This is a genomic window from Streptomyces sp. NBC_01410 (assembly GCF_045040195.1).
GTDB lineage: Bacteria > Actinomycetota > Actinomycetes > Streptomycetales > Streptomycetaceae > Streptomyces.
In genome coordinates this window covers 1-115,343 of sequence record NZ_CP109530.1, presented here as the reverse complement: position 1 = coordinate 115,343, position 115,343 = coordinate 1, and the positions used below count along the sequence as shown (strand labels likewise).

General features: G+C 67.8%; 94 protein-coding genes and 3 pseudogenes (1 of these 97 running past the window's edge). 42 read left to right on the top strand and 55 right to left on the bottom strand.

Annotated elements, in window-relative coordinates; genetic code table 11:
* On the top strand, positions 1-1,066 hold the 3' portion of the coding sequence (locus OG741_RS00485) for a pyridoxal phosphate-dependent aminotransferase (RefSeq protein ID WP_405593946.1). The gene continues 89 nt to the left of window position 1, outside the view; only the last 1,066 of its 1,155 coding nucleotides appear in the window; the start codon falls outside the window, past its left edge; it ends in the stop codon at positions 1,064-1,066.
* Complete coding sequence (locus OG741_RS00480) at positions 1,063-1,980, top strand: AEC family transporter (protein WP_405593944.1); 918 nt, start codon at positions 1,063-1,065, stop codon at positions 1,978-1,980. The genes OG741_RS00485 and OG741_RS00480 overlap by 4 nt, the downstream gene beginning before the upstream one ends.
* 21 nt (positions 1,981-2,001) lie before the next feature.
* Here the strand turns inward: OG741_RS00480 and OG741_RS00475 are convergent, their stop codons facing one another.
* A complete protein-coding gene (locus OG741_RS00475; RefSeq protein ID WP_405593942.1) occupies positions 2,002-2,505 on the bottom strand; it encodes a CGNR zinc finger domain-containing protein in 504 nt (167 codons plus the stop codon).
* A gap of 552 nt (positions 2,506-3,057) precedes the next feature.
* On the opposite strand from OG741_RS00475, the gene OG741_RS00470 reads away from it, so the two are divergent.
* From OG741_RS00470 to OG741_RS00460, 3 genes are all read left to right on the top strand, one after another.
* A complete protein-coding gene (locus OG741_RS00470) occupies positions 3,058-3,222 on the top strand; it encodes a hypothetical protein (protein WP_405593940.1) in 165 nt (54 codons plus the stop codon).
* Positions 3,223-3,532: 310 nt separating this feature from the next.
* Positions 3,533-4,033, top strand: coding sequence for a hypothetical protein (locus tag OG741_RS00465; RefSeq protein ID WP_405593939.1), 501 nt, complete (start codon positions 3,533-3,535; stop codon positions 4,031-4,033).
* Positions 4,034-4,065: 32 nt separating this feature from the next.
* Positions 4,066-6,585, top strand: a complete 2,520-nt coding sequence (locus OG741_RS00460) for a DUF6292 family protein (RefSeq protein ID WP_405593937.1) — start codon at positions 4,066-4,068, stop codon at positions 6,583-6,585.
* Between the two features lie 581 nt (positions 6,586-7,166).
* On the opposite strand, the gene OG741_RS00455 is transcribed toward OG741_RS00460, so the two are convergent.
* Together OG741_RS00455 and OG741_RS00450 are read right to left on the bottom strand one after the other, a co-directional pair.
* Positions 7,167-7,832: a hypothetical protein gene (locus OG741_RS00455; RefSeq protein WP_405593935.1), complete on the bottom strand. Its 666-nt coding sequence runs from the start codon at positions 7,830-7,832 to the stop codon at positions 7,167-7,169.
* A gap of 220 nt (positions 7,833-8,052) precedes the next feature.
* On the bottom strand, positions 8,053-10,881 hold the full coding sequence (locus OG741_RS00450) for an AfsR/SARP family transcriptional regulator (protein WP_405593933.1): 2,829 nt from the start codon (positions 10,879-10,881) through the stop codon (positions 8,053-8,055).
* Between the two features lie 413 nt (positions 10,882-11,294).
* On the opposite strand from OG741_RS00450, the gene OG741_RS00445 reads away from it, so the two are divergent.
* From OG741_RS00445 to OG741_RS00435, 3 genes and pseudogenes are all read left to right on the top strand, one after another.
* Positions 11,295-11,624, top strand: a complete 330-nt coding sequence (locus OG741_RS00445) for a hypothetical protein (protein ID WP_405593932.1) — start codon at positions 11,295-11,297, stop codon at positions 11,622-11,624.
* Positions 11,625-11,768: 144 nt separating this feature from the next.
* Positions 11,769-12,206 (top strand): hypothetical protein, encoded by a 438-nt coding sequence (locus OG741_RS00440; protein WP_405593929.1) that lies wholly within the window; start codon positions 11,769-11,771, stop codon positions 12,204-12,206.
* Positions 12,207-12,413: 207 nt separating this feature from the next.
* Positions 12,414-12,605: pseudogene (locus OG741_RS00435) on the top strand (IS5/IS1182 family transposase); the annotation flags it as partial.
* Between the two features lie 253 nt (positions 12,606-12,858).
* Here the strand turns inward: OG741_RS00435 and OG741_RS00430 are convergent.
* Positions 12,859-14,238: pseudogene (locus tag OG741_RS00430) on the bottom strand (hypothetical protein); the annotation flags it as partial.
* 967 nt (positions 14,239-15,205) lie between these two features.
* Here OG741_RS00430 and OG741_RS00425 point away from each other — a divergent pair.
* The 3 genes from OG741_RS00425 to OG741_RS00415 are packed head-to-tail and all read left to right on the top strand — an operon-like array spanning position 15,206 to position 17,474.
* Complete coding sequence (locus OG741_RS00425; protein WP_405593927.1) at positions 15,206-15,862, top strand: hypothetical protein; 657 nt, start codon at positions 15,206-15,208, stop codon at positions 15,860-15,862.
* Entirely contained in the window at positions 15,859-16,701 is an 843-nt protein-coding gene (locus OG741_RS00420; RefSeq protein WP_405593925.1) for a hypothetical protein, read from the top strand. The genes OG741_RS00425 and OG741_RS00420 overlap by 4 nt, the downstream gene beginning before the upstream one ends.
* A complete protein-coding gene (locus OG741_RS00415) occupies positions 16,698-17,474 on the top strand; it encodes an AAA family ATPase (RefSeq protein ID WP_405593923.1) in 777 nt (258 codons plus the stop codon). Before OG741_RS00420 ends, OG741_RS00415 begins: the two co-directional genes overlap by 4 nt.
* 239 nt (positions 17,475-17,713) lie before the next feature.
* On the opposite strand, the gene OG741_RS00410 is transcribed toward OG741_RS00415, so the two are convergent.
* The 4 genes from OG741_RS00410 to OG741_RS00395 form a co-directional block, all read right to left on the bottom strand.
* On the bottom strand, positions 17,714-19,690 hold the full coding sequence (locus tag OG741_RS00410; RefSeq protein ID WP_405593921.1) for a serine/threonine-protein kinase: 1,977 nt from the start codon (positions 19,688-19,690) through the stop codon (positions 17,714-17,716).
* Entirely contained in the window at positions 19,687-20,049 is a 363-nt protein-coding gene (locus tag OG741_RS00405; RefSeq protein ID WP_405593919.1) for a hypothetical protein, read from the bottom strand. Before OG741_RS00405 ends, OG741_RS00410 begins: the two co-directional genes overlap by 4 nt.
* A gap of 414 nt (positions 20,050-20,463) precedes the next feature.
* Positions 20,464-20,904, bottom strand: a complete 441-nt coding sequence (locus OG741_RS00400; protein ID WP_405593916.1) for a hypothetical protein — start codon at positions 20,902-20,904, stop codon at positions 20,464-20,466.
* 301 nt (positions 20,905-21,205) lie between these two features.
* Positions 21,206-22,051, bottom strand: coding sequence for a hypothetical protein (locus OG741_RS00395; RefSeq protein ID WP_405593914.1), 846 nt, complete (start codon positions 22,049-22,051; stop codon positions 21,206-21,208).
* Positions 22,052-22,171: 120 nt separating this feature from the next.
* On the opposite strand from OG741_RS00395, the gene OG741_RS00390 reads away from it, so the two are divergent.
* The gene (locus OG741_RS00390) at positions 22,172-22,747 is read left to right on the top strand and encodes a hypothetical protein (RefSeq protein ID WP_405593912.1); all 576 of its coding nucleotides are present in this window, start codon (positions 22,172-22,174) and stop codon (positions 22,745-22,747) included.
* A gap of 292 nt (positions 22,748-23,039) precedes the next feature.
* Here OG741_RS00390 and OG741_RS00385 read toward each other — a convergent pair whose 3' ends face one another.
* The 4 genes from OG741_RS00385 to OG741_RS00370 form a co-directional block, all read right to left on the bottom strand.
* Positions 23,040-23,735 (bottom strand): hypothetical protein, encoded by a 696-nt coding sequence (locus OG741_RS00385; RefSeq protein WP_405593910.1) that lies wholly within the window; start codon positions 23,733-23,735, stop codon positions 23,040-23,042.
* A gap of 30 nt (positions 23,736-23,765) precedes the next feature.
* A complete protein-coding gene (locus OG741_RS00380) occupies positions 23,766-24,812 on the bottom strand; it encodes a hypothetical protein (RefSeq protein ID WP_405593908.1) in 1,047 nt (348 codons plus the stop codon).
* Between the two features lie 69 nt (positions 24,813-24,881).
* Positions 24,882-25,790 carry a helix-turn-helix domain-containing protein gene (locus tag OG741_RS00375; protein ID WP_405593906.1) on the bottom strand — a complete coding sequence of 303 codons (909 nt, stop codon included), beginning with the start codon at positions 25,788-25,790 and terminating at the stop codon, positions 24,882-24,884.
* A 15-nt stretch (positions 25,791-25,805) separates the two neighbouring features.
* Positions 25,806-26,123, bottom strand: coding sequence for a hypothetical protein (locus OG741_RS00370; RefSeq protein WP_405593904.1), 318 nt, complete (start codon positions 26,121-26,123; stop codon positions 25,806-25,808).
* Between the two features lie 1,079 nt (positions 26,124-27,202).
* Here OG741_RS00370 and OG741_RS00365 point away from each other — a divergent pair.
* Entirely contained in the window at positions 27,203-27,532 is a 330-nt protein-coding gene (locus tag OG741_RS00365; protein ID WP_405593902.1) for a hypothetical protein, read from the top strand.
* Positions 27,533-27,564: 32 nt separating this feature from the next.
* Here the strand turns inward: OG741_RS00365 and OG741_RS00360 are convergent, their stop codons facing one another.
* From OG741_RS00360 to OG741_RS00345, 4 genes are all read right to left on the bottom strand, one after another.
* A complete protein-coding gene (locus OG741_RS00360; RefSeq protein ID WP_405593900.1) occupies positions 27,565-28,527 on the bottom strand; it encodes a hypothetical protein in 963 nt (320 codons plus the stop codon).
* Between the two features lie 881 nt (positions 28,528-29,408).
* Positions 29,409-30,044 (bottom strand): hypothetical protein, encoded by a 636-nt coding sequence (locus OG741_RS00355; protein WP_405593898.1) that lies wholly within the window; start codon positions 30,042-30,044, stop codon positions 29,409-29,411.
* Positions 30,041-30,589, bottom strand: coding sequence for a sigma-70 family RNA polymerase sigma factor (locus tag OG741_RS00350; protein WP_405593896.1), 549 nt, complete (start codon positions 30,587-30,589; stop codon positions 30,041-30,043). Before OG741_RS00350 ends, OG741_RS00355 begins: the two co-directional genes overlap by 4 nt.
* A gap of 385 nt (positions 30,590-30,974) precedes the next feature.
* Positions 30,975-31,124 (bottom strand): hypothetical protein, encoded by a 150-nt coding sequence (locus OG741_RS00345; RefSeq protein ID WP_405593894.1) that lies wholly within the window; start codon positions 31,122-31,124, stop codon positions 30,975-30,977.
* Positions 31,125-31,882: 758 nt separating this feature from the next.
* On the opposite strand from OG741_RS00345, the gene OG741_RS00340 reads away from it, so the two are divergent.
* A complete protein-coding gene (locus OG741_RS00340) occupies positions 31,883-32,461 on the top strand; it encodes an RNA polymerase sigma factor (RefSeq protein WP_405593891.1) in 579 nt (192 codons plus the stop codon).
* Positions 32,458-33,129 (top strand): hypothetical protein, encoded by a 672-nt coding sequence (locus tag OG741_RS00335; RefSeq protein WP_405593889.1) that lies wholly within the window; start codon positions 32,458-32,460, stop codon positions 33,127-33,129. The genes OG741_RS00340 and OG741_RS00335 overlap by 4 nt, the downstream gene beginning before the upstream one ends.
* A gap of 177 nt (positions 33,130-33,306) precedes the next feature.
* Here OG741_RS00335 and OG741_RS00330 read toward each other — a convergent pair whose 3' ends face one another.
* Positions 33,307-33,594, bottom strand: a complete 288-nt coding sequence (locus tag OG741_RS00330) for a hypothetical protein (RefSeq protein ID WP_175331491.1) — start codon at positions 33,592-33,594, stop codon at positions 33,307-33,309.
* A 574-nt stretch (positions 33,595-34,168) separates the two neighbouring features.
* Here OG741_RS00330 and OG741_RS00325 point away from each other — a divergent pair.
* Entirely contained in the window at positions 34,169-35,206 is a 1,038-nt protein-coding gene (locus OG741_RS00325; RefSeq protein WP_405593886.1) for a hypothetical protein, read from the top strand.
* A gap of 97 nt (positions 35,207-35,303) precedes the next feature.
* Positions 35,304-35,645: a hypothetical protein gene (locus tag OG741_RS00320; protein ID WP_405593884.1), complete on the top strand. Its 342-nt coding sequence runs from the start codon at positions 35,304-35,306 to the stop codon at positions 35,643-35,645.
* A gap of 485 nt (positions 35,646-36,130) precedes the next feature.
* Here OG741_RS00320 and OG741_RS00315 read toward each other — a convergent pair whose 3' ends face one another.
* The 8 genes from OG741_RS00315 to OG741_RS00280 form a co-directional block, all read right to left on the bottom strand.
* Entirely contained in the window at positions 36,131-36,709 is a 579-nt protein-coding gene (locus OG741_RS00315) for an SUKH-4 family immunity protein (protein WP_405593882.1), read from the bottom strand.
* An 18-nt stretch (positions 36,710-36,727) separates the two neighbouring features.
* Positions 36,728-38,269: a nucleic acid/nucleotide deaminase domain-containing protein gene (locus OG741_RS00310; RefSeq protein WP_405593880.1), complete on the bottom strand. Its 1,542-nt coding sequence runs from the start codon at positions 38,267-38,269 to the stop codon at positions 36,728-36,730.
* 116 nt (positions 38,270-38,385) lie between these two features.
* Positions 38,386-40,038, bottom strand: a complete 1,653-nt coding sequence (locus OG741_RS00305) for a hypothetical protein (protein ID WP_405593878.1) — start codon at positions 40,036-40,038, stop codon at positions 38,386-38,388.
* The gene (locus OG741_RS00300; RefSeq protein ID WP_405593876.1) at positions 40,035-40,922 is read right to left on the bottom strand and encodes a nucleic acid/nucleotide deaminase domain-containing protein; all 888 of its coding nucleotides are present in this window, start codon (positions 40,920-40,922) and stop codon (positions 40,035-40,037) included. The genes OG741_RS00305 and OG741_RS00300 overlap by 4 nt, the downstream gene beginning before the upstream one ends.
* A 718-nt stretch (positions 40,923-41,640) precedes the next feature.
* Positions 41,641-41,799, bottom strand: coding sequence for a hypothetical protein (locus tag OG741_RS00295; protein WP_405593873.1), 159 nt, complete (start codon positions 41,797-41,799; stop codon positions 41,641-41,643).
* 119 nt (positions 41,800-41,918) lie between these two features.
* Entirely contained in the window at positions 41,919-42,581 is a 663-nt protein-coding gene (locus OG741_RS00290; RefSeq protein ID WP_405593871.1) for a response regulator, read from the bottom strand.
* Positions 42,581-44,698, bottom strand: coding sequence for a histidine kinase (locus tag OG741_RS00285; RefSeq protein ID WP_405593869.1), 2,118 nt, complete (start codon positions 44,696-44,698; stop codon positions 42,581-42,583). Before OG741_RS00285 ends, OG741_RS00290 begins: the two co-directional genes overlap by 1 nt.
* Positions 44,699-44,805: 107 nt before the next feature.
* Positions 44,806-45,864, bottom strand: coding sequence for a hypothetical protein (locus OG741_RS00280; protein ID WP_405593867.1), 1,059 nt, complete (start codon positions 45,862-45,864; stop codon positions 44,806-44,808).
* A 185-nt stretch (positions 45,865-46,049) separates the two neighbouring features.
* Here OG741_RS00280 and OG741_RS00275 point away from each other — a divergent pair, with 185 nt between their 5' ends.
* The 5 genes from OG741_RS00275 to OG741_RS00255 all read left to right on the top strand — a co-directional run bounded on the left by OG741_RS00275 (position 46,050) and on the right by OG741_RS00255 (position 49,917).
* Entirely contained in the window at positions 46,050-46,313 is a 264-nt protein-coding gene (locus OG741_RS00275; protein WP_405593864.1) for a helix-turn-helix transcriptional regulator, read from the top strand.
* Between the two features lie 159 nt (positions 46,314-46,472).
* On the top strand, positions 46,473-47,330 hold the full coding sequence (locus tag OG741_RS00270) for a DUF6083 domain-containing protein (RefSeq protein ID WP_405593862.1): 858 nt from the start codon (positions 46,473-46,475) through the stop codon (positions 47,328-47,330).
* A 118-nt stretch (positions 47,331-47,448) separates the two neighbouring features.
* Entirely contained in the window at positions 47,449-47,922 is a 474-nt protein-coding gene (locus OG741_RS00265; RefSeq protein WP_405593861.1) for a hypothetical protein, read from the top strand.
* The gene (locus OG741_RS00260) at positions 47,919-49,403 is read left to right on the top strand and encodes a UvrD-helicase domain-containing protein (RefSeq protein ID WP_405605322.1); all 1,485 of its coding nucleotides are present in this window, start codon (positions 47,919-47,921) and stop codon (positions 49,401-49,403) included. Before OG741_RS00265 ends, OG741_RS00260 begins: the two co-directional genes overlap by 4 nt.
* Positions 49,404-49,524: 121 nt before the next feature.
* Positions 49,525-49,917 (top strand): hypothetical protein, encoded by a 393-nt coding sequence (locus tag OG741_RS00255; RefSeq protein ID WP_405593859.1) that lies wholly within the window; start codon positions 49,525-49,527, stop codon positions 49,915-49,917.
* Positions 49,918-50,028: 111 nt separating this feature from the next.
* Here the strand turns inward: OG741_RS00255 and OG741_RS00250 are convergent, their stop codons facing one another.
* Positions 50,029-50,868: a hypothetical protein gene (locus tag OG741_RS00250; RefSeq protein ID WP_405593857.1), complete on the bottom strand. Its 840-nt coding sequence runs from the start codon at positions 50,866-50,868 to the stop codon at positions 50,029-50,031.
* A 311-nt stretch (positions 50,869-51,179) separates the two neighbouring features.
* Between OG741_RS00250 and OG741_RS00245 the strand changes: the two genes are divergently transcribed.
* Together OG741_RS00245 and OG741_RS00240 are read left to right on the top strand one after the other, a co-directional pair.
* Positions 51,180-51,740 (top strand): hypothetical protein, encoded by a 561-nt coding sequence (locus tag OG741_RS00245; RefSeq protein WP_405593856.1) that lies wholly within the window; start codon positions 51,180-51,182, stop codon positions 51,738-51,740.
* 348 nt (positions 51,741-52,088) lie between these two features.
* Positions 52,089-52,963, top strand: a protein-coding gene (locus OG741_RS00240; protein ID WP_405593854.1) for an IS5 family transposase whose coding sequence is annotated in 2 segments (ribosomal slippage) — positions 52,089-52,478 and positions 52,481-52,963 — 873 coding nt in all. Because the reading frame shifts where the segments join, the coding sequence is not laid out codon by codon here.
* A gap of 261 nt (positions 52,964-53,224) precedes the next feature.
* On the opposite strand, the gene OG741_RS00235 is transcribed toward OG741_RS00240, so the two are convergent.
* From OG741_RS00235 to OG741_RS00210, 6 genes are all read right to left on the bottom strand, one after another.
* Positions 53,225-54,079, bottom strand: coding sequence for a helix-turn-helix transcriptional regulator (locus OG741_RS00235; protein ID WP_405593852.1), 855 nt, complete (start codon positions 54,077-54,079; stop codon positions 53,225-53,227).
* 18 nt (positions 54,080-54,097) lie between these two features.
* The gene (locus tag OG741_RS00230) at positions 54,098-54,559 is read right to left on the bottom strand and encodes a hypothetical protein (RefSeq protein WP_405593850.1); all 462 of its coding nucleotides are present in this window, start codon (positions 54,557-54,559) and stop codon (positions 54,098-54,100) included.
* Positions 54,560-55,291: 732 nt separating this feature from the next.
* Positions 55,292-56,362, bottom strand: coding sequence for a hypothetical protein (locus tag OG741_RS00225; RefSeq protein WP_405593848.1), 1,071 nt, complete (start codon positions 56,360-56,362; stop codon positions 55,292-55,294).
* The gene (locus OG741_RS00220; protein ID WP_405593846.1) at positions 56,359-56,934 is read right to left on the bottom strand and encodes an RNA polymerase sigma factor; all 576 of its coding nucleotides are present in this window, start codon (positions 56,932-56,934) and stop codon (positions 56,359-56,361) included. The genes OG741_RS00225 and OG741_RS00220 overlap by 4 nt, the downstream gene beginning before the upstream one ends.
* A 945-nt stretch (positions 56,935-57,879) precedes the next feature.
* Positions 57,880-58,275, bottom strand: a complete 396-nt coding sequence (locus OG741_RS00215; RefSeq protein ID WP_405593845.1) for a hypothetical protein — start codon at positions 58,273-58,275, stop codon at positions 57,880-57,882.
* 655 nt (positions 58,276-58,930) lie between these two features.
* The gene (locus tag OG741_RS00210) at positions 58,931-60,355 is read right to left on the bottom strand and encodes a Twin-arginine translocation pathway signal (protein WP_405593843.1); all 1,425 of its coding nucleotides are present in this window, start codon (positions 60,353-60,355) and stop codon (positions 58,931-58,933) included.
* Positions 60,356-60,552: 197 nt separating this feature from the next.
* Here OG741_RS00210 and OG741_RS00205 point away from each other — a divergent pair, with 197 nt between their 5' ends.
* From OG741_RS00205 to OG741_RS00190, 4 genes are read left to right on the top strand one after another with little or no spacing between them, the layout of a single operon-like run.
* Complete coding sequence (locus tag OG741_RS00205; RefSeq protein WP_405593841.1) at positions 60,553-60,693, top strand: hypothetical protein; 141 nt, start codon at positions 60,553-60,555, stop codon at positions 60,691-60,693.
* Between the two features lie 21 nt (positions 60,694-60,714).
* Entirely contained in the window at positions 60,715-61,908 is a 1,194-nt protein-coding gene (locus OG741_RS00200; protein WP_405593839.1) for a cupin domain-containing protein, read from the top strand.
* Positions 61,905-62,819 carry an aldo/keto reductase gene (locus tag OG741_RS00195; protein ID WP_405593837.1) on the top strand — a complete coding sequence of 305 codons (915 nt, stop codon included), beginning with the start codon at positions 61,905-61,907 and terminating at the stop codon, positions 62,817-62,819. Before OG741_RS00200 ends, OG741_RS00195 begins: the two co-directional genes overlap by 4 nt.
* Entirely contained in the window at positions 62,797-63,624 is an 828-nt protein-coding gene (locus OG741_RS00190) for a hypothetical protein (RefSeq protein WP_405593835.1), read from the top strand. Before OG741_RS00195 ends, OG741_RS00190 begins: the two co-directional genes overlap by 23 nt.
* Positions 63,625-63,978: 354 nt before the next feature.
* Here OG741_RS00190 and OG741_RS00185 read toward each other — a convergent pair whose 3' ends face one another.
* The 5 genes from OG741_RS00185 to OG741_RS00165 all read right to left on the bottom strand — a co-directional run bounded on the left by OG741_RS00185 (position 63,979) and on the right by OG741_RS00165 (position 68,916).
* Positions 63,979-64,662, bottom strand: a complete 684-nt coding sequence (locus tag OG741_RS00185; protein WP_405593832.1) for a hypothetical protein — start codon at positions 64,660-64,662, stop codon at positions 63,979-63,981.
* Between the two features lie 74 nt (positions 64,663-64,736).
* The gene (locus OG741_RS00180; RefSeq protein ID WP_405593830.1) at positions 64,737-66,758 is read right to left on the bottom strand and encodes a hypothetical protein; all 2,022 of its coding nucleotides are present in this window, start codon (positions 66,756-66,758) and stop codon (positions 64,737-64,739) included.
* Positions 66,755-67,570 (bottom strand): hypothetical protein, encoded by an 816-nt coding sequence (locus OG741_RS00175; protein ID WP_405593828.1) that lies wholly within the window; start codon positions 67,568-67,570, stop codon positions 66,755-66,757. The genes OG741_RS00180 and OG741_RS00175 overlap by 4 nt, the downstream gene beginning before the upstream one ends.
* 105 nt (positions 67,571-67,675) lie before the next feature.
* Positions 67,676-68,284, bottom strand: a complete 609-nt coding sequence (locus OG741_RS00170) for a Crp/Fnr family transcriptional regulator (protein ID WP_405593826.1) — start codon at positions 68,282-68,284, stop codon at positions 67,676-67,678.
* A 98-nt stretch (positions 68,285-68,382) separates the two neighbouring features.
* Positions 68,383-68,916, bottom strand: coding sequence for a hypothetical protein (locus OG741_RS00165; protein WP_405593825.1), 534 nt, complete (start codon positions 68,914-68,916; stop codon positions 68,383-68,385).
* A gap of 472 nt (positions 68,917-69,388) precedes the next feature.
* Between OG741_RS00165 and OG741_RS00160 the strand changes: the two genes are divergently transcribed.
* From OG741_RS00160 to tpg, 3 genes are all read left to right on the top strand, one after another.
* Complete coding sequence (locus OG741_RS00160) at positions 69,389-69,913, top strand: hypothetical protein (protein ID WP_405593823.1); 525 nt, start codon at positions 69,389-69,391, stop codon at positions 69,911-69,913.
* A 394-nt stretch (positions 69,914-70,307) separates the two neighbouring features.
* Positions 70,308-72,566, top strand: a complete 2,259-nt coding sequence (tap, locus tag OG741_RS00155) for a telomere-associated protein Tap (RefSeq protein ID WP_405593820.1) — start codon at positions 70,308-70,310, stop codon at positions 72,564-72,566.
* A 3-nt stretch (positions 72,567-72,569) separates the two neighbouring features.
* Positions 72,570-73,160 (top strand): telomere-protecting terminal protein Tpg, encoded by a 591-nt coding sequence (tpg, locus tag OG741_RS00150; protein WP_405593818.1) that lies wholly within the window; start codon positions 72,570-72,572, stop codon positions 73,158-73,160.
* A gap of 278 nt (positions 73,161-73,438) precedes the next feature.
* On the opposite strand, the gene OG741_RS00145 is transcribed toward tpg, so the two are convergent.
* On the bottom strand, positions 73,439-74,755 hold the full coding sequence (locus tag OG741_RS00145) for a hypothetical protein (RefSeq protein ID WP_405593816.1): 1,317 nt from the start codon (positions 74,753-74,755) through the stop codon (positions 73,439-73,441).
* A 407-nt stretch (positions 74,756-75,162) separates the two neighbouring features.
* Between OG741_RS00145 and OG741_RS00140 the strand changes: the two genes are divergently transcribed.
* Together OG741_RS00140 and OG741_RS00135 are read left to right on the top strand one after the other, a co-directional pair.
* On the top strand, positions 75,163-78,141 hold the full coding sequence (locus OG741_RS00140) for a serine protease (RefSeq protein WP_405593814.1): 2,979 nt from the start codon (positions 75,163-75,165) through the stop codon (positions 78,139-78,141).
* 45 nt (positions 78,142-78,186) lie between these two features.
* On the top strand, positions 78,187-78,780 hold the full coding sequence (locus OG741_RS00135; RefSeq protein ID WP_405593812.1) for an NUDIX hydrolase: 594 nt from the start codon (positions 78,187-78,189) through the stop codon (positions 78,778-78,780).
* Here the strand turns inward: OG741_RS00135 and OG741_RS00130 are convergent.
* Complete coding sequence (locus tag OG741_RS00130) at positions 78,770-79,876, bottom strand: hypothetical protein (RefSeq protein ID WP_405593810.1); 1,107 nt, start codon at positions 79,874-79,876, stop codon at positions 78,770-78,772. The two genes, OG741_RS00135 and OG741_RS00130, sit on opposite strands and share 11 nt — an antisense overlap.
* A gap of 177 nt (positions 79,877-80,053) precedes the next feature.
* Between OG741_RS00130 and OG741_RS00125 the strand changes: the two genes are divergently transcribed.
* Positions 80,054-80,431, top strand: coding sequence for a CU044_2847 family protein (locus OG741_RS00125; protein ID WP_405593808.1), 378 nt, complete (start codon positions 80,054-80,056; stop codon positions 80,429-80,431).
* Here OG741_RS00125 and OG741_RS00120 read toward each other — a convergent pair.
* The 4 genes from OG741_RS00120 to OG741_RS00105 all read right to left on the bottom strand — a co-directional run bounded on the left by OG741_RS00120 (position 80,363) and on the right by OG741_RS00105 (position 82,573).
* Positions 80,363-80,881, bottom strand: a complete 519-nt coding sequence (locus OG741_RS00120; protein ID WP_405593806.1) for a DUF6233 domain-containing protein — start codon at positions 80,879-80,881, stop codon at positions 80,363-80,365. The two genes, OG741_RS00125 and OG741_RS00120, sit on opposite strands and share 69 nt — an antisense overlap.
* Before the next feature lie 217 nt (positions 80,882-81,098).
* Positions 81,099-81,266: a hypothetical protein gene (locus OG741_RS00115; protein WP_405593804.1), complete on the bottom strand. Its 168-nt coding sequence runs from the start codon at positions 81,264-81,266 to the stop codon at positions 81,099-81,101.
* A gap of 6 nt (positions 81,267-81,272) precedes the next feature.
* The gene (locus OG741_RS00110; protein ID WP_405593802.1) at positions 81,273-81,737 is read right to left on the bottom strand and encodes a hypothetical protein; all 465 of its coding nucleotides are present in this window, start codon (positions 81,735-81,737) and stop codon (positions 81,273-81,275) included.
* The gene (locus OG741_RS00105; protein WP_405593801.1) at positions 81,710-82,573 is read right to left on the bottom strand and encodes a hypothetical protein; all 864 of its coding nucleotides are present in this window, start codon (positions 82,571-82,573) and stop codon (positions 81,710-81,712) included. Before OG741_RS00105 ends, OG741_RS00110 begins: the two co-directional genes overlap by 28 nt.
* Before the next feature lie 530 nt (positions 82,574-83,103).
* Between OG741_RS00105 and OG741_RS00100 the strand changes: the two genes are divergently transcribed.
* Entirely contained in the window at positions 83,104-83,976 is an 873-nt protein-coding gene (locus OG741_RS00100) for a DUF402 domain-containing protein (RefSeq protein ID WP_405593799.1), read from the top strand.
* Between the two features lie 244 nt (positions 83,977-84,220).
* Here the strand turns inward: OG741_RS00100 and OG741_RS00095 are convergent.
* Positions 84,221-84,466, bottom strand: a pseudogene (locus tag OG741_RS00095) (transposase); the annotation flags it as partial.
* A 77-nt stretch (positions 84,467-84,543) separates the two neighbouring features.
* Complete coding sequence (locus tag OG741_RS00090) at positions 84,544-84,750, bottom strand: hypothetical protein (RefSeq protein ID WP_405593797.1); 207 nt, start codon at positions 84,748-84,750, stop codon at positions 84,544-84,546.
* Between the two features lie 257 nt (positions 84,751-85,007).
* Between OG741_RS00090 and OG741_RS00085 the strand changes: the two genes are divergently transcribed.
* Complete coding sequence (locus tag OG741_RS00085; protein ID WP_405593794.1) at positions 85,008-85,769, top strand: GntR family transcriptional regulator; 762 nt, start codon at positions 85,008-85,010, stop codon at positions 85,767-85,769.
* Positions 85,770-85,788: 19 nt separating this feature from the next.
* Here OG741_RS00085 and OG741_RS00080 read toward each other — a convergent pair whose 3' ends face one another.
* Together OG741_RS00080 and OG741_RS00075 are read right to left on the bottom strand one after the other, a co-directional pair.
* Entirely contained in the window at positions 85,789-86,334 is a 546-nt protein-coding gene (locus tag OG741_RS00080) for a thioredoxin family protein (protein ID WP_405593792.1), read from the bottom strand.
* Positions 86,335-86,498: 164 nt separating this feature from the next.
* Positions 86,499-87,140: an HNH endonuclease family protein gene (locus tag OG741_RS00075; RefSeq protein WP_405593790.1), complete on the bottom strand. Its 642-nt coding sequence runs from the start codon at positions 87,138-87,140 to the stop codon at positions 86,499-86,501.
* Positions 87,141-87,693: 553 nt separating this feature from the next.
* Here OG741_RS00075 and OG741_RS00070 point away from each other — a divergent pair.
* The 4 genes from OG741_RS00070 (at position 87,694) to OG741_RS00055 (ending at position 91,564) form a co-directional block, all read left to right on the top strand.
* Positions 87,694-88,008: a Ku protein gene (locus OG741_RS00070; protein ID WP_405593788.1), complete on the top strand. Its 315-nt coding sequence runs from the start codon at positions 87,694-87,696 to the stop codon at positions 88,006-88,008.
* A 139-nt stretch (positions 88,009-88,147) separates the two neighbouring features.
* Complete coding sequence (locus OG741_RS00065) at positions 88,148-90,697, top strand: DUF6185 family protein (protein WP_405605319.1); 2,550 nt, start codon at positions 88,148-88,150, stop codon at positions 90,695-90,697.
* A gap of 60 nt (positions 90,698-90,757) precedes the next feature.
* Positions 90,758-90,892, top strand: a complete 135-nt coding sequence (locus OG741_RS00060) for a hypothetical protein (RefSeq protein WP_405593786.1) — start codon at positions 90,758-90,760, stop codon at positions 90,890-90,892.
* Between the two features lie 201 nt (positions 90,893-91,093).
* The gene (locus OG741_RS00055) at positions 91,094-91,564 is read left to right on the top strand and encodes a RidA family protein (RefSeq protein ID WP_405593784.1); all 471 of its coding nucleotides are present in this window, start codon (positions 91,094-91,096) and stop codon (positions 91,562-91,564) included.
* 16 nt (positions 91,565-91,580) lie between these two features.
* Here the strand turns inward: OG741_RS00055 and OG741_RS00050 are convergent, their stop codons facing one another.
* The 3 genes from OG741_RS00050 to OG741_RS00040 all read right to left on the bottom strand — a co-directional run bounded on the left by OG741_RS00050 (position 91,581) and on the right by OG741_RS00040 (position 96,644).
* On the bottom strand, positions 91,581-92,426 hold the full coding sequence (locus OG741_RS00050) for a PhzF family phenazine biosynthesis protein (protein ID WP_405593782.1): 846 nt from the start codon (positions 92,424-92,426) through the stop codon (positions 91,581-91,583).
* Between the two features lie 91 nt (positions 92,427-92,517).
* On the bottom strand, positions 92,518-93,219 hold the full coding sequence (locus OG741_RS00045; protein ID WP_405593780.1) for a proline hydroxylase: 702 nt from the start codon (positions 93,217-93,219) through the stop codon (positions 92,518-92,520).
* Between the two features lie 545 nt (positions 93,220-93,764).
* Positions 93,765-96,644, bottom strand: coding sequence for a tetratricopeptide repeat protein (locus OG741_RS00040; protein WP_405593778.1), 2,880 nt, complete (start codon positions 96,642-96,644; stop codon positions 93,765-93,767).
* 631 nt (positions 96,645-97,275) lie between these two features.
* Here OG741_RS00040 and OG741_RS00035 point away from each other — a divergent pair.
* A complete protein-coding gene (locus OG741_RS00035; RefSeq protein ID WP_405593776.1) occupies positions 97,276-97,503 on the top strand; it encodes a hypothetical protein in 228 nt (75 codons plus the stop codon).
* A gap of 115 nt (positions 97,504-97,618) precedes the next feature.
* Positions 97,619-98,080, top strand: coding sequence for a hypothetical protein (locus tag OG741_RS00030; RefSeq protein ID WP_405593774.1), 462 nt, complete (start codon positions 97,619-97,621; stop codon positions 98,078-98,080).
* A gap of 219 nt (positions 98,081-98,299) precedes the next feature.
* Here the strand turns inward: OG741_RS00030 and OG741_RS00025 are convergent, their stop codons facing one another.
* From OG741_RS00025 to OG741_RS00005, 5 genes are all read right to left on the bottom strand, one after another.
* Positions 98,300-98,845: a thioredoxin family protein gene (locus OG741_RS00025; RefSeq protein ID WP_405593772.1), complete on the bottom strand. Its 546-nt coding sequence runs from the start codon at positions 98,843-98,845 to the stop codon at positions 98,300-98,302.
* A 248-nt stretch (positions 98,846-99,093) separates the two neighbouring features.
* Positions 99,094-99,417, bottom strand: a complete 324-nt coding sequence (locus OG741_RS00020; RefSeq protein ID WP_405593770.1) for a hypothetical protein — start codon at positions 99,415-99,417, stop codon at positions 99,094-99,096.
* A 234-nt stretch (positions 99,418-99,651) separates the two neighbouring features.
* Positions 99,652-100,575 (bottom strand): DUF4238 domain-containing protein, encoded by a 924-nt coding sequence (locus OG741_RS00015; RefSeq protein ID WP_405593768.1) that lies wholly within the window; start codon positions 100,573-100,575, stop codon positions 99,652-99,654.
* 331 nt (positions 100,576-100,906) lie between these two features.
* On the bottom strand, positions 100,907-102,340 hold the full coding sequence (locus tag OG741_RS00010) for a hypothetical protein (RefSeq protein WP_405593766.1): 1,434 nt from the start codon (positions 102,338-102,340) through the stop codon (positions 100,907-100,909).
* A gap of 182 nt (positions 102,341-102,522) precedes the next feature.
* Complete coding sequence (locus tag OG741_RS00005) at positions 102,523-104,913, bottom strand: Helicase associated domain protein (RefSeq protein WP_405593764.1); 2,391 nt, start codon at positions 104,911-104,913, stop codon at positions 102,523-102,525.
* Between the last annotated feature and the right edge of the window lie 10,430 nt (positions 104,914-115,343).

The window sequence follows — 115,343 nt, the reverse complement described above, 5'->3', positions numbered from 1 at the left end:
CATCGACCTCACGCTCGGCGAGCCCGACTTCGCCCCGCCCGCGCACGCGGTTCTCGCCGCTCAGGAAGCCGCTTCCCACCCGTTGGGCTACGCCCCCGCCAACGGGATACCGGAATTGCGCCGTGCCGCGCGGCACGCAGTGGAACGAGACCGCTCCCTGCGTTACACGGATACCGAGGTGGCCGTGGGATGCGGTGCCAAACAGGTCATCTTCAACGCGCTCTTCGCCACCCTGGGCCCGGGCGATGAGGTGATCATCCCTGCGCCCTACTGGGCTAGCTACCCGGACATGGTTCGCCTGTGCGGCGCTGTGCCCGTGATCGTTCCCTGCTCGGCCGACTCGGGGTTCAGGCTCACCCCCGAAGCCCTGGAAGCGGCCATGACCGAACGTACCCGCTGGGTCGTGCTCAACGCTCCCGGAAACCCCTCGGGCGCCACTTACGGCCATGACACCCTGACCGGTCTCGCCGAGGTCCTGCGACGGCACCCCTCGGCGATGATTCTCTCGGACGAGATCTACGCCCACATCCGCTACGGCGAGGGCGATTACATCAGCATCGCGCAGGCAGCGCCTGACCTGCGCGAGCGGATCCTGCTGGTCGACGGCGTCTCCAAGGCGTACGCGATGACCGGATGGCGGGTCGGCTGGGGGTTCGGCCCGGCCAAGCTTGTCCGTCGTATCACCGCCGTACAGACACAGAACTGCACGCAGACGGCGACCGTCAGCCAAATAGCCGCTGTTGCCGCCCTGGACGGACCGCAGACACTGCTGGCGGAACGCCGTGAGACATACCGCCAGCGGCGCGATGCGGCTCTGGCGATTCTGCGGCAGAGCCGGCACCTGGACACGCTGGAACCCGACGGCGCCTTCTACCTCCTTCCACGCCTTGCGACCGGCGACGACCTCGCAGCAGCGGACATCCTCCTCGAAGCGGGATGCGCGACCGTCCCGGGCAGCGCCTTCGGCGCGCCAGGCCACCTGCGGCTCTCCTTCGCCACCGACATCGCCACCCTGGAAGAGGGCTGCCGCCTTGTCGTCGCCACGCTGAACGGGATTCCGGCGTGATCGCACTGACCATCAAGGCGCTCATTCCGGTCGTCCTGCTGATCGCGCTGGGCTACACGCTCAGGCGATCGATGATCACGGACGAGGGTTTCTGGTCCGCAGCCGAGCGCCTGAGCTATCACGTGCTGCTCCCGGCCCTGTTTCTGCACAGCCTGGCGACGGCCGACACCGACGATCTGCCGGTAGCGGCCCTGGCCGGCACTCTGGTCGCCTCCACGGTGACCGTCGCCGTGCTGGTGATCGCCTTCAGGCCCATGATGCGACTGAAGGACGACGGCTTCACCTCCGTCTTCCAGGGCAGCGTCAGGTTCAACAACTACATCGGCGTGACGATTGCCGCCGGTCTGTTCGGAACCCAGGGCATCGCCACCGCCGCGGTATGCAACGCGGTGATCGTGCCAACGGTCAACGTCCTGTGCGTGCTGGTCTTCGCGCGGTTCGGGAGCGCACGCCTGCGCCTTTCGGGCATCGTCAAGAACCTCGCGACCAACCCGCTCATCCTCGCCTGCGCGGGAGGCATCCTCCTTCAGGCACTCGATCTGCGCCTGCCGCCGGGCATCGAGCCCACGCTCCAGGCACTCGGAGCCGCCTCGATGCCGCTGGGGCTCCTGTGTATCGGCGCCGCTCTGCGCTTCGGTGCGGCACACTCCTGGGCGGCACCGATCCTCACGTCCTCGTCCGTCAAGTTCGCCCTCATGCCCGCCGCGACCCTCCTTGCGGCTCAGATGATCGGCCTGGGCTCCCAGGCGCTGATCATCGCCGTGCTCTTCCAGGCTCTACCCACGGCATCGTCCTCATACATCATGGCGAGACAACTCGGCGGCGACGCACCGCTGATGGCCAGCATCACCGCGGCGCAGACACTGCTGGGCATCGCCGCCGTCCCGCTCGTCCTGGCACTGGTCTCGGCATAGCGCCTGCAAGCGGGCGGAAAGCTAGCGCCGCTTCATACGGTGGCGGCGGACCGCGTCGGTGTTGGCGCAGCGCGCGCAGCAGTAGGCGCGGCGACCGTTGCGGCTGGTGTCGACGAAGGCGGTCCGGCAGGAGTCCAGCGAGCAGACGCCCAGCCGTTCCCCCTCGGCCTCCATGGCGAAGATGGCCAGAGCTCCCGCGGTCACGGCTTTGACGCGGCTCTGGACGTCCTGGGCGTCCGGTGCGAAGTGCAGATGCGGGCGCAAGTCGTCGTGTGTGGTCAGGTACACGCTTCCCGCGCCGTCCGCGAGCAGAACATTGATCTTCTCGCACCGTTCGTCCTGCGAGGCAGCCTCGAAAACGGGCCTCAGAACCCGCGACCACGCCCGAATCTCCCCACCGGCCGAGCCGGTGACACGTGAACGCCGGATCGCATGCTCCTGCAGGACCCGTTCCAGTGCCTCAGACCCCCAGGAACCGCTCGACTCGAGATTCACCAGCGACACGGCCAGACGGACTCCGACCATGTTGTCATGTTCAAACTTCACTCAACCATTGCAACACATGCCGGCCACGGGGCTATGGTCCGGCTGCGCAGGGAGCACCACGTACGACGCCGTTAACACTTGGAAACCAAGTCAAGCGGCCCCGGCCGAAAGCGGCCGCGGTCTGGTCCGGCTCGCGCAACGAGGTGGGCCTCACGGTCATCGTCCGGCAGGCGCCACCACGCGGGCGAGGCCAGTACGGTGGCCCCAGGCACGGGCCGGGGCAGCCCGCCCGCAGCGCTGTACAGGCGCGGGTTCATGCGTTCCCCATGGTGGATCGCGCCGTGGTTGGCGGGGGCCCGGGGTCCTGGTACGGAGGCCACGGCGAGGTCGAGGCGGGCGCCCATGTCGAGGTTCACCTCACCGTAGGGCCGGACGTGGGACCAGAACAGCGGGGTCAGGCCGCTTTGCCGCAACGAGCCAGGCGCGATCCTCGAGGCACAGCGGGCACGCCAAAAGAGGCCGGGCACCCGGGTCATCGGGCCACGCGGTGATGCGCACCGTGGCACTGGATGCGATCAGCAGCTGCTCGGGGTGAAGACCTGGGAGTGTGTGGCCCAGCTGGTCCTCATCCCGTTCGACCAGGCTGGCCAGACGGGCCACTGCCGGGCCGCTGAGGAGGACCTCCTGGCGGGACGGCTGGACGTCGGCACTGGCGACCTGCAGGCGGCCGGAGTGCAGCGCCTTGATCAGCTGTAGAGCGAGTTCTAGAAGCCTCTGTGAGCCCCCGTCTCTTCTCCCCGTGTCGGCGGGTGCTTGCTCGGGTGAGCGGGGTTGGGCATGTAAACGGCCGACGCCCAATCCGCCGAGGCGGGTGGCAAGGGCGTCGGCCAACCGAAAACACTCCGCGGGAGAACCCGAGAGGCGTATCTCGTCATCGAGTCTAGCCGGACAAGACAGCGTTCGGTACGTGCTTCCTTGCCGGGTGACGTAAGGGGGGTATTGTTTTCTCGTTGGCGTCGTCGTGGCAGCGCCCCAGCACCGAAAACACTCTCGCAAGGACATCCCTATGCCCGTCTACCGCACCCGGCACGACATCGACGACCCCGCCCAGGAGCTCGAGGCCCCCGCCGTCCCGGATGCGGTGAACCGCGCGACCGCCGACCGCACCCACCTCGCATGGCCGACCACCACCGCGGCCGCGGCCGCGGCCGCGGCCGCCGAACTTGCACAGCTGGCCCAGGCATTGACCGCCCTCGGCGCCAACGTGAGCCGCGAGGGCCAGGACCTCGTCCTGCCGGCCCTCGCCTCCGGCCCGGGCGACACGGTCGGCATCCGCGTGCGCGCTACCGGCCGAGCGCCGCACGCCCTCTACGTCATCACCGCCGCCGACCTGGTCCCGCTGACCCACGCCGCCGGCGCCCTCGCCTACCTCGAGCCGTTCATCGAAGCCGCCGCCCGCGGCTGCGAATGCGGCGCCGAGCCCGGCGAGCCGTGCATGCCGAACCGCCTGCCGGACCCCTCAACCACCCGAACCGCCCGCCCCGTGATGGAGAGACGAAGAAGATGATTCGCGCCGGACGCCTCAAGTACGCTTAGACCATGGCCGACCTGGCCGCCGCGCTCGGCATGCCGCTGGGCACCTTCCGCAACAAGAAGCCGCACACCCAGGAGGGGCACCCCGCTCCGATCAGCTCCCCTGACTCCCGGGCGTTGCTGTGGGACAGAGAGCAGACCGCCGCCTTCTACGCCGGCAAGCCCGTCCCCGCGCTGCCGGATGTCGACGATGACGAGGACCTGCTGGACCGTCACGAGGCCGCGGCCGTACTGGGCGTGGCGCCAAGCAGCTGGAACAAGTACAAGAGCGACCCGAAGCTGGCCGAGCACGTCGTCCTGGTCCCGGCCGGCGAGGGCGGAACGGAGCACTGGCCGCGCAGTGTCGTCCGCGCGTTCAAGGCTTCCCGCCCCGGCCGCGGCGCCGGCGGCGGCCGGCGTGAGGGCAGCGGTGACATGATCCCGCGCGACGAGATCCTGCCGCGGATCGCCGAACTGCTCGACGACGACCCGGCCATCACGCTGGCCACCGTCGCCGACACTCTGGGCATCGCCAAGTTCCCCACCGCCCAGGCCGGCCTCGCGCAGGTGCGCGGCCGACGTATCGCCGACCTCCTCGAGGCCCAGCCGCACCTCACCCCGCAGCAGGCCGCCGAGCAGCTCGGATACCCCACCATCACCCGGCGCGGCGCCGTGGCGATCGCCGAGGCCGAGCTGCGCGCCCGCCAGGCGCTCCCGTACCTGCAGCGGGTGGCCGACGCACTGACCCAGGCCGGCGTCGCCGAGCCGGTCCAGGTCGAGGTCCGCCAACTCGCCGGCGGGCACCTGGCGGCCGCCGTCCCGCTCGCCGCCGGCCAGAGCGCGCCGGCGCTGGTGTGGGACGAGCGGTACGGATGGCGCACCGCGAACAGCCGGCGCCACCCGATCGGCAAGGACACCGGAACCGCGCCGGAAGACGAAGCAATCCGCTATCTCGGCAGCAGCCTCAAGCCCAAGTCGGCCGAACTGCTCGAGGGCTCGCCGACCGACGCAAGGGCTCCAAGCGTCCCAAGGCCTGAGGCAACTGGCCGCTCCCGCGATTCAGCCGGCCTGCAGGTAGCTGGCCGCCGGCCCTACGGTGCCGGAGCCGAAGCGGCGGTTGAGCGCGTACATGGCCTGCTCGGCGCGCAGCCGGTGCTCGCTAGACCGCCAGCGATAGCAGGGCAGCATGCGCGAGCTCGGGGGCGAGAGTGTTGGTTGGGAAGCGGCGCCGGGCGGCACTGTGGCAGCTCGGTCGGCACATACGCAGCTCGCCGCTGCTCGGTTGTCAGTGGTGGTTCCTATCGTGGTGGTCGTAGGGAGATCACGGCAGAGCACCACGGGGGATCCATGTCCGCGACCTGCGTCGTCGTGCCTGCGCACGCACTCCCTGCGTCCATCACGCACGAGGCGACCCGCCGCCGCCTGGCCGGGCCCGGACTGCCCGCGGAGCACGGGTTGATCCGGTTCGGGCCGCTTGCCGAGTCCCGGGTGGTGTCCGTCCCGGATCTGCTCGCCGAGGGGGCGGACCCGGGCAAGCTCGATCCGTACATCGCTGACCTGCTGCTGATCGGACACCTTCGCTGCGAGGAGTACGACGCTCAGGAGGTCGTCCTCGACGGGGCCACGGGCCGGGTCTTCAGCATGTACCTCTTCGAGGACTCGCCCGGCCTGATCGACGTGATCCCTCTCGCCCCCTCCCTCGATGCTCTGACGCGGTTCCTCGCACACGTGGACGACTTCCGGTTGATGCGGGGCAGGTTCGCCGCGCTGGCGGGGCGGACCGGCACCGACGTGGTGGCCGCGGCATCGGCCCTGCTGATGTCGGTCTTCACCGACGAGGACTGGGGCGATGACGGCTGGGGCAGTGCGGGCACTCCGTCTGCATGGGAGCATCCCCTCCCTGCGTTCTGGCGGATCGCCGCCTTCATCCGGCCGCTGGCTCTGGTCGCCGGACCCGGCCACGGCCTTCGACTGGACCTGCCGACGGGGTTGCTGGACCAGGAGTTCGGCCCGGACCAGATGGTGCGCATCGAACCGTCAGCGCTGCCTGCGGCCCTGGTCCACGAGCCGACTCGACGGTTCCTCACGGAGGTCGGGCTCCCGAAGGTGGAACTCATGTTCGGCCTGTGGCGCGATGAATCCCTGCTCCGGACACTTGCGGAGCTCGCGACCCCCACGGACGAAGACTCCTGCCGGATGCCGGCCGACGCGGACAACCTGGTCGGCCTGGGCAGCCTGATCCATGACTTCGAGGTCGTGATCGACGGCCGCACAGGGCTCCTCTCGTACCACCTCTACGGTGACGACACGACGACTCCGGTCAACGCCGACATATCCACGCTGGCGTTCACGATGTGGATGTACAGCCGGGAGCAACGGCTCGACGAGGAGCACGACTTCACTCAGGATTTCTACCACCAGCTCGCCGACACCATGGCCGAGGTCCTCTCGTCGGTGGACCCGGTCGCCTGCCTCCCCTCGGCTGGCGAGGACGACTACCGTTACTGGCCGGAGGTGTTCCACGACGAGGCGGGAGGCGTGCTCTGAGCCTGGCCGCGCCTCCCGGCCGGTGCTGCGAGTCTCGCGGACGCCTTCTACCGGACACCGATCCCGCCCCGCCAGAACGAGTCCATCGCCCTTCCCGGCGACCTTCGCCTACGACCGCTTTCTAGGCAAAGTGACTCAGCGCGCTACTTGGCCAGGGGGCGCGGGAGCATGCACTCAAGTAGTCACTCGGGCAGAGTGCTGAGGTGGCGGACGCGGACGCCGTCCCCCGGCATGTGGCCGCGCGCCCGCTGCAGACGGTCCGTGGCTATCCACGCCCACCTGATCGAAGCACGGCCAATCGTGAAGGCCCGCCAACAGGTCGGCGGGCGGGCGCTCGACTTGCCGGTGGAGTGAACACCGTATCTGACGGCCAACCAGCGTGCTCAGTCACAGTGCGACGGCCTGAGGCTTGCCCATCCACCGACCAGGCTTGCCCAAACCTGTGACCTGCGGAAACGCCGGACTGGTGCATGTACCGGCATGGGAAGCATTCACTGGCCAGCTGTCGTTCACCGCGCTGATGAGGATCTCAGACTTGCTCGCTGAAGCTCCCCATAAGGGCAGTCCCGCGCACGGGAGCACTAGCGATCTGCGCAGGCACCGAAGTCGAGCCAGCCAAGCTTGAGTTCGGGCCAGTCCGCCACCCCGTAGAAGTCGGTCTCCTCATGGCTCACAGAGACCCCGCCGCCGTCCTGCCGACCGATATAGCGGGAAACGGCGCCATCCCCGCCTGACTGGAAGACCTGGAGCTCGGCGCGGCCGTCGTGATTGGTGTCGGTGGCCCGCACCCCGTACACGAACGTCGAGTGCTTCATCCGGATGGTGCCGGTCCGGTCACTGCTCAGGTCGCGGGCGAGAGGCCCGTAGTGCACTTCATGCACCACCATGTTGTCCCGCGGAGCGTCGCCCTCGTCGCGCTGACTGTAGAAGAGGGCCAGATCGAGGTAGCCGTCGCCATCGAAGTCGCCGAAGGTTCCCCGCGTCTCCATGTCCTCCTCCGGTACGCCTCGCAGCTTCTGCCAAAACCCGCGGGCATCGCCGACGCTGACCGTGGTCCGGTGATCGTCTCTCTGGAAGACCACTGAGCTGGTGCCGTCGCCGCCTTGGTCGTGGATCTCGTCCAGTTGTCCGTCCGCGTCCACGTCGGCGCGCAGGATGTTGCTGCCGACGGCGCATATGGCCATGGGCGCATGGTCGCCTGGTTTGGGCCCGGTGCCCAACAGAAGCCACAGGCCGCCGGCGATCACGACGAGGCCAGCTCCGGTAGCCGTGGCGAGCCGCCGCCGACGTGTGCGCTGTCGCGGCAGCGACGAGAACACACCCCCAGACGTGGATTGCCTCGGAGCTGAGAATGGCATGCCAGAACCCTAAGTGCCTGTGTCTGATGCGGACATGCCAGACAGGGTATCGGGCCAGACATGGGAAGGGAGCTGGTGTCGTGGGCCGAAGCCGCTCGTTTAGCGGTGGTCACGTGGAGGCGTTCAGCGTGGTGCGGATCTTTTCGGCGTCGGGGTGGTCGAGTTCGTCGAGGATGGTCAGGGCGTGGTGCCAGGTGTGGCGGGCCGCGTCGGTTTCGCCGACGGCGTGGTGGCTCTCGGCGAGGTGGGTGAGTACTTCGGCTTCGTCTAGACGGTTGCCGAATTGTCGGTGCAGTTCCAGGGCCTGTTGGTAGCAGTCGACGGCCTGGTCGTACTGGCCGAGGCGGTGGTGGGCGTAGCCGTAGGTGTCCCAGGCATTCGCCTCGCCCTCACGGTCTCCGCTGGCCCTGAACAGGTCCAGGGCCTGCTCGCAGTAGGTCAGGGCTTGGCGGTCGCCGCGCACGGCCTGGTACCAGCCGAAGTTGTTCAGGACCTTGGCCTGTCCGGCCTGGTGGCCGGCGGCTCGGAATAGCTCCAGCGCCTGCTTGAGGTGGTCACCCGTTTCCATGTAGCGGTTGTGCTCGGCCAGCACCCACGTGATCTTGAGCTGGGTGAATGCCTGGCCAAGGGGGTCGTCGAGCCGGCGGAACAGGTCGAGAGCCTGGTCAAGATGGGGGTGGGCGTCGTCCGGGCGGCCCAGTGCGCGGTAGGCGAGGGCGAGGCCGTAGTGGGCGTGGGCCTGCCCGGTCTCGTCGGGCAGCCGCCGGGCGGCATGCAGGGCGGTGCGCTGGGTGGCGAGGAGGTCGTGCGCGCGGCCGCACCGGTAGAGGTAGGTGGTCAGGGCCCAGGCAAGCTGCCAGGCATGGGCGTCCAGTCCGGCGTCGGCGGCCTGCTGCACGGCGGCCAGCAGGACCGGATGCTCGGCGGTGAACCAGGCAGTTGCCTGCGCGGGGTGCGAGGTCCGCTCGGGGTTTGCGCCGGGGTGGGGCGGGTGCGGGGTGATGGGAGCGCGGTGCGGGTCGAGCAGGTGGTCGGCGGCGTGGGCGGTGTGCAGGTAGTGGTCGAGCATGCGGTGGACGGCCGGGTGCTGTTCGGTGTCCGCCTCGAGGGTGTTGGCTCGTTCGGCGGCGTAGGCGCGCAGCAGGTCGTGGAGGGTGTAGCGGCCTGGGGCGGGTTCGCTGATCAGGTGGGCACGGATCAGTTCGGCCAGCAGGGGCCGTACCTGATGAAGAGTAAGGCCGGTGAGACTGCCAGCGGCGGGGGCCGAGAGCTCGGGGCCGGGGTGCAGGCCCAGCAGTGCGAACAGCCGCGCCGCGCCCGAGCTGAGGGCGTGGTGGGACCAGGAGAAAACGGTGCGCGCATCGGTCATCGGGTCGTCGCCGGTGAAGGCTTCCAGGCCACCGTCGGCGGCGCGCAGTTCGCCGGCCAGGGTTGCGAGAGGGGCGGCGGTCCGGGTGGCGGCGCGGGCAGCCGCGATGGCCAGGGCCAGCGGCAGCCGGGCGCACCGGGTGACGATCTCCTCCACCGCGTCCGGTTCGGCTGCCACCCGGTGCGCGCCGATGCGGTGGGCCAGCAGATCGCGGGCCTCGGCTGGTGAGAGCAGGTCCAGGGCGATCGGGTGGGCGCCCTCGGCGGCGACCAGTCCGGCCAGCCGGTTGCGGCTGGTCACCACGGCCAGGCAGCCGGCCGTACCGGGCAGCAGCGGGCGGACCTGTTCCGCGGCGCCGGCGTTGTCCAGCACGACCAGTATCCGCCGACCGGCCAGCAAGCTGCGGTACAGCCCCACCCGCGCCTCCAGGTCCGCCGGGACGCGCTCGCCCGGTACGCCCAGCGCGTCGAGGAAGCCCCGCACCGCCTGATCCGGCGTCACCGCCACGCCCGAGGGGTCGAAGCCGCGCAGGTTCACATACAGCCGGCCGTCCGGGAAGCGGTCGGCCACCCGGTGCGCCCAGTGCACCGCCAGCGCCGTCTTGCCCACCCCCGCCGTACCCGACACCGCCGAGACCACCACCGCGGCCGGCCGCTCCGCCGCCGCTGCCAGGAGCCCGTCCAGTTGGGCCAGTTCCTCCTCCCGCCCGGTGAACCCCCGTACTCCCAGGGGGAGTTGCGCCGGGAAGGCCCGGCGGGGCTCCGTGCCGGCAGGCGGCGGTGTTCTGAGTGCCGCAGGTGGGGCAGGTTCACCGCGCAGGATCGCCTGGTGCACTTGCTGCGCCTCGGCGCCCGGGTCCGTGCCGAGCTCCTGGGCCAGCCGCTTCTGCAGGACGCTGTAGCAGGCCAGGGCCTCCGGGCCGCGCCCGGCGACCTGTAACGCCCGCATCAACGCCACGGCGAGCGGCTCGACCAGCGGATGCTCGGCGACAAGACCGGTCAGCGCACCGATCACCTCCGCGTGACCGCCCACGCGCAACTCGGCATCGGCCCAGGCCATCACCGCATCAATGCGCTGCTGCCGCAATCCCTCTCTGGTGCATGCCGCCCAATCACCGGGCAGCCCGGCCAGCGGCTCACCGCGCCACAACCCGAGCGCCTCATGCAGCACCGCCACCCGCGCGACGTCCGTGAGGCCCGCGTCACGGACCTGCGTGACAAGGCTCCGGAACCGGTGCAGATCCACCCGGTCGGGCGGCACGTCCAGCAGATATCCCCCCGGGCCACGCCGAAGCTGCGGTCCGGTGGCCCCACTGTCTGCGCTTCCATCAGTGGGAGCAGCGGTGCCCGCCAAAGCCCGGCGGTTCCGGGCAATGTGGGCGTAGAGCGAGCTGCGTACCTGAGCCGGCGGGTCCTCGCCCCAGACCCGGTCGATCAGCGTCTCGGCCGCCACCCAGCGCCCCGCGTCCACCAGAAGCACGGCCAGGACCATGCGCTGTTTGACCGAACCCAGATCCACCGAGCGGCCCGCGACCCGTAACTCCACCGGCCCCAGCAGTAGAAACTCCACCAGCCCTCCCCCCCGGCGCCACGTGGCCCGGGCGTCGGCTCCGGCCCCGCGACGCCCGAGCGCCCACCCAACCACCCACTGACCAGCGATGCAAGGTACTTGCAAGGTTGTTAGCAACCCCCCTGCCGCACCGTGTGAACAGCGGCCCGTGACACCGGGGAATCACGGGGCCCGGCCACCCGGGCCACGAATACCGGCAGGACGCCCAGAACCCCGCCGCCCCGCATGGCACAGATCGTCAGCTTGCTGGCGGAGGGCCAACTACACCGTCCGTCCCGGGACGTACGTTCGATCTGACAGGCCATGGTTCAAGGACACCGAAGAACCAGGCTGACCATCGGTAACTGACCGTCACCGCACGCCCGACCATCGCACTCCGCGCTCGAGGAATGCTTACGAAAGGAAGCTGGAAAATGAGGAACCTAACCAAGCAAATCGCCATCGGCATCTCGACCGCCACGCTGTGCTTCGGCGCCACGGCAGGAACCGCCGCGGCCGCTCCGAACGGAAGCGTCACACCGCTGTACTGGAACGGCAACTGCTACCCGATTTCGTATACGAGCGGCTCCTTCACGGGATGGTGTGACGGAACTGGCCCGCAGAACTACGGCACCTACGTCGACTGCTCCAACGGGTACAGGTACAACAGCACCTACGTCCGCTGGTACGGCGACCGGCGGGGCGTCACGTCCTACTGTCCCTCGGGAACCATCCGCGTAGGCCAGGGCTACCGCCTGTTCTAGCCCCGCTCTATCGAACCCGCAGTGTAGCGCTGACCTGCGCATTCAAATCCAGTTTGAAATCTCTCGCGCGTCGCCACAGCGCGACGTCGGCCGACTCGGCCGTCACCAGCTTGGATCGTCGATCTTATGGAGTGCAACGTGCGCATGAACTTCACCACCAAGCGAGTCCTACAGCGGAGCCTGGCCCTCGGCACGTCAGTAGCCGCCGGTATCCTGCTCGTCAGTGGGACCGCTCACGCAGACGGGTCCTGGGACCGCACGGAAAGCTGGGGCCAGTTCCACCTCGACATCACCAGCACCACGTACGGAACCTATGTATCCACCCGCATCGCGGACACCGCCTGTGACAGCAATAGTGTGGGCATCAGGGTCGAATTCCTCGACGACAGCGGCAACGTGCTGGCGGCCAGCGACTACTGGCAGAGAGCCGGGTGCAACACTGGCATCAAGAGCCAGGGCGAACCCTTCGATGCCGAAGACCTGCACGGCAAGCGCTCGGGATGGGCGCGGTTCAAGCTCCTCAAGGGCGCCTGGAACTACTACGAGTACAGCTGGGGGAGCACCTACTGGGCGGTGAAGTAACCGCCAGTTCAACGGCGGGCCTGCATGCCCTGACGCATCACAACTCACCCTGGCGTGGCTCACCATGCCGGGGTGAGCGGCTCTCCAGGGCATTGCCTGCCCTCACCCCGATGAACGTGGCTCCACCCTCCGCCTGTCGGCGTCGCTTGAACCTGAACCGTGGCTCATCCAAGATTTCCGTGAAGCCGGTCATGAGCCTGTCGCCGCATCACGATCAAGGTCGTCCCACGCCCCAAGGACGCCAAGGGCTTCGTCGTGCTGCCGAAGAGGTGGGTGGTGGAACGGAGCAACTCGTGGACGATGCGGGCCCGGCGCAACGCGAGGGACCACGAACGCCTGATGTCCCACGCCGAAGCCCACATCCAGTGGGCCTTCAGTACCCTCATGTCCCGCCGTCTGGCCCACCCCCGCCGCCAGACCGAGGCGCTGCAGCCCACCCTCGCAGCCGCCTGAAGCCCAACGCGCTTCCGCTGCCGTTCGGAACAGCGACCATCGACGCCCAACCGAACGGCAAACGGGATCACTACAGCACTTCATGCCATCGTGACCTGCGAAAAGAGGATGTGACACAGCTTCTGAGCGCTTCTGTTGGCGGGTTAGCGCTTGAGTTGGCGGGGCTGAGCGTTTCAGTTGGCGGGCAGGACACTTGCAGCTAGGGCACCAGATCCGATACCACGGCAAGCGGCAGCGACGGGTTGGCGGCTGCGGCCTCCACCACCTGCCAGTCGGTGTCGGTGAGCAGCTCTACGATGGCCGGCGGCGGGAGTGCCGGATGGCGGGCGGCTATGGGTCTCGCCTGTTTGTCTGCCAAGCAGGCGAGCAGCGCCGGGGCCGTCGCATTGCGGTGCCGGGCGACCTCGCGGAACGCTTTCTGTACCGATGGTTGGTGCCGGGTCAGGTCCTCGAGCAGCGCCGGAGTCGCGTCCGGGTTGGCCGCCACCTTGGCGACGACCCGGACTCCGTGCCGGTCGACCATGGCGCGCAGCTGTGCTTCGGAGAGGCCCGGGTTCGGAGCGACGGACTTGACCACTTTCGCGTCGGGGTCGGTGGCCAGCGCGTCGCGGATCTCGGCTGGCAGATCGCGTCGTTGGGCCAGGAGCATCCGCGCGGCCGGGTTCGGCGACTGGGCCAGCTCCTCAACCTCGGCGGGAGATGCGGCGGCGATCCGCGGCAGCAGGGTGGCGCCGATTTTGATAGCGCCGGCCAGGTGGGTGAGCACGTCGAGTGGCACGTGTGGGTTGTGCGCGAGCCTGCGCTGCACATCGTGGCCGCGGTCGTCGGCCAGCGCGCGGATCAGGGCGTCGTCGATCGCGGGATTCTCAGCTAGGTCGGCTCGGACACCGGGAGTGGGATCTGCGGCGAGCCGTCCACACACCTCCGAGGGCAGATCTGGGCGGGCAGCGAGTGCCCGGCGCAGCAGCATCGAAGGATGGTCGGCGAAACCGACGACCGCTTCGGTGGGTGTGGCCGTGTTCCGCAGTGCCGCCTGCTGCATGTCGTGCATGGTGGACTCGTGGGAGCCGTCGCAGGAGGCACGCGGCAGCAGATCGCAGTTGAGCCGCGGGCATTGCTGATCGTGCACGAACGGCGTCTCTTCACGGTCGCAGACCAGACACCGCTGCGCGGTAGGCAGCCCCTCGCCGGCTATCAGCGCTGCCAGTACTGCCGGGGGCGTCGCCTCGTTGGCCGCCACCGCGCGGCGGACCTCGGCATGCGGATGCCCCGCAAGCCTGCCGGCCGCTTCCGGCGTGGTCCACAATGCGAGCTCTGCGACGACTCGTACGTCCGAGTCCGCGGCGAGCGTCTCCACCACATCGGACGGAAGGCCGACCCAGGCGGCCAGCTTCTCCCGGCGCTCAAAGACCGGATCTGCCGCGAACAGGCGCGCCCACTCTGGGCTGCCGGCACGCTCGTCGAGCAAGGCGAGGGCGGCATGCGGCTGTGCCGCGGGATCGATGTCGGCGGCGGTCAGCTTGCCCTCGTAAACGAGCTGTACAGCGCTCTCCTCAACGCGCGAGACCAATGCAACCGCCGTGCGGAGTTGCGAGCCTGGCCGGCGTCATCGAACAGCGAGGGCACCTTGCGGATACGGCAGCGGTCCGCACCCGTCTCGCCTGCCCCGCATGGGCGTTACCCCAATAGACCGGGCAGGTAGGCCAGAGGGCTGACGGCGGTGCGTTCTGTCGTCGGATCTCGGCTCGTCCGGAGCCTTCCAGGAGCGAGCGGGTAACGGGTCAGTTCGCATCCAGGTCAATACCCAGGGCGTCGCGGACGGCAGAATGGAACGCTATTTCGGCTCTTAGGTATCGCGGATAATGCTGATCTCCGGCCACCACGAACAACCGTGTTGCCTCCGACAGTTCGCCAGCGGCCCCCTCTACTGCTCTCGGTCCTTCGATCCGCACCATGTTGGCCGGGACGATCAAAGCCTGGGCCTGCGACCCGCACATCGAAGAGCTCCACTGGGCCCCCTCACGCCCCTCAGTACGCCCTGTCGGGTGAGGCCGACTCACCGCAATGCTGTCGTGGCCACTCCCGGATTCCCGGGCGACCGGCTCAACGAACCGGCGGCCCCGTGGCAACGGGCGACCTGACGAACCGTGGACAGCCACAACACGAGCTACTTTGCGGCTGAGGTCAGAGGTAGGACTCCGGAGCCACGATCCCCGTGGGTTCAAGGAAACCGAAGGTCCTGCAGCGCGAACCCATGGGTCCACGGGTGTGCCCTCGGCCCGGCCGTCACCGGCCGACGCTACGGACCACCCCCCACCGACCACGCCTACCCGCTGCCCAGCCTGCCCCGCAGCGGAGTTGCCGCCTTCCGCGCCGACTGCTGGCGCCGCCAGAACGACCTCGACTTCGCCCACACCGATGGCCAGTACCGGGCCGGCTACGCCGCCGCCTGCACCTGGCTGGCCCGCCACACGCCAGCACCCGCACCACCCGACACACCCCCACCGGCAGACAGCGATCCGGACGAGGCCATCCCCTGGCAGGACATGGAAGGCCTGCGCCTGTTCCTGGCCCGCCTGACCGTGCTCAGCCCCAGCCCCCAGCACACGCTGGCCCGCCTGCGCGGCGCCCAGGCCGGATTCCTCAGCCAAGCACTCCTGCTCGACGTGCCCGACGACCTCGCCGAACGCGGCGGACCCGGCATCACCACCGTGCCGATCAGCCCCCGCGTGGGGCATACCATCACCACCCAGCTGCCCAACCCGCTGCGCGCCGCCGCCGTCGCCGCCTTGCTGTTCACCGGCACCGCACAGTCTCTGCTGTCCCTGACCCAACTCGCCAGCGTCGATGAGCACGCCACCCGCCTGGCCATCGACCGCGACTCCCGGATCAACGTCGGCGTGCCGCCCGGCCCGAGGCACATGTACGCCATCCCGCCTCGCGCTCGCCCGCTCCTGCGCGCCGCCCTGGAGTTCCGCCGCCGCACCCCGCGCACCGCCGAGCACCTGGGACTGTTCGCCAACTGCTTCGGCACCTCCGAGCGCTTCGATCACCTCGTCCGCGACATCAGCCTCCACATCCCCGCCGTTCTCCACCCTCACCCCGCAGAGGACTGGCACACCGCTGCCCGCTGCTGGCACCTCAACACCCCCGCCCCGGCTACCCCGGCCGTCCTGCCCCCAGCGCCCGGAGCACGCCCGTGACCGACCCGCACCCGCCCAACCTCCAGACCCCCTTGGCGTTCGACCTGCCCTTCCTGCGGGCGCGCGCCATGGAATGCCGCCTCACCGACGACGAACTGACCGCTCTTACGGGCATCCCCACCACCGACTGGGACTCCCACCTCACGCCTCAGACCCTCAGCAGCGCGGCGCTGATTGCTCTGGCCCATGCTCTGAACACGCCACCCGACGCCCTGCTCCGCCAGCCGGACACACCTCACAACCCCCCAACGCAGCCCGCAACTGGCCCCCACTCCGCCGTACTGCACGCCGCCCTCATCGAAACCGGCCGCATCCACCCCGACGACCTGGCCTCCGCCCTGGAATGGGACCCCACGCGCCTGAAGCGAGCCGCCGCCATCCTGAAGGCCCATCTCCACCAGGCCAATAGCCCGCAACGCCTCATCCACACCGAAACGACCATTCACCTGGCCGCTTTGCCCGGACTGCTGACTGGCCGGCAGCTCAACAGCCTGTACAGCACGGGCCATACCGCCGCGGCGCTCAGCCCCGGTGAGGCCACCGCCGCAGCTGACTTGCTACACCGCGCTGTGCGCGGCCTACCAGTGGATGTTCCGGCCGCGCAGATCCCTCGCCTGGCCAACCGGCGTCTGCTGGCCCCCGAGGGCCTGCCAGCCCCTCATCCCGACCTGCTGTTCGCCCTGGGCCTGGCCGCCTCCCCGACGACCGAACCACCGCTGAATCCCGCCACCATCGCGCCCGACGATGCTCACCCGCGCCCGCCTACCGCACTGGCGTGCGCCCCCAGGATTCCGGCACCACCATCAACCCGCTCCGATCACCAAGGATCCCTGACATGACCTTTGCCCTTGACGAACCCGGCGAGTTCGACACCCGCCGCAACTGGCCCGCTCACGCCCGCCTGGTGTCGACCCGGGCACTGAGAACCGCCCAAACCGCGATCGCAGACGCAGTCGAAAGACGCTGCATGACATGCCTCCACGGCGACGCTGGTGTCGGCAAAACACTCTCCGCCACCAGCACGCTCCGCACCACCGCACGCGAACAAATGATCTGGCCTCGGTTCCCCGTCCCCCGCCCCACCCCACGCAACCTGCGCCAAGAACTCTTCCGCGCCCTACCGCTGCGCGGGCCCATGCCCTACCAGCCCTCAGCGATCGAATCGTTGCTGCACGAAGCACTCGCTCGCCGTCGCTACGTCCTGGTGTTCGACGACGTGCAGTACCTGAACACCGACTGTCTCCACCTGATCCGCCGCCTGTGGGACGTGGGAGACCGCCGCCCCGCCGTCGTGTTCATCGGCGACCAGCGCGGCTACGAGAAGCTGCGGAGGGAACTGGCCGCGCGGATGTACGCCTGGAACAGGATCGACCCTTTGAGAGCCGACGAGGTCCGCACCGCCATGCCCGCCTACCACCGTGCATGGGCGAACGTACCCAGCACCCTCATTGACAAGGCCGACGCACACGGCCCGCATGGCCGAATGCGCAGCTGGGTGCAGCTTACGAAAAAGTGCCTGCAGGGCATGCAGCGGTTCGGCAAGGACCGCATCGACGAGCCGTTGCTGGACTGGGCACTCCTCTCCACCTTCGGATTGCCTCGAGAGCACTGAGGACACGTGACTTCATCCACCCTTTGATGCCGCCGCCCGCCGCAGGTCAGGACGTGCAACTTGCCCCGAAGACAGAGGGGCGCCAAGTGGCACGTGCCGATCGCGTTGGGCACACGGGTGCTCTGCGGAGAACGAGTAGGCGAAGAACGCCCTGCGCCCCGATACGCCCACTACCAGGTTTCAGGTGGTGCGGACGATTCCTGTCCGCCGATTTGCCCCGGCTTTGTCGGCGCGCTATTTCAGCCTGCGCAGCTCCCGGCTGAGCCCCAGCGTAGGAAGTCTTTGCCTCCTTCACCACCGATGACGGCGACCGCGTACTGCGCGTAGCGCCACTCTTTGCGGGCGTGGGACTCGGTGAGGACTGCTTGGCAGGCTACGTCGGAGGCGATCTTTGCCCACTTTCCCCGCGTTGTCTGGTCCCATTCGGGCTTTGTGGCCCACACGTACATCACGGCCTCGTCGGGGGCGAAACCGACGGACATGTTGTGATGGTCAAGCCAGTTGGGGTCGTTGCGGATGCGGGAGTTGCCCTGCCACTCGGCGATGACGCCGCTGGCCGTTTCTCCGGCCACACGGATCTCGTCGTTGTCCGTGCTGGGGATCTGCGCCTGCTCCAGGCCGGACTCGGTCGGCTGCCACCAGGAGTCCTGTCCCACACCGGGTGAGCTGTGGTCCTGGATGGACGCGGTGCAGGCGGTGTTGGTGCGGAAGTTGTCCTCCCACACGATGCCGGGCCCGCCCGTGCGGGCCGTGTCCACCACTACGTACTTGCTGTAGGGGGAGTGGGGGTAGGAACGGACGAGGTCCTGCAAACCCAGGCAGACCGTCTCGGCGACTTCCTGCACCGCTACCGAGGGCAGTTCCTGGCCGCTTGTCGCGATGTACACCTCCCCCCTGGGTTCATGGAATGTGATGGTGCGGTCCATGTCTGGGTAGGCGACAGGGTCGAGCCAAGCCCCTGTTCCCATCGCTCCGGGGGCGTCGTTCTCGGCAGGGGTCCGGGCCGGCCGGGATTCCTTCCACGTCGCGAGGGACGCTTCTCCTGAATCGGCCTTCCGTGCACCGTCTTTGCCGTCGCTCCGGACGGCGCCGGGCGTGCCGCTCGCCATGTCCGCAGCCGGGCTGGGGCGGGAAACGGAAGCGGCTGGCGGGTTGCGCTTCTTGGGGGCGCTGTCTGTCTGGGAGAGGAGACCGCCGACGAGCGCCCCGCCCAGGGCAGCGGCGCCGATGAGCACGGCCACGGTGCGGCCCTTGCGTCGCCTGGCGGACACGTGCCAAGACGGGTCATCCAGGGTGGGCATGTCCCACGCGGCGGCGACGAGATCGCCAACCATGGTCGGCTCCAGCCCGGCACCATCGACAGGGAGGACCTGTGTGGTCTGGGAGGCGAGGAGCAGCGAGCACTCCTCAGCGGCGGAGATGGCGCTGATCCGCTCCTCGGGATCCTTCGCCAGGGCCTTCTTCGCGATCTCCTGCAGGTCTGCCGGAACGCCGTCGAGGTCCGGGTCACCGGACATGACGCGGTAGGCGACCACGTCGGGGGCGCCGGTCCCGAACAGGAGCCGTCCGGTGGCCGCGTAGGCGAGAAGAGCACCCCAGACGAACACGTCCCCGGCCGGTCCTGCGGTGCCGGTGCGGTAGTGCTCGGGGCTGATCCAGCCCGGTGTGCCGGTCATGACGCCGGTGCGGGTCACGCTGGTGCCGTCGGCGGCGTGGGCGATGCCGAAGTCCAGCACGCGGGGGCCGGCGGGGGAGAGGATGACGTTCTGCGGTTTCACGTCCCGGTGCACCACGCCCGCCTGGTGGATCGCGGCCAAGGCATGCGCGGTACCGGCCGCGAAGGCATACAGCATGCCGCCCGTGAGCGGACCGTGTTCGGACAGGTGCTGGTTCAGGGTCGGTCCTGGGGCGTACTCAGTCGCCAGCCATGGATCGGCGGCCTCGGGGTCGGCGGCCAGTAGCGGTATCAGGCAAGGGCCTTGTACCCGGGCGGAGAGCTGTACCTCGCGGCGGAACCGGGCCCTGAACTCAGGATCTTCGGCCTGAGCGGCATGGATGACCTTGACCGCGACCCGCGCCCCCGCCGGATCGAGACCGGCATGGACAGTGCCCATACCGCCCGCACCGAGACGGCCGATGATCCGGTAGGGACCGACCCTGGACGGGTCACCGGGACGGGCAGGCAAAACCCGACCGCCCGAGTCGACAGCGCTCACAGGTCGCCTTCCGTCCAGTCACACTCGTCCACGTGGTTCACGCGGTTCCAGCGGTTGGTGTCGTAGCCGTCGCGATAGTCCCACCAGCTCGCGGTGCTCCGCAGCCGGTTCCACTCACGGAGGATGGTCAGCCGTTGCTCCTGGCTGCGCTCGTCTTGCCTGAGGAGCGCGAGCAGGATCCCGGCAGAGCCGCAGACCAGAATCTCAAGGGAACGCAGCGCGCAGAAGGTGTCCCCGGTCTCGCCGGCCGCGTCCTGGACTGGCCGGAGCTGGGCGTAGATGAATGCTTCCAGCGCGAGGACGTCGTCGTGGGTGATGTCGTCTGCGTACCGCATGGCGCGCTCCGGCTCGGCGCTCATTGAGCAGGCTTCCTATCGGTTTGCCGGGGCAGTGCCGACGGTTCGTCATGGGCGTTCAGCAACTCGGGGCGGGCGCGCAGCACTCATGGCGTACTCGGCGGAACTCGTCCGGGATCGGCGTCGATGCCATCGGCCGCCGCCCAGCAGCACCTCCCCGCGAACGTCAGGGTCGAACGACGGTTGGAGAGGGAAGAAGGAGCCCTGCGGGGCGGGTTGTCCAGCACCTCAGTGTCGAAGTGGGGCGGCTTCGCCCACGAGGCGACAGATCGCAAGTCCACGCTGCCGTCGGAGAACATCGCGCCATCGAAGCTGACCGTGCCGCCGCAGAACACCGCGCCGGACAAGTCTCCGCCGTCGAACGTGGCTTCTGTGAAATCGAAGTCAAGACCCTGCCAGGAATCGGGTTCTCCGGTTTCAGGCGGAGGTGGTCGCGCGTTCGCCCTCCTTGTATCCGGAGGCATCCGGGTCCGGCTGGTAGGGCATGCGCAGGTAGGCGCACAGGACGTCGATGCACACCTGACGCTGTTCTTCCCAGTCGTCCGCGAGCCGGGCAAGCGCATAGACGCCGGCGAGGCGGACGGCGGCCTTGTCGTGGCCGAGTTGTTCGGCCGCCGTGGTGTAGCGGTCGGCGAACTGGTTGGCGTCGGCGCGGTGGGCATCGCTCTCAGCGATGCGCTGCTTGCGGTAGGCGTACACGCCAGCCAGCACGGCGCCAGCCAGGGTGAGGATGGCGAGGGTGGTCTTAATGGCGTCCGAGGTGTCGGTTACGAGGCGGTCGACAACCAGGCGGTAGATCAGCCAGCCCGCGCCGATGGCGCCGAGGACGGCGAGCGGGGCGACGATCCACGCCCGCATGAGGCTCGGGGCGTGCCATCCGTCCGACGCCCGGCCCTGGTGGTACCACCTCGGTTGCCTGCCACCCCTTCACCATGGGCGCGCTCCGTGTCCGCCCGGCGGCCGTGACGGCCGTTTGGCGGCGTACTGGCACCCGTAGGCGGGGCGGCGATGTGCACCGGCCGGTCGTCGTCCGTCACGGTTGCCTACAGCACGCCGAGCAGGGCGTAGTCCTCCCACTGGTCGACGACCTCGAGGTAGCCAGCGAGCTCTTTCGAGTGCGGGGCCCAGTCGCCCTCCTTCATTGCGCTGCTCGGGTGGCTCACGGGGTACGGGCCACGGCCCGGGAGGCGAACCACTGCACGAGGGTGGCGGCGAGGTGGACGCCAGCCCGCGCGGCTTCAAGGGTCTCCGGGACGGTGCCGGTCTGCTTGCCGTGGCGGGAGGTCTGCCCGTCCCAGAGGGCGCGCATCATCGCCTCCACCGGGGCGATCGGGTCCTTCCCGGCCGGGGTGGAGATGGCGGTGGTGAACTTGACCCGCGCGTTGCCGATCTCGCCGAGCATCGTGCCAAGCGTTGCTCGGGCGTGGTTCGGCTGGATGACCGCGTGCGAGGCGGACTCGACCGCCTTGATGGCCTCGCTGTACGCGCGGACCGGGTCGGGGTGCAGTCCGTACGCCGCTTTCCAGGACGTGGCCAGATGATCGGCGGCCGATCCGGCCGACGGCACGGCCGCCGCATCACTGACGGTTTGCCGTACCGCGTCGCGGACCTCAGCGCTGACACGGGTCTCCAGGCCGCCTTCGTCGTCGCTGACACGGTAAGCGGATCCGGCGTCGTCCAGCAGTACGCCGAGTTGGCGTACTTCCGGCAGCCCGCGCACGTCGTTCTCGGCCAGCAAGTCCAGGATGTCGTCCACCCCATCGAGCAAATCGATGCCCTGCAGCTGGCTGAGGCACCAGCTGGCGTTCGCATCCTCGGGTACGGCGATGCGCAACCTCAGGCACACGGTGTGCCCGATGTAGCCGTCCGCCCGGTTCGCCATGCCGAAGGCCCACCGCTGAAGCGGCCTGAGCAGGTGCGGTGGCACGTCGGTGTACGGAGCCTCGTCGACATCGTTGGCGAGGCCCAGGCGAGCGGAGAAGCGCTGCCGTCGAGTGCTGGTCATGGCGGGCCATCGTACCGGCCGAACACTCAATAGACGGAAGGATAATGTCCGTTATCCTTCCCTCTCCGGTAGGCAGCCGATCGAAGATCCGCGACAGCGGACCGGCGCCGGGGAGGGCACGTGGACGGGGAACTGATCACCGCGATCGCGGCGGTTGCCGTGAGCGTCGTCGGGGCGGGATACGCAGCCCGGCAGGCGCAGATCGCCAAGAGCGCCGCCCGCTCGGCCGAAGCACAGGTGAAGGCGGCCGAGGAACAGGTCGCCCTCATGCTCCGACAGGTGGAGGGCGAGGAAGTCGGCCGTCACGAGGCCCGCGGACCGGAGTTCACCACTGAGAGCGGCCACACCGATATCTCGGACGCGAATGTGCCCCGCGGAGTCCTCGTGCTGCGGCAGGCCAGCGGCCCCGCGCTCAGTACCGGGACGGTCACTGCGACCGGCGAAGGCGTAGAGGGCATGCGCGGCCGGCGCAACGATGCCAGCCACTGGGGATACGACCGCGAGACGAACATCGACATCGGCCCCATGGCCTCCGGTGGCACCGAAACCGTCCACGTCGACCTCGACTTCGACACCCGCAAGACGAAGATCGTGCTCCACCTCACCTGTCGGGCCCAGGACGGCACCGGCACCTGGCAGCGATCCGTCGCAGCCGAGATCGAACCCCGCCCCCGCCCCCGAGCGAGTTGGGTGTGACCGAGCTGCAGACACATTCCGCCGGGGCCATCCGAGCCACACCACCCTTGCCGCCCGCCTTGCGGGACGGCTGCACAGCAACGACGGAGTCATCGTCAGTTAGTCGGTCTCCGGGGAGATCCGGGCCTTGGGGGACTCTCACCATTCGCCGCTTCGCGGAGATGGCCGCGGTTTCGGTCGTCGAAGACGAGGTACCCGTTCTGCCGCTGCGCCGCTCCCTCGACCAGCGTGAGGGCCCCGAGACATGCTCTCGGGGCCATCAACTTGTCCGACGCGCACTGCTCGGGGATGTTCACGATCTTGCTGTGGAGCCCGGGGCGCCGCCTCCGAACCGCGGGTTCACCGGCGGATGTTCACCGTGATCTGGATGCCGCCGGCGGTCGCCACTGCACCGCCTACCACACCGACGGCCGTGGCCTGGTCCGGGTGTCCGGTCAGAGCGAGGACGGCGACGGCCGGTACGGAAACCGCCGCAATGGCGGTGTTCATCCGGCGGATCTGGTCCGGGGTGATGGCGACGGCCTGGCCGCGGCCGCGGGCCTGCCGCACGGGGTCGAGCTTGAGCGGCTTGAGCGCGGTGCGCGCAGCCCTCGTTGCCTCCATGGGGCACCTCGGCGCCCATCGAGCGCGCGGTGACGGTGACGCCGGTGAGACGGCGGTCGATGCTGTTCGGCGCGGCCTTCTTGACCTCGTCCAGCCAGACCACGAAGCCCACCAGGGTGCCGGTGGTGACGGCGGTCAGCGGCAGCGGGTCGTTGGTGCGCTCGGCGAGCCAGCCGTGGAACTCGGCCCACAGCGCCCAGTCCCGCGCGTAGCCGCCCCTGGTCTTCTTCAGCCGGATGTCCTTGAGGTGCTGCTCCGCGCCGTGGTCCAGGGCCGTGAGCACGGCCGCGGTCGCCGGGTCGTGCGGCGCGACCGCTCCCGCGGCGGGGGCGTCGTCGACCAGCTCAGCGTCGACGACCTCGACGTGCTTCAGCTCGGTGGTCATCGTCCTACCCTCCTCGAATTGCCGGGCCGGTCACTCAGGCGCGTCCGTTGATCCGAGAGAGAGGCAGTTGCCGCAGATGGACTGCTCATCCACCGCACGGAACGGCCGGCTGCAGATCTCGCAGAGATCGGGAAAAGCGATGGCGCAGTTGAAGCAGAAATTGGTGGGGCGGTCACGCGAGGCAAAGGTAATCGCGCCTTGGACCAGGGTGTCCGTGCCGCAATCCGGGCACCCGTCTACCGGAGGGGTGGAGGGCTGGCTGAACAGATCGTGTGTCCGCGGAGGGTCGCGCCACGGAAGCCGGAGGGTGTAAGTCGCGTAGTTCCATGCGGTCCACTGGGGATCCGCAGTCGCGGGGCAGAAGAAACACTGGGTCGGTCCGCCCCGCGCCACCAGGGCCCACTGTCGGCAGTCGGGGCACTGCAGGGTGCGCTCCCAGTGCGGTGCGAGCTTGTCCATTAGCCGCTCCATACGCTGCTTGACGAAGGCTCGGATCCTGGTGAGGCCGCTGCGAATGAACTGCACGTCGTCTTCGACCCGTTCGCGTTCCTGTTCGTCCAGCCGCGGCAGTAGCTCCTCGTCGAGGAAGCGGATCAGGAAGTCGAGCACCTCCGCCGTGCGGGCCTCGACCGATCCCTCCGAGTCGGTCAGGCCGTAGTGCTGCAGCGCGTTGCGGGACTTGGCCAGGGAGAGGATCTGTTTCTGCTCCTCCTCGCTGATGGACAGCCCGACGATGTTGCGGAGCCGCAGCACGGTCTCCTCAGGGGTGCAGCTGACGAAGTCGCCTCCGTCAAAGAGCGCACGGGTCATCTTCTTGTTCTTGTTCATCCTGGTCAGGTCCAGGTTCTGCAGGACGAGGGTCCAGTGTTCGCGGTAGAGCCGGTACTTCAGCAGCACCTCGGTCGCGGCCTGGAGATGGAGCACCGCGTACTTCAGGTTGCGGGGGCTCACCGCGTCCTCGCCCACGGCAAGAAGTTCGACGACGCTGACCAGGTAGTCGAGCCCGTTCGCCACGGGCGGGAAGTCGACACCGGCGCCGGGCTCGTCGGCCGCGCGGACCGGTCCGCTGGATCTCATGCCGCTCCGTTCGTCGGGCACCGGACCGACGGGTCGTCATGTCCGGTATATCGCCTCGGATATCGCCTCTTATCCGAGGTCATAAGCATCACGGGCTTGTACACCCGAGGCGATCAGCCTCACGGGCACCTGAGAAATTGACCGCCTCGCGCCTTTAGCTGCCGAGAAGTCGGCTGTCTTCCTCGACTGACCGCCGCGGCTGGCGACCTGCTGCGCGGTCCAGAGGCTGAGGACCGTGATCACTGTCGTCCAGGTTTCTGGTTCACGCGCCAGTCTGGACAGCTGCTCCCGAAGGGGACTCCTCTTACCCATCTGCGGCTGGGCCGCTTTGGCGGTGTTCCCGTCATAGGCGTGGTCGAGATCGAAGCTGGGCTGCCATTCGGCACTCGGGGCGAGCGCCGTCGCGGCGGCCGTGCCGGTGACCTTGGCCCAGGCCTCTTTCCATGCCTGATCGTGGTCGTGGTCGCCGCACCCATGGACGAACGCGAGGAGCTGCTGCTCATCGGCCGGGATCGTTCGCCTCTTCACGATCCGGCGCAGCGAGCTCATAGGCAGCGCGTACGAGTTGTCGCTGCGGTCCTGGATGTCCCGCATCGGCCGAGCACCATCTCGCTCGTAGAGGACTTCGAGCGCGCGGCTGAGGTCCCGCTCGTCGCTGATGAGGTGGATGTCGGGTGCGCTGAGGGTGGTGAGGATGCCGCGCTCCTCCATCCGGGCTGCTCGGTGCAGTGTGAGCACGAGGTTCAACGGCATGCCGCCCGGCAACGAGGTGCACGCCTTGATGTACTCGCGCACGGTCCTCTCCTTCGGCACGGACGTGCCGGACGCGGCCCGCTTGAGTGTTGCTGCCGACACGGTGCAGCGGTCGGCCATCTCCGTGTAGGTCAGGCCGGATTCCTCACGCACGCGACGCAGCGCCGTGGCCAGATGAGCACGGGCCGGGCGGGAGGCGTCGATCGGATTCTGGTGACGTCCCATGATCGTCCGACTCCTTCACTGCTGCGAGGCGGTGAGATGGGCGAGGCCCTGCGCAAGCGCGACACCTGCCGCATTCGCCAGACGGCGACCGCCGCTGACGATCAGCGTCACGACTGCGCCGACGGCGCCGCACGAGCCGAGCAGAGCGACGATGTCGACGACGGGGACCTTGCCAACGAGGTAGAGGATGCAGCCGAGAACCGGGAAAACGATGCCCGGCAGCACCTGCGCGATAGTCAGGCGGCTGGATGCCTGGTCCTGAACGGTGCCACCGGTCGAGGCGGCGTTCTTGTCGAAGGCGGGTACGGCGACATCGCCGTTGTTCTTCGCCACGGGGATCGAGCCCTCCATGAGGGGGTGCGCCGGTCTCCGGCGCACCCCGTTTCTGGGTGCAACCCGTGTGAGGTGTGCGGCATTTGGCGCTGCGCGCACGCACGGGCATGTTTAGTCTCACAGCACGATCAGCACGTCACCCAGCGGCTCAGAACCCCGAAGATCCCCGCATGTCTGATTTGTCAGCATTTTCGCTTGCCTCATCGGCCTTTTGGTTCACCAGCGCTCAATCCACCATTCGGCTTAAGAAAGTTACCGTGTGTAGTCCCCACTAGGGGAGCCGTCTCCGATATCCCGTGACGTCATGACCGCACGGACACAGGGCGTTGCGGATTGGCTCATCCTCTGTCATGTGGAAATTGCTGCCTTGGACCGCTCCGGGGCACAGTGGGTCACGCAACCCGGATTTCGTTTCAGAAGTCCGGAGAGCCCTGACCTCTGGGTGCAACCAAACAGGGCATACGGCAGAACCCCGTGTTGGCGCACGGACTGCCACGGGGGCTGGCGCCGAGCGTCGTCCCCGTCTCTCTCGGGACGGTCCCTCCACTGTGCGGGGCTTCCCGGGAGGCGGAGGTCAACATGCAGGCTCATCAGGGCCGTACTCGTCCATGTCACCATCCTTCTGATGGCCGCCTCGTGGGGGCGATCGCCGGAGTCCTCACCGGCTACAGCACCGGTAACGTCCCCGGCCAGAGACTTCGATCGGTGCGCGAACGGTCGGGCGGGACCGTTCTGCCCTTGGGTTCCGGCTTCCGGTAAGCGGTACTTCGCTCGTCCCGCACCGCCGAACTCTCTGGCCGGTTCGAGAGGGCTGAAGCAAAGACCTGATCGGTGGCTCCGGTGCATTCCGCCTGGATGGCTTCGGCGCCGTCGGTTCGGGGAGGCAGGATGCCGCTGTCCATGGGGCGCACTCGGTAGCCGCTGCCGGAGGGTTCCAGGCTGTACTGCAGGCCGAGGGCGTCGGTGCAGTCGCCCGGGGACAGCAGCTCGGAGCCCGCGACCCAAGTGCAGGGCAGTGACCACGTAGGGGGAATGACGAGAGCTGGGGGCCGGGGCGGGCGGGTGCGAGCGCGGCCCGGATGGGTGAGGCTGCGCGGACTGCGGAACGGGCAGCGCAGCATCGGCTGGCCCGGGTGGTGCTGCCGCTCTTGGCGGCGGCCGCCGCGGTGGTCGGCGTGGCGGTGGGCGCGCTGGTGAACTGGCAACTGGGCCTGGTGGCCGGGTTGGTCGTGGCGGGGCTGGGGGTGGGTCGGTTATACCTGCGTGCCCACAACAGCTGGTGGGTGGGTACCGCCGGGGAAGCACGGACGGCCCGGCTCCTGGCTCCCCTCGTGCGGAAGAGGCACGCCGTGGTGCTCCACGACCGTGCCGTTCCGAACAGCCGCGCGAATATTGGTAACTCCGGATAACAGAACTTGAGCAATGCCATGCCGGAGGCGGGTCATCTGTCTCGATAGATGTCTTCGTCCGGCTCCCAGTTCGCATCGATCGTGGGGTCTTCCGGGTCGTCCGGGAGGAACTTGGGATCCGGCTCCCAGGTCCCATAGAAGTCCTCCGGCGAGTCTGAGAGTTCAACTTCGTCACCGAGGTCTCCCAGCTGCCAGAACTCCTCGTTCTCGACGTCGAGGTCGCATGCGGAGCAGGCGAAGACGTAGGGAGTGAAGACCACGACGGGGCTGTTTGTCTCCTCGATGTGGGTGTCGCCCATGAGCCAACCCTGTGAGCCGCAGGCAGGGCAGGTCGTCTCCAGGTCTTGTTCCATGTAGCGGGGCGAGTGTTGTGTGATCGTGGCGAGCACGATCTCCCGCTCCTTCGATGCCAAGTGCCCGTAACGCTGCTCGAAGATGGCCCGCGCCTTGGCCAGCTTGCCTTCCAGCCGGATGCGGGCGGCCTGAACGCGTTCCTCGATCAGCCTGTCGTGCAGAGGGACGTAGCTGCCCCAGTAGTCGTCCGGAGCCATCTTCAGCTCTGCGAGCAACGGGTCGATCAGCCGCAGGCATGTGGTGAAGACCGTCTGGACCTCCGTGATGTCATGAACGCCGCTGTGAGCAACGCCGTTGCGGGCGTTTGCGACCGGCTCCAGTGCCTGCTTGTTGATCGGGATCTGATTCCGAAGGATCTTGTGGACTCGGGCATGGGCTTCCACCAGCCCGATCGTCTTCGCCCGACTCTCGGGGGCTGAGGCGTGCGTACCGTGGCCGGTGGCGTGGAGGAGCGAATCGAAGTCCCGGGCCTCGACTATCAGCGCCGGGTGGAGGCCCGCGAGGTAGGCCTTGAGGAGGTGTTCGGCGGCGATCCCAGCGTGGTGAACCGCGAAGTCGTATGACTCGGGCCCCTCCGCGAACGCCGTGAGTGCCGCAGTCATCCACTTCCGCGACGAGGCCTTGAGCTGTTCGGCATGCATGGAGTGGACCATAGGGCTGTTGGGGCAGCGGCCGAACCTGGATTTCGGTGCTTAGCCCCGTGGGTGTGTTCGACCTGGGGAGTTCTGCGGCGTATCGGCGTTCTCGGGGCTGATCCCCAGCATCTCCGTGAGGACCGCAACCGGCAGCTGGGTGGAGAGCCCTATCAGGGGCGGAGGTCCGGCCCGGACGGGAGTAGATACCCAGCCGCTTGAGCCGGGTCCCCAGATGACAGCTGCTGAGGGGCTGGCCCGCGAGGGCACCGGGGAAGAGCCAGGGCGAGTCCGCCGAGGTGCCGATGGCGGTGTGCCCGCGTCGCCGCGCGAGGAGCCGGCGGGCGAGCATGTCCAGAGGATCAGTCAGCAGCAGGGGAGTGTCGCCGAGCATCAGCGACGTCTGCGGGCCCTCGACGATCGCCGCCGTGACCGGCAGTTGCGAGACCACGGTGAGGGGCTGGGCATAGAGCAGGACGAGGAGTCCGGCGAACCGGTCCTCGATGGCGAGGCCGTCGTCGTGCATCAGGCGACGGCTGACCGCCCCACCGCCCCGGAGCTAGAACTCGCCGAGGTGCTCATCCGGGAGTTGACCGGCATCGAGCAGCGCGCGCTGCACGACGAGTACGGACACGCCCTCGAGCAGCTGATCGCGGCGAAGGCCAGCGGCGGCGAGCTGGCCGAGTCGCCGGTGGAGCCGGTGCCGGCGGTGGACCTGATGGCCGAGCTGGAGGCGAGCGTACGAGCGGCGAGAGCCAAGCGGGGCGAGTTTTGGTCTGCTCAGAGAGGAGGGCGGCGGCTGCCTCTGCCGAGACAGCCGCCGCTCGCTGAAGACCTCCTCACCCGCTCTCTCTGCACGAGAGAGCTAAGGGATCACCAAAGAATCTTCTTCAAATACGCCTTCCTCCATCTGCTACCTGGTCAGGGTTGGAAAGGAACTGCTCGATCTCCCCGAAAAGATCGTTCAGTTCCTTTTCTGCGACACGCTCACGACTGCAGAGACTCCTTAAGACTCTGACCTGGCGGAGCATGAACTGTTCACGGAATAGGCGTCTTTCCTTGATCGCCTCATCTGGAACATCACTTACCACCCCCAAATCCTCTTTGAGAATCTCTAGATAGTCCCGCGCGTCCTCATCGCCAGAGGCGGCAGCCCTGCACCACCAGCGGTAGGCGACCTTTAGGTCACCGATTGCCTCTGCGATCTCAGCGACTCTTCTCGCCTCAGCAGACGTGATCGGGGATTTCGTCTCTTTGTTGATTAGCTTGACCAGCTCCAAGAGACGTTCTCGCTGACGGCCATTGGCGATGAGATCACCGATGAGATCACGCACACGGAACGGGCGTTCATCCCACACCAGGCAGGCCCCGGCCGGGGGCCGGCCCGAAGGCCGACCCCCCTGGTGAATGAGCAGGTCAGAGACCTCGCCCAACCCGGTTTCCTCACACATTGCCTGGTCAAAGAGCTCCAGCAGGACCAGGCGGGCGAACGCCTCTCGCTCTTCATCAAACATCCAACTGCTCATGCTGACACCTCCTCGGATGACTCAACCATTGTCCTCTCCAACCGTCGGCGGGCCGTCCTGAGATACCTCTGGACGGTTTCCACATCGACGTTCATCTCCTTCGCTACTTGCTCTAGCGGAAGTTCCCTCACCACCGCGAGGTTGACGACCTGCCTCTGACGCTCGGGCAACTCCGAGATGAACTTGTAGATCTCGGCCCGCAGTTCAGCAACAAGAACTGATTCCGGAATACCCAGCGACGAGGTTCCATCGGGAAGGTCTTCCGGCGGAACCGGGATGATCGGGAGCTTCTTGTTAGCTCGAAACTCATCAATGATTACGTGCGAAAGAACCTTACGACTATACTGAACTAGTCGACTGTCACTGATTTCACCCAACTCGGGAAATCGTTTGAATACCTTCTCCATGGTGATCTGAACCGCGTCTTCAGCAAAGTCTCGGTCAGATGATCTCGCCATAGCTGCCGACAATAATGGACGTCTCAGAGCGGCGAACCGCTTGTCGGGGTCACTGTCGAAGGCGGGTGGGCACGTTTCTTCGGTCATGGTGACCTCCGTTCACGCATCACCCACGGCAGCGTGCCATGGCGGGTGGTGTACGCACCGTCCCCCCATGGGATCTCAGGCCAAGCCATCGGGCTCAGCTCCCTTCTGTGAGGTGTCTTCAGCGATGAAGGCAGCGCCTTCACCCGCCTACACGTCAGAAGGGCCTGGATCCGGATGCCCGAGGACGAACTTTTCCAGCCGGATGAAGACCAAGGTCAGTTAGCACACCAGTGGGCCGCACGGTCGGGGCGGATTGCCGTCACTGTGACTGCAATCCGCCCCGACCGAGTCACCGGCACCCAGCGCAGCCGCGTCCAGCGTCAGGTCTCGAAGGAACTGGCCGCTGCACGCCGCCGCGCTGGGTGCTCCAACGCTCGGCACGGCGTTACAACTTCAGGAACGCCAGAAGCACCACGAAGGCGGCGACGGCAAGAGTGATAGCCGGGATCAGGGACGGGTTGGAAACCGCAAGGTAGGCGGCGAAGGCCGCTCCCATCACTGCGATCGCGATGGGCGTGCGCTCGTTGCTGGGCACTGGGTTGCCTCCAAGACATCGTGGACGAATATGCGTTGGAGGGCCGCATCGAGCGGGTGACTGCCTCTCCGTAGACGTACACGTCCGAGGGGCCCGGAACCGGATGCCTGACGGCCAGGTCGGCCGGGCCGAGCGAGATTCCACGTCTCCCAGGGGGCGGCGTGCCCCGGCGTGCCCCGGCGCGGACGGCGGCCGACCACGACGATGCCTGTTCGCGTCGGGGGATGCCGACCTACGTAGTCGCAGGCCCAGCAGGCTGCCCCTTCAACGGCGGTCTGGAGACGACACGTAGCGCCCAGTCGCGGCCTGAAGGCGTCTAGCACGGCCGCTTGCCTGCGCGGGGTGAGATGGGCGGCGGCGGTGCGCTGGCGGAGACTCTGCCTGATGCCGGTCAAGCTGCTCAAGTGCTGGTCGCTTCGCCAACAAGCGATCGGTTCGGCTCGCAGTGCGTCGCTCCCCGCCCAATTGGTGTGTGATCTGGGCCACTTCAGTGCCTGAGCTGGCAGCCCTGCCGCGCCCGCCCATGTGGAATCGCCGCTGTTCAGCCTCTATTTCGTGCCTCCACCTGGCTGGATGATCTACCTCATCGTGGCCAAGGGTGAGCAGTCGGTAATCCTTTTTCCCGTGGGGCGTGAGTGTTCGGCCGCCGAAATCGCTTAGGTGGGTGGTGAGACCCAACGGGCCTCCGGTACGCCAGAGTTGACGTGCTGCCCCTCCTTCAGAGGATCCGTGATGACCCACACTCATGGGAGGCCGGCTTGAACGGCGAGCACGTCCATGAGGGCGATGCCACGCCGTGCGGCAGGTTCACGCAACCGGTGCGCGACCCGCTGGCGCTCCCGCTGGACTTCGAAGCGTTCTACCTCGGACATCAGGAACTCTTCCACGGCTACGCGCACATACAGCTCGGCAGCCGCAGCGCCGCGGAAGACGTTGTCCACGCCGTGTTCCTGGACATCCTCACCAGCTGGGACGACCTTCTGCAGGCCGGGAACTTCGAGCAGCGGGCCTGGGCGATCGTTCGCCGGACCGTGGACGAGCGGCTGGAGAGCGAGGGCCGCGGCCCGGCCTTTGTCACCACCGTGCTCGGCGCCGCCCGGGACAAGCTCAGCCTGATGGACGGCAACACGGGACTGTACGAAGCCATCGCCGCCCTCCCGCCCCGGCAGTTCGACGTCATAGTGCTGCGTCACCTCCTCGGCTACCCGCCGTCCCGAATCGCGTGGTTCATGGGCCTCAACGAGCGCACCGTCGACTACCACGGCCGCAAGGCCAAGGAACGGCTCCGCGTCCAGCTGGGACTGCCCGCCGACACGAAGAAAGGGGAGCGCACATGACCTCCGCCATCGATGACCTTCTGGCAGACGCCGCTGTCTCCCCTCCCGTCCCCCGCACCTTCAGTGTCCCGGCAGCGCTGTGCCGACTGGCGGCCGAGGCCGCACTGGCGGCACCCGCGGCCGAGGTGTACAGGGCATCGCAGGCAGGACAGCGCCTGGGCATAGTCTCTCGCTGGGTCCTCAACGAGCCGGGCGCCGCGCTGCACATGGATCGACTGGCAGCCGATCCCGAAGCGGGCATCCACTTGACCGAGGATCAGCTCGACATCGAGGGCGCGCTCGTCTTCGCCTGCCTGCTCTATCTCACCGGCCACCCCGAAAGCGCCCAGTTCTGGTGGCAGATCGCCGCCGGCGCCGGTCATCGGGCAGCCGCCTACTGCCTGCATCTGCACCACCTCGAGCTGGGCGAGAGCAGGGAGGCGCAGCACTGGTACCGGCAGGTCATCCATGCTTCCACTGGCGCTTCAGCGCCGGACGGCGAATTCCTCGAAGGTCTGGAGATCTTCGCCCGCTACGTTCGGCACAACGGATCAGCGGCCAGCCCGCCCACTGGCGGACTGGAAGCCGAGATCAACCGGCTCGCCTCCCGTAACAGTGGATGCGCCATCGTCAGCCGACCTGACCGGCGCCTGGCTGAACGGCTCCACGACTTTTGCGCCCGTCGCTGACCGGCTCAGGTGCCGGCCGCAGCTGTGGGGGCGCCGCGACGTGCGGGGCCCGCACGGGCGGGCCCCGCCTCCGTCGCTGCGCAACTGTGTGGTCAGTGGTGCGTGTGAGGGAATCAGGCCTTGATTCCTCTGCCGGAGAGGAGGCTGCCGCATCCCGCGACGCTGCAGGCGTGCTGTTCACGATGCGATGGCCGCTGCTTCCTCGTCGTCCAGGACGGCAGCGACTTGTTCCTGAGCACGCTGGATGTGAGCCCTGCTCGCTTCCTGGAACTCCGGGGTCCGCACCTGGGTGCGGATGTGCTCCTCGACGGCTTCGCGGATCACCGCGTTGGCGGTCGCGTCCTTGACGGCGGCGAAGGCGTTCACTTTTTGCAACAGCCGTTCCGGGAATCGCACCGAGACGACGACGTGGCGCTCTTTGTCCTTCGGGCGGACGGTCGGACGAGTCTGCTGGGTATCGGGCACAAAGATCCCTCTCTCATAAGGGAGGCGCGCCAGCCGCTCCGGCCAGGGACAAGATGGCGTGCCTCCTGCTGCAAGTCGTACGCGGGCATGCGGGTGCCAAGGTGGAGGTTTTCTCCGCCGGTCCAGCGTAGTGGTTCTGTAGTGTCATAGTGCGCGTCTTTTGTAGTTGCGTTCGCTACATGACGAGAAACTGTCGCCTCTGTAAGTCCCCGACCTGAAGCCTGGTCAAACGGCTGTGCCGCTGCGCGTGGTGGGCGCCGCGGCATCAGCTGCCCCGACTCGGCTCGTCCAGCCGGCCCGCCAACCTCGGCGTCAGCCCAGGTCGATCGGGGTGGGAAGGCTTTCCCCGCGACTGATGGGTGATCGATTCCGCATGACCCGCCGCCACTTGGCGCGATTCCGGGCACCGCGCGGCGCGCGACGTCGGCGGTCTCCGCGGTGGTGCGCGGGGGCGGGTAGGCCGACAAGATGGCCAAGTGGCCTACTGGAGGTGGAAACTCGCAAAGGTGCGCGCGAAAGGTAGTGTGGTTCCGAACACTGATCGTTGATCCAATCTCACTGTACGGAGGCACTGGTGAAGACGCATGGCGGTCCCGCTGGCGGCGCTCAGCCGCCGCTCCACGTCTCGTCCGCGATAGCCCGGGGCGTTGCCGAGACGGCCGTCGATTCCATCAGCGGCATCCGGACCGGACTGTCCCGGGACCCGGACGTCAACGACGCGCAGGATCTGGTCCCCGGCCCGCGCACGAACGAAGAGCAAGTCGCTCTGCTGCGCGACGAGTACACCCCCGATCCCGGCCGCCGGCCGCCGGCGGGAGTTCCGGGGGCCGCCGAGTTCTGGGAGACGACGGCCCAGGCCGCGCGCGAACAGGTCTTCACGGACATCCGCGCCGGGTTGACGGCCTTCAGCGCCTCCGCGGCCATGGACGTCGAACTCGTCGGTGCGAAAGGCGACACCGAGGACCGGATCGCCCTCGTGCGCCAGTGCGTGCTGGACGACCGGCCGGTGGTCTCGATCTCCTTCACCGGCTCGCTCAGGGACCTGCTGATCACCGGCAATCCTCGCGTGATGTCGCTGTCCATCCTCGTCAAGGTGCCCGGTGCGCAGCTGACCGCCGCCGTGGCCACCGCCCACTCTGGCCTCACCGCGGACTGCTCCTCCGCCTACCGGCTCCGCCTGCCCGAAGGGGAGTGGGAGGAGCTGAGCGAGGACACCAGTCGGCAGCCCGCCGAGCAGGGCTACATCGTTCTGCCCCGGCAGATGATCCGCTTCGCATCCGTCCTCGAGGAGCACTACCCCCACATCGACTACGTGCACGACACCTGCTCGGCGATCACCGAGGCCCTCCTCAGCCACAACGTCCCGGTGGCCATGCACTACTCCGGCACGGTGCTCGACTCCGCCATCGTCCTCGTAGCTGCCGCGCACGGGCTCGCTGTACGGCCCCTCGCCGACGCCAGCCGGATGCTGCCGTCGTGGAAGGGCTCGCAGCTGCTCATGAACACCCTGAAGGAGGGCGGGGACATCCCCGACCTCATCGTCGCGCGCGACGAGATGACGGCAAAGACCCTCGACCAGCGCCTGGGCCGCGGTCGCCGTGGCCGGCCCTGACGCTTCTCCGGCAACCCGGCGCCGCACCCAGCGGCGTCGAGCCCGGACCCAGCACCACCGCAGTACCCCTGTCCCCCTGGAACAGAAGGACCCGCAGGTGAACGATTCTGAGGGCAACGAGCCCGTCCCGCTGAGCCTCGTCCCGTCCGACTCTCCGTGGTTCCGCAAGGTCGGGATCCGTATCCCCGTCCTGCCGCCGCGTATCCGCCAGCGCATCTACGGCGCCGTGGCACCGACCGCGATCGTGACCGTCGGCGTCCTGTACTTCACAGGCCAGTTGACCTCACGCCGTGACGTCGCTGTCGCGCTCATCGTGACCGCCTTCATCGTCGTGCTCGGTGCGACGCACACCATCGCCCGCGCGATCACCGGCAAGGCCGTCATCCGCAACGCGCTGCCAGGCGCGGAGGGTGGCATGGCGAGGCGGAAGGCGGGCTGAACCGCCGCCCGCCCGCCCGCTGCCTCTTCAGAACGAGGACCGCTGCACCCGGTGCACGGTCCTCGCTGATCGTCAGGGCCCCGAGGTTCGGCGCGTATTTCGCCCGGGCTACGGCCGTTCACGGCCGGGCGCGTTCCGTGGCGATGCCACGGTCGGTCATGCGCCAGGGGGTGAGGGCCGGCTATCGGGTGCGGCTGCCACCGCCTGTCCAGGGAGTGGGCCGGCTCGTTGAGCGGCGCGCGGAATCCGGAGCGGTGACGACCTGCGTGGTGCCGACGGTGAGAACGTCTCCAGCCTTCACTCATCACGTCATCGATGATCTGGTCCGCGTCACCCCTCGTGGACGGCAAGTTCCGCGTGGGCGGGGCTCCTTGATCAAATCAGCCGTACCCGGAGGACGACCCTTGATGTGGCGTTCGCGCCCCACGGCCAGCAAACTGCTGGGCTGCCTCAGCCGGGATGAGACCGGAAGACGATGGGGGTGCCTATCCCCACATGCCGAAGGAAATCTCTTCGAAGAGTTTTTCCCATTCACTGTCGGCGCTTGCGAAGGGTGTGGGGTCGACTTCGGTGATGCGCTGTTTCATGCGTTCTGCTGCCTCGGCGCCGGCGGCACCTTCGTCGTCGTGCGGCAGGTTCTTGTAGTCGGCCTTCCCCTGCTCCAGGACGAGAAGGGAGTGGACGAGCGATGACACGTCGGCGTGCATGGGCACGTAGAACTCTTCCCCTTCGGGGAAGGCGTAGATCTTGCCGTCTCGTGGGTCGAGCGCGACGGTGGCGTAGATGAAGCCGCCCAGCACTTCCCAGCCTTCGGCCTCAGGTGGGCATTCTGCTCCGTCGGCCTCGAAGTGTGCTTTGAGGGTCGGGGAGTTGCTGAGCCGTGGGGATGCCTGGTTCTCCAGGTCGAGCCTTGGGGAGTAGAAGGAGTTCTCGGGCAGGCCGACACAGGACAGGAACCTGGCGGTGGGCTCGTGGAGGTGGCCACCGGCTGTGCGCGGGAAGTAGGTGACGGCCGTGAGTCCGAACGTCTCGATGACCGTGGAGGCAGGGATGTGGGTCAGCATGCGGTCGTCTTCCCGGGGTTACGGATGTCCTTGTTCCTGGTGTTGCTTCTTCAAGTCTCTCATGTAGTCACGATGCTCCTTGTCCCGTGCGGTGGACCTGTCTGCTTGGTCGTAGTCATTGGCGTATTCGACTTCGAGTGCTGGGTTTTTCGACTTGAAATGTATGTCGAGCCATTGGTCGCATTTGGGGCTGAGCTGGCAGGGTTCTCGTTCGGTGTAGACCGTCTGGATGTGTTTCTCCTGTCCGTGCCGGAGGACCGGGTAGCCGATGAGCCGTTCGGAGTGCGGTCCTCCGCTGTCGCCGACCAGGATGACGGGCTTGCCTGTCTGCGGGTTGATGTAGCGGGCCGCGGCGAAGTTGGTGCCGCCGTAGTCCTGTTTGGCGAAGCGCGCGATTTCGGTGGCGCGTGACAGATCGCTGCTGCCGGGCTGGATCTTGGTGGAACTGATGGCCGGTCCGGTACGGCCTCGCGGGACGGTGTAGGGGTTGTCTCCCTTGGGAGGGCGCCAGATCGTTCCGTCCTTCTCGAGGATGTTCCAGATCCCGGACTTGTCCGTGCGGGAGACGTCGCCGGTTGTGCCGTTCGCGCTGAGTGTCTGGACGGAGCCGTCCGCGTTGAGGAGGTACATGGGGGTGTCCCCGCTGTCCACCTTGCAACGGTCGAGGTCGCGCTTGCGCTCTTCGTCCTCCTTCCGCTGGTCGCGTTTGCTCTTGTCGATCTTGCCGCCGTGGTCTTCGAGGGTCTTGACCATTTCGTCGGACTTTTTGTCGACCGCGTCCTCGGCCTTGTCCATGACGGTGGCGAGCTTGTGGAAGCGGCTGTCCTTCTTGACCGACGTCTTGCGGTGGGTCCCGCCGCCTTTGAAGGTGCCTTTTTTCCTGTCGAAGTTGTCCGCTGTCTTCTTGTAGTCGCCTGACGCGCGGTCGAACTCGTCGAACTCGATCACGAGATCCTGGGCCATGTCCGCCTCGCCCGAGGCCATCACGTCGTAGGTGGCGCCGGCGCCGAGACGGTCGCTGAAGAGTTCTTCGATCTCCGCAAGGATCTTGGCCTCGATCTTGTCGGTGACTATGGCCGTGATCTCGCCGATCGCGTAGTCGATCGCCTCCTGGATGATGAGGCGCGCCGCTGCTATGGCGGCCGCGGAGAGCAGGCCGCTGAGTCCGGCGGTGAAGAACATGCCGATGACGCCTGCGGTCGCGGTAGCGGCCGTGGCGGTGAGTTTGGCGATGATGGCGATTTTGCAGGTGAGGATGAGCCCAGCGCACTCGTCGAGCGCGTCGGCCAGTTCGTCGCAGCCTTTGGCGAACGTGGCGAGGTCTCTGGTGGTAAGCCTGCCCCAACGCCGGTCGATGGCGGCGACGGTGGCACCTTTGCTCTTGCCGCCGACGATGTGCGAGCAGGCGTTGTTGCCTTCCTTGACCGCGTCGCGGATGCCGTCGGCTAGGTTCCGGTAGTCCTTGGCCGAGGACTTGACCTCGTCCTCGTCGATCTGTGGCCAGTCGATGCCGATCAGGTCCAGGACCTCGACCAAGTCGTCCGGCAGCTGTTTCCCCACGCGTTGAACCCCCGTCGTCGGCGTCGTCTCGTCAGCCTCGACTGTGGCCTGAATGATCGTCAACTCGGTTGGGCCGGGGGGAATGGATCAAGCCAGTGACTGGCTGATTAGTGGCGTCAGAGGGTGGTTGGTTGGCGGATCCGGGGCGAGAGTCGCACGACCGTCTCGTCCATGCCCACCACCACAGAACCCTGCGTCGTGACTGCCACGGCGCGGACCGGAGCGCCTGGGCGGAAGCGCAAATGGCCGCCCGTGTCCGGCTGGTGGAGTTCCACGAGCCCATCAGCCCACGCCACAGCGACGAGGGGGCCCTCGTCTCCGTAGGTGGCGTCAAGCGCCACCACCGATTGCCGACGCTCCACCACCGGCAGGCGCATCGGATCCTCAAGGGGCGACCACGCGCGCACCTTGCCATCCACGCCGCCGCTGTAGACGACTGGCAGCATCGTCCCGTCGTCAACCGGCAGACTCACCACGGCCACTGCGCTGACCGGCCCGTCATGGAGCGCCGCCCTAGCGACCGCTTCACCGGAAACCCGCACCGTCCCCAGAGCGTCTCCGAGCGCGACCACGTCTCCAGCGGAAGCGAGCGCAGTACCCGCCTGTCCCTGAAGCGAGGTGATGAGGCCGTCGGCTTCGTCCGGGCCCTCCAGCAATGCCTCCATGCCGGAGCCGGACTTCTTCTGCGCTCCGGAACGGTCCGCATGGACGCCTCCGGCCTCGCCCAGCACCAGCAACGTGCCGTCCAGCAATACGGCGAGCGCTGACACCACCCCCACCGCCGGTGACAGGCGCCCATGCGGCACGCCGTCGCGCAAGGTCAGGATTCGTACGGTGCCGAGGTGATCCGCAGCGAGGACGGTGCCATCCAGCGAACCTTCTCCCAGCGTCAGGGCGGCCACCGGGCCGGTCCACGGCGGAGTCACGTCCCCCTTGGTCAGGGTCCAGTCCACCTGCCACGGAGCCTCGTCAGCGAGCCCGGCGAGAGCAGGTCTCAGCCGGGGATCGGCCATGTCGCCCAGTGCGGCCAGGAGTACCAATGCCCGGGTGGCGGGTGTCTGTTCACGGCACAGGGACTGTCCTGCCTTCAACCATGAAGATCGCAGTCCGCCGTGATCCTCTGCCGCATCTGCCTCGTACAGCGCCGTGACGACCCAAGGGTCGGCCGCGCACACAGCCTCTGGGCTGGAGAGGTCCACAGGATCAGCTGCCCTCGCGCCGGCGTCAGCCTCGCCCCGCGGGGGCAGTGCGGCCTGCCATTGTTCGAAGCGGCGCGTGTCCTGCCATTGCGCGAGGTCCAGATCCAGCTCCGCGTACCCGTTGCCGGCAAGGACGCCGTGCGCGGGACTGCCTGTGCGAGCCTCGACGATCAATCGGACGTGAGGCAGCCGCGCAAGCTCGAGGACAAGTTCGGCGACAGCCCTCTCGGCGAGATCAGGAATGACGATTGCGGCCCGCCGCGTGTCCGCTGCTAGCTGCGCCACCAGCTCCCCGGGCGTGCGTGCCGACAGCCCCAGCTGAGCAGCCAGAGCCCAGACCGTGCCCCGCGCACTGCTCCCAGCAAACGGCGACACCGCATGGATGGCACGCTCGGCCGGGGTGGCGCTCCTGCTGCCATGGCGCACCAGCCACGCGAGCAGCGTCGACTTGCCGCAACCTGCAGAACCGGAGACAAGACACAGATGCGGAGCCTTTGGGTCAGCCAGCCAGCCCAGCACAGCAGCCGCAGCAGGTTCACGACCGGCGGCCGGCGGCTCCCAACGGGTCACTGCCGCCTCGCCTGCTCCGCGGCGTGCCTGATCAGCTCCTGCAGCCCTGCCTCGCGAGACTCCGCCGTACTGCCATAGTCGAAACTGTGTGTGAACTCGGCATGGGGGAACGTGGCCTGCAGCCACAGAGCGCAGTAGTGCCCCGGCATGAGACACGGCTCCAGCTCGCAGTAGACGCGGCGCACTTGCCGTGGCTGCACGCCGCTGGCGGACAGGCGCTGCCACAGAATCTCTTCCGGATGGCGTAGCCCCGGCCCGGTCGACTCGGTGACAGTCTGCCTGCTGCCCATCTCATCGACGTACTCGAAAGCAGCGGAGAACGGGAAGTTCAGGGTGTGGCGGACGTCGTCCAGGACACGGGGCCACCAGCTCTCCCGCTCCGCGAACGCCTGCCTGTCAATGCCACGCAGCTCCGCGTTCAGGTCCCGGAACACCCTGGCCGCCTCCTGTAGCCCGGAGGAGGCCGCGACCAAAGGCTGGGCTCGATCCAGAGCCAGCAGCGACGCCGCAAACGCATGAACGTCGCTGTTCACGAACATGTCCTCGCCACCCTCGACCAGCAGGACCGCCTCCACCGCGCCGTTCGGCCGGACGCACAGATGCGCCCGGCCGTCACAACCGATCCGCAGCCACCGCTCGAACTCTGCAGGAACCCGCAGCTGCAGCTCTTGAGCGGCAACAACACCGAGCGCCACCGATTCCGTGAGGCCGCGACCCTGGAAGTAGGGCGCCACCGACTGAGGCACGCCCGTGCTTTCAAGAAATGCCCGGGCCGAGCCAGGCATCTGGGCGCCAACCAGATCGGCCCGGCTGAACCGTTGCAATCCAGCGCGACCGAAGTGCTGAAACAGCTGGTCCGGCAGGCCCGGAACAGGAGAGGACATGACCACCTCGCGGATGAAGCATGCTGACTGATCCTCTCGACCCTAGACGCCGAGAGCGTGTGCCCAGTCGCTACCCCTCACCCATGGCCGTAGCTGACTTGTCTTCGGGGTCGCGTCCGCCGGAAGCCGGCCCGGGCCGGTGCTCGTCGGGTGGGATTCGGTCACCGGAGTACCTGTTCAGTCCCCGCGTGCACGTGAGTTGCGCGTCAATCGGGATGCGGTCCTCGCCGGTTCCGGTACCTCCGGAAGCTTAGGCGGCATGGCCTTTCTCCGGCCAAATCGCTTCTCGGACAGTCAAGGCTCTGGAATCTCTTGGCGTGTTCGCCTGACCCTCGCGGGGCGTGGTCCAGATTTGGAATTAATTGGGTGGTTGCTTCAGCTGTTTTGAGGCGCTTCAGCGGGGCCGGGGTGGCCTGCTCGGAGTGGCCGGTCAGCGCAAGTACGGCGGGGCCTGGCGAACACGACCTCCATCCCGTTCTGGCCTTCACGGAATTCGTCCATGCGCATCGTCACGACCCTGGCGAGAGACGGGCCGAAGAGGATGAGCATGATGCCGATGGCACGGTGGCTTAACCCGGGATTGATGTCGATCAGTACGCGCCGACCCGTCCCATGCTTGGCGGCTCCGATGTCCATCGGGGATGCCCCCAAAAGGCCTCACCCAGGGGCCTGTTGTTCAGGCTTGGGTGAGCCTTTGGCTGGTGTGCCGTGTGGAATGTTAGCCGGGTGGCTGGCCGTGCCAGGCTTGGTAGATCGTGATCACGGTGGTGATGACGGTCCCGATGGCTGGTGTCCACAGTCGTACGGTCCTGCCCCAACTCCGTGTTCTGTGCGCCGCTTCGGCTTTGCTGCCGAGCTGCCGTTGTTCCTGGTGCATCCGCCCCTCCCTTTCCGCCTTGGATCCCTCAAAATTCTCGGAATCTGTTGAGACCAGGGTGCGGTGGGAGGGTTCCCGCGGTCACGGGAGCGGTCTACCGACGCGGCGGGGTTGGTGGGTCAGGGCGGCGTTCCGAGGCCGGCTGCACGGGCTAGGGCAATGAGTTCTGCACGGTCGGTGGCCCCGAGTTTGGCCTTGATGTCGGTCAGGGCGTTCTCGACGCGTTTGTGGCTGATGCCGAGGCGGGCTGCGGCGGTGCGGGTGGTCTGTTTCGGGATGGCGATGACGTTGAGGATTTCTCTTTCTCGGGTGGTGAGTTGGGGGAAGGCTCCGTCACGGCGGGCGGTCCGTAGTTGGTCGAACCAGGGGCGCATGCGGGCGGTGTCGGAGAGGTGGAAGATCCAGGCGCCAGCCGCTACGTCACGCACCGCCCGGGTGAGCTGCGTGACATCGTCTCCGGCTTTGAGGAGGAAGCCGGAAGCACCTGCCCGCATGGCGGCCATCACCGTGGGGTCTGCTTCGTATTCCGAGTGGACCAGGACTTTGGTGCCGGGACGGGCTCGCTGGATTTCCTGGGTGGCCGACAGGCCGTCGCCGCCTGGCATCCGTACGTCCATGACGACGACATCCGGGTGGAACTCGAGTACATGGCGTAGCGCTTCACGGCCGTCGCAAGCCTCGGCCACCACAGTGATTCCGGGATCCGACTCCAGTAAGACGCGCAGGCCGTAGCGGGTGAAGGGGTGGTCGTCGGCGATCACGACGCGAATGCCCTGCTCCATCACACGCTCCTGCTCGGTTCGGCGAGGCCGGTGTCTTCTGCGCCTGGCAGACTGACGGGCAGGCATACGACGACCTCGGTACCGCCGCCACTCCGCGGCCGGATCTCGCAGCTGCCGCCGATCTCGGCGGCACGCTCGCGCATGGACCCCACCCCCACCCCCGGGCGCATCCGCGGGGGCAGGCCCTGCCCATCGTCGGCGACCGTCATCTGGAGTGCGTCGTTGCCCACTTCAAGGGATATCCAGCAGTTGGCGGCTTCCGCGTGCCGCAGCACATTCGCCACCGCCTCGACCAGGATCCAGTACGCGGCCTCTTCAACTGCCGCGGCAAGCCGGGGAATGTGCTGCGGCAGATCTGTGTGTACGGCCAGGGACACGCGGTCGGTGTAGGCCAGGACGGCCTCGCGCAGTCCGAGTTGGTCGACCGGGGAGCGCAGGCCCATGGAGATCCGGCGCAGGTCCTGCGCGCCTTGCCGGATGTGGACCAGCGCGGTGTTCAGCAGGTCGTGCGTGGCGTCGGGATTGGTCCGCAGCTTGGCGGTGGCCGCCTGCAGGGTCCAGGTGGCGCCGGTGAGGACCGGGCCGATGCCGTCATGGAGGTCGCGGGCCAGGCGTCGGCGCTCTTCCGCCCGTACAGCGACCGCGTGCTCCTGGGAGCGCAGAAGTGCCAGGGACAGCCGAACACCGGCGGCGGCCTGTGCGATGTGCCGGGCAACATCCCGTAACAGCCGCAGATCCGCGGCAGACAAAGCCTCATCGGGCGCCCGTGCTGCCACCAGCAGAGTGCCGATCTCTTCTCCCTGATGCGCCAGCGTCAGCCGCAGCGCGACCGGGGATTCGGTGCCGTGGGCGGCGACGCGTGCCGTGCCTGCGCCGGGCGCCGTGGCGTCGTCGAGTTCGATGGCCACATACGGCAGGCGCATTACCTCGGCCACCGTCGCAGCAGCCTGCGGCAGCACGCTCTTCGGATCAGTGGCCGCTTCTAGCCGGCGGCCGAGCTGGGCCAGTGCCGCATACGGGTCGTCCCGTAAGCCGTACACGAGCCGGCTGACCAGGCGCTGCAGCACGTCACGCAGCGGCTGCAGCGCAACGGCGACCACGCCGGTCGCCAGCAGCGCGGCAACCGCGGAGGCTGAGTGCTGCAGCACAAGTCCGAAGAGGCTCACGGACCCGATGTAGAGCCCGGCCACACACCCCGTCAGCCCTGCATAGAGCAGGGACCGGCTCAAGATCCGGTCGATATCGAACAGATTGTGGCGCACGATCGCGACCGCGATGGCCGCACTCAGCGCCACACTGGCCAAATCGACCGCAATCGATCCCACCACACCTTGGTTCCAGGTCACGACGAGAGCCACCATGACCACGTCCACCAGCACCGCGAACGCCATCCACTTGATCTGCTGGCGCGCTACCCCACCACTGGCGCCAAACCGCCGGAGTAGGGAGGCGCCCGCTAGTAGAAACGGACACGCGACAAGCAGGAACGAGAACACGCCTTCATTCCGGGCTGCGAACGACAGCACTGATGTGCCGACCGGATTGGGCACCGTCGGGAAGTAGTCAGGGTCAATCGGGCCCGGCACGAAGGCCGCGAACAGCATTACCAACACCCCGCAGGCGGCAACGATGCCAGCAGGCGTCCGCCAGCGTGCAGACGGCAATCGCCCATCAGGGAAGAGCAGCAGCAGGAAATAGACCGGGAAGAGGTAGAACGCGAAGGCCCAGTTCGCCACCCACGCGCCCAAGACACCCCCCGGCAGGCCTCGGGAAATCGCGTAGAGCCCGTAAGCCTCCCCCAGGGAGTCGAGGACTGCTCCGAACCCGGAGAACAACAGCAGCCATCCGATAGGGCTCTGCGGTCGGCGCCTGGCCACCACGAACCCTGGGAAGGCGTACGCAACGAGCATGACGGGCTCCACCAGGGTGAGTTCCCATGGGTGCCACTCCGGGTGGGGCATCGACCGGCTGGGAATCGCGAAGGCCACAGCCATAGCCGCCATGACGGCCGTGGCGATCCACAGGCTCCAGGCGGTTCGTTTCTGCGCCAGCTTCGCCAGCAGGGGTGTCGTGCTCGGGATCGTGTGTGCCTCTTGGTTTCCCGCGAGCTTGTTCATGGCTCACCTCCAGTACGTGCACTTTCGGCGGGCGGTGATCCCAGCAACAAGGGAGTCGTATCCCGGGAATCCGGGAGTGGCCACGACAGCATTGCGGTGAGTCGGCCTCACCCGACAGGGCGTACTGAGGGGCGTGAGGGGGCCCAGTGGAGCTCTTCGATGTGCGGGTCGCAGGCCCAGGCTTTGATCGTCCCGGCTGTGACGAGTTGATCGAGCAGCGGGCCGAGTTCTGCGGGTGTGGTGCCGCATGCGCGGCTGAGGCGGTCGGTTTCAACGCCGGTGCGTGCGTGGGCGGGGGAGTGGTGTGCGGCGAGGCCCAGTGCGGTCAGTCGTGCACTGGCGGGCAGCATTCTGAGCGGTGCTGTGAAGGCGACGCGTAGGGCCCAGTCGGCGGCACTGCGACGGTCAGCGCGGCCGGGTTCCCGTGTCAGGGGGTCGACCAACTGGGCCGTGAAGGTTTGGTCGTGCGGGCAGGTGGTGCTCTGCTGCGACCCAAGGTGGAGCCAGCGGTGGCGTTCCAACTCGTGCCAGGGCGTGGGGTCGTGGGCCAGACGCATGCCGCGCAGGAGCCCGAAGCGGAGCCGTACCTGCCCGTGGTTGTCGGCGCGCAGCACGCATTGGAGAGCGAGCAGCCGGGCCTCGGGGCTGGTGCCGGTGGGGAGGGCGGATGCCAGGTAGCTGAGCATGTCCTGGACGCGGACCTGCTCGGACGGGCCACGTCGCCGTTTGGCGCGCTTCACGCGGCCGGAGCCGGGCTTGTCACCGGGCGGATGCCGCGTCGACGGGGCAGCGAGAGCGGTGTCGGGCACGACGGCCGCGTACGGGGTGGCGGCTGCGCAGGCGGCGCAGGCATCGGCCAGGCGCCAGATGCGTCCGCCGTTTTCGCGCGTGAGGACGAGCAGGATGGGTCCGGCGCAGCCGCGGTGGCGGGTGTGCCAGCGGCAGCCGCGTTCATGGCACTGACAGATGCGCAGATGCGCGGGGAGGGCGTCGCTGTGGGCGTGCCGGGCCAGGTGTGCGAGGGCTGCCTGCCTTGCCGAGGCTGCCTGCAAGAGCTGGCCGCTGGGGGAGCATCGCGGGCAGTGGAGCACCGGTCCGCCGCGTTGGGAGCGTAGTTCGACGGTCCAGGTGCGGGGCACCGGTGGGTGCGTGGTGCACAGCCTCATGGGGCGCGCGTTCCTCCTTCCGTCGGCGCGGGGCCGCTCCGCTTACCGCTCTCCTCGATGGGGGGAGCGGGGGTGTTGGCCGCACCGTAGTGCAGACCTCTGCCCTGCCGCTGGGGCGGTCACCTGCGGAAATAGGGCAGAGGTCTGCACTGACAGGGCAGGTGTCTGCACCGTCGGATGGTGGGGTGACGATCTTCCCGCCCGACCCGAACCTCACCGCCCTCCGTTTGGAGCTGGCGCGGCTGAGGAGCGAGCGCGGCTGGACCTACGACGAACTGGCCCGCCGCAGCGGCCTGGCCAGGCGCACCCTCATCGAAATCGAGCAGGGCCGCACCATCGGATCCCTGAAGACCTGGCACGCCCTCGCTCATGCCCTGGGCGTGCCCGTCGACCACCTCTTCGCCATCCTCTGCGACGGCCACACCCCTCCCGCCGAAGCTGCGAAATAGCCCCGGCTGCACCGCTGTCGACAGATCACCCGATCCGGTCACCGACCTCGCGCACACGTGCGATGAATCGCGCATCAGTTCCCAGTGTTTGGACCGTTCGCGCGACATAGGCGGCCCGGACACCGTGCCTGCGGCGCGTCGCCTGTCACCTTCGCGGACATGTGCTCCCTCACCACCCCGTCCGGCCGACGCTGGGACGGCACCCCCGCAGCCCCTCGACACCTGCGGGCGCTGCGCGTTGACGCGGACAGCCCCAGCCGGCTCCTGCGCACCGCTCAGCCCAGCCGGTGCCCGGACTGCGGCAACTGCATCGACTGGTACACCCGCACCCAAGGACGACCCGTCGGCCTTCACCCGCAGGAACTCGCCGCAGCCGCAGTCCCTGCCTCCTGCCGCTGGCACGTCGACTCCGGCATCGCGCACGCCGCCAGCGACGGCACCCGGTGGTGCCGTATCCCGCACCCCGTCCTGTGCCCAGCACGCGAGCCCACCGAGCCGCTGACGCCGCACCTGGCCGAACTGCGCCGCCGCCTCGCGCTGCGCACCCGGCGTCTGCTCGATACTGGCGCCTTCGCGCCGCCTCCGGACGGCGAACCGACCCCTGCATCTGGGCCGGTGTGCCGGCCGGCCCGGCCCGTCGTGCAGATTCTGTACGGCCGTTACCTCGCTGCCCGCCCGGTTGATGACATCCAGTGCGTCGCCCAGACTCGCCGGCGCCACCGCTGCCCCCACCCCGTCCTCGCCGTCGAGGGCCCCGCAGGGGTCTGGGTGCTCATGCCCGCCACTGCCGCCCGCGGGCAACTGGCCCTGCCCGCCGCCGACATGGCCGTCTACGACCTCACCCACCTGCCCTATGCGGAGCAGCTGCGCTGGCGTACCCAGCGCTGCCCAGACCACGCCGCCGCCCCCGCAGCTGCGGACCTGGCGCTGGCGGACTGGGAGGTCTTCGACCCGCTGCTCCATCACAAGCACATTCACGCCCGCCTCCCCGCCACCGGCCGCCGGGAACGGCCATGAAACGCAGCCTCCAGCCAGGGCACCTGGCCGGATGAGGCGCTCTCCACCGGCCGGACAGCGCCAGTCCGCCGCCACCGGCAGACGGAGCAGTCCTCCCGTACGCCACGGAGGCGTGACCATGCCGCACCACGCTCTTGAGATCACCCTGACCCGGCCCGCCACCCAAACTGAACTCGCCCGTGCCGCCCGCGTCATGCCACTCGCCGCCAACCACGACGCCACCCGCCTGATGACCGTGGCGAAGGCGAAGGATCCCGGCCGGGCCCTCAGCCGCGCCCACCACCGCCTCAAGGACCTGCTGCCCCTCGACGTCCTCGCCACCCACTACCCGGCCCACGACGGACACGTCCTTCTCACCCCTGCCTTCAGCCCCACCGCCGACGCCTTCATCCGCCACGCCGCCGAACAGATGGGCCAGACACCCCGCGTCTTCCTCCAGCAGACCATCCACCGTGCCCTCGCCCGCCACGCCCGTCAGGAAGCCGAGCGCCTCGACCACGCCCTGAAGGCCCTGCTGGACCGCACCACCCCAGGCATGCTCTTGGCCGCCGTTGGCCGCACCCTCACCCTCTCTGGAACGCGACAATGCTGAATCCGACCGATGAACAGACCGCAGCCGCCGACGCGTTCCGCGCCGGCCACCACCTGGCCCTCCAGGCAGGCGCCGGTACCGGGAAGACCAGCACCCTTGTTCTGCTGGCCTCCGCTACCCGGCGCCGCGGGCGTTACATCGCGTTCAACAAGGCCATCGCCCACGATGCAGCCGCCCGCTTCCCCGCCACCGTGACGTGCAAGACCGCCCACGCACTCGCGTTCGCGGCGATCGGCCACCGCTATGCCCGCCGCCTCAACGGCCCCCGCCAAGCGGGCTGGAAGACCGGCACGGCCCTGGGCATCACCAAGTCCGTCCGTATCGGCGACCGCGAGGTGACGCCCAAGGCTCTGTCCCACGCCGTGCTGCGCACGGTGACCCGCTACTGCCACTCCGCCGACCGCACCCTCGCCCGCCACCACGTCCCGCATTTGCGGGGCCTCGACGACCCCGACCTGCACACCCAACTCGCCCACGTGGTTCTGCCGTTCGCCCAGAAGGCCTGGGCCGACCTCCAGCACCCCGACGACGGCGTGGTCCGCTTCGACCACGACCACTACCTGAAGATCTGGGCCCTGTCGGACCCGAAGATCGACGCCGACTTCCTCCTCCTCGACGAAGCCCAGGACACCAACCCCGTCCTCGAACACGTCTTCGCCGCCCAACGTGACCACGCCCAGCTCGTGATGGTCGGCGACTCAGCCCAGGCCATCTACGGCTGGCGCGGCGCCCGCGACGTCATGGCCGGCTTCGACGGCCACGCCTTGTCCCTGTCGCAGTCCTTCCGCTTCGGCCCCCGCCTCGCCGACGAGGCCAACCGGTGGCTCACGATCGCCGACGCGCCGATCCGCCTCGCGGGCACCGACGCGATCTCCACCTCACTCGCCCCCGTTGAGGACCCTGACGCGGTGCTGTGCCGGACCAACATCGGCGCCATGACCGAAGTCATGACCTATCTCGCCGCCGGCCAACGCGTGGCACTGGCCGGGGGAGGGGAGAGCCTGCGCGCCCTGGCAAACGCCGCCCGCGACCTCAAGGAAGGACGCCGCACCTGGCACTCCGAGCTCCTCCTCTTCCCTTCCTGGGGCGAACTGCAGGATTACGCCGAACACGACCCTGCCGGAGGTGACTTGAAGCCGTTCGTCGACCTGATCGACCAGCACGGTCCGGACGTCATCCTCGCCGCCGTCGACCAACTCACCCCCGAGGCACACGCCGACATCACCATCTCCACCGCCCACCGGGCCAAAGGCCGTGAATGGGCGAGCGTCAGGATCGCCGCCGACTTCACCCCACCCAAAGACACCGACCAGCAGGACGCCAACGGCCGCCCGATTCCCGGCCCGATCGACGACAGCGAAGCACGTCTTGCCTACGTCGCAGTCACCCGCACCCGCACTTGCCTCGACCTCGGAGGCCTGTCCTGGATCAACAACCACCCCGACGGAAACCCGTCACTCTCCCCGGACCCTGCATCGTGACTTTCCCGCGCAAAGGCGAACGAGGAGCTGCCGCCGAAGAGTTGGACCGTGCCCCCTACGTATCCGGCCAACCTCGTGCCAGAATATTGCGATCATCGCAATGGAATGAGATGATCGCATCATGCATCTCATCGACGAACTCGCCGCCCTGCGCAGTCCCATGCCCAAGCCGGGCAGTGTCACGCCGGCCGACTGCTACGACGACGCGTGTGAACAGACCGAGCAGCAGCGCAAGGACGACGCCCTCCACCTCGAGGCGGCAAGCGACGGCCTGGAGATGGACCCTCTGCTGCTGGCGCTGAACGATGCCCGGGCGGAGAAAGAGTCGGCGGACGCCCGTATCCGCCGACTGCTCGCATACGGACGGGAGTTCCACGGCACCCGCCCCTACCGACTCGAGGATCTCGCCCGGGCCGCCGGATACACCGTCTCCGGCGTGCGCACCGCGTACGCCGAGGACGAGATCAGCGATGTGGCCGCCGAGATCAACCGCAAACCGAACCGCTCGGTCTAGTCAGACGACACCGCCGACCACCTGGCCCGGCTCATCACCCGTAGCGACGGCACGGCGGGGGAACCGGCACGGGATCTGGGCCGACTTCGAACGGGAGCGGGCATCAGTCCATCAGCCCTGCGCAGTGAGCTGCCGCTCCCAGCCCTCTTCCAAAATCCGGGCGACGGATCCGACCTTCGCCAGTGCCTCGTCCGCCATCTCGTCGTCGAAGGTCCACGCGCACGGTTGGTCGTGCGCGACACGATCTTCGTCGATGAGACGGTGCGCGAACGAGTTGCGCCGGTCCTTCAGCCATGCAATGTGCGCGAAGAACTCCGTCGCGTTGATCGCTGCTGGCCACCGCGTCGCCAGCTCGTTGGCCTTCCGTGAAAGGCCTGCCCTGCGGAGGCGTTCGTCCGTGGGCCGGTCCAGCATTTGGTTCATCAGCGACTCGAGGGTCGCAACTGCCGCCACGACGATGATGCCGGCGCCGATCTGCCGCGTGTCCGTGTCAAGGGTGATCAGCGATTCATCGAGGACCAGGTCGCTCTCCCCCTCCCAGCCGGGGACTCTATGGGCACCGGTCTTGCGTTCCTCGCGCAGCTCGGCAAGATCGAGGTTGACGCTCATGTCAATCCTGTCGCGCAGCCAGGCGAGGGACGCTAGGCGGTGCTCGAAAGGGATGAAGTCGGCACGTCCGTAAAGGCTGGAGAAGTAATCATCGCCGTGATCTATCACGTACTGCCCCTTCCCCTCACGGCGTCCGCCTTCCGCTCGACCATTGTTGCGTCTCCTTTCCTGGCCTGCATGAATGATCAGCGTCCCACGGGCAGGCCGAGCGGCCGAGTGCTTTTGTGGCTGTGAATCCGCTGTCTCCGTCCTGCACGGTCCACTCGCGCTGCGCACCTGCCGCACACAATGCGACAGCAGACGAGCACGATCGCTGCGGCTCCCCAGCAACACCCGGTCCACCTCGTCCTCCTGGCACTCCATCAGCGATGCCCCGCGGCACCACCCCTCCCTGGGTGTTGCCGGTGCCGATCTGGTTGGTGCCGCGGTTGATGGTGACACTGCTGATGCTGAAGCCGGGCTGATTGGTCATGAAGTCCCGCACGTTCACATCGTCGTTGGATCCGCACTCGATCCCAGAGCCTGTCAACCGGAAGCCTGAGCCTGCTGTTGTGGGAGTTGCCGGCCACGGGCGCTCACCTCCCTGCCAGCGCTGTGTCACGGTGTGGTGACGAACCGGTTGCTCTGTGTGGCGCGCTGGAATCCTGTGGACCATGACGACGAACGAACCCGCATCGGCTGGCTCCGAGCCCGAACCGCCTCCGATGGGCCAGGGCCTCCCGAAGCCCCCTTCGGAACCGCCGCACGTGCCTGGGGCAGGCGGGAGGCGCTGGTGGTCCAACCCGCTGCTGGCTGGGTTATGCGGCCTCGTGGTGGGTGCCGGTTCCGTGGGTGGGGTCTGGTGGCTGCAGGCTTCTGGAGGGGCGGACAAGCCGGGGGTATTCACTCTCAGGGGCACGTTGCTGCTCACGACTGGGGCCACGTCGGCAACGATCGACGACAGCGAGTGCGCTGGCGGTGGTGGCTACGACGACATCGCAAGTGGCGCGTCGGTCACGGTGTACAACGCCGCGGGCGACGTCGTGGCGTCCGGGGCGCTGGGGAAGGGCGATCAGCCGGATGGATCCTCGCTGCGGGCATGCACGTTCCCGGTCAGCGTGTCGGATGTGCCGAAGGGCGAGAAGTTCTACCAGGTCGAGGTGACTCACAGGGGCAAGATCTCTGTGTCCTCGGCGGAAGCCCAGGCTGGCGGGTTCACTGCGTCGCTGGGTTGAGGGATTGACGGGAACGGTGAAGGCCCCAACGGGAGATACACTCTGCGACGTAACGGGTCAAGCAGCCACAGGCGTTGTGCGTGGCTGGAGTTCGCGCAGATCAATCAGGGCTCGTCCTGCGTAGTCGTAGCCGACAGCGGGTGAGGTGGCCGGATGAATAGGCAGTTCCGGGACCAGGATCGTCGTATCAAGCGTTCAAACTTGGCGGCGTAGCCCGTCTCATGATCTCGGCGTCGCTCGATGTATGGCCACTCTTGGCGTCTTCCAGATCAACCAGCCCTCGCTCCACGAAGAAGCCAACTAGGGTCTGTTGCGAAAGTGGATCTTGATCGGTGATGATCATGCGTTGTGGCGCGTGGAGATCTGACGGATGCACAGTGGTCGCGGCTGGAGCCGCTGCTGCCGATCGGCAAGAAGGCCGGGAGGCCGCCGGTATGGACCAGACGGCAGCTCATAGACGGCATACGGTGGCGGACCCGGGCGGGAACGCCATGGCGGGATGTGCCCGAGCGGTACGGGCCGTGGGACCGGGTGTACGACCTGTTCCGCCGGTGGCAGCGAAACGGCACCTGGCACCGGATTCTGGAGCAACTGCAGGCCGATGCCGATGCGAAGGGCCTGATCACGTGGGACGTCAGCGTGGACTCCACGGTCTGCCGCGCTCATCAGCACGCCGCCGGGGCACGTAAAAAGGGGACCTTCAAAAGGAACCGCCCGGCGGCTTCGTCACCGAACCCGACGACCACGGCCTCGGACGTTCCCGCGGCGGTCTGACCACGAAAATCCACCTCGCCACCGAGCAGGGACAGAAACCACTGTCACTGCTCATCACCGCCGGCCACCGGCACGACAGTCCCTACCTTCGCCCGGTCCTGGAGAAGATCCGAGTACCCCGACAAGGCCCCGGCCGGCCGCGAACCAGACCTGACAAGGTCCGGGGCGACAAGGCCTACGGATCCCGCGCCAACCGCGCCTACCTGCACGAACGCCGGATCGCCTGCACCATCCCGGAGAAAGCGGACCAGATCCGCAACCGCAAGAACCTCGGCTCCCGCGGAGGCAGACCACCGAGGTTCGACCGCGAAGACTACAAACAACGCCACGCGGTCGAGTGCGGCATCAACCGCCTCAAGAGACATCGCGCAGTGGCAACGAGGTACGACAAACTCGCCGTCCGCTACGAAGCCACCGTGCTGGTCGCAGCCATCAACGAATGGCTATGACCAGCACTTTCACAACAGACCCTAGCTCCAGTCGCTGGAGTAGATCGCCAAGATCGCTGCGGTCCTCGGCACTGAGCTGGCTCAGATCACCAAGCTCGCCTTCTCGCAGGCGCCTGCGAATCTTGTTCAGGGCGGGCGACAGGCATTCCGTTTCGATCTCGCGTAGCTGGCTACAACCAGTTTCGCCGTGGCGGCTTCGGGCTGCGAGGCACGGGTCAGGGCCTGCCGGGTGTGATGCGCCCGGCAGGCCCTGACAGCGGGTTAGTGGTTGGTGAGTTGGATGATTTGGGTGGCTGCTAGGAGCAGGGTCATGAGCAGGGGCCAGATCGGTTCGCTGTTGATGTGTGTGCGGGAGAACAGGCGGGGCCTGGGGGGGTGTTCGGTCCGGCGGATCTGGGAGATTTTCAGGCGGGTGGCGGTGTGGTGCCAGGCGAGGGTGTTTTCCGGGGCGAGGCCGCAGGCCAGGAGGTAGGTGTGGAGGAGTTCGGTGCTCGGGAGTTTCCGTCCGGTGAGCATGTCGTGGACGGCGGACTTGGAGATCGGGGTGCTGAACTGGCGGGAGCGTTCGGTGATGTCGCGCAGGGACAGTTCGGCCCGTTCGCGGATGTCTTTGAGGAGCGCGGTGAAGTCGGCCGGTGTGGTGCACAGTCCCAGCGCGGTGCGCATCGGGTCGGAGCGCACCGGTTGGGGGAGGTTCTGCTGTTTCTCGCTGGCCATGGCGGCCTCGCGGACGAGTTCGGCGAGTGACTGCGAGGGCATGGCGGGCTGTTCGGCTGTGCGGGGCCGGTTCAGCCAGCTGGGCTTGCGGTGATGGACGACGTGTCGGGCCACGTGTGCCCGGTCGGCTTCGACGGTGTGGGCGGCCTGCCAGCGTTCCTTCCATTCAGGGAGGTCCGTGGTGGGGTCACAGCCAAGGACGTAGGCCTGGACGATCTCCCAGCTGGGCACCTTCTTGCCGGAGGCCGCGGTGGACAGGGTGGCCACCGAGTAGTGGCAGCGCTTGGCGAGCTCTCCGTAGGGGATGGCCTTGGTGTTGCGCAGCTCGCGCATGAGCCGTACGAGCGTGGTCAGTTCGTCGCTCGCGTCGGCGTGGATCGGGCTCTCGGGTCGAGGCATCCTTTTTCCCCTTCCCCGTCAGGCGTCGGCCGATGGGCCGGGCGTCCGGCCGTGCTGCCGTTCGACGATGCGCCGGGCGCTGCGCGCCCAGCGATGGTGCCCACCCCGCCTCGGCCCCGTGGCACGGGGGAGCGGTTTCGCTGGCGCGGCGGTGAGCGTCTCGGGCTGTGCGGCCTGCACGGCGGCCGGCTCGCCGGGCAGCGGCGAGAGGGTGAACAGCGAGGTGGTCACGCTCACCCCCAGCGAGGCGGCCTCGACGACATCGGCGCCCAGAAGCGCTGCGCCGATTCCGGCGCCGAGTCCCGCAGCGGTGTAGCCGGCCGTGCGCAGCGGGCGGGTACGGCGCCGCAAGGCCACCGTGGTGGCCGCCGATGCCAGCCCGGCGGCGATCGCCTCGCGCATCAACTGCAGCAGTGGCAGCGGGGATTGCGCGGGGATGGGCAGACAGACGCTGCCCGGAATGGGACGGTGGATTTCCACGACGTGCTCCTGTGAATACGCAGGGTCCCTGCTGGGACGAAGTGGTACCTCGACATGAGGACAGGGACCCTGCTCGACCTTGGACTGAAGGCCTTCACCGCCGACTGCGAGAGCGCCAACTCCCCAGCGGATCGGGCCGCTTGCGTCACCCATCTTGCCGCACGTGTTGCCTCGTTCACCACGCGTTACGGCACTAACTCCTCGCGAAACTCGAAACCTTGAACAACTGCCATATCGTGCAGGTGATGGTCGCGCAGACGTCCGAATTGCCTTCCGTTCCGGACGGGGTTCCGACCGGAACGCCACCGCGGCGCTTCCTGTCCTGTATGCCGGTTATGGCATCGCCCGGATGGGTGAGTGGAAATTCCCGGACTGGGCAGAGGAGGCCGCGAATAAACAACTGAACAACACAGCAGCTACGACCGGTTATGAGGCTGTCGCCGCAGGTCAAACCAGCCGACCCGTCCTGCGGAAACGGGCCGAAATTCGGAAGTTGTCCGCTAGGCTGTCCTGACAGCGCCATGGCTCGTCACCATGGTGCAGCGGCCCGCACGGGCTGCTATCCACAGCGCTTGTTCCTGACCTTGGACACGCTTGCGGATTAAGAGGTCCCTCGCGCCAACGGGGGACCTCGCACTGGGGGGAGTACCCCAGCCCGAGTGGAGGCCCGGCCGAGCGGCCGGGCCTCCGCCATGTTCCGGCCGCGGATGCAGCATCCCAGACGACGACTCGTCAACCCCCTCCGCGAACCCCGGCGCAGGGTCGGAGGGCATTGCTGCAGATCCGCGACCAGGGGCGCACCCCGGCCCGGTTCCTCCGGATGCACCGGGCAGCTGGGGGCAGTTCACAGGTCCGCCGGCACTGTGCTGTCGTGAGGTTCCACGCCCACGATGAGGACCCCCCGGTCGGTCTTCTCCTCAAGGGAGGCCTTCCAGATCCGTTCCTCCCATTCCGGCGGCCACATCGTCGTGGCATCCCAGCGGATGCCCTCAAGATCCACACCCTCGAGATCCACGGAGCGCAGGTCCGCGCCCTGAAATCCGTGCTCGCTTCTTCGACGGCGCCAACCACCTCCGAAAGAGCGGCGGCTTCCCGGTGCGCCAAGTCCAGGTCGTCAGCGAGGTCTTGAGCTACCTCGAGGGCACCAAGCCAGGAGACCTCGGCTGCCAGAAGGTGGGGAACCAGCTCCGTCTCCAGCAGCTGCTGCACATCACGGACCTGCGACATGAGCCGGATGGCGCCGCCGGAGAGGTCGTTCTCCACCGTCTCCAGGTAGTCGTAGCCTGCGAGTGCAGGCGGCAGCTGCGGGGACTCCGGCAACGCAAGTACATGCCCGATGCTGGCGCTCACCCGGGTGAGTGTCTGACGGGAACCGGGCGGCAGCGAATCCGTTTCCAGGTGCGTGATGACATCCTGAACGTAGTCCAGAGCGTCCCGAAGTATTTGCACCAGGTCCTGCGGCCAGTACGTCCGGGCGATACGCAAGGCCTCCTCGCGGTATTTGAGCCGCACGGACGCCGGCCTGCGCATGAGCACGGTGCCCTCGCCATACACGCAGCCCCCGTTCACGGGCCGACGTTCACTCGCGAGCATCTTGTTCCGCCGCCGGGCCAGACGCCGGCCGACGGCAGCGCCGGTCTGCCGGTGTACGGCCGCCAGCAACTGGCCCAGCACCCGGTCCGGGTCGTGAAGTTCCGGTGGCCCACCCGCACCCATGAGGCCGTCGTAGACCGCCACCCCCAACTGCTCATACATGCTCGCCAGCAGCGTGTCGAACCGTTCCTCAGCGCTGTCGTGGCTCATCGCTCCTCCTCTCCAGCTGTGCCGCTGAATCCCTCCAGGCTGAGTTCCGCCTTCAGAGTCGCTCTGGCCCGGGCCAGGTTCTGACGTGCCGCCTCGGGCGTGATGCCCATGGCTTCCGCGCTCTCCAGCGTGGTGAAACCGTCCAGAGTCCACGCCAGGGCAGCGCGCTGCTTGGCCGGCAGCTTCAACAGCAGTTCGACAACGCGCCGTTCCTCGACGCCGAGTTCCGCCGCGTGCGCGGGGGTCTGCCAGTGCACCACCGACTCCGCCGGCACCTGCGAGCACGGATCCTCTGGCCGGACCTGCTGCCGTAACCAGGAACGCCAGGCCACCTTCCGCAGCCAGGCTTTGGGATAGCTGATACTCGTACCGGGCCGGCACATCTGAGTGAAAGCGTCCTGCGCCGCGTCCTGCGCTTCATTCCAGGACGCGCCGTGCAGCAGCAAAAAGCGCACCAGGCCCGGGTATTCAGCGTGGTGGAGCTCCTCGGCCAGATCCCGGCCGCGCAGAGCGGGAAGCGCCGTCTTGAGAGGTTCGGTGACACGTAGTTCAGCGCTCGCCGCGTCCTCCATGACGACTCACCCCAGCTCCGCCGAAGAGATGAACGTGCCGCGTGTCACCTGTCGACTGAGCCCTGGGCACCGTAAGCCGGTACTGCTCCGTGAGCGCCTGGGCGACGACGCTTGCCCCTATGTGCCCAGCCCCATGCCGTGCCGCCGCGCCGCGCTCCATGCAGCGCTGACGAGCACGATCGCACCCCAGCAACACCGGATCCACCTAGTCCTCCTGGCACTCAGTCAGCGATGCCACCACCGGCACCGCGTCTCCTAGTGCACCAGGGCGGCGAATGTGTGACATCGCCCAGGTACCGAGTACTGCAGAGCGAAGAGTCGAGGCTGCGTTGGAGCGCCGGTGCTGGATCCGGCGCGTGATGCACTGGGTGTCCTCCCGCAGCCGCAGTAGCATTTTCGCCGCCTCTTCTGGCCGGGGCGTCGGCCGCCAGCTAGGCCAGGCCTCGGTCGAAGGTGGCCTCGGGCAGGTCGTCGTGGTCGAAGTGGTCGTCGCTGCTGATCCCCCGGCGGCGTGCGGCGGTCTGCGAGTCTCTGCCATTGCCGAGAGCTCGCCGGACGGGACGAACGCAAGGCCTGCAGGCCGAGTACACCGTCGACGTGCTCCTCGGCTACGCCTGCTTCGCGAAGGCGTAGTTGCCATCGTTCGGCGCTGGTATCGCGATGGTCTTCCAGACACGGTAGACCGTCAGGTCGGTCTCTCCGGCGGGGCAAGATCACGATTGTCCGTTGGGGGATCCGCTTACGAGCAACCCCCAACTGGCCCTGCTATCCCTTCTGGCCGTATCCCGGCCGACCCCTCGGTAGAGGTGTTCCTCGTTGAAGTGACGGTAGTCCTCGTCGGCGATGGGCTGAACGGCCGCAGGGGTACAGCGCCGAAAATTCGACTTCGCACGTCTTGATGTAAGCGCCAGGGAGGTGTCCACCCGGGTGGCCAGCAAGGCGGGCTCAGCTGCGGAATGCCTTCTCCAGTTCTTGGACGTGGTGTGTGACGTCGTAGCAGATGTCGCTGAATCTCTTTGGGGAAAGATCTGCTTCCTGATGGTTATGCATGTAGGAAAGAACTTTGCGATCCTTGATGTCTTCAATGCACCAAAACCCTGTCTTCACCTTGGCGTTCTTCCGGAGAGTGTCCGCGAGAAGCATCTTCGGGAAGCCGTCAAGATCAGATGACGCGAAGACGGTGAGGCAGGAAAACTCCCACAAGCCGTCGTACGGAACTATCATGACCGTCTGAACGTAGTCACCGAACCGATACTTGGCGCTCGCTCCAACAGAGGTCACATTTGCCAGATTGACGTGACTGAGCCGCGCCAACTGTTGTACCTGGCTCTCGAAAGACATGCCGATACCCCTTGACGTAGAGCACTTGGCATTCGGCCGAGCCTGCTTGTCCGACCTAACCGCTAATTGGTGACTGCCCGGGGCAACGGTCACCCACGGTAGCCATGCTCACTATTAGTGGCGGACTCTCACTCCGAGTCGTCAATATGTCCAGTTCACGCCGTTATGATCCGCTTGTCAAGCGTGCTTGGCCTGGAAGTTCTATAGACGACCGGCTCGACCGCTTCGGAGTCACTGATGATCGGGGTTTCGGCAGCGGACTTTGAGGCCGCCTCCGAACTCGGCGTGTCCTTCCTCGGACACGCGCGCGACGAGTCGAAGCGCTTACAGCTTCACGGCGCGGGGGCGGAGGACAGGGCGATCGTGGCATCCATTTCGGAGTTGCTCCCGGTGCTGGACACCCTCGAGCTAGCGCAGCCGCATTGCTGCCTATACATAGCCCAGTACGGCGTCTACCGTGCTCTCCATCGCTCAACGCGGGGTCCTCGCACGAAGCGAGAGGTGTTCCAGCAGGTCAACGAGTTCGTCTCTTCTTCTGAGCCAGCTCCGGACAGGCGAGGCCGCATCGGCAGTCTGGGATGGCCAGCGGATCTGTACCCCCGTCGGATGGCGTGGCCGCCGGGCCGGAGTGTGAGCTGAACCGGGGGTTCCGCGGTCAGTTGCTGAGGGCTTGTCCGTGTGCGTCGATGGCTGTGGGTAGTACGCGCAGGCGTTCGTTGAGGTCTGCCACTGAGTGGACGGTCCGGTCGGCGAGAAGTGTGTCGAGGCGGATCAGTCGCGCGCGGGCGGTGGAGCGGAGCCGTTGGGGCGGGATTCGCTCGAGGACGTCGATGGCTCGCTGTGCGGCGTCGTCGGGGCGAGCGGTGGCTTCGGCCTGGGCGAGGACGAGGGTGGCGGCGCCCCAGCCGGGTGTCCCGGCCGGGCATGCGTCGGCGGAGGCCTGGGCCCGGTGGCGGGCCTGTTCGGTGCGGCCGAGGGCGAGATGGGCCTCGGCCTGGTGGAGCGCGAGCTCGGGCTCGTCGAATCCGAACCGGCCCGGCGCTGATCCCTCCCGGTCCGATTCCAGCTCGGTGAGCGCGACGGTGAGGGCCTGGTCGGCGTCGTCGCCGCGGCCCTGCCGGGCGAGGGCGGGCAGCAGCGCCCACGCGTGGAGCTGTGCGCGCACCAGACCGGCCGGGGCGGCCGCGATCCCGCGCTCGGCGTGCGCGACAGCCGCCTCGTGACGTCCGATGGTGCGGGCGATCATGCTCTGCGCGCCCCACGCCCATGCGACCAGCCGCGGGTCGCCTACGCGTTCGCCGTATGCGGCCGCAGTGCCGAGATGCGTCCGTGCGCCGGAGGTGTCGTCCAGGTGGAAGGCGAGGTTGCCGAGCAGTGCGGAGAGCCAGCCAACCTGACGCTGCAGTTCGGTGGCCGGCTCACTGCTGCCGTTGGTGGTCATCGGGGTGAGCAGTTGGCGCACGTCGCGGACTTCGTTGAACAGCACCTGCGGTGGGTGCTTGGAGTAGTTCAGGGCGTAGTGCTCGACGGCGGCCTCGGCCATCTCGGCGGCCAGCACACTTCCGTCCGGATGGGCGAGCAGGGCGAGGTGGAGGGATTCTCGGACGGCTGGGAGGCCGGCTGCTGTGGTCATCGGCTGCATCCCTTCCCGCGGGCCTGGCCCGTATGCGGCGTGATCGGGCTGACCGTATCGGATCGTCCGGTATCCCCATGGCGGCTCCACGGTGCGGTGCAGGCCCAGTTGTTCGGGGCGGGCGGCGTAGATGCGGCAGAGCATCACCGTGTACTCCGGGCCGGGCCACTCGTCCGGATCGTGTTCCCACCGGCACAGCATCGACTCGGACAGGCCGGGCGGTAAGAGCCCGTCGGCGAGGTAGAGGCCGGCGATCTGGGCGACGGTGGCCGCTCTGGACCAGCCCAGCGCGAAGCGCCACGCCTCCAGCGCGGAGACCTCGGGCAGCACGGTGCGGATGGCTTTCACGGTCTGCTCGAGGGTGTGCTGCTGGCGCTGGCAGCGCATGCGGATCTGGGCGGCTTCGCGTTGGATGGCGGCGCGGCGCGAGCGGGTGACTGTGGCCATGGGCGCACCCCCGTGCGGACGGCGAATCAGCCTGTTCACGGTAGCCGAGCACCCCGGCCACGGGCAGGGCGCCGCGATTGCGGACGACGCGCAATGTCCGCTCCGCTGGGTGGCAATGACGGGACGTCACCTTCGCCGCGACGCTGAGCAGGCGGCCACGAATCCCGGGGCCGCCTGACTCACCGAGGAGGCACCTGATGCCGACGACCACCTCCAGCAGCACCCCCGGCACCGGCGGCGGCCTGGTCCGCGCCCGCCGGGCCATCGCCGCAGCCCGTACCCGCGGCGCCACCCCGTCCGACGGCGGCGGCACCGGCCGCTCGGACGGCAACGACTAGCACGGGACCGGTGAACCTGCGATGACCAGCCTGCTCATCGCGGAGCGTCTGGGCCAGGAGACCTTCCTGGCCCAGACGTACGGCCGCGACTTCCTCCACGTGCCCGGTGCGCTCGACAACCCGGGCTCTCTCGCCTGCTTCGACACCCTCAACGATCTGCTGGCCAGCCACCGTCTCGAGCCCCCTCGGCTGCGCCTGTCCGCCGCCGGCGAGGCCCTGCCCCAGCACCGCTATGCCGTACCGGTCACCACCCGTCGCGCCATCGTGTGGCACCGCATCCACCCCGCCGAGCTTCACCAGCGTCTGGCCGAAGGCGCCTCCCTCGTCATCGATGCGATCGACGAACTCCACGAGCCGATCGGCGACCTGGCCGCCGGAATCGAGGGCTGGCTGCGCTCACGCGTCCAGATCAACGCGTACGCCTCCTGGACCGCTACGGAAGGCTTCGGAACGCACTGGGACGACCACGACGTCATCGTGGTCCAGATCGAAGGATCCAAGCGCTGGCAGCTCTTCGGGCCCACCCGGCGCCTGCCGATGTACCGCGACGTCGCCACGCCGCAACCGCCACCGGTGCAGCCGGTCGCCGAACTCGTCCTGCAGCCCGGTGATGTGCTCTACCTGCCGCGCGGCTGGTGGCACGCCGTCACCGCTGACCAGGGCACCCACTCCCTGCACCTCACCTGCGGGATCACCCCGCACACCGGCGCCGACCTGATCGGCTGGCTGTCGCAGACGCTGCGCTCCAGCGAACTGGTCCGCGCCGACCTGCCCTTGCACGCCAGTCTCGAGCAGCAAGCAGAGTTCCTGGCCGACCTGGGCAAGGAACTCCACGCCGCCCTTGACGAACCGGCCCTGCTGCAGCGGTATACCACGGCCTGCGACGCCGAGGACGTCGGCCGGATGCGCCCCTCCCTGCCCTACCTGCAGCAGCTCCCCGCCGACCCGCACCTGAGGGTGCGGCTCACCACCGGCCGCGCCCGCCTGACCGAAGTCAGAGTGGACGGTGAGGACCTCGTCCGCTTCACGGCCGCCGGCAGCGAGATGGACCTCGCCCCAGGGACTGGCCCGCTGCTGCGCCGCCTCATGACCGGCGGCTGGCATCCGCTCGGCGGGCTCGCCAACGCCGCCGGCCTGACCGTGCCGGACGTCGCCACCGTGGTCGGCGAACTCGTCACCGCCCAAGCCGCAGCCGTACGAACAGGCGCCCGGTGAACGCCACCTTGGGGCTGGGCACCTACCGGATCGCGGGGGAGGAGCTCGCCGACGCCGCCCGCCGCGCAGCATCCTCCCCGGCGGCCTGGATCGACACCGCCCCCAACTACAACCGTGGCCGCGCCCACCGCCTCCTCGCCCCCGTCCTCGCCAACGACCCCGGTCTGCGGGTGGCGACGAAGACCGGATTCCTCACCCCGGCGACCGCCCGGGCCGCGCTCGCGGCCGGCGTGGTCGACCAGACCGACGCCGCAGCCGGGCACAGCCTCGCCGGGCCGTATGCGCGATGGCAGCTCGAACGCAACCGGGCTGAACTCGGCCGACACCGCCTCGACACGGTATTCCTCCACAACCCCGAACGCACCACCCGACCCGACCGCCTCCACGACCAACTGCGCGCCGCATTCGCGGTCCTCGAGGAAGCGGCCGCGGCCGGCCACCTCACCACTTACGGCATCGCGAGCTGGTCCGGCTTCACCGAGCACCGCATCACCGTGCCCGACCTGGACCGGCTCGCCGCCGAGGCGGCCGGCACCCGCGAACACCACCTGCGCGCGCTGCAACTGCCCGTCAGCCTCGTCATGGCCGACGCCTTCGACCAGGCCCTGGCGGGCCGCGGCCCGATCGCCGACGCGGCCGCCCTCGGCTGGCAGGTCCACGCCTCCGCCCCCCTGCACGGCGGCGAACTGCCCACCCTGGCCACCCGCGAGCTCACCGGCCTGCTCCGCCCCGGCGCGAGCATCCCGGCCGCCTGCCTGGCTGCGGCCGCCTCCTGCCCAGGTGTCTCGATGCTGCTCCTGTCCACCGGGAATCCGCGACACTGGGACGAGGCCCTCGCCGCGCTCGACGACGGTCCCATTCCCGCCGAGAGCATGCGGAAGGTGCTCGATGTACTCGCCGCCCCCCAATGACGTCGATGCCCGGCGCATGACGGCCGCGCACGCCGCGGCCGCCGCCGCACTGGGCGCCATCGCCACAGGCGATCCGGTGTGGGGCTGGCACGGCCGCACCCTCGGCCTGCGCGCAGACCACCCAGTCCACGGCGCGTGCTGGCTGCGCCTGCTCTCCGCCCCAGCAGCGAAGGCAGGCGGCAAGCTGTGGGACGGCACGGAACTTGCTGGCCGCCTCTTCACCGGTGTCCACAAGCCCTCCCTGCATGCCCTGCACGACGCCACCGCCGACGGACACGCCTACCGGGCCGAGCTCACCGAGTTCATCGAGAGCCCGGTGCTATCCCCGGAACCGGTCCTGCGCGGCGAACTCGAGCTGACCGACACCTGGTTCAAGTCCATCCGCACCGACCTGGACACCATCGCTACCGTCGCCACCGACCGCGTCGGCGTCCGTCAGCAGTGGATCGACCGCGCCGTGCCGACGCATACGGGAGTACCCGCACCGCGCATCACCGAATGGACCTGCTCACACGGCGACTTCCACACCAGCAACATCACCACCTCCGGGGTCATCCTCGACTGGGAAGGCTTCGGCCTCGCCCCCCGCGGCTGGGATCAAGCGTTGATGTACGCCTACTCACTGCTCGCGCCAGCCACCGCCGCCCGCATCCGCGCCGAATTCGCGCACATCCTGGGCACCGAGGCCGGGCGCACAGCGCAGCTGGTCGTCGCCGCCGATCTACTGCAGTCCGCCTCCCGCGGAGACCATCCCAAACTCATCGCACCCTTGCGCGCCGTCGTAGCCTCGCTGACCGGGCAGTAGCTGCCGCCGTCGCGGTTGGTCCCCAGTCGAGGACGTGGATGCCGGCGGTTTTGATGAGTTCGGTGTCGAGGTGAAGGAGTTGGATGGGGGAGTGGTCGTGGCGGCGTAGCCATTGGTGCCGGCGGGCGTGTTCCGCATTGTCCAGGTCGCGGGCTTGGTCGTAGTGGATTCCCGGCGGCCCGCTGGGGTTCTCGTGGGCCCAGGCTCGCACGAGGTCGGTTTCGTCGGGTGCTGTGTGCAGTGTGATGAGGGCCCATGCGGTGTCGTAGGGCAGGGTCGGCCCGTGCTGAGCCATGAGCCGGCGGGTGCGTAGTTGCCGCAGGGGTGCCAGTAGCCATCGTGTGGTGTGCGGGTTCATGCTGGTGGGCTCCCGGGGGCGTTGTCGGCCTGCCAGTGGGTGGCCGTGCTCTTCAGGCCGTGGTGGCCGAGGGTGTGCAGGACTTGGGTAAGGGCTTGGAGGAAGACCTCACGCTGCTGGGGTGTGTGCAGGGTGGTGAGGAGTCGGTCGGTGAAGCGGCGGATGTCGCTGCGGATGCCGTCGTCCGTGGTCTCGTGTGGAAGAGGCAGGCCATTGAGTGCCTCCTTCAGTGGCGTGAGGTCCTGGTGGCGGTCGGGGTACTGGGCGATCCACCACACCCGGCGTAGGTCTGGATCGGCCAGCACGCGCTGCAGGTGCGCCAGGCGGCGCATCTCGTCTTCGTGTTCGAGATCGGCGGCCTGCTGTCGGCGCGCGTGTTCCTCGGCGAGAGCGTGGCCCGGGGCCGAGACGGTGAGCTGTACCGACCCGGTGATCTCCAGCCCGGCAGTGGCAGGCAGCCACCGCGCCAGGGCGGTGTTAGCGGCGTCCCGTGCTGCGGCGGGATCGAGGACCGAGTGCCGACGCAGGACGGGGGCGAGGTGCTGACGCAGTTGATGACCGGCGAGCGCACCCGGATCGTGGTGGTCCAGTGCCTGCTCGGGTGTCGGGCGCCATGCACCGTCGATACGGACGGTGAAGAACACGCTGGCGATGTGGCTGGGCATTCGCTCGCCGCTCACGACGAGCGGATGCGCTCCCTCGCTGCCTGCCCAGGGAGGCACGGACAAGGCTCTGCGGCGCCGAGGCAGGAGACTCACGCTGTCGTCGGGAGACCATCGCCGCCTGGCTCGGTGACCGGGGCGACGACGGTGAGGGAAGCCGACTGTTCAGAGAACAGCTGGTCCAGCAGTGTTCTGCGCCGAGTGCGCCCCAGATCGGTGCCGTGACTCACCAGGAGCGCGGCGGGCCCCTCCCGGCCGATGCTTCCACGCAGTACTGCCGCTGCCAGCGGAAGGACCTGGTTGTCCGACAGCTCGGGAGAGTCCAGCCAGGCCGCGAGATGGGCATAGGCCCTCTCGCCCGTAGCCGGCTCGAGCAGCGCCGCGCGCCAGCCGCGGACGAAGAATTGCGCAATCGCTGCTTCGTCGGAGGCGCTGGCTGTCTCCTGCGCCGTGGCCGGTGAACCAAGGGTGCCGTTCGGGTCCTCTGCGAGCGCGAGGAAGGTGCTCGCTCCGGCCCTGCCCACTGTCTCATCAGCAGACTCGGACCAGTCGACGATCTCCGACAGCACCAGCATGCGCTGCTCGGGGATGCTTGCCAGAGCACGCACTGATTTGGCCACCGCTTCGCGGGCTCGGCCGTCTTCCCGTGACGCCAGCAGGCGCAGCCTGGTCAGTGCGACACGCGGATACATCTGGCCCAGCTTGCCGGCACAGATCTCGGCAACCGCCGTGGCCAGCGCTTCGCTGGTGTTCTTCTGATGGGCCCAGTCATACAGTTGCTTACGGACCCCGGCGCCCGTGACCGGGGCGAGCGCCATGGCTTCCAGGACGTCAACGGCCAGCTCCCGATGCGCTGACCGGCCGGTGTCGATCCACGTGCTCACCACGGCCAGCACAGTGGCGCCACCGGGCAGCAGGGACAGCTGGGCGAGGACTTCGGCGATGCGACGCAGATGACGCACGGCAATCCCCTGCGGCGCGCTGATGCGCGAGGCCCACTCCAGCAGCGCCCGTCGCAGCGCAGGGCGCTGCTGCCACACGTAGCTCAGAACGGCTTGTGCCAGTCCGTGCCGTTCGGCGTCCAACGAGATGCTCTCGCCTCCCAGACGTGAAGCTTGGATGGAGCAAAGCCGCATGTCCAGATCCCGGCCGGCCAGCGCGCCACCCGGCGGCAGGACACCTCCGACTTCCGTGAAGAGCTGGTCCGCCGCCTCCAGCACGACCTCAGCCGGCACTCCTTCCAGCAGCGCCGCGGCGATCAGAAGGGCTCGCTCACGCAGGTCCTTGGGCTCTGAGTGCTTCTCGAACCAGAGACGCAGGTGCTCCCGCCAGTTGGTGAACTCCTGCTTGACCGCGTCCCTGTCGTCACCTTCAGCCTGGGCGACAAGCCGCGCGAGCCGGGCCGCGTCGGATGCCTGGGTTGCCTTCGCGAGCAGTGCGTCGAGGGGAGCACCGGTCAGCCAGTCCAACCTGCCGTCCGACAGATACCGCAGATGGGATTCGGCGATTTCTCTCGCCGGCGGACGGGCCAAGCGCACTGTGGGCACGGTGGTGAACGGCCCCGGATCCCAGGAGTTCGGAGCCGCCAGGATGACCAGAAACGCTTCGGCCGCTTCGGCTTCTTTCTGGTAGTCGGCGAGCCCGGTGTAGAAGTCCTCGGGCAGTGCGGAATAGCCCGTCAGGTCAAGGACGAAGCCGTGTCCTTTCGTGTGCGGGATCTGTTCGGTGCGCGGTTGTTCCCAGTCCAGGACGAGCCAGCGGATCCGCTCCCTGGACACCCCCGCATCGCGGAGTACACGCAGCGCGGCTGTGCGCCGTCCTGCGCCCGTCTCTCCGAGGAGGACCAGCGCATGGCCTGGACCGTCTGCGTGCTTCAGTTTGCTGACGGCATGTACCACCTGTCCGGGCCCGTTGGGGCCGGGAACATCGACGAACGCGTCTTCCACGAGGTCCATCTCGCGGTCGTCCATACCGAGCCCGCGCAGGTACTCCCGGCCGCGCACGTACTGGTGAACGTGCTCCACGTAGTCGCGGCCCACCTGCGTCACGCGCGCATTGCCTGAAGCATCCGCCTGCTGGATCGGCACCGTCACGACGCCCTCAGTGCTCGTCATGACTGCTCCGGGCCAGTGATGTAGTTTCCGCCGACCTGCACGATCCGTGCCTTGCCGCTCGCCTTGCCCTTCTGCCTGACGTCGGCTTGGCGCCCTTCGCCCTGCCGCTTCGCGGCGTTCTCTTGGCTGGGGCTCTGGGGCTGCGGGACCGGCTGATCGTCCGTCTCGGTGAGGTAGGGCTCGAGGACCACCGGAGCCAAGCCGGGAACGAGGAGTCGGCAGACTTCCTCGAAGCCCTCCTTGCCCTCCACCCTGGCCGTGGTCGTCAGAAGCTGGCGCGGATGGAGGCTCGGGGTGCGGCCTGCGTGGACCGTTCGCCGGTAGACGGTTTCCGAGAGGGCCGCGGCCAGGAAGGAGCCGTTGTCCACCGCGGCGGCCATGGCCTGGCGCACGACGGTGCTGTCGGCGAGCCGGCAGGCCTCGTTGATGGCGTCACCGCGGTGCCCGGGCGTCAGCGGTCCGACGTGGATGCCGGCCCGAAGCCGGATGGCCGGGCTGCTGGCCAGACGCTGCCTGTCGTAGCGCTGGAGGGCGGCGTTGAGGTTGGTGAGCAGGGGGTCGACGAGGCGTGCCAGATGCTCGGCGGGCAGGACGAAGATGGCACCGTCGCCTGTGTCTTTGTATCCCCCGCCGAGTGAGCGAGGGTCGGGCAGCCGGCTTTCGGTGAACTCGGTCGACAGGATGTCGTCCAGGTCCGAACGCACGACGGCCATCTTCGCTTCGGGGATCTGGCTGTAGCGCATCATGTCGACGACCAGGAGAGCACGGTCGGGAGGAACGTCGAAGCCGTCTTGAGGATTGGCCGCTTCCATGAGGAAGTCACCTTTCGTTCAGCAGGAGTTGCCGTGGGCGACCCATGCTGACCGGGGCGTCTTCGTGGTGGTGCCCAGCACTGGGCACCACCACGGTGTGCTGCGTCACCTGTGCCCGTCGGCCTGTGCGTGTTCCTGAATGGAATCCATGTCGTGGACGAGGAGGCCTCCACCTGCCTCCGTGTCGACCCAGCCCCGTTCCCGCCACGGCTTGATGGCGCAGCCCACCGCGTTGCGGGAGGCTCCAATGAGCTGGGACAGCTCTTCCTGGGTTAGCCGCACTGCATACGGCAAACCAGTGGCGGACGCTGCACGAACCAGCCGGCCCAGCGCGGCGGCAAGCCGCACAGGCACAGCGGCGGTCGCCAGTTCGAGCCGGACCGCCTCCGACTCGCGGACGCGTGCGATGGCATGACGCAGCAGCGGAGCCAAGAGCCGGTACTCGTCGACGAACGCGAGGAACTCGGGAGCCGGGATGAGGTGCACGCGGCACGGCTCGGCGGCGATGACGGACGCCGTGCGGGGTTTCGCGTCCAGGACGGCGAGCTCGCCCAATAACTCACCGGCCCCTCGCACGGCCAGCAGGGTCCGCTGCCCCTGGGAGCCAGCCAGGGCCACCAGAGCCGAACCGGACGTCAGCAGGATCACTTGCGTGCCCGGGTCTCCTTGGCGCAGCAGCATGCTCCTGGCCGGACGCAGGCGTTCAGGGGCCATTTCACGGAGCTTCGACCACAACTGGTCCCCGATGAGGCGTGCATGAGGCTGATACATATCCCCCCCGGTATGTGGCGGCCGTCACAGATGCGATGCTCTCAAGTAGTCACATAGGGGATCAACAATCCAATTCCGGCCACGAGGATGGCTGTGACGATCAGATCCACAGACACCTTGATCGCCCGGTACTTCCTGCGGGCGAGACCGGCCCGCAGCGACAGACGGTCCACCTCAACCCGCACGCGATCCCCGCTGCTCATGGCCTGAAATGCCGCCACGACATCCTCCGCTGCCGACCCGGCGCACACGCCTTCCAGCCCCGTCAAGGCACTGCCAGGCGGCAGCACAGGACGAATGGAGAGCAAAGCGGCTAACAGCGCCGCGCCGAGGAGAACGCAGGCGCACCCCAGGACGGCTTTTGCCAGATGCACGCCATTTGCCGGTGCAACCAGCGCGGCACCGACGAGGGCCAGCAGGCCTCCCGCTACCGCGCACAGCGCCGCCGCCTTTCCGTCCGCCCGCTGCACCTCGACGAACATCTCGCCGCTCCTGCTGGCGAGCTTGCCTTGCACCGTGACGTCCGTGGCCACGGCATCGCCAGGCGTCGCTTCAGACAAGGAAATCCCCTCCATCCACCGAGAGTTGTTCCAACGTGCGTCCACCGTGGGAGAAAGGCGCCCTCGGGGAAGCCCTCCACCGGGCATGACGGCTGTTCGGCGCATCACACAGCGGCACTGTTTGAAACGCGAGAGGTTCGGGCGGCGCCGTTCGTTGCGGTGGCGTGGCGCCCCTGAGCACATCCCCAGGGCAGATGGCGCAGGCGCGGTGGCTTGGTGCCGCTGTGCGAGGGACGTTGTGCCGGGGCTGCGGGCGAGGGGTGCCAGGGCTGGCCCGCCGCTGCGTGACCTCACCGGGACGTGGATCGTTCCCTGAGTGGTGCCGCCCTTGAGTCCGCTGTGACGGTGCCCGGCCGAGTGCCGCGTCAGCCCCCGACTGATGCGGACGGGTAGGCCCTAGGCGCACTGCGTCGTTCACAGCGCCCACCGTGTGGCCAGGCCACCGACGAGCGCCGGATCGTGGGGCCGGCCGGAGAGCGCAACTGTCATGACCTCATACCCGCGCAAGCGTCCTGTGCGATGCACCGAGACCCCTCGGGGCCCCGAGCAGTCGGAAGGCCTTCAGCAGATCCGTGACGCCCTGCCGCCTGCACCAGCGGCGCGTACCGTCGCGCCCGCCCCGCGCCCGGCGGCGGGTGATGAGGTGCCGGACGAACTGCTCGCGCTGGTCACCTACCACTGCCGACACATCAACGCCTACCTTGCCCGCGCCCAGAGTCTGGGCACCTTGCACCAGGCTTGCAAGAACGAATGGCAGCGCCTGGTCCTGTACGCCCTGACCGACGCCCTTGCCCACAACCATCTCCTGGTTGGGACGATCACTGCTTACCTCCAGCGCCAGGACCTCGACCCTGCCCTCCTTCGCCGCTACGTGCAGTCCCCTGACCCCGACCGGTACATCACCCGTCAGGCTGTCGATCACCTCGACGGCCTCACCGACGCCACACGGGAGCAACCTGTCGAGCCAACGTGGACCCACGTCGGTCGGTCCATCGCCCGAGGCGCCAACTGACAAGAGCTATGGCAGAAGGGATGGCGGGCGGCAGCGCGCGTGCCTTCCCCGCACCGTGTGTCAGTGGGGTTCGGGGTAGCCGTGGAGGGGAACGGCGTCGGGATGAGGGGCAGGCCGTCGTCGAGGGAGTCGTCGAGGAAGAGGCGGTAGTGCTCGCCGTCGCAGGGCTCCAGGGCTCCAGGGCTTCAGCCTTCTCGCGCGATGCGTCCTGCATGACAGCCGCGACGCCCGCCGCCGCGCAAGCCGCGTCCGGCGAGCGCCAGACGGCCCGTCCGGACCGACCCATCTTCGGCTACCGCTTCGCATCCGCCTAACCGACATTTCCAAATCCAAGGCTAAGGAACTGGAAATATCCAAGGATAAATTTGCTAGTTTTGGGGGCTGGAGGTGGCGGATGCCGAATCAGCCGAGTCAGGATGAGCTGCTTGCGGCGGTGGATGAACTGCTGGCGGGGGAGCCGGAGTTGCCGCCGTCGGCGGAACGGGCACGGCTCCGTGACGCAGCCGGGGTGACGCAGGCCCGGCTGGCTCAGGTGCTGCGGACGACGACGCAGACGGTGAAGAATTGGGAGAGCGGCCGGTCCGAGCCCCGGCCGCCGCGCCGTCAGGCGTATCTGCGGCTGCTGGAGGGCTGGGCGGAGAAATACCCGGCCGAACCCGCGACCGAGCCGGCTCCGGAAGCGTTCACCGGGCCGACGCCCGCACCGGAAACACACCAGGTGCCCACCGATGCCCCCGGCACTCCTGCGGCTGTGTCCGAGGGCTCCCCGCGCCCGCAGTCCCCTGTGCCCGCAGCCCCCCGTCCGGCCGCCCCCGCTAGGGCGACGTCGATGTCGCGGCGCCCGGCCACGCCGAAGGCGGCCGCACCCGCGGCCGACCCCCGGTTCCCGAACGGCCCATTGGCGGTCCTGGACGGCGACGGCACCGCCTACTGCCTGGGCGGGGTACTGCTGGAGTGCCCGGCCGCCACCATCCCGCAGCTGGTGGACTGGGTGTTGAAGGAGTCCGGTATCGGGCAGCCGAAGCTGCACCGGCACGGCAAGGACTCCGACCCGCTGATGGTGCTGACCGCGGCCGCGGCCGAGCGGTTCGGGCTGCCGGAGCAGCTTCAGGACCGCCGGGGCCTGCGACTGGCGGAGGACCATCCAGTCATCAAGCAACTCGCGAAGGCGAAGTGGAAGCTGACGCAGCGCGGTTTCGGCCCGTGGCCGCGGATCTACCGGCCGGCGCAGGGCGGCCAGCGGCAGTGCGTGCAGCTGGCGATCCTGCCCTGGGACGCTCTGGACGCCCGGGCATGGGGCGGTGCTGCTCAGCTGCACCCGGCCGATCTGGCCCGCGTTCTCGGCGTGTTCGCGTCCCGGGTGCTCACCCCGCGCGGTTCTACCGCGGTGACGGGCCTGGAGCTGATGACCGCGGTGCGGCCGCCGACCCGGCCGGTCAAGGATGAGGCGACCGGCGAGTGGGTCTCCGGCCCGAACCCGGGCGCCCTCACCCGTCCGGTGGACCCGGCGCCGCCGGAGGCCCCCCAGGAACATCCGGTCGCGCAGGGATGGGCACGCGGCTTCCTCGATGAGGAGGCCTACCAGTGGGTGCGCGACCCTGAGTTGCTGTCGGATGAAGAGTGCCTGCTGCCTCACGCGGTCGGCATCGACATCAACACCGCCTTCCTTGCCGCCGCCGCTCGGCTCACAGTCGGGCTGTCGGAGCCGGTGCACGTCACCGGGCCCGTGTTCGACAAGAAGGTCCCCGGCACGTGGCTGGTGGACCTCTCCCACATCGACCTGGACCCACGCCTGCCCAACCCCTTCACCCCGACCGGGCAGCGCCCGGAGGGCCCGGGCTGGTACACAACCCCGACCCTGGCCTACGCGGAGGAACTCGGCTTCGAGGTCCGCCCGATCGAGGCGTACCTGCGGCGGGAGACGGGCGCGTACCTGGACCCGTGGCACGACCGCCTCAAGGACGCCTACCTCACCACCAATGCGGACATGGGCATCCCCATCGACAAGGACGCCGACCCGGTGGCTTTCCTGGACGCCCTGGCGCTGCACAAGACGTACGCGGTCACCGACGAAACCGACCTGGACACGCTGCGCGCGGCGCTGCGGGAGATGCCGGCCTACCGCGCCGACGCAACCCGCCTGGCCGAGGCGGGCGATGAGGAGCTGGCGGCTGCGGTGCGCCGGCATCGGCAGGGCGCGATGGTGCTGTCGGCGGTCAAGTCGACGGTCAAGGGCGGTATCGGCAAGCTCCGCGAACGCCCCCAAGGGCGGCACTACAAGGACGGGGAGCGGTGGCCCGCTCTCGAGCGACCGACCTGGAACCCGTACATCCGTGCGGCAGTCATCGCCAAGGCCCGGGTGAATATGCACCGCAAGATGGCCAAACTCGCCGCCCTCACCGGCCTGCACCCCCTCGCGGTGCTCTCAGACTGCGTCGTCTACGCCAGCCGCGGCCCCTCCCCGCTTCACTTCCTGCCGTCCAACGGCGACGGCACCCCCGTCTACGGCACCTTCCGCCTGGGCGCGAATCCCGGCTTCTGCAAGCTGGAGGGCGTCCAGGAGATGGCCTGGGCGGTCGACCTGATGGAGCAGGGCTACAACCCCGCCCGCCACATCAAGGGCGGCGACGCCGTTCTTGACGAAGGGGAATAGGCCATGGTGCGACGGATCCGCCCGGGTAACGCGGACGCCGACGACGCCCTCGTCCTCGACGCCATCGAGCGTGCCGGGCAGGACGCTTTCACCCGCGAGCCCCCCAAGACTCTCAAGGGCCGCATCAACTTCCTGCTCAAGCAGTTGAAGACGACCAAGGCCGTTGCCCAGGCACTCGGCATCACCCAGCGCTCGGTGGAGCGCTACCGCACCGGCGAGCGGAAGCACCCGCCCAAGGCGATCGCCGACCGGATCGACGCCGCGGTGCGCGCCCGCTGGCAACCGAAGGTCCGTGACCGTCGACGGAAGCAGGCCGCCACCTCGACCGGGATCACCGTGGAAGCCCGCGCCCGCTTCGGCTACACCGCACCCATCGGTACGACCGACGACGGCCGCATGCGGCGCATCACCGTCCACCTGCCCGCCGACTACGCCCGGCGTCTCTTCGACGCCCAGCAAGACATCGGTGCCCTGAGCCCCAACGAGGTCATCGCCGAAGGAATCCAGGAGGGGTACTTCAAGGACAACGGCCGCCGCGCCGACCAGCTTGAGGTCGAATTCACCGACATCGACTACATCGATGTCTCCTTCTGACTGAGCCCGCGTCGGCCCGGTGCTCCTCCACATCCGCTGAACGGCGCTGGGCCCGCGCCAACGACCCCGACTTCCCGTTCCTCAGCGGCAAGCGCGGTGCCGAACTCCTCTACTGCGTCCGTGACCTCAAGCGCCGGGCACGCAACCGGCTCCGTGCCGCCGTCGGCACCACCCACTTGTCGTGACCAGGTCCGGATACGCCACGAGCCCCGGTGGAGCAGATGCATCCTCCGAGGCCACGTGGCCTGTCCGGCGCCCTGACGGGGACGGGTTTTTGATCAGCTGCTGACGATGTCGAGCAGATCCTGGAAGCGGCGGTTCACGTGTTCGTTTCCACACGCGCGGCGGACAACTGAATCGCTCTGAAGATCTTCAACGATCTTCTGGATGCCGCCGCGGCTGTCCAGGAAGAGCTGATTGATGATGGGGACGCCCCGGTTGCTGTAGAAGACTTTGCGGTTGATGCCAGCGCCGTATCCCCCCGGCTCGCCGATGTAGCAGAGCACCATCCACTTGACGATCCCAGGCTTGATGCCGTCGGGAACCGGATCGAGGCCGCCGAACTCCTCGAACAGCCGCAGCGCGGGGCCGTGCTCCTCGTGGTTCGTCCATCGGTGGCCGATGCCGGTGAGCTTGTCGAGTTGTCTTGCAAAGAAGTCCTTACGCTGTCCCTTCCCGAAGTAGGGCAGGAGCTCGGCAGCGTGGGCCACACGCACGGTGAGTTCGTCCAGGGGGTCACGGCCGAGCTTGGTCAGCAGGTTCTTGGCGACGGCCAGGCGCACACCGTTTCGAGTCCGTCCGCTCAGCTCTTGCAGCATCAGGTAGGCGTTCTCGCGAACGACATCGACTTCGGAGCTGCTGAGAGCCGTGCTGACGAGAATCCGGACGATCTCCTCCTGGCGCTGGTCCGGTGCGTGCTCAAAGTCGGTGAGAAGCCCACTATCCGGTGTGATGGGGCCAGAGGCTTCGATGATCTGCTTGACCTCGGACACCTCGATCAACGTGATCGGGTCCTTCGACAGAACAGCGTCGATGCACGTCGTGAAGGTGTATACGACATCCTCGAAGCCGGCCTCGTACTCGGAGTCCTCGTGTTCGAGGTCCTTGCGGATGTCGTACACCCGCGTCATCTTCCGCCACTCGGCGCGGCTGAGAAGCCCAATGCGGTATGCAAGCCTGATCAAGTAGGCAGTTGAGTAGTTCTCGATGTCCTCGGCGTTCTCGATCGGCGGGAGCTTCGGCTTGGCCGTCTTGGCGGCCTCGCTGGCGATGCTGACACCCACGATGAGGATCTTGTCCCGGAGATCTCGGACGGCGGCGTTGAACAGACGCTGACAGGCGCTACTCGGATCCACGGGCAGGATGCGTCGCACGCGCTCGATCAGGTTCTTCGCCTGCCACTCCGGCCGGATCCTCTGCATCAGGCCGGGCACATCGTCGATCGTTGTGACCGCGGCGGCCGAGGCCGCGACGACGACGCCTTCTTGATCGCTCAACTTACCCTCGCTCAGTATGAATTGAACCAGTCGTCCAAGGGCAAACGGTACGGACCGAGACGTCCCCGCCGCGCCTGTGTTTCCCAACCCGGCGGGCAAGCGCAGTGCCGAACTCCTCTACCGCGTCGGCGACCTCAAGCGCTGGGCAAGCAACCGCCCCCGTGCCGGGGCTGGTGGGGAATCCGCTTGATCCTGTGACAGATGTGGGTGGTTTGGGCAGTGTCGGGCGTCATGGTTGCCCTTCGTCCCCGCCGTCTGGAAGGGCTCTTCGGGGCCCGGCTGGACGCGGTCTCGCACGCCCAGGTTGTCGCCCTGAAGACGAATGCGGTCTCCGAGTCGTACGACCTGGAGTTCAAGGGGGAGCTCTACGGGGGCAACGACAAGGCGAAGCGGGATTGTGGTCCTCGTCGCTCTGAGGCGTGTTTGAAGGCGGACACCGGCGGTGGCTACTGGATTCCGGTGGCAGCGCACGGAAGGCTGGCTGCCCGACCCCAGAGGAGTAGGGCATGGTCGCTGACGACGAGGCGTGGGAGAGACTGGACGCATTGAACCGGCTGGCCGTCGATCAGGTGGTCGGCGTAGGGACCGCGGACGACCCCCATGGCTCCGGATTCTTGGTCTCCGAAGACACCGTCCTGACCTGCGCTCATGTCGTTCAGAACTGCGAGGCGGTTTCGGTTTCGGTGCGGGGGCGCACGATGGATGCCGAAGTGGTCCGCAGGGTTCCAGAGCACGGAGGTGAAAGGGACATCTATGAGTTCCCGGACCTCGCGGAGCTCCGTCTTTGTCAGCCTCTGGAGGGCGGCATCGGCGTGTGGCTCGGGGAGAAGGGACCGTCGCAGGGCGGAGAGGTGGCTGTCCACGGATTCAGCGAGAGCACCCTACAAGCTGGCGCGCAGCGGGACACTATGCGCCTCGTCGTGGCTGGGCCGGCTGGACAGCTGGTGCGGCTCCAAGGGGATCAGGTCGTGGAGGGATTCAGTGGCGCCCCTGTGCTCGACCTCCGTACCGGGCGGGTGTGCGGCGTGCTCAAGGCGTCGCGCGACGACCAGTACCCCCTTGGCGGCTGGTTCATCCCCGTCGATGCCGTACGACACCATTTCCCTGAGCTGGCGGAGCGCAACTACCGGGACCACCGGCCCGGCACCGAGTGGTGCGACTGGGCGCTGGACCGCAAGCGCCGGCAGACCGCGCTCTTTGGCCACTTCGGGAGCAGCGGTCCGCGGCGCGCCGTATCCCGTGTGACCCCAGCGCAGCTGCTTGCCCAAGGCACGATGCCTTTCCAGGATCGCCCGGAGCTAGCGGATCTGCGGGCATGGTGCGACGACGACCCGGACTACTTGCTGCGGCTGCTGCACGCGTCGGGGGGCTCTGGCAAAACCAGGCTCGCCGGTGAACTGTGCCGCGAGATGCACAAGCACGGTTGGATCGCCGGGTTTGTAGACAAAAGGGCGCTGGGCAGGCCGGAGTGGTTGGTCGAACTCATCGATGCCCTCTCGGCGGGCATTCCGGTACTGGTCGTCTTCGACTACGCCCAGGCTCGGCTGGATGACATCTGTGCGCAGCTGGAGCACGTGTACCAGTACGGCCCCGAGGGGATGCGGCTGCGGTTGCTGCTCCTCGCCCGCTCGGACGAACCGCTGTGGCAGGCGCTGAAGCGCCGTGTTGATGACTGGGCGCTGGCCGGTGCGAGCGTCGTACAGCTTCCCAGGACCATCGCGAATTCATCCTTGGCCTCCAGGGCTTTCAAGGTGTTCGCCGACCGCCTCGGCTGCGGGTGGCTCGCCGCGCCGGAATCGCTGGACGCACGCGCTGAAGAGCAGGATTCGCTGCTGGGCGTGCTCGCACTCGCGCTGGACGCGGTCCTCGCTTTAGAGCAGGGCGGTACCTGGGCTGAAGCCGGCGATCCGCTGGAGCGGATCTGCGACCATGAGATCCGGGGCTGGCACGCTCTGCTCGCGGCACGCCTGCCCGGGGAGACGGCGCTGTCCGGCGAGAGCGGTGAGCGCGTGTCGGAAGGACTGTTACTCGTTCCTACCCTGGTCCCCAGACTGCCCCGAACCGACCTCACCGACGTGTTGAACCGGGTCTATTCGGCGGCCTTTCCCGGGAGACAGGCGCTCAACACGTTCGGCGTCCAGACCTCTCTGCAGATGCTCTATCCCGCAGGAGGTGACCAAGTGGCCCCGCTGGAGCCGGACCGGATCGGCGAGATTCTGGTCCGCCGGGTCCTCAGCACGCCGGAAAGCTCAGGGCACACCAACGCCTATCTTGCCGCGCTGCTGCAGACACGCCATCACGCCTCCGAGGCCCGAATCGCGGCGGCCGCGGAGACGGTCGAAGTGCTCGCCCGGGCCCGCGGCTGCACGGGCGTGGGCCGGGTCGAGGCCCACCCCGCGCACCAAGCCTTGGACGCAGCCCTGGACCATGCCGTCGCCGAGCACCCAGAAGTGCTGCTGCCCGCGCTTGTCATCACCGGCGGTGTGCTGCCCCACGCCGAGCCGCTGGCCGACCTCATGCTGCCAGTGCTCGAGGTATGCGAGCCGTCACTGCTCGCCTCAGTCGAAAACAGGTTGCCCGACTACCCCTCGAGCCTGTCCCCGGTCGCAGTGGTGGTCCTCGGCCGGTTGCTGGACCTGCCGAGTGCCCAATTCACCGAGGAAGACCAACTCCTCAGGCTGCGCCGCCTTTCCCGCTACAGCCTCCGACTCGACGACACGGGTCGGAACCACATGGCGCTGGAAGCGGCCCGCCAGGCCGTCACACTGAGCCGCGACCTGGTACGCCAGTCCGGACGGCACATGGCCGAGTACGCAGCGGCGCTCAACAACCTGAGCCTGCTGCTGCACCGCGCCGGTGAGACGGGGCCCGCGCTGGAACAGAGCAGGCTGGCGGTTGACCTCTACGAGCAGCTGTTGGCACAAGCCGAGAGGGAAAGCCTGCCGCGGCAGAGGCACCTCTTGGACGCCGCGGCGGCCCTGAGTACTCTCGCGCTGCTGCGCCTGAAGGACGGCCAGGTGCACGCGGCTGCCCGCGAGGCCGCCCGGGGTGTTCTGCTGTGCGAACAAGCGAGTCCAGGTGCCCGACAGGACGACACGATGCTGGATTGCCTCGAAGTACTCGCCGAGTGCAGGCAGCGGACCGGCCTGATCAAGGCTGCCGTCGTCTCCGGAGAAGAGTCCGTAGCGCTTCTGCGCGAATTGGCCGAGCGACAGCCAGGGCGGTACCTTGCGAGGCTTCCCGAGACGCTGCACCGCCACGCGAGGGGCCTCATCAGGACAGGCCAGGACCGGCAGGCCTATATCGCCTTTAGGGAGTCCGCGAACCTGCGTAAAGGGCTTCCTGGCCGGGACCCTGCACGGCTCGCAGCGCAGCGGCAATCATTGCGCGCGCTGGCTGAACTGTGCTGCGACCTCAGTGAGTTCTCTCATGAACGTGCGTCATGGCTGGAGCAGCTGGAGTCCCTGGACGATCATGGCGGATGAGGAACCCTCGCACCGGTAGTCCATGACACTCCAGGCAGGAGCGATATGCCGACCGACCACGAGACTTCCGGCTCTCCCGCGCCGATCCGGCGCCAGCGGGCCGTCGAGGTCTTCACCAACCGCTTCGGGCGGCTGTACAACGACGACGTTGTCTCACCGGGCGGGCTGCCGGGTAACTACCTGCGGTGGCAGTGGGCGCAGACGGGGGTGGTGGTGGTACCGGTGGGTCCGGACGGCATGGGCTTGGTGCCTACATATCGCTATCCGGTGGGCGCTGCCTCCCTGGAGTTCCCGCGCGGCGGTTGCGAGCCTGGTGAGCACCCCGAGAAAGCCGCTGTGCGCGAACTGCGGGAGGAGGCCGGACTCGACGCCTCCTCTGTGCGGGACATCGGATTGATCCACGCGGATACCGGCCTGATCGAGACCGGCATCCACGTCTGCTGTGCCACTGTGCTTTCCGCGGAGCGCAAGGCCGCCCGGCCGGAAGCAATGGAGTCGGTGGCCGAACCGGTGTGGGTCTCGCAAGATGAGATGCCGGACTGGTTGCGGCAAGGACGGATCACTTGTGGTGTCACGATCGCCGCCTACGCCCTGGTGATGGCTGAGCGGAATACGCTGCCGCTGGTGGCTAGAGGGTGACCACCCGGTCGAATTGATCGAGGTCCTTCAACGATCGCCGGGGAGCCTGGATCCAGTCGCCCTCCGCTGCCTCGGTCGGACGGTTCACCACATGGAATGACAGGTTCCGGGCGGTGCTGGCAGCCGCCGTCTGGATCTCCAGCCCCGCCCCCAGGCGACCGGTCGCCGGGTCCTCATCCAAGCCGAAGCGCATCAGACGGGCCTCACCCCGCAGGTGGTCCCATGCCCGGCCGCCACTGGCACGGAACGTGCGGTCGAACGCCTCCATCATCCACGAACTGAACTCTTTGACAGCGGCCCGTAGGACCGAGACATCCGGCTGCAGGCCACGCCTGAGCCGTGCCAACTCCCGCACCAGCGCGTTGCGTGAGGGCTGCGCTGTCGCTTCGAACAAGACCTCCACAGGGAGCTGCGACAGCAGGAAATTGTCGAGTACCGCTGCGGGCAGCTCTGCCTGTTCCAGAATCCGGCGGCTTCGCGAAGCCGGGATCGTATCCGGTACATCGCGTGGACTGGCCATACCGACGTCCAACGCACTCGGGAGAGCCTGCCGGTAGGACTCACCGGCCCAGTCGTCCACCGACTGCAGCGCCAGTACTACTTCCGCGCTCGCCCTCGGGGATGTCTTGCGGTAGCAGTCCAGCCAGTCACGGAGCGACTTGTAGTACAGCACCTCTTGGTCCCTGGACCACATCAGAGCGGCGTCCAAGACTGCCCTCGTATCGCCTTGAGCCTGCTGGAGCCCCAGCTCCAGTCGGTGCAGCGCACCGGATTTGAAGGCAGCCTCCACCACTTTTCCCTCGTACGGCACGAAGTGGGCGGCTGCCATCGCGTCCAGCTGGTCAACATAGGCGGAGCAGGGAACATGGTCGACGTTCTTCGCCGCATGTGCGTCTCTGATCCCGTGGAGCGTGTACCCCGCACGGCGAGCCACACGGATCCTGCCCTCCTCCAGCAGCGGGGCGAGATCCGGGAGCACAGCGCCTGCTGCGGCGTTCTCGACTTCTTCAGCTTCCTGGGGCGAGACGAGCGCGCGGAAGTACTTGTTGTTGAGGCTCTGGGAGTCCCCGATCAGTAGAGTGTCCGCGAAGAGCACGTGCAGCAGTACACGCGACCGTAGATCTGGGGCTCCGTCAATCGGTGCCGCCGCATGGGGCTCGACGTCAGAAAGGTAGATCCTTTCCGCGCTCGTCTCCAGAGAATCGTTGTCCACCGGTCGTCACCCCTCTAGACGCGATGCAGTTGCTGAGTATTACATCAGCAAGGAGGAGAATTGTCAGAGATTGTCCAGGTGGAAACGCCCGAGGGAACTCTCTGGGTGCGCATCGAGGATCGCGGCGGGCCCAGGGATACGGCGTTCGGTGGCAGATTCCAGTTGGATGATCTTCCCCGCACGCTGGAGACCGTCGTCGGCAGCGTGCGCTCGGGGCTGCGGAAGGCAGCGCCGGACGAAGTTACGCTCGAATTCGGAATCGAACTAGCCATCAAGTCCGGACTTTTGGTGAGCGCAGTGACGAGCGCGGGCGGGAAGACCACCCTCAAAGTATCGGCAACATGGAGGAAAGGCGGGCAACCTGCCCTCTCAGTGACCGCGCCTGACCAGCCCGAAGAACCTGAGGAAGTTAACGAATCTGATTCCCCCGCCACTTAACATCGACTCCCGTCTGAGAAGCGGGTGTCCTCCTCTCCCAGATTTGCACGCATCATCCATGCTGGGTTCTCCTGCTGCCACCACTCCACGAGATCGGCCCAGGACAACCCCGCCGCGCCAAGCGGCAGTGCGTACGTCAGGCAGTAGCCCATTTCGCGGGCCGCTCCCGTCTGCCAGGTGAGGATGTCCTGGTGCCCGCCGGCCAGTTGCAGGGTGCCGCCCGGGGGTTTGAGGCGCTGATGGCGTGCCGGGTGTGGGGTGCTGGCGTAGCTGCGTGATCTTCTTGGCGGCGCTGCACATGGTGCAGACGGCGGCCGCGGGCTGTGTGGCGGCCTGGAGCGCTTGTTGGGCAGTGAGGTCGAACGGCCCTTTGTAGATGGGGCAGTCCTCGGTGTGGACGTGGGTGCGGCGCGGGCCTGTGGCGTCGTAGGCCTGCCGCTCCCGCTCCACGCCCCAGCCCCTTTCGTCGACAACTGCCGTGGCGTGCTGGGGCGGTGGCTCGGGCAGGCGGTGGCCAGTGCGCGCGCGGACGATCGCGTCCCGGTGCCGGGTGAGCCGTACACCCTGGTAGGAGACGCCGTCGATCGGCCGCACGTGTGTCTGCGGCGCATCGAACTCGACGTCGGCAGGCTGGGGGACGTCGCGGGCGCCCAGTTGGGTGCTGGGCTCAGAGCGTCACGCTCACCCGGTAGAAAACAGGAGCCGGTGGAGCCCTGCCACCGGGGTGGTGGAGGCGGCCGGTGATCTGCTGGCCGTCGTAGAGCTGGATCCGGATCGGCGGGGTGGGCGTCGCAGACGGCACCTCTCCGTCCGTGAGTGGCTGGCCCTCGTCCATGACGGGTTACGCCGCCTCGTCATCGGCCCGCTCGTGGACGTGCTTCAACGCCATCCGGGCATCGACCACCTTCCCCTGCAGCGTCGGCGTCTCCCAGTAGGGATGCGTGCTCACTGCGATCGACAGGGCAAGCAGCCGCTGGCGCAATCGCTTCTCCTCCGGCAGCTGCTCGGCGGTGTAGCCGGGACTGTCCGGAAACGACGCCACCCGGTCGTTGAGCACGTACTTCTCGCTCGTCCAGCCCGGCTCCGGCGTCACCGACCACGGCAGCGTGCGACACAGCGCCTCGTACTCCGCCCGCGTTCTGTGCAGGACGAACTGCGCGGCGCGGAGGTCCTCGGGGAAGTCGTACGTTTCAGCCCACCAGAATGATACGTCTGTTCGATTTGGTGAGGCAGTCAGGCGCGCCCAAGGGTAGGTAGCGCCCATCCACAACTGCAGCGCTACGGCTTGGAGAGCTTCAGTGTCCACGTTCCGTCCGCGGTCACGTTGAGGTAGTAGGGACCGTCGCTGATCATTTGAGTGACGGTGGAGCCGTTGAAGTTTCCGACTTGGTTGAAGGGGAGGTTCTGCAGGTCACCCTTCGCGTCAAGGACGGTGACGATGAAGTTCGCTTTGCCTTTGTGGGTGCCGCGCAGGGTCGCCGCGTGGTTTGCGGTGAAGGGGCCGACGATGCGGTCACCCTTACCTGAGTACGTGTGGGGCAGGGAGACCGCGGCTTGGCGGCGTGGCTGCGTGAGGGTGATGGTCCAGGCGGAGTCCGCCTGGATCGTGAGGCGGTAGCTGCCAGCACTCATACCCACGCCCTTGGAGCCGTTGTAGGTGCCGATGGCGTTGACCAGGAGGTCTTTGACCTGGCCCGAGCTGTCGAGCAGCGTGACGATGAAGTTGGTCTGGCAGGCGGAACATGTTGACCGGAAGACCGCGAGGCCCTCGGTCACGGTGAAGCGCTTCGTTGCTTGCTGACCGGTTCCACTGAGCTTGATGGGCGGGATGGGGGTGGGTGCCGCCTTGGCTGGCTTGATCTGTTCCGATGTGCTGCCGGAGGTGGGGCTCAACGAACTGGGGGAAGCAGGCGGGGAGGCCTTGTTTTCGCTGCTGTTGGCCACCGCGATGATCACAATGAGGGCGATCAGGAAGACAGCTGCGCCAGAGCAGCCCCACAGGAACCGCCGCCCCCGACGTTTTTTCGAAGGAGGCTGCTGCGGGGACGCTCCGCCGATCGACTGGCCGGCGGGTTGCGGCCAGCGGGGAGGCTTCGCAGGGGGCCAGCCCTCAGGCTGCCCCGCGCCGGGACCATCTGACATGGCTCGCTCCCTTCGGGGCGACGCTGAGCTTCCCTGCTACGCCCGCTTGCGTGGCCGTCCGCTCGCCGACTTGTTGGCCGCAGTCTCCTTCGCGGTCGACTTCATCGCACCCCGGATCACCTCGCGGCGCCAACGCTCGTCGAAGGTCGATCGACATCGGGGAACCGGCCGCGGAGCCACGGCCGTGCCCACCGGCTTCCAACGAGATCCCCAACCTCGCGGGCACGGCGTTCGCCCGGCCGGGCGTAATCGCGAGGCCCATAGCTAGGGTCGTATCGGGTCAGGTCCCGTCCGGGGCCTGGCGCTGCAACACGGCCGGTGCAACGCAACTGCGCGTTGCACCCATGAGCTGCGGAAACATTCATGATGAGTCTGCGAGATCGGCGTGGACGACCCGTACCGTCGCAGGTAGCCGGCGCCGGCCAGCCGCTGACCCCGGCAAGCTGTTCCGGAGCCGCTGGGCAAGCCAACCGCCAGCCCGGGCAAGCCGTGGCGACTTGCCCGGCCCCGGACAGGAAGAGGTGACCGGAGTGCGGTCCTTCGACGTCGGCGAGACGGTCGTGCGGCGGGACGTTCATCGCACCGGCCGGGTGTGGAGCGAGCTGGCGCTGCGGGTCATTGCCGACGGCCCCGAGGCCCTGGTGACTGCCTGCCTGCCCGGAGCCGAGGCATTGTGGCCCTCGCTGTACGCCAAGACCCGTGCCGACGGCGACCGTTCGGTGCGGGCCGAGGCGTTCGAGGCGATGGCGGCGGGGAAGTGGGAGCTCGCCCCGGGGCGGTGGCAGGACACCGAACTGCTGCTGTGGAAGCCGCCGGCGGCGTGGTTCAGCATCAACGCCTTCTACACCGGCTCCGGGCTGCGGAACTGGTACGTGAACTTCGAGCATCCCACCCGCCGCACCGAGGACGGGTTCGACACCTTCGACCTGACCGTGGACCTCGTCATCGACCCCGACCTGAGCACGTGGACGTGGAAGGACGAAGACGAGTACGCCCAAGTCCGGCGCCTGGGCATCGTCACCGACACCGACCACCAGGCCGTGGACGACGCCCGCGCCCAGGTCCTCTCCATGCTCGAAGACCGGGCCGGGCCGTTCGCGGACGCCGACGGGTGGGCGGCCTGGCGCTGGAACGCGGACTGGTCGCCCCCGCACCTGCCGCAGTCCTCCCCGGCGGCTCGCAGCCCGCTCGACCTAGCGCACGGCGCTGAGTCCCACCGTCAGGAGCCCGCGCGGGTCCGCGTCGGTACAGGCGCAGGTGGATCGCTTCGCGCCGCCCTCGGCACTTTGAGGCCGGTTAAGGGAGATGGCCGAGGACGGTCCGTCCCTGATCGCGGCCCCCTCCGCCCTTGCCGCTGGCCTGATCCAGCACTTCGGCTACCCGTGGACACTCCAGATGCTTAGGACGGAGTCATCCGCAGCCAGTAGTGGAGTTCACACCGCCACGGTCCCGCCGTACAGAAGTGGGCCACACAGACCAACGTCGACACCACACAGGACACCGTCGACTGATCCGAGACGAGCGGCTACAGCGTCGCAGGTCCCCGGGGATCTGCCATCGGATTGGAGGCCAGGATCGCCGGACTCTATCCACAGGCCCGCCGTTTTACGGTCGTAACCGCTTCTGGGTGTGAGGTGCCGGGACGCACACCCCGGCCCGCGACCAGATTACGAACCGACGGTGTGCGGTCGACTTCGAGACGCCGAAGCAGGGCGGCAGAGCCCGCCAGGCACACCCGCTCACCAGCACATAGATGATCGCTGCGAACAGCGTCTCATCAGGTGTGTTCGGTGTCCCTCCACCCTGCGGTCGCACCCGGTCGTCCGGAATCAACGGCCTGGCGAGCTCCCACAGACCGTCCGGAACGATCCAACTCCATGTACCCCGCCCCATGAACGAACCAACGACGGCTCACCACATAGGCCACGGTCTAAGTTGCCCCCGCCCGGCTGGGGCCCGCTGGTTGGGGGTCAGCGCTGCCTGGACGTGCTTCCCGTGGCGGCGGCGCCTGCTGCACTGATGAGGGCAGTGAGGATGAGGGAGCCTTCACTGACATGCCCGAACAGCATCAAGGCTGCGGCGAGCACGGTCAAAGCGGATCCGATGCCGGCCACTGTGTGCTTGCGTGCCTTGTTCCAGGCACGTCGTCGGTTCCCAATCTCGTCGTTCGTCGTCACAGTGTCCCCCTGGCGCGGTGTTGGAGCGCGATGGCATGTGCTCTTCGATGACGCCCCGGTTGGTGCAGAGGATCAGCCACGTACTGGGTAACCAGGCATCGATGTGCGGCCATCTTGCGGACTTGGATGTACCTGAGGCTCTTCAGTAGTTAGTATGTGAACATACGAACCTGCCTGAGTGGATGTCAAGATGGATGAGAATGACTCTTTTTGACGGTCCGTCGGGTGGATCAGGACCTAGGTGAGGAGGTCAACCGATGGCAGTGCACACCCCCCGGTACATCCAAATTGCAGATGATCTTCGGAACAGGATCCGCAGCGGAGAGCTGCAGCGAGGAGCGCGTGTACCGTCTGAGAACGAGATCCGCGAGCAGTGGGCTGTCTCGGGCATCACCGCGCGTGCAGCCCTCGCGGCACTCCGCAACGAGGGGCTCATTGAGGGCGTACGAGGTAAAGGGTCCTTTGTGCGCCTAAAGTCGCCCCTCGTGCGGCTGGCCCCGCAGCGCTGGAATCGGACAGGGGCCGAGGGACCCCGGCCCACGTACAGCCTGGAAGCCGAGCGGGCTGGCCAACCCGTTGCGGTGGAACGCAGCTCACAAGAGACTCAAGCCTCAGCTGAGCAGGCTGAGAGGCTCAACATCAACGTCGGTGATCCGGTGTCAGAGACCAAATACTTCATCGTCATGGACTCGCGGCCAGTGTCCTGCGGGGTGTCGTGGGAGCCTTTGGCTATCACCGGCACGACAGAGATCGCATCGCCAGCAGAAGGTCCATATGCAGCGTTGGGCATTGTTGGGCGCTTCGACCGGATCGGCGTCCACGTCGACGAAGTGGAAGAGGTCCTGGATTGCCGCATGCCGAACCCGACCGAGGCGCAGATCCTGCACATGCCAGCTCAAGGGACGCCCGTCGTGGCTATCCAGCAAACGTGGCTGGCCCAAGGGATGCCTGTATGCACCGCAGATGTCGTCTTCCCCGCGGACAGGTACGAGTTCCGCTACCGCATGCAGATCAAGTAGCAACCCCACTGTGCCGCCATCACACTCGCCACTTGATGGAGCAGCCCATGCTCGGCCGGTGGGGTTCGGGGACCGGCTCGCCGGCTAGGACGTGAGTGATGGCGGCGTCCAGCAGTTCGCCGGTGACGGGCTTGCCGCTTGCCGGTGTGGACTGGTCCATCGCTCCCCGGTAGGCCAACCGGCGCTGGGTGTCGTACAGGAAGAAGTCCGGCGTGCAGGCGGCCTGGTAAGCCCGGGCGACGGTCTGGTCGGCATCCACCAGGTACGGGAAGGTCCAGCCAGCCCGCCCGACCTGCTCAGCCAGGCGTTCGGGCCGGTCGTCCGGATAGGCGTCGGCGTCATTGGCGCAGACGCCCACCACCGCCAGCTTCGGGTACCGGGCGAGCAGCCTGCCGAGCCCGGCCTCGACATGGCGCACGTAGGGACAGTGGTTGCACAAGAATGCGACCAACAGCCCAGGAGCGGTGGCAAAGTCGTCACGGCGGACAGTCCGGCCGACTAGATCGGGAAGCGCGAAGTCCGGCGCGGGCGTACCCAGGGGCACCATCTGTGACAAGACAGCCATACTGCCATGCTACGAACGTCGCACCGCGTATCCGAGTCGGCTCACCCTGGACCCGCCCGACTCGTCAGGGGAACGGCCCAGCACTTCGACGATCGCGCGTCTGTTCCGTCCCGCTGGATGTTCTCCAGCGGGACGGACGGGCACCACGGCCTACGAGTGGTCCGTCAGCAGCCGTTGAGGACCGAGGACAGGGCGCTCTTTTCGGCGGAGTCGACGGAGAGTCCGTAGTAGTACTTCACCTGGACCCAGGCGCGGGCGTAGGTGCAGCGGTAGGTGGTGCGGGAGGGCCACCAGGTGGCGGGGTCCTGGTCGCCTTTGGACTGGTTGACGTTGTCGGTGACGGCGAGGAGTTGGGGGCGGGTGAGGTCGTTGGCGAGCGCCTGCCGCTTGGTGGTGGTCCAGTTGTCGGCGCCTGAGTCCCAGGCTTCGGCGAGGGGGACGAGGTGGTCGATGTCGACGTCGGAGGCGGCGTACCAGGTGGCGCCGTCGTAGGGGGAGTACCAGCTGCCGCTGGTGGCGGCACAGGAGGAGTCGGTGACGACATTGGAGCCGTCGCGCTTGAGGACGGTCTCGCGGGTGTTGCAGGTGCCGCTGATGGTGATCCAGTGGGGGAACAGGTCGCGGCTGTAGCCGGTTCGGGAGTGCTCGGCTGACACGGTGAGGGAGGCCAGGTAGGAGCGGGCGGTGGCGGCGCTGACCGGGGTGGGCAGAGCGGCTTGCGCGGGGGTGGTGGCGAAGAGGGTCAGCGCGGCGGTGGAGAGGGCCACCAGGGTGGCGGCGATGCCGTGACGGGCGTGTGTGCGCATGAGTATCGACTCCCGAGCCGGGGTTGACGGGCGGGGGGCGCCGCTCATCGTGGCCCCGGAGGAGTTGATGCGGGTAGATCTCGCAGAGTGAAGTTCCCGTGACAACCCGTCAACAACTGGATTGAGGACGGAAACCGCATTCGGGCGATGGGGTCAGCTGCGCTGCGTAGCGACGATCCCTGACCCGCTGCCAGGACCGCCCGGCCGCAGACCACGAGCGCGTTGAGGAAACGCATCTGCCATGGACCGGTTGGCGTGGTCCGGAAGGGGAGCAGGCCCTGCACCAGACAGGCCGTGCCCACCATCAGTGCTCCGAGTCCGTAAATCCGCGGCTTCTTGACCTTGCGACGCGCCCAGGGCCAGGTCCACCCGGTGAGTATCGAGGCCGTTCCCAGGGCCATCGACAGCGGGCCAACCAAGAGGGCGAATCTCATGGCCCAATCCACGGGCTCCTCTTTCTGTCGATGAGCAGCCTGCTGGGACCTGCGGGAGATGTATGCGACGACGCGGCAGACTCGGACCAGCCGTTCCGGACCTTAACGGGGTTCAGCAGGTGCGTTGCGGGCGGGGCGGCCAGTGTCCCTACGCTTTCCTGGTCGAAGCACTCGCCCGCACCTGCCGCGTCGGCATCGCGAAGTTCGCCGTCCGCACCCGCGAGCGCCTGGCCGTGCTGCGCCCACGCCGCGGCGTCCTGGTGGTCAGCGCACGGCAGATGCCGCCGCCGGTCTTCACGTGCGCGATGCGAGTGTTGTCGGGGCCCGGCAGCGCGAAGCTGTGGGGAGACGAGCCGACGTTCTCCCGAACTCGTAGCGACGAAGGGGGCGGCAACGACCGGATCCTGCGTTTCCTCGAACACCACACCGGATAGCGCGGAACGGGGTCACCGACGGCTACCGAACTTTCGGGTGAGTGCGGCCACATCCCTTGCACCAACGGTGGGGAGGATGACCGGAGTCGCGAGATGACGAGTCCGTCGGGAGGCAGGCTTGTTGAGAAGCCGGGCGTTGGTGTCGGTCTTGGCGGTGGTGTGTGTCCTGCTTCCTTCAGGGGCCGCTCGGGCGGCGGCGGAGGATGCCTGCGCGAGGGCCGGACTCGCCGGAGCGCGGGTCAGTACGAGCGTGGAATTCCGGCACGACGACCGAACGTACACCAAGATCGAGACCGACTTGACCGTCGACATACCCGCCAGCTGGAAGCATGCCAAGGCCTTGCTGCTCAGCCGGGAAAGTCGGGCGTACATCAATGCGATGGCCTGCCTCACTCGGCAGTCGCAGGGGCAGCAGCTTCCTCGTTGGTCGGAGTGGCGGCCCGGTCCGCCGGTGGTCACGACGAAGGGGGGCCGCGTCAAGGTCGTCTACGCGGCCCGCTCCTGGGTCAACCGGTATCGGACGGACATCGATGTGGGCACCTGGCAGGTACGGGCTGGGGCGGACATCTGGACCGTGACACTCAAGCCACCGCCTGCACTGGCGGGCTCCCACTGGGACCGGATCACGGTGGATCCCGGCCCACCCGGAGTCGAGATCGCGAAGCCACCACCGACGGCGAAGGAGGAAGCCTCCAGACTGGTCTGGCACCAGAAGAAGGCTCCGCGCTCGGCTCCCGCCGTGACCGTCTCCCTCAGACCGTCCTGGCAGCACGCATGGGCCGCACAGAACGATCGTCTGACCGCCGCAGGACTCGACACGCTCGGTGGGCTGCTGTGGACGGTGACGATGTCCGGCCTGTTGCTGCGGGCGGCCGCCCTCTACCGTCGGCGCACTCCCACACCTGCCGCACATCAGAAACGCATCCTGCGCAATCTCGAATGGTGGGCCGTCACCGTCGTCGCCCTATTCGGGCTGATCCGTGTGGACGACCTGATCCGCCGGTACGACGAGAGGCGCAGCGACGAGTGGTGGATCGACGACGCCCTCCTTCGGGGACATGTCTTCGCCCTGGCCGCAGGCGCCCTGTTGTTCTCTTTCGCTAAACCACCCCGGCGCATCTGGCTGGCTGGTGCCCTGCTGATGCTCCCGCCGCTGGCCACGATGACCCGGCCGGCGGCCTTCGGCCTGTGCGGGTCGTGCAAAGAGCCGTGGGTGGCGTCGGACTTGGCGCTCGCTGCGCAGACCACGGCCTCCTGCTGTCTCCTGGCCTTGACCGTCCTCGGTTTCGTCGCGGTGGCATGGCGGCTCGCCGTCGACGCGGAGCTGCTCCCGAAGAGCCGCCAGCCCGTTCCCCCCGGGCAGCAGCCGCGGGACCGGGTGCTGCGGCTGCGCATCGCCGGTCCCGCCGTCGTCGTATGGACCCTGGTGGTAGCCCTTTGCTACGCGCTCACGGAGGAGCGCAACTGGCAGCGTGCCACCTGGCTCAGCGACCGCTGGGAAAGCCGGGACGGTACCGCCGTGTACGGGATCCGTCATCTGGAAGACTTCGTCGGGGAATCGGTGTTGTCCGCCTCCAACGGACAGGAATGGGTGCTCGGTTACGCCTGGCTCCTGACCGGCGTGGCTGTGCTCGCCGTGCTGCGCACGTGGCGCGCCTCGACGCTGGCGCCTCTCGATGACCGTGCGGACCGCCTCCTGTTCCTCGCGTTCTTCCCGCTCGCGGTGTCCATCGGCGATGTCCACCTCGACAGCGCACTTGCCGATGTTCTCTGGATACCTCTGTACATGCTGACCCTGTACGCGGCGGTGACCCCCCTCAGGCGCCATGCCATCCTGGAGCAGCCTTTCGAAGTCTCCCGGCGATCCCTCGCCGAGGGCATGGGACCCGGTGCCCGTACGGATCTGTTGAAGAAGGCCCGGGTCTACCGGGAGATCCATGCCGAGCTGCGCCGCCTCGACCAGGGGCTTGTCGGCGACAAACCGCCCGAACGGGCAAAGCTGGAAAGGACGTTGGACAAACTGCACAACTGGCCGGCGAGCGGACCACTGGCAGGCGCCGACCGGCTACCGGCGAACGTGTCCGTGGTCGACGCCGCACTTGCGCTGGGGCCGAAGGACAACTGGTGGGACAACGGCGTCCGTGGCGCCCGCTTCGCCCTGGTACTTGGTCTGCCCGCCGCCGTCCTCGGCGCCTGGTCCGGCTCCGTCCGGGGCGAGGCCTGGCAGGACACGTTGATGGACCTGCTCGGTCTGCCCGGAATGGTGCTCAGCATCCTCTACTGGGTGTCCACATGGGTCGGTGCGGGCTTCGTCCTCGGGGCGCTGTGGCGGGTCCTCCCCGGTCGGCGTGGGGCGGTCAAGGCACTCCCGGTCGCCTTCGCCTTCGCGCTGCCGGTTGCTCTGGACGCGCTGATCGGCTGGTTCACCCAGGAAGGCGCCGCCAACCTCGCGCTGTACGCCTCGACGATGCTGCTCGTCCTCACCGTCACCGGCATTGCGCTCGACCTCGACACGTTCCGTACTGAACGCCGCTTCTGGCAGAGCCGCCTGGGACTCCTCCTATCTGTCTACCAGATGCGCTACTACTCCCTGCAGGTCGCCTACCTCGTCGGCCAGGTCATCGCGGTGATCTCGATCTGGAATTTCTTCGCCGAGCCGTCAGGCACGCCACCGGCCGGCGACAAATGACCGGCCCCGAACGTGCCCTGAGGTGCGGGAGCTCAAGCCCGAGGGGGTGCCGTTTTGTGCGTGAACCTTGAGTACCCCACCTGGCGCACCGAGGACGGGTTCGACGCGTTCGACCTGACCGTGGACCTCGTCGTTGATCCGGACCTGGCCCGCTGGCAGTGGCGGCACAACAGACCCTCACCGTCCCGCTTCTGATCCGGCGTAAGCTCCAGCCTCAGCAGTCTCGACACGGCGGACCCCCTCCCACCAGCCCGGTATTCCCAACCACACCCGACTTACGCAAGACCGCTTAGGTACTCCCGCGCCCCTCAGGCCCTACGGACTCATGACGGCACCTTCGACTGCAAATCCAGGACTCGGCCCCGATGCGCCCGGTGCCCGTCATAGCATCGGCCCATGTCGCCGACAGCAGGTCCTCGTACCCGACTGAACGAATTTGGCCTCGAACTTCCCGAAGTCAGCCCGCCCAAGGGCGCGTACATCCCCGCACTTCGCAGTGGAAGCCATGTGTATGTCTCGGGCCAGGTGCCCATGGAAAACGGGGAACTCGTCGCCACCGGCAAAGTGGGGGCCGGTATCACGCCGGAGTACGCGAAGGAGCTGAGCAGGCGGTGCGCTCTGGCCGCGCTCGCCGCCGTCGACTCGGTCGTGGGTCTGGACAGCGTCCTACGGGTGGTAAAGGTGACGGGTTTTGTCGCCTCCGCTCCGGGCTTCACGGGCCAGCCGGGGGTGGTCGACGGAGCGAGCGACCTCTTCCTCGCCGTCTTCGGGGACGCGGGGCGGCATGCGCGCAGCGCCGTCGGCGTCGCCGAGCTGCCACTCGGCTCACCTGTCGAGATCGAGATCGTTGTCGAGGTTACCGACTGAGGGCGGCAACCCCTATCTAAAGTGCCACGGCGCTTCCCGAGACCGCGATACCGCTTCCCGGCTCCGCCGGCAATGACACTTTGATGATGCTGGGCCGCCCCATGTCGTACCCCTGAAGAACCGTCAAGTCGCTCGGCGGGGCGACCATCCCCAGCTCCCGCAGATACCCGCCGAACGCGGCGGCCGCCGCGCCCGTTGCAGGGTCCTCTACGACTCCGCCGGGCGGGAAGGGGTTGCGTGCGTGATACACGGTCGGGGACTCCTGCTGAACAAGGTCGATGGTGGCCCAGCCCTCGCGGTCCATCAGCTCGGCGAGCGCGGAGAAGTCGTAGTCCAGGTCGGCGAGCCGTTCGCGGCTGGCGGCGGCGATGATCGGGTGCCAGGCACCGCCGTACGCCGCGCGTGGCGGCAGCGCGGGGTCCAGTTCGTCGGCCGACCAGCGCAGGGCGGCGAGCAGTTCGGCCAGTACGAGGTCGGGAATCGGCACCGAGCATGGTGCGACGCTCACCAGCGTGGCGACGACCAGGCCGTCCTCCAGGGTGCTGGTGGTGACGGTGACCATGCCCACTTTGGTACGCAGCCGCAACGTTCCGACACCGTGGCGTTCGGCGTGGGCGACCGCCGTAGCGATCGTGGCATGTCCGCAGAACGACACCTCTGCGCGCGGGCTGAAGTAACGGATGCCGAATTCGCCCTTGTCCTCCTCTTCCAGCGGCACCAGAAACGCTGTCTCCGAGTAGCCGATGTCCGCCGCCGTAGCGAGCATGGTCGCGTCGTCGGTTCCGGTGGCGTCGAGCACCACTCCGGCGGGATTGCCGCCGACCGGGTCGACGGTGAACGCTGCGTATCGAAACACTTGCACCGGGTGACCGTAGCGAGAGCCGGACGGCCCGTCAAAGCCTCTGTTGCGAACGGGGTTCTGCACCCCCTGATCCGGTTGCGCCCCGTCCGACTCACCCCCAGGTAAGCAACTCGCCGGTCGCGGTGAGCCCCATGGAGAACCCCAGCGCAATGCGCCGGGCACCCCGGCCCGCCCGCACGGCGTGGAAGTTCCGCGGGTCGAGCAGCAGCGCCTCTGCCACTCGGGGCTTGATCTCGACCGACTCGGCGTCGCCCACCGCTCCCTCGGCATAGCCGTAGGACTGCGGCAGCCGGAACGTCTCGTCGCGCGGATGCCAGCGGTGTCGCCAGATGACGGTCTCTCCCCCGGTCTCCGGCACACTGAGGTAGAGGTTGAACGCGAACTGCGCCACCAGGGTGGCGTCCAGCAGATCGCCCTCGAATTCGCGCAAGGCGTCGTCGAAGTGGACTCGGAAGCCGTAATTGGGCTCGCGGGCGACTCCGGGCGCCATCTCCCGGCCGCCACGCCGGCCCACAGCCACCGCCCCCGGCCAGTCCGCGGACAGCGCTTCACGGCACTCTTCGAAGGGGTCGTAGGGGAGTCCGAGGCGCTGCCAGGCGCGACGAGCGGCCTCGACGGCCGACCAGTAGCCTTCGGCGACTCCGCCTTCCGCACGATGGTCGCTTACGCCCACGCCAAACCGCATCACCGGAGGCTGGACGCGTTGCCTGCCGTAAGAATCGAACGGGGCGTTCTCCAGGGCGTGCAGGATCTCCTCGCACACGGCCTTCGGCACGAATTCGGGCACGCGCACGGCCGCACACCGCCCGGCGGCGAGATCAAGGATGCTTCTGCAGGTGAAGTAGGGCGAGGTGACAACGTGAAAGAAGGTGTCATGCGGAACGGCTGGTGAACCAACGGGTAAGTCAACAGGAATCATTCTGATGTCCCCCGTATCTCCTGAAACCAGTGTCGCTGGGCCGGTGCACCACCGGGGCGAGAGAGCCGCCGGACTGCTCGATCCGTCAGACGGGCCGGGCGTGGCTGAAGTCCCGGAACGCCGTCGCCGCGCTGAGCTCCAACACCTGGCGATCGGCATCCAGAGCCTCCCGCGCGATTCTCCGTGCGATCTCCAACCGTGACGTCCGGTCGCTATCCCCAGTGTCCGGTTCGTTCCCCTGCCGTAACAGCTCGTCCTCGTGTTCGTCCGGGTGTGGCATGGTCTGATCCCCCCAAGCGGCCAGGTCCTGATCCGCATCGGTGCCTCTGTGTAATCGTCTCCACTCAGAGGGTGGAGGCTGCCGATGGTACGCGCAAGACCCCAACCGGCCCTGCCTTTCGGCGAATTCGAGCGGCACGTCACAAGTCTTTCAATGTTTTGTTCAGCAGATCGCTGGTCAGTCGCACTTCCGGGTGGTCTGTGCCGAGCACTCTTCGTTGATCGCCGAGCAGCGCTGCAAGCAACTCCACCGTTTCCGGTACGCGCAACTGCATCAGCAGTGCGATGCCGAGTTGGTAGCGCAGGCGTAGTGCCGGGTGGGAGTCGACGGACCGCTGAGCGCACTCCAGCGCGCCCTGGATCTCCTCCTCCGCCTCCACGACCCGCTCCTGCTCCAGGAGGCTACGGGCCAGCGTCTCCCGCACATGCAGGGTCTCCGGTGTGCCGGGCTCTCCGGTGGCCAGCCGGATGCGCAGGATCTGCCGAAGGTCCCTCTCCGCCTCCGCGACGCGCCCCTGTGCCATGACCGTCCGCGCCAGGCTGTGCCAGACGACGAGAGTGTCCGAGTGCCCCGGCCCCCGCTCGGGGTTGTGCCGCTCGTCCTCGACAACCGCGCGCAGCACTTGCTCCGCCTCGCCCCACCTGTTCTGCTCCAGGATGGCCCGGGCGAGCTTGTGGCAGCTGGCGAGCGTGTCGGAGTGCTTCTCCCCAAGGGCGAGCAGGCGTCCCGCAACGACCCTCCGTAGTTCCTCCTCCGCCTCCTGGTGTTCGCCGTATTCCAGCGAGATGCGGCCTTTCTCGTGGCGCAGCGCGAGGATCTCCCGGTCGTCGCAGTGGTAGCCCAGCGACTCGCAGTTGGCGATGATCGGCAGCAGCAGATCACGGGCCTCCCGGAGCAGGCTCGCCACCAGGAGATAGCGGGTCGTAAGCCGAGCGAGTTCCAGAGCGTGTGCAATCAGATCATGGTCACCCGTCGGTGCGGCCCCACTGCCGGTGTCACGGAGGTGGAGAAGGGCACGCGTCACCTCGATGGAGTGCGGTGCAACGGTGACCCAGGTCTGCCAACTGCCCGGCTGGTCCGGGTCCCGGTCACGTACCGCGTCCAGCAGCATCCGCACGTCGAGCCCGTAGTACTCGGCGCGCTGGCGCCTGACGTCCTCGTCGTCGCGGAAGATGCCCCGCACCACCGGATGCAGCGACAGCACTTGCGACGGGTACCGGTCGTTGGTCTCGTTCACCGGTGCTATCTCGACAAGGCCGAGGTTCTTCAGCCCCAAGAGCGCTTTGCGGCGCTGCTCGGACGTCGACCCTGCGAAGAGCGGGGACCGCTCCAGGGCATCGCCGCCGACCATGATGCGGAAGGGGATCGGAGTGTTGCTCAGGCACGCGAACGCCTTCAGCAAGGGCGCCGCCTGGGGAAGTCCGCGCTGTTCCAAAAGCCACAGGGACATGCGGTACACGTGCCTGACTTTCTCCAGCCCGAGCGACTCGCCGGTCTGCTCAGGCCGGGTGCCTGCCGGGGAGTCGAAGCGCCGCCGCAGCGCCTCGCCGTAGCTCTCGAAGTCCTTGGGCTCCGCACCGTCGAGCGACAGTCCCGACTCGGCGACCTCCTTTATGTAGTCGGCAGCGGCCACGAGGGCGAGAGGGATCCCGCCGAGCTGGCGTGCCAGCAACCGCGCCTGCTCCATGGTTCCGCACCGCCGCCCGGCACGTTCCATGAGCATCGACGCGCTGTCCCGGTCATCCAGGAGCGGTACGTCGTATACGTGGCTCCAGCGGCCCCAGACCTGTTCCCTCCGGTCCCGGCTGGTGACAATCACCAGCCCGTCCGGGGCGGTGGGGGCTCGCAACCAGCCGGTCCCTTCCGAGACCGCTCCGCCGCCCGGCCCGAGCTGCTGCGGCTCATCGACATTGTCGAAGACCAGCAGCCAGGGTTCGTTCATCCTGTTGAGATAACTCCAAATGAGGTCCGTCTGGCTGCCGTTGCCCCGCCAGGTAGCATCGGTGATACTGACCGGTATGCCGACGAGCCGGGCGACCTCCAGCATGCTCTGACTCAGCCGGTCGGCCCGGACCCACCAGACGTGCCGCCCCCGCTCCCGCGCGAGATACGCGGCCTCCAGGGCCATCCGGCTCTTTCCGCGGCCTCCCGGTGCCGCCAGCACATGGACCCGTTCGTCGTGCCCGGCCGATAAGATCGAGGAGACGATGTCCTTCCGCTCCCGGCCATGGAGTGTGCCTTCCTTGAACGGCAGGGTGACGGAGTAGGGTCCCTGCTCGTCGCCGGCCGGTTCAAGGAATTTCGGTGATTCTTGAGGTAAGAGAGGCTCCTGGGGAGGCTCGACCGCGCCTTCAATAGCGGCCTTCAGTACGTGATAGGACTGTGCCTTCCTATTGGCGGGCTGAACGATGGTAAAATGGTCTCCCTCGACGATGCCACCATCGGTGAAGCCCGTTTTTGCGTCGACGGCGAGTACGACGTTGTCGGTCGCCCCTCCGTACGCGGATATGGGAATTTGGCATTCCGTCTCACTGACGGTCCGGGCATGCACCACGGACTTGATGACTCGCGCCCGAGCCTCCTGCACATGCCGATTGCCGATCGGGCGCAGCTCCCTCTCCTGGGGATGCTTCCAAAACCAAAGTACTTTTCTCAGAAAGAGAAAGAACCCCGAGCCACTGTTGGGGCATGCGTACATCACGATGTGCCTGATCTGCGCCAGCTCAGGACCCAGAGCATTGGCAAGCTTCCGGGCGAGGAACCGCTGCACGACCAGTCCACCCTGGCTGTGCGTTGTGAGCACGATCGGCGCACCGTCGCCGCAGCGCGTACTCAGCCATGTCCCCAACTGATCTGCGATGTCGTCGATTTCGGCGATTCGGCGGTCCGGCCGCAGACGGATCTTGGGCGAGTTGTACTCGAAACAGTGCACGATGACGCGGCCCTTCATCGCCGGGTCCGCGGCAATGCGCTTCTTGAAGACGTTCCACGTACCGGCACCCCCGAAAAGGCCATGCACAAAGACCAGATGAACAGGTCTGGGTATCCCCATTGGGTACCTCCGAGGCCATCAAGGCCAGTTGTCGCCGGGGGAAGTGAGCCGCCCCAATCATGCATGAGCGGCCACCCAATGGCCAAGGCCGTGCCGTGCGTCATCACTGCTGCGATAGAGTGCGCCCTCCTGCGCCCCCCTACGCGCTCCTGCGCCCCACTTTGCCTCCTGCGACCAGGCGGCCCGCTCACCGAAATCACCACACATTCGCGGACTCTTAGAGCTTCTAAGACAATGGGGGGTTGGGTCGGACTTGGTAGGGCGAGCTCTGTTTCATTCGTCGATCAGGGGCCACCTCTGCCAGCGGAACGGTCACCGTCGCCGTTGTCAGGGACATCGAGTTGTCTTGATGTGACGTGGACCGGTTCCTCCGTTGTGCGGGCCATGGGCACTTCGCCCTGGATTGTGTCGGACGACTTGTGAGAGAGATCCTCCACACTTCAGGGCGGGTCGAGGACAGGGTGCTGGCCGCTGCCTGAGAAGCCGGGGTGACCGACGCCGAGCTGGCCGAGATCGTCGCCCACATCGCGCTCAACACACTCTCGAACTACTTCAACCACCTGGCCCAGCCCGATCTCGACTGCCCGGAGGTCGCCGCGTGAACTTCAACTGGCGCACGGGCTCCATCGAGCTCATGGCCGGCTACACCCTCACCGGCGCCGATGGCCGCCGTATCGACCGCGCCGAGAGCATCCGCTTCGCGATCGAGGGAGGCTTCATCCACGTCCAACTCCCCGACGTCCCGCACCTCCAAGTCGTCTCAGCCCCCGCCCTTCGCCTGCTGACCTGCACAGCAGCAGCCCCCGGGCAGCCATCCTCCGGCTGATCCCAAGCCCCGGAGGAGCACCGCTTGCGGATGACCGGCGCACAGCGGCCGAGGTGGGTGGTGGGATATGGCATGGTGTCGCATCGCGGCTGGCTCCGAGGGGGAGGGGAGTGCCATGGAACTCTGGTTGGGAATCGTTGCTGTTGCCGGCACGCTGCTGGGCGCGGTTACCTCGCATCTCCTGCAGTCCCGCACGGCGCGGAAGTTGCACGCCGAGGGCTTGAGCGTCGAGATCAGACGCGAGCTGCGCCAGGCCACCGCTCGTCTCCTCGCGGCGGAGACCGTACTGCGCCGCCTGCAGTACGAACGGTGGGGAGCGCGGGACGCTGACGCCGCTGCCAGGGACACGGCTGCCGTTGCTGCGCTGACAGCACGCTCGGATGTCATCGCCGCGCTGGCCGAGGTCCAGTTGCTCACCGACGATGCTGGGGCGCGCGCGTGTCTCGCCGAGTTGGCGGAGGCGACGTTCACTCTTCACTACGCCTCGGGCGAGGAAGACCTTGCCGTACGCTCTCATCGGGCTAGGGATGCGGCTGACAGCGTGGTGGACACCATCGGGCGCTTGGTCCGCTCCTGAGACCCCTCTGGACCAGCGCCGATGAGGTGGGCGGTGTGGGCAGAGGTGAAGCCCGCCCCCTTTGAGTCTCTTCCTGCCACGGATGGCCGGCTCGGCCTGCGAATTGCCGCTGCGCGGGACTGCTGCTGTGAAGCGCCCGAGTCCACCTCACTCGGCGGGTCGAGCGGGCGTTCACATGGTGACGATGTCCTCTGGGCGTCTCGTCGCAGGGAGTGGTGATCACTCTCGCCATTTGATGGAGCAGCCCATGCTCGGGCGGTGGGGTTCGGGGACCGGCTCGCCGGCTAGGACGTGAGTGATGGCGGCGTCCAGTAGTTCGCCGGTGACGGGCTTGCCGCTTGCCGGTGTGGACTGGTCCATCGCTCCCCGGTAGGCCAACCGGCGCTGGGTGTCGTACAGGAAGAAGTCCGGCGTGCAGGCGGCCTGGTAAGCCCGGGCGACGGTCTGGTCGGCATCCACCAGGTACGGGAAGGTCCAGCCAGCCCGCCCGACCTGCTCAGCCAGGCGTTCGGGCCGGTCGTCCGGATAGGCGTCGGCGTCATTGGCGCAGACGCCCACCACCGCCAGGTTCGGGTACCGGGCGAGCAGCCTGCCGAGCCCGGCCTCGACATGGCGCACGTAGGGACAGTGGTTGCACACGAATGCGACCAATAGCCCAGGGGCGGTGGCAAAGTCGTCACGGCGGACAGTCCGGCCGGCCAGATCGGGAAGCGCGAAGTCCGGCGCGGGCGTCCCCAGGGGCACCATCTGTGACGAGACAGCCATGCTGCAATGCTACGAACGTCGCACCGCGTATCCGAGTCGGCTCACCCTGGACTCGCCCGAATCCTCCCCAGGTGCCGGCCCGGCGCTGGCCGCGGGCCCCTTCCCGGCCTTGGAGGAGTGGTACTCGGTGACCACCCATCCGAACATAGGCACGCCGGCGCGGGGCTTCCCTCCCACGCCGCTACGCCCAGTCGAGCCCGGGTTCGGCCAGCAGCTGGAGCTTGTCGGCGGTCAGCTTCGCGCGCTTGCTAGAACCCGGGACCCGGGTCGCCGCCGCGCTGTTGGCACTCGGTCGCGGCGTCGAGCCAGTCACCTGCCGGTTCCACGGCCTGCTCGCGCTCAATGCCGGAGTCCACCTTTCCGTCAGCGGGGCGGGCGTCGTCGGCGATGTCGCGGGCCCGCTGGCACGGATCTGATGATGGGCCGGACAGCTCAGCGACAGCGCCAACGACGCCAAACGAGAGGGCGACGGCCGCCGCCCCGGCCATCATCAAGCCCGCACTCCGGTCCTGTATGAGGCGCGGCAAGTGTCGCTGCCAGCGGAAGTACGGGATGCGGTCCCGGCTGTTCACGGTGTTTCCTATCGGGTGGCAGGTGATTGAGGCACGGGTCCGGCCGGAAGTACCCTGCTGGATCCGCCTTCCGAGTGTTGCACTGACAATTCCCGCCCGTCTCCAGCCGCTCTACGTGGCTCTGGGCGCCGGTGCGGGGTGACCTCGCCAGGGCCGTAGCGCCCCGCTTATCGTGAACGAGCTCCTGCGGCTCCAAGGCCAGCGGCACGATGCCGAGCCGCTCAGCCGACGCACTCAGCGGTTCACGTGGGCCGCCTGCCGCTGTCTCCCCTTGGCCCTGGCGAACGTCTCCAGCTCGCTTCGAGGGTGCATATAGACGTAGCGGTCGGCAGCGAGGATCTGCACGCCGTTGATCTCGTCGACAACGGCTCTGGGGATGCTGCCCAATATGTTCTCCGGCCCCAAGGCCAGCAGGTGCCTGGGACCGATCGGCAGGACGATGGAGTGCGCGTCCCCGAAAGCCATGTTGTACGAGAAGGGCGTTGCGCCCGTGCGCACGGTCACCGCTGGATTGTCGCCGACCAGGAACTGCCCACTCTCTGGGGTCAACACCTCCAGATACCACTTTGCCGCCATGGTGCGCACTTTGTTGAACATGCTTTCGATGCTTGTGCGAAACAGCTTGCCGCTCTCGAAGTCCTGCGTGGCCTCGGACTGCTCGATGAGGCGCTCGGCGAAGGCGCCGAGGGAGCCGGAGCCGGCCAGATGGAGCCCGGTCTGGCGCAGCGCCTCGCGGCGGACTTGCTCCGGATACTGCCTGATGAGCTTGCTGCGGAGATTCACGCTCACAGTCTCGAACGCGTTGGTGTACACGCCGCGATAGCGGTGGGAGCGCACATAGTGGAGCACGACCAGGTCGCGCAGCACCTCGACGTGCAGGGGGTCGGCGAATGGAGTGCCGGCTTGCACGGCCGCGAGCGCGGCCGGGGCACGCGTCTCCACCGATCCCCACAGACCCTCGGCAGACGGGGAGTCGAACGCCACGAAGTCCTCGGCCCAGCCGCACGCCCGCGGGCTTTTCAGCTTGTTCCGGCGTTCCGGGTTACACACGTCGACGGGCAGCAGCTGCCAGCCGCTGCTTCTCGGCCCAGGCATCGTGAACTGTCTGAGGAGGACCTGGGAGACGAGGTGCTGCCGGGATATCTGAGCTGCCTTCACCCGCCAGATTCTGTCAAGCGCCCGGCGCGCGGGGCCACGGGTTTGACCGACCTGTCGTCACGGCTCTGGCTTCTGTCGCCGCCGACGTCCAGCGCCGCGCCGCCGCCCTGCCGAAGAACAACGGTCGCAGCGCCCTCCGAAGTCATCCTCCGCGACCGCTGGCCGCCCCCGCACCGATAGAAGACAGAAGGCGCCGCGAGCTGCGCCCAGAACCGCGCCCGGCTCGTGCCGGCCCTCTACGAACGCATGGCACTCCTTTCTGCTCCGACCCTGCTTCATGGCAGCCCTGTCGAGTCCGAGGGTGGCGAGCGTGGCTGTGAGCGCCGTGCGGTCACGTGGGTTCGGGGGGCCACATGTGGTTGATCACCCAGGCGGCCGGTGCCCATTCGGCTGGGATGTTCCGGTCATAGGCCTCGTCGGACGTGAGCACATATGCGGGAAAGATGTCGGGATCCTCGTACGGGACACGGAGGGAGTCCCACTCGCAGCGCACTTCCAGGGTGGCCGACCACTCTTCCTTCGACAGAGTGAATGTGGCTGTCCAATGAGGATCTCCACCGCCGTGCTCCACTTCCAGCACGAGGTCGAAGCCATTGGTGTACGTCGTGGAACCCCTATCGCCGACCATCAGTTCCAGATCTTCCTCAGCCCCCGGGATCAGCCTGAGGGCGTCGATGAGCTCGTTAAGCGCATCCGACGGGTCGCTGTAGGCGTGGTTATCAGCTCGGTATGCCGTGGCCTGAGCAGTCTCGGACCGGGCACGGGTGACCGCGCCGCCATCGAGGGTGAAGCTGAGAACGTCCCGCACCAGGATCTGCGGGATGTTCGATGAGTGGGCAACCAGAGTTCCGTCCTCGTCGATCCGCCAGCCGCTGTACTCGGCTTCGACCAAGAGGAACACCTGCGCGGTGGCCAGTCCTCTCCGGCTGATCTTCACCTCGTTCATACCCACGACGGCCCTGATAGGGCCAAGCTCCACGTCGCGAATCTGGTCATCTTCCCAATCGTCGACAAGCTCGGTTAGAACTCCGACCTGGCCCAGAGTCAGGTCCTCATCCGGAGTACGCCCCGCCTCCAGCGGCTGGCCCACCATGCCCTGGAGGAACCGCACCAAAGCGTCCTTGGTCTCGTTGCTCGGAGCCTCCAGGACGAAGAGCGTTCCCTGAAGCGCCTGCAAAGGCACCATGTGCGGCTTCGGGAGGCTCCAGCCCCTGAAGGCGTCGTAGACATCTGCGTCCGCACCCACGATCACGAAGGAGGCGATGTCGTTGTCGGCGGCCCGCAGCACCTGCCTGATCCACGCGCTGTCGGCGGCACCCGTCTTGACGTCACTCTTCTTCTTGGCGGGCGGGCGTATTTGCACCTGGTCACGGATCGCCTCTACTGCCAGATCACCGTCGAGGGCGATGATCCGGACGGACGGAGCAAGGCTTCGAACAGATGCGTCCACGGCGGCCATCACCTCCGCACGCGAGGAGTACGGATCGTCCGAGGGAATCCTCAGCCCGGCCGCTTGCATCGATTTCCTAGCCCGGTTCGTACTCGCCCGCCAAGCCTCCCATGATGCAGCGGCGTGTTCCGCGAGTTCCCACAGCACCGGCTCCGGAACCCAGACTTCGAACCCATCATCCAAGGCTCGCTGCGCCCACTCCTGCAGAAGGCCCAAGTCGAGCCCACCGCGGGGAAAGGAGTTCGTGTCAAAGACGATCGCGCGCAGACCGTGACGGACCGACTCGGGAAGTGGTGGGTGTTCGCGGGAAGCCATGGGTTAGACGGTATCCGGGCAGGTAGATGGAAATGGAGGAGCTGTGGTTGCGCTCGTCACCGCCGTTGCCGCTGCCTCAAGCTCAACGGCATCGCACTGAGGTGGGTGTAGCCCTGGAGACCCGGAGCAGCGGAAGACCCTGGGCCGCACAGCGCGCACGGGGTCCCCGTCGACCGACAGCGTCAGGATGCCGCCCAGCCGAGCCCGAGCGCGGCCAGCGCCTGGAGCTTGTCCGCGGTCAACTTGGCCCGGCGGCTCTTGCTGTTGCTCAAGAACACCCCGAGCTTCACCTCCGACCCGTCCGGCAACGCCTCCACGTGGTTCCTGGGGATGGTCAGGGAGCCGGTGCGGGCTTTGTACTGGCGTAGGGCTTCAACGCCCCGTTCGAAGGCTGCAGAGCCGCCCTTGCGTCCTTTCGCCGGAGCCCCTTCCTGTGCGGGGTACGGCTGGACACCGAGTTGCTCGAGGAGTTCGCGTTGTTTCGGCATCAGGCTGTGCCACGCGGTGTGTTCACGTTGTCGTGCCAGCCATGTGCCGATGTTCATGCCGTGGACGGTGACTCCGGGCTGCAGCTCGGTCAGCGTGGTTTCGTCGGTCAGGAGTTTGTGTACGGCGGCGTAGTGCCGCTGCCAGTCGACCGGCCAGTGCGGGTTCCAGTGTTCATCGATTGCGGCGAGGGCCTGGGCCCGTTCCGGGTGGCCGGCCAGTGCCCCGGCACGGCGGAGGTTGGACAGCCACTGCCCGACCGGCCTGTCGAGCGCGGTCGCGGCCCGTGGGGCGCAGAGTGTCCAGTGCTTCTCGTAGTACACCCGCGCGGCCGCCAGGTTCTCCTCGAACGCCGCGTCGGCGGCGTCCCACACCATGCCCAGCTTTTCCAGGCGTTCGGCACGTTTGCCGGTCATCTGGCCCGCCCGGTACGCCCGGCGCTGCTCCGCGATCCACTGTCCCAGCGGGTAGGCGCCCTCCTTGTGGTCGTACGGCACCCGCAAGTGCGCCTCCCGCTCGTGAAACCGGCGTGCGGCGGCCCATCCACGCCCCCAGTCCTGCCGCTCGGTGTCGATGACGTTGAAGGACACCCACTCAGCGACCATCACCGGGTCACGCGGAGCCGCGAAACGCAGCAGCAGACGGGATTCCTCTTCGTCTTCTGCCCGAGCCTGCCCGATGGCTGTTCCTGGATTTATCCCTCGTTTTTGGTTTTCTTGTGGGATGGCGAGCAGTTCGACGGCTTCTTCGTCATGGGCCCGGAGTCCCTGTAGCACCTTTACCAATGGCCGGTACGACCCGGAGGTGAACATGTCTTCTGGTTGTTCGCCCGGTGCCAGGAATACGGGCACGATCAAAGAGGCCAGCTTGCCCTGACCCGGTTTCTGACGCAGCGCCCGGCCGATGGCCTGGACGATGTCGTGGGGGGCGCTCTTGGGGTCCAGCAGGGCCACGGAGTCCACCGCCCGGATGTCGACGCCTTCGCCCAGGACGCGGCAGTTGGAGAGCACCGCACGCCGCGCCGTGGTCCCGAAACCGCCCAGGATCTCCCGCCGACGCTCGGGGACGTGTTCGCCACACAGCCAGTCGGCCCAGATCGCCTTCGGGTACTTCTCCGGCTGGTCCGCGTGCAGCTTCGCCGCCACCCGCCCCAGGCCCTCCGCGTACGCCTGCGCCTCTATCGTCCGGTGGTGGAAGGTGATGGTCGTCTGCAGCTGATGGTCCGCCATGGTCCGTAGTAGTGCGGCCTGCAGGGCACCGAGCCGCTGCCCCCGCACCTCTTCCTCCCGCTTCTGCGGTCCGCGCAGCCGCTCCGGGGTGACGACCGGGTCCGCCAGCTCCACCACAATGATCTGATAGCGCGCAAGCAAGCCGCGGGCCACCGCCGACGCCAACGTCAGCCGGTACAGGACAGGGCCGAAGATGGCTTCGTCGTCCATCGACGCGGCCATCTCCTCCGGCAGCGCATCCCGCACCCCCTCAGCCACCTCCCATGCCGGCGGGCGCTCCTGCCAAATCCGCGGCGTCGCCGTCAGATACAACCGCCGCCCCGCCGGAATCACCATCTGGTCATGAATCTCCGCCCACGCCTTCCCCAAAGACCCGGAGGTACGGTGCGCCTCATCCACCACAGCCAGGTCCACGGGGGCGAGTTGCTGCCCGTAGAGGCCCTCGAACGCCTCCGCCAGCACACCCAGCGAGGCGTAGGTGGCGTAGATGGTCACCGGACCCGTGCCGTGCCACAGCGCCAGCTGCACCGGGTTGGTAGTACACCGCACCCGCAGGGTCCACAGCTCCGGATCCTCCTGCAGCGAGCACACCGCAACCGCCGGCCCCCGATGCCCAGCCCCATGCCACGCCTTCACCGTCTGCGTGAGCAGCTCCAGCGTCGGCACCAGCACCAGCACCCGGCCGCCCGGCACCATCCGGCGCGCCGCTGAAGCGGCGATGAGGGTCTTTCCCGTTCCGCACGCGGCAATGACCTGACCGCGCAGACCTTCAGCGGGAATCCCGCCCACAGGAATATCGAGGCCGCGCACGATGGCGTCGACGGCCTCGATCTGATGGTCACGCAGTTTCACGGCCATTTCCCGGTGTTCTCCTTTTCACGGAATGTGGCGCGCAATCAGACTGGGAGGGTGGTGCGGTGTGGTTCCAGACTCTACACAGTGCATCACCATGATGCACCCCTCTTGCATAGGGCCCGTTCGTACGGGTGATGCTCCGACAGTTCAGGCCTCATGACGAGGGTTGTGGAGTATGCTGATGGGGTGTTGTAGGGGTTGGCTACATCCCCAGGAGTGTTGGGGGAGGGGTTCGGGTGGAGCGCAGCGGAACCCGTCACTACCGTGGCGCCGGCCTTCCATCGGCCTGATGGTCCGTCAACTCCGTTACAGAGGTGATGCCTGGGATTCCCAGGATTTACACAGCGCCCGCACATGATGCACCCGCCCCTCGCAGCCAGCCAAGGAGGACCCGCTTGCGGGGACTCCCACAATTCGCGCTTGCGCGAATTGACATGCCTTCAGAATTCCGCTCGCGGAATTCAATTCCCCCGCTTGCGGGGGAATTTGGCGGAGCGTCAGCGGAGCCGTTCCCTCTGCGGCGGCTTGCCGCCGCAGATCCGGCAGGGGCGGGATCACCTACAGCGACGGCCGCCCTGGCAACTTCCTTGACGCTCCCCCCCGCAGGCGGGTGAATTCCGCGAGCAGGTCCTGAAGGCATGTCGGTAAGCAAGCGCGCGAAAGGAGTCCCCGCGGCGGGTCCTCGCTGGCTTTGGCTGCGGGCGCGCGGTGTCTTCCGCGAGCGCAACATCAGACATCACGCAGGTGACGGACCATCCGGGCGATGGAAGGCGGCGCATGACGAAGTGACGGGTTCCGCCCGCAGGCCTCTGGCGCTCCCGCAGGGTATAGCCAACCCCTACAACACCCCATCGGCACCCTGCTCGTCATGAATGAGAACTGTCGGGTATCACCCCGCAGGCGACCCCATGCAAGAGGGTGCATGTGGTATACGCACTGTGTAGAGTCTGGAGCCACGCCACCGCCCTCCCCGATCTGTTGCGCGCCATTCAATGAAAGAACGCACCGGGAAATGGCCGTATGCGTTGACCATCAGATCAGGCCGTCGACGCCGTCGTCCGATGTCCTGTGGGCGGGATTCCCGCTGAAGGCGGTCAGGTGCGCACGGCAGGGCGGGGCTGTCCGCCGCCGGCAGCGCCGGATGGTAGGCGGCCTGCGCCGCGGTATGGCCGACGTAGATGCCGCGCAGGCGGCCTGAGGGCGTGGCAGGAGCTGAGGCATCGAAGCCGGCGGCCTGTGCTCTGCGAAGATCCGGAGAACTGGACCCTGCGGGTGCGGTGGCCCGGCAGCAGCCAGGCTTTTTCCGGTGACCATCCCCCGCACCTACCTCGCTGGGTGTACTGGCTTGCCTCGCCCCGACGGACTACGGCTGTGGTGGTGAGGAGCGCACCGCGCCTCCGGGGTCACCGGGGAAGGCGTGGGCGGGGACCTTCGGCCAGGCCGGATGGTGTTCCGGCGAGAACGCCCTCGACGGCGACGCCGACCAGCCGGCATGGGGCGGCAATGCCTTGCCGAGATGGCCGCGTCGATGACGACGAAGCCGGCTATCCTGTGACGTTGGCGTCGGCGGTGTGCACGGCCTTGCGCGCTATCGAATTCGGCCCGGTGGGCTGGCGGACGAGATCGTCACCCCCGGAGAACCGCGTTGCCGAAGCAGGAGGAAGAGGTGCGGGGGCAGCTCGATACCGGACGTAGCGGGCCATCGGCGGGCGACTTCCACCCGGCGTCGAGGCGCAGGCGCGCGGAGGAACTGGGGCGGAGAGGCCGGCAGCCCGGGCGCATGACCACGGCCGAAGGGCGCCCGGCGGTGGGCCGACTGGCGATGGCGGCGCGGCGTCGGCGAAGTCCTGGACGCTTTCAGGACCGCGGCACGCGGCCGTGCTGCCGCGATCCCTGGAAGACGTCGCATCCGGCGGTGTTCAGTGGCCTACGGACTTGGGCACCCCGCGACATCGTCCGATACAGCCGGGTCGAAGCAGCCTGCTGATGACCGCCCATTCCAGCGTCGTCGAAGACCTCGTACAGCCAAGCGCAGCTCAGGCCCATGACGAAGAGCCGTCCAGAAAAACAGGCGAGGATAAATCAAGGAACAGCCATTCAGGCAGGCCAGGCGGAGAATCCCGTCTGCCGCAGCTCCCGCCGTGATGGTGGGTCAGCTGGCGTCATCGGCACCGAGCGGCTCCGGAACTGAGAATAGGCCGCCGCACGCCGAACTCACGAAGCGGGGTACGCGTGCCACGACGCCCGCTGGGACAGTGGATCGCGGGCGGCTTCCAGCGCCGGGCGGGCCTGACGGCAGGCGTGCCGAACACGAAGCGGGCATGTTGTGGACGCCGCCGACGCGGCGTTCGAGGAAAGTGGCAGGCCGCGCGGGCCTACGAGCTCTGCGCCCCCGCGGCGACCGACGGCTGTCCCGGCCCCTCCACCGTGCCGGGGCACTATTCAAACCGCCCGGGACTGAGCGGGCCCTCGCCGCAATCGCTGAACTGGAACAACCGATCGGCGGCACTTGCCGCGCACTCTGACCGACGACCGGCACATTGTCGATCCGCATGCATGTTCCATCGGCATGGCTGGCGCGACAGCAGTGAACACCGCGATGACACGGCACCGAAACAACGCGAACTCCACCGAGTGTCAACCGTACCCCGCGCAGGAAGGGCCAGCGAGAAGAGACACTGCTCTGCGTAACTGAAATGCCTTGATGCAGAAGCCGCACCCGTATCCCGAACTGCGTGGAGGCGTTATATCGAGGTGGCTTCGAGGGTGTTCTGAGCGACGGCTGAAACCGCCGGTGTGACCGCGGACCAACTCCGAGGTAGACGACTTATCCTGAACGTCGGTCGACGAGGCCACGTGCGCGCGCAGCGGGGTCTTCCGCCGGGTCTCCTTTACCTCCGACCGTGCGGCGAGCGAGCAGCGGCAACAGCGGTGACGAGCCTGACCGCAGCCGCCGACCGTCCTGGCTGTAACCCGCGGGCGCCACCGCTTCCTCCGTCCTCTGCGCAATCGTCTTTGTTACGAACTCCTCCCCCCCCGCGGTGAGCTCGACTTGGACGCTCTGCGGGAGTGGGCGCATGTGGGTTCGAAGTCGGGTTCCGAGCCCATTAGCGGCTCTCGCGGAACGCGCTGCATCATGGGAGGCTTGGCGGGCGGGGAACGAGGCCGGACTAGGAAGCGTGCAAGCGGTAGTTCGGACGTCCAGTACTCGCGTGCGGGCGTGTACCGTGGACGCATCTGTTCAGTGCCCCCTTCCCGTCCGTCCCTCGCCCTCGACGGTGATCTGGCGGTAGAGGCGATCCGTGGGCGCCGGAGCCGCCCTGCAGAAGAGTGACGTCCAGGGCAGGCCGCCGCCAGCGCGTGGATCAGGCGGGTGCGTACATTTCCTTCGTGATCGTGAGTGCGGACACAGGTGTGCCGTTTTCGGGGTGGGCCCATGTGCTTGCGGGGCGCTCGGGAACGCTCTTAGTAGGGCTCCCGGCTGTGGGCTGTGCCGGTTCACCCGAGAATGATGAGGCCGGCCACGGAGGCGGGAGCGAGGACTGGCTCTGGGCCAGGTCAGAGTTCGAGCTTGGGCGTGGGGAAGATGACCAGATTCGCGACGTGGAGCCCCGGCCCTGGGTCGAGCCATGGCAGTTGAAGATCAGCCGGAGAAGGCGACTGGCCACCGCTGACCCTCCCGGTCGGCCGAGTGCAGCGGCGGCAGATCGGCGGGGACAAGACTCTGGTTGCCTCGGAGGCGTCCGCGGATCCTGGTGCGGGATTCTCGCGCCGGTGGCGGCGATTCTTCCAGGGCTCCACCTTCGAGCCCGCGCTTCACCCGGCCGATAACCACGCCTACAGCAGCGCAGCCGTCGCGCCGCCGAATCCCGGAGACTGGTGGGGCGGATGGTCGGCGACCCGCGACGGCCGCCAATGGGCCCCTCGTGCTGCGGCAGTCGTTGGGACAGCCGCATTCACTCTGTCGAAGGAAGGGCGCCAGGTGCGCTGCGGTGGGTGTGTCCGCGGGGATCCCGTCGCCCGTATGCTCGTCCGAGCAGACCTGTTGGGGCATCCCGGCCGGACGGGCGCCGCGCAGACAGTCAGGCATGTGGCCCCCGAACCCGCGTGACCGCACCGGCGCACAGCACGCTCGCCGCCCTCGACCCAGGGCCTGCATGAAGCGGGGTGGAGAAAGGAGTATAGGTCGGCGGCGGGCGCGGTTCTAGGCGCACGGCGATGCAATGCTCTATCGGTGCGGGGCGGCGGCGTCGCAGGGCGGCTCGGAGGCGCCTCGGTGTTCTTCGGCTTGCAGGGCGGCGGCGCAGCGGACCGTCGGCGGCGACAGAAGCCAGGCCGCCAGGCGGTAGTCGGTCAAACCCGTGGCCCACGCGCCGGGCGCTGATCTGGCGGTGAGGCTGGCTCAGGTCATCCCGGCGGCACCTCGTCTCCAGGTCCTCCTCGAACATTCCTGCCTGGGCCGGCGGCTGGCGCGCAGGCGTGGTAGCCCGGAACGCCGGAACCCAGCTGAAGCCCGCGGGCGACGGCCGAGATGAACTCATTCGACTCCCCGTCGGTGGAGACGCCCCGGCGCTCGCCGTTGGCCGGCGCTCGCCGGGCTGCGTCGGTTCAACCGCTACATGTGCGCTCACCCCGCTATCGCGCGGCGTGGCCACCGAGCGCGTTCGAGAACTGTGGGCGGTGATCTCGCGGCGCTCTCGGGCGGCCCCGTCGAACGGAATCCGCCGCGAGGCGCTGCGCCGAACCCGTGGCCGGCTCCGCTCCGCCGGCTTCGCGCCTCGTCGAGCAGTCAGGCTACGCAGATGCGCAATCAGCATGTTCAACAAAGTGCGCATGAAAAGTGGTAATCTGTGAGTGTTGGGGGAATGGAGGTTCACGGTCGACAATCCGGCGGTGACCGCGCGCGAACTGGCACCCCTCGCCCTGGCGCGGCTCGAGACGCGCGCTCAGCGCCACTGGCCGAAGCCGATGGTCGACGGATCAACGTCGCAGATCTCGCGCCGACCCTCAGCAGGGCGGTCGCCAGGTGGGGGAGCAGCGGCAGGCCCGTGGACCGCTGAGTGCGTCGGTACTGTAGTTCTCGCAGCGGGCGCTGCACCGGCGCCAGAACCCTGTGGGGCGAACTGGGCGGGAAGTATCGGTGCAACCTCCGAGAGCGGATCCGGCGGTGCACCGGGGCGGACGTGCCTCAGTCACCTGCCACCCGATGACGAACGGCCGGGACCGGCCACCGCTCCGCTGGCGGCACTGCCGCGCCTCGGCTCCCCAGGACCGGAGTGCGGGCTTGATGTCGGCCGGGGCGGCCGTCGCCCTGTTTGGCGTCGTTGGCGCTGTCGCTGTGGTCCGGCCATCATCAGATCAACCCCGGGCCCGCGGCCGCGACGACACCCGCCCCGCGCCGAAGAGGAACTCCGGCGGTGGCGCGGCAGAGCCGTGGAACCGGCGCGATTGATGGCTCGACGCCGCGACCGGTGCCGCCAACAGCACGGCGGCGGCCAGGTCCGGGTTCTAGCGGGCGCTGAAGCTGACCTGGTCTCCCGGCTAGCCCAGCTCTGCAGCGTGGGAGGAGAAGCCCCGCATTGCTGCCCTGTTCAGATGGGCGGCGCCGATTCCGGGCGGAGATGCCGGCCAACGGTGGCACCGCAGGGAGGATTCAGGCGAGGAAGCAGGTGACCGACTCGATACGCGGTGCGACGTTCGTAGCATTGCAGCATGTATCTCGTCGCAGATGTGCCCTGAGACGCCGGGCCTCGCGCTCCCGACAGCCGACCCCATGTCCACCGCCCAGGCTGGCTGCCACCTTGGGCGCTGTGGTCACGTTCGTCTCGTCGGCTCGGCGAACTGCGCCCTGGCAGGGCAATTCGGTATCTGCGCCAACGGCCTCGACGCTCGCTCAGGCCGGCCTGGCTGAGCAGGTCGGCGGGCTGTGGACCTTCCATGCACCGACAGTTCGAACCGTCGCCGAGCACCAGGCGCGCACGCCGGACTCTTCTGTACTGGCGCCGACTACCGAAGTCCGTAGCGGTGAAGCCGTCACCAGCAGGCTGTCGGCAGGCGACGGCCGATCCCCGCCCGAGCATGGGCTCCTCCATCAGATGGCGAGTGATCGCCGCTTCACCAGGCGGGGACGCCCGGTGTCGATCGCCGTGGCGACCCGCGCCGTTGCGCCGGCGAGTGGCTCGGCGCTCGCAGCGGCAGTCCCGCGCACGGCGGTCACCGAGGCGGCCGCCGGCCGTGGCGGGAAGGCAGGGAATTCCACCCTCTGCCCACACCGCCGGCGCTGGTCAGAGGGCTCGAGCGGACAGCACCGATGTGCCGGCATCCCTAGCCCGACGAAACGGCGAAGCAGCTCCTCTTGAGCGGCGGGGTGAAGGCGTCGCCTCCGCCAGCCGGCGAGATCTCGTCGGTGAGCAACTGGACCGGCCAGCGCGGCGATGACATCGGCGTGCTGTCGCTGTGGCGGCCATGTCCTGGCGAAGCAGCGCGCGCTCCCACCGTTCGTACTGCGAGCTTGGCGCGCAGTGCCGCGCGGAGAGGTGGCCTGGCCGCTGCGTCTGATCTGTTCAGCTCGCCTCGGACGTCCGCAACTCGACCGTCCTGGCGTTGGCGAAGTCGTCGCCGAACGGCGCGGCCTCGTAGGCGGCGCTGTCCATGGCGCTCCTCCCCCTCGAGCCGACCTGGTCGGTACCATGCCATCACCGCCCACCTCGGCCGCTGTGCCGTTCGCTCCGCGGCGGTGCTCTCGGGAGCGGATCCCGGCAGGCCGAATGCACTGTGCAGGTCCGCTGAGCAGAAGAGCAGGCTAGTGCCGAGACGTGGATGAAGCCTCCCTCGATCGCGAAACTCGGCGCGGCCATCGGCACCGATGATGTGGTAAACCGTAGCTCACCGTGCAGTTGAAAGTTCACGCGACCTCCGGGCGATCGAGGCCGAACTGGGCGGTGGAACGAGCAGTTCGGAAGTGGGCCACGGCGCATCGCGGTGATCTCGGCCGGCTGCGGCGTCGATACCCCGGCTCTTCAGGCGGCGGCCAGCGCCTATCGCCCGCCGAAGTGTGGAGGATGTCCGACGCAATCCAGGGCGAACACCGCAGCCCTCGCGTCGCATCGAGACAACTCGATGTCCCTGACGGCGGGCGACGACCCGACCGTTCCGCTGGCAGGTGGCCCTGATCGACAGGTGAAAACGGCTCGCCTACCGACCCATTACGGTCGCCCAGTTCAAGAGTCCGCCGTCCTCGGTGATTTCGGCCGAGCAGGCCTGTCTGGGAGGCGCAGGGGTGAGCAGGAGCGCGCAGGCGCCGCTCTATCGCAGCAGTGATGACGCGTACAGGCGCAGCGCGGTTGGCCGCTCGCCGCGTTGAGGCGGCCACTTCCCCGGACGATGGCCTCGGAGGCCTTGTGGGGTGTTCATCGGTCGCTGATGCATGGCCCCGTGGAGACGTCTTCAAGCGCATTGCCGGACCGGCGTTGAAGGCCGTCGTCCTGCGCCATTTCGGTACAGCTCGCCCAACGCGCGGCCGGGTCTCGATCGCCGTCGGCACGACATCGCCGATCAGTTGGGGACGTAACGGTACGCTGCGCATGCTCTGGCCACGCAGCCAGTGGACTGGATCGATGCAGCGGTTTCCTCGCCAGGCTGCCGATGCTCCCAGGTCCTGAGCTGGCGCAGATCAGCACATCGTGATGGCCGCATGCCCTGGCGAGTGGCTCGGGGTTCTTTCTCTTTCTGGTACTTTGGTTGGAAGCATCCCGGCATGCAGGAGGCTCGGGGAGGCTCTGTCGTGGTGCCGGACTGTCGAGTGAACCAGAGTACCGTCCCGCCCATCCGCGTACGGAGGGCGATGGCGTCGGCCGCCGTCGACCGCCGCCGATGGTGGCGTCGGGGAGACCGGCCCCTCGTTCAACCCGCCAGTAGAAGGCGCAGTCTATCCGCATTGCTGAAGGCCGCTGTCCGGGGCCTCTGCCCCGGAAATTCCACTTGAACCGGCCCAGAGCGACGGCAGGGACCCCTCTCCACGTCTGCCGTTCAGGCACTCCATGGCCGGGCTGGAAGGACATCGTCTCCTCGTCGGCGGGCAGGCGGGTCCATGTGCTGGCGCCGGGGCCGCGCCGAGCGGGTGGCTGGAAACCGCATCTCGCGCGGGGCAGGGCGTCTGGTCCAGCGATGACCAGCGCGAGTCGAGCAGCCGAGACCCGGCTCGTCGTCACCGTGCTGCCTGGCGGGGCAGCAGCAGACCTCGCCCAGGACCGAACAGGCCCTGTGCTGGTCTTCGACAATGTCCGCCCGCAACATCGAGCAGGGCGGCGGCGTCTCGGAAAGGCCCGACAGGCGCGGTGATCGTCGCCGGCGGGGCCGGAGGGCAGGTCTGGGGCCGCTGGAAGCCGCGACGACCTGCCGCCCTGGATGATGGACAGCGCGTCGATGCTCGACCCCGGTGCGCAGGCGGCTGGTCTGGGACTCCGGTGCCGCGCCGCTCGGCAGGATCCTCTCGCCCTCGGCAGCCTGCCCGGCCGCCGGGGCGCGAAGTCGAACCTCCGCTCGAGCGCTGCGGCGGCGCTGGCTCCCGGCGGCCCTGGCCAGGCGACGCGGACTTCGACGGCGCCCTGCTGGGCTCCCTTCCGCCCGGCGATGCCCTGGAGCAGTCCCCGCTGCTCGCAGGCACGTCCGAGCAGCACCCTCGCAAGCGCGCCTGGCGCCGGTGAACGAGACCAACGACGTCGCAAGTACTGTCGCCGCCCGTGGTGGGGCATCGCCGCGACGAGGACGTCGAGCTTTTCCCAGCGCGCGAGCGCTTCCCCAGGCTCGACCTGCTGGACGCGGTACGTGACCAGGACGAGCCAGCGCCAGGCGATGGCGCAGGCCCTGGGTCACCGACCCGCCGCCCATCGAGCCGGCGCATCGCCGCCCTCCGGCACCGGCGGTGGGCGCACCGACGAGGTGACCGTTGCACGCGCTCTGGAACTCGCTCAGCCCGGCCGCTATCTCCTGGTGGCAAGGCGCACTCCAGCGCTGATCTGCTGCTGCCAGTCGGCATCGCCAACTGCGCGGTCGCTGGGCCTACCTCGACGACCAGGAGATCCTCGCGCTGCGCCACGAAGGCCGCATCACCGCCGTTGCTGTGGAGGCGGAAAGTACGGAGGGTGTTGCAGGGTACCTGCCGCCGCAGGGGCCGGCCTTTCGCCAGCAAGGCCATCGCCAGGCCATCGTCGCCGAGCAGGCGAGCGGCTGTGCTGCGCGAAGGACGACGGCACAACGAGCGGCGCTCGGACACCCGCTCGTCGTCTGGAAAAGCGGATCATGACGAGAACGAAGGCGGGCTCGGCAGATCCTGCGCGTCGAGCTGGCCACCGGAGCGGCATCGAGACCGCCGTGCGGGCGCCGCCGGCCAGCCTCGTGGAGGAGGTCAGGGCGCGGATGCGCTCGGCTGATCCGTCGACCCGCCCGGCCGCTACGCCTGCGCTACCAACTCATCGCTGCTGATGCAGTTGCGCGGCCACCGGAAACGGTGGAGTTGCTGCACGGCACCTCGGCGATCAGCAGGCCGACAGGCCACCAGATGGGCGGTCTGCTGTAGAAGACGTGACGACCCTTCGAATTCGCCGAGGCAGGCCAGTGCTGCGCCGGCTGCGCCTCCGCACCAGTGGGACGATCCTGGAAGACCGATGCGGATCCGAGGACCTGGCCGCTGGATCAGACCATGCGCGAACCCGTTCAGCTGAAGGAGCCGACGGACGCCAGGACGACGGACGTCGGTGAGGTCGCGGGCTCCGCGCGGAAACTGGTCACCGATCGCCGGTGTTCGGAGCTCGCGCGGCGACGGCGTTCGAACAGCACGCCCGGCCCGTCGGCGGATCGGTAGTCCGGCGACCTCGCCCGGTATTGCGCCAGCCCGGCGGCCTGTTTCAGGAGATACGGGGACGATCAGGTGGTGTTGACTTACCGTTGGTTCAACCGTTTTATGACCTTCTTTCCGTTGATCGCCTCGCCCTACTTCGCCTGCAATCTTGATCCTCGCCGCCGGCGATGGCGTGCGCGTGCCCAGGTGTGCCGGCGACCGTGATGAAGTACGCCCTGGGCGCCCCGTTCGATCCGGCAGGCAACCTGCTCGTGGAAGGCGAGGTGCCGAGGCTACTGATCAGGCCGTCATCTTCGTCGCCCTGGCGAACTCGAACACCCTACGGCCTGGCGATGCCGTGAGCGCGGTCCGCGGGTGGCGGGCGGTTGGCGCAGGCCTGGTACGGCGACAGGAAGATGGCCAGTCGCCGCCGAAGCCATCCGGCTTTCAATTGCACTCGGCCCGCTGCGCAGCCGAGGCGCGTGCTGGACGGCACCGCCGCTCCGCCGTGTGCCAGCAGGACTTCGGGAGGGTCTGGCGGCGCAGCATCCCGCGGCGTTCCGGCTATAGCGATCCCGACATGCCGAAGAGCGAT

Coding starts and splice junctions, on each gene's coding strand:
- OG741_RS00475 (WP_405593942.1), bottom strand. CDS start 2,505: ATGGTCGGAGTCCGTCTGGCCGTGTCGCTGGTGAATCTCGAGTCGAGC.
- OG741_RS00465 (WP_405593939.1), top strand. CDS start 3,533: ATGCCCGTCTACCGCACCCGGCACGACATCGACGACCCCGCCCAGGAG.
- OG741_RS00460 (WP_405593937.1), top strand. CDS start 4,066: ATGGCCGACCTGGCCGCCGCGCTCGGCATGCCGCTGGGCACCTTCCGC.
- OG741_RS00445 (WP_405593932.1), top strand. CDS start 11,295: ATGAGGAACCTAACCAAGCAAATCGCCATCGGCATCTCGACCGCCACG.
- OG741_RS00440 (WP_405593929.1), top strand. CDS start 11,769: ATGAACTTCACCACCAAGCGAGTCCTACAGCGGAGCCTGGCCCTCGGC.
- OG741_RS00425 (WP_405593927.1), top strand. CDS start 15,206: ATGGAAGGCCTGCGCCTGTTCCTGGCCCGCCTGACCGTGCTCAGCCCC.
- OG741_RS00415 (WP_405593923.1), top strand. CDS start 16,698: ATGACCTTTGCCCTTGACGAACCCGGCGAGTTCGACACCCGCCGCAAC.
- OG741_RS00405 (WP_405593919.1), bottom strand. CDS start 20,049: ATGAGCGCCGAGCCGGAGCGCGCCATGCGGTACGCAGACGACATCACC.
- OG741_RS00400 (WP_405593916.1), bottom strand. CDS start 20,904: ATGCGGGCGTGGATCGTCGCCCCGCTCGCCGTCCTCGGCGCCATCGGC.
- OG741_RS00395 (WP_405593914.1), bottom strand. CDS start 22,051: ATGACCAGCACTCGACGGCAGCGCTTCTCCGCTCGCCTGGGCCTCGCC.
- OG741_RS00385 (WP_405593910.1), bottom strand. CDS start 23,735: ATGACCACCGAGCTGAAGCACGTCGAGGTCGTCGACGCTGAGCTGGTC.
- OG741_RS00380 (WP_405593908.1), bottom strand. CDS start 24,812: ATGAGATCCAGCGGACCGGTCCGCGCGGCCGACGAGCCCGGCGCCGGT.
- OG741_RS00375 (WP_405593906.1), bottom strand. CDS start 25,790: ATGGGACGTCACCAGAATCCGATCGACGCCTCCCGCCCGGCCCGTGCT.
- OG741_RS00365 (WP_405593902.1), top strand. CDS start 27,203: ATGGGTGAGGCTGCGCGGACTGCGGAACGGGCAGCGCAGCATCGGCTG.
- OG741_RS00360 (WP_405593900.1), bottom strand. CDS start 28,527: ATGCATGCCGAACAGCTCAAGGCCTCGTCGCGGAAGTGGATGACTGCG.
- OG741_RS00355 (WP_405593898.1), bottom strand. CDS start 30,044: ATGAGCAGTTGGATGTTTGATGAAGAGCGAGAGGCGTTCGCCCGCCTG.
- OG741_RS00350 (WP_405593896.1), bottom strand. CDS start 30,589: ATGACCGAAGAAACGTGCCCACCCGCCTTCGACAGTGACCCCGACAAG.
- OG741_RS00335 (WP_405593889.1), top strand. CDS start 32,458: ATGACCTCCGCCATCGATGACCTTCTGGCAGACGCCGCTGTCTCCCCT.
- OG741_RS00315 (WP_405593882.1), bottom strand. CDS start 36,709: ATGCTGACCCACATCCCTGCCTCCACGGTCATCGAGACGTTCGGACTC.
- OG741_RS00300 (WP_405593876.1), bottom strand. CDS start 40,922: ATGTCCTCTCCTGTTCCGGGCCTGCCGGACCAGCTGTTTCAGCACTTC.
- OG741_RS00295 (WP_405593873.1), bottom strand. CDS start 41,799: ATGCACCAGGAACAACGGCAGCTCGGCAGCAAAGCCGAAGCGGCGCAC.
- OG741_RS00290 (WP_405593871.1), bottom strand. CDS start 42,581: ATGGAGCAGGGCATTCGCGTCGTGATCGCCGACGACCACCCCTTCACC.
- OG741_RS00285 (WP_405593869.1), bottom strand. CDS start 44,698: ATGAACAAGCTCGCGGGAAACCAAGAGGCACACACGATCCCGAGCACG.
- OG741_RS00280 (WP_405593867.1), bottom strand. CDS start 45,864: ATGAGGCTGTGCACCACGCACCCACCGGTGCCCCGCACCTGGACCGTC.
- OG741_RS00270 (WP_405593862.1), top strand. CDS start 46,473: ATGTGCTCCCTCACCACCCCGTCCGGCCGACGCTGGGACGGCACCCCC.
- OG741_RS00265 (WP_405593861.1), top strand. CDS start 47,449: ATGCCGCACCACGCTCTTGAGATCACCCTGACCCGGCCCGCCACCCAA.
- OG741_RS00255 (WP_405593859.1), top strand. CDS start 49,525: ATGCATCTCATCGACGAACTCGCCGCCCTGCGCAGTCCCATGCCCAAG.
- OG741_RS00245 (WP_405593856.1), top strand. CDS start 51,180: ATGACGACGAACGAACCCGCATCGGCTGGCTCCGAGCCCGAACCGCCT.
- OG741_RS00235 (WP_405593852.1), bottom strand. CDS start 54,079: ATGCCTCGACCCGAGAGCCCGATCCACGCCGACGCGAGCGACGAACTG.
- OG741_RS00225 (WP_405593848.1), bottom strand. CDS start 56,362: ATGAGCCACGACAGCGCTGAGGAACGGTTCGACACGCTGCTGGCGAGC.
- OG741_RS00220 (WP_405593846.1), bottom strand. CDS start 56,934: ATGGAGGACGCGGCGAGCGCTGAACTACGTGTCACCGAACCTCTCAAG.
- OG741_RS00215 (WP_405593845.1), bottom strand. CDS start 58,275: ATGTCTTTCGAGAGCCAGGTACAACAGTTGGCGCGGCTCAGTCACGTC.
- OG741_RS00210 (WP_405593843.1), bottom strand. CDS start 60,355: ATGGCCACAGTCACCCGCTCGCGCCGCGCCGCCATCCAACGCGAAGCC.
- OG741_RS00205 (WP_405593841.1), top strand. CDS start 60,553: ATGCCGACGACCACCTCCAGCAGCACCCCCGGCACCGGCGGCGGCCTG.
- OG741_RS00200 (WP_405593839.1), top strand. CDS start 60,715: ATGACCAGCCTGCTCATCGCGGAGCGTCTGGGCCAGGAGACCTTCCTG.
- OG741_RS00190 (WP_405593835.1), top strand. CDS start 62,797: ATGTACTCGCCGCCCCCCAATGACGTCGATGCCCGGCGCATGACGGCC.
- OG741_RS00180 (WP_405593830.1), bottom strand. CDS start 66,758: ATGACGAGCACTGAGGGCGTCGTGACGGTGCCGATCCAGCAGGCGGAT.
- OG741_RS00175 (WP_405593828.1), bottom strand. CDS start 67,570: ATGGAAGCGGCCAATCCTCAAGACGGCTTCGACGTTCCTCCCGACCGT.
- OG741_RS00170 (WP_405593826.1), bottom strand. CDS start 68,284: ATGGCCCCTGAACGCCTGCGTCCGGCCAGGAGCATGCTGCTGCGCCAA.
- OG741_RS00165 (WP_405593825.1), bottom strand. CDS start 68,916: ATGGAGGGGATTTCCTTGTCTGAAGCGACGCCTGGCGATGCCGTGGCC.
- OG741_RS00160 (WP_405593823.1), top strand. CDS start 69,389: ATGACCTCATACCCGCGCAAGCGTCCTGTGCGATGCACCGAGACCCCT.
- tap (WP_405593820.1), top strand. CDS start 70,308: ATGCCGAATCAGCCGAGTCAGGATGAGCTGCTTGCGGCGGTGGATGAA.
- tpg (WP_405593818.1), top strand. CDS start 72,570: ATGGTGCGACGGATCCGCCCGGGTAACGCGGACGCCGACGACGCCCTC.
- OG741_RS00140 (WP_405593814.1), top strand. CDS start 75,163: ATGGTCGCTGACGACGAGGCGTGGGAGAGACTGGACGCATTGAACCGG.
- OG741_RS00135 (WP_405593812.1), top strand. CDS start 78,187: ATGCCGACCGACCACGAGACTTCCGGCTCTCCCGCGCCGATCCGGCGC.
- OG741_RS00115 (WP_405593804.1), bottom strand. CDS start 81,266: ATGGACGAGGGCCAGCCACTCACGGACGGAGAGGTGCCGTCTGCGACG.
- OG741_RS00105 (WP_405593801.1), bottom strand. CDS start 82,573: ATGTCAGATGGTCCCGGCGCGGGGCAGCCTGAGGGCTGGCCCCCTGCG.
- OG741_RS00085 (WP_405593794.1), top strand. CDS start 85,008: ATGGCAGTGCACACCCCCCGGTACATCCAAATTGCAGATGATCTTCGG.
- OG741_RS00080 (WP_405593792.1), bottom strand. CDS start 86,334: ATGGCTGTCTTGTCACAGATGGTGCCCCTGGGTACGCCCGCGCCGGAC.
- OG741_RS00075 (WP_405593790.1), bottom strand. CDS start 87,140: ATGCGCACACACGCCCGTCACGGCATCGCCGCCACCCTGGTGGCCCTC.
- OG741_RS00055 (WP_405593784.1), top strand. CDS start 91,094: ATGTCGCCGACAGCAGGTCCTCGTACCCGACTGAACGAATTTGGCCTC.
- OG741_RS00030 (WP_405593774.1), top strand. CDS start 97,619: ATGGAACTCTGGTTGGGAATCGTTGCTGTTGCCGGCACGCTGCTGGGC.
- OG741_RS00025 (WP_405593772.1), bottom strand. CDS start 98,845: ATGGCTGTCTCGTCACAGATGGTGCCCCTGGGGACGCCCGCGCCGGAC.
- OG741_RS00010 (WP_405593766.1), bottom strand. CDS start 102,340: ATGGCTTCCCGCGAACACCCACCACTTCCCGAGTCGGTCCGTCACGGT.
- OG741_RS00005 (WP_405593764.1), bottom strand. CDS start 104,913: ATGGCCGTGAAACTGCGTGACCATCAGATCGAGGCCGTCGACGCCATC.